115 protein-coding genes, 1 tRNA gene and 1 pseudogene (1 of these 117 cut by a window edge) are annotated in these 109,870 nt (G+C 74.3%); 52 read left to right on the top strand and 65 right to left on the bottom strand.

What is annotated here, in order from left to right; translation table 11 throughout:
• On the bottom strand, positions 1–1,337 hold the 5' portion of the coding sequence (locus IG69_RS0116900) for a multicopper oxidase family protein (RefSeq protein WP_030529348.1). It extends 160 nt beyond the left edge of the window; 1,337 of the gene's 1,497 nt are visible here — the first part of the coding sequence; the start codon lies at positions 1,335–1,337; the stop codon falls past the left edge of the window.
• Positions 1,334–1,501, bottom strand: a complete 168-nt coding sequence (locus tag IG69_RS22235; RefSeq protein WP_157577677.1) for a hypothetical protein — start codon at positions 1,499–1,501, stop codon at positions 1,334–1,336. The genes IG69_RS0116900 and IG69_RS22235 overlap by 4 nt, the downstream gene beginning before the upstream one ends.
• 145 nt (positions 1,502–1,646) lie before the next feature.
• On the opposite strand from IG69_RS22235, the gene IG69_RS0116890 reads away from it, so the two are divergent.
• Positions 1,647–2,372 (top strand): response regulator transcription factor, encoded by a 726-nt coding sequence (locus tag IG69_RS0116890; protein ID WP_030529347.1) that lies wholly within the window; start codon positions 1,647–1,649, stop codon positions 2,370–2,372.
• Positions 2,369–3,484 (top strand): sensor histidine kinase, encoded by a 1,116-nt coding sequence (locus IG69_RS0116885; protein WP_030529346.1) that lies wholly within the window; start codon positions 2,369–2,371, stop codon positions 3,482–3,484. The genes IG69_RS0116890 and IG69_RS0116885 overlap by 4 nt, the downstream gene beginning before the upstream one ends.
• Before the next feature lie 6 nt (positions 3,485–3,490).
• On the opposite strand, the gene IG69_RS0116880 is transcribed toward IG69_RS0116885, so the two are convergent.
• The gene (locus IG69_RS0116880) at positions 3,491–4,090 is read right to left on the bottom strand and encodes a phosphatase PAP2 family protein (RefSeq protein WP_036830486.1); all 600 of its coding nucleotides are present in this window, start codon (positions 4,088–4,090) and stop codon (positions 3,491–3,493) included.
• A gap of 154 nt (positions 4,091–4,244) precedes the next feature.
• Between IG69_RS0116880 and IG69_RS0116875 the strand changes: the two genes are divergently transcribed.
• The 5 genes from IG69_RS0116875 to IG69_RS0116855 all read left to right on the top strand — a co-directional run bounded on the left by IG69_RS0116875 (position 4,245) and on the right by IG69_RS0116855 (position 7,914).
• Positions 4,245–4,454, top strand: coding sequence for a heavy-metal-associated domain-containing protein (locus tag IG69_RS0116875; protein ID WP_030529344.1), 210 nt, complete (start codon positions 4,245–4,247; stop codon positions 4,452–4,454).
• Positions 4,451–4,633, top strand: a complete 183-nt coding sequence (locus tag IG69_RS0116870) for a hypothetical protein (RefSeq protein ID WP_030529343.1) — start codon at positions 4,451–4,453, stop codon at positions 4,631–4,633. The genes IG69_RS0116875 and IG69_RS0116870 overlap by 4 nt, the downstream gene beginning before the upstream one ends.
• Positions 4,630–6,915: a heavy metal translocating P-type ATPase gene (locus IG69_RS0116865; RefSeq protein ID WP_030529342.1), complete on the top strand. Its 2,286-nt coding sequence runs from the start codon at positions 4,630–4,632 to the stop codon at positions 6,913–6,915. The genes IG69_RS0116870 and IG69_RS0116865 overlap by 4 nt, the downstream gene beginning before the upstream one ends.
• Positions 6,908–7,216, top strand: coding sequence for a metal-sensitive transcriptional regulator (locus IG69_RS0116860; RefSeq protein ID WP_030529341.1), 309 nt, complete (start codon positions 6,908–6,910; stop codon positions 7,214–7,216). The genes IG69_RS0116865 and IG69_RS0116860 overlap by 8 nt, the downstream gene beginning before the upstream one ends.
• Positions 7,217–7,287: 71 nt before the next feature.
• Positions 7,288–7,914 (top strand): DUF4396 domain-containing protein, encoded by a 627-nt coding sequence (locus tag IG69_RS0116855; RefSeq protein ID WP_211251036.1) that lies wholly within the window; start codon positions 7,288–7,290, stop codon positions 7,912–7,914.
• A 376-nt stretch (positions 7,915–8,290) separates the two neighbouring features.
• Here the strand turns inward: IG69_RS0116855 and IG69_RS0116850 are convergent, their stop codons facing one another.
• Positions 8,291–8,692 (bottom strand): DUF302 domain-containing protein, encoded by a 402-nt coding sequence (locus IG69_RS0116850; protein ID WP_030529339.1) that lies wholly within the window; start codon positions 8,690–8,692, stop codon positions 8,291–8,293.
• A 306-nt stretch (positions 8,693–8,998) separates the two neighbouring features.
• Between IG69_RS0116850 and IG69_RS0116845 the strand changes: the two genes are divergently transcribed.
• Both IG69_RS0116845 and IG69_RS0116835 read left to right on the top strand, forming a co-directional pair.
• On the top strand, positions 8,999–10,393 hold the full coding sequence (locus IG69_RS0116845; protein ID WP_030529338.1) for an MBL fold metallo-hydrolase: 1,395 nt from the start codon (positions 8,999–9,001) through the stop codon (positions 10,391–10,393).
• Positions 10,394–10,738: 345 nt separating this feature from the next.
• A complete protein-coding gene (locus IG69_RS0116835; protein ID WP_030529337.1) occupies positions 10,739–11,551 on the top strand; it encodes a sulfite exporter TauE/SafE family protein in 813 nt (270 codons plus the stop codon).
• Between the two features lie 179 nt (positions 11,552–11,730).
• On the opposite strand, the gene IG69_RS22560 is transcribed toward IG69_RS0116835, so the two are convergent.
• From IG69_RS22560 to IG69_RS0116795, 9 genes are all read right to left on the bottom strand, one after another.
• The gene (locus IG69_RS22560) at positions 11,731–11,931 is read right to left on the bottom strand and encodes a hypothetical protein (RefSeq protein ID WP_030529336.1); all 201 of its coding nucleotides are present in this window, start codon (positions 11,929–11,931) and stop codon (positions 11,731–11,733) included.
• 333 nt (positions 11,932–12,264) lie between these two features.
• Positions 12,265–12,642, bottom strand: coding sequence for a DNA polymerase III subunit beta family protein (locus IG69_RS23310; protein ID WP_425414820.1), 378 nt, complete (start codon positions 12,640–12,642; stop codon positions 12,265–12,267).
• A 71-nt stretch (positions 12,643–12,713) separates the two neighbouring features.
• Positions 12,714–12,983 (bottom strand): MerR family transcriptional regulator, encoded by a 270-nt coding sequence (locus tag IG69_RS21265; protein ID WP_051750691.1) that lies wholly within the window; start codon positions 12,981–12,983, stop codon positions 12,714–12,716.
• A 367-nt stretch (positions 12,984–13,350) separates the two neighbouring features.
• Positions 13,351–13,944, bottom strand: a complete 594-nt coding sequence (locus IG69_RS0116820) for a GNAT family N-acetyltransferase (protein ID WP_030529335.1) — start codon at positions 13,942–13,944, stop codon at positions 13,351–13,353.
• Between the two features lie 690 nt (positions 13,945–14,634).
• Positions 14,635–14,707, bottom strand: a tRNA-Asn gene (locus IG69_RS0116815).
• Between the two features lie 72 nt (positions 14,708–14,779).
• Positions 14,780–15,316: a hypothetical protein gene (locus IG69_RS0116810; RefSeq protein ID WP_051750690.1), complete on the bottom strand. Its 537-nt coding sequence runs from the start codon at positions 15,314–15,316 to the stop codon at positions 14,780–14,782.
• On the bottom strand, positions 15,313–17,253 hold the full coding sequence (gene dnaG / locus IG69_RS0116805) for a DNA primase (protein WP_030529333.1): 1,941 nt from the start codon (positions 17,251–17,253) through the stop codon (positions 15,313–15,315). The genes IG69_RS0116810 and dnaG overlap by 4 nt, the downstream gene beginning before the upstream one ends.
• Before the next feature lie 43 nt (positions 17,254–17,296).
• Complete coding sequence (locus IG69_RS0116800) at positions 17,297–18,538, bottom strand: deoxyguanosinetriphosphate triphosphohydrolase (protein ID WP_030529332.1); 1,242 nt, start codon at positions 18,536–18,538, stop codon at positions 17,297–17,299.
• A gap of 10 nt (positions 18,539–18,548) precedes the next feature.
• Positions 18,549–19,217, bottom strand: coding sequence for a YdeI/OmpD-associated family protein (locus IG69_RS0116795; RefSeq protein ID WP_425414819.1), 669 nt, complete (start codon positions 19,215–19,217; stop codon positions 18,549–18,551).
• Between the two features lie 203 nt (positions 19,218–19,420).
• On the opposite strand from IG69_RS0116795, the gene IG69_RS22555 reads away from it, so the two are divergent.
• A complete protein-coding gene (locus tag IG69_RS22555) occupies positions 19,421–19,594 on the top strand; it encodes a hypothetical protein (RefSeq protein ID WP_169742091.1) in 174 nt (57 codons plus the stop codon).
• An 18-nt stretch (positions 19,595–19,612) separates the two neighbouring features.
• On the opposite strand, the gene dusB is transcribed toward IG69_RS22555, so the two are convergent.
• Positions 19,613–20,830: a tRNA dihydrouridine synthase DusB gene (gene dusB, locus IG69_RS0116785; protein WP_030529330.1), complete on the bottom strand. Its 1,218-nt coding sequence runs from the start codon at positions 20,828–20,830 to the stop codon at positions 19,613–19,615.
• 61 nt (positions 20,831–20,891) lie between these two features.
• Between dusB and IG69_RS0116780 the strand changes: the two genes are divergently transcribed.
• Positions 20,892–21,284, top strand: coding sequence for an MmcQ/YjbR family DNA-binding protein (locus IG69_RS0116780; RefSeq protein ID WP_030529329.1), 393 nt, complete (start codon positions 20,892–20,894; stop codon positions 21,282–21,284).
• On the opposite strand, the gene IG69_RS20470 is transcribed toward IG69_RS0116780, so the two are convergent.
• Positions 21,262–22,029, bottom strand: a complete 768-nt coding sequence (locus tag IG69_RS20470; protein WP_051750688.1) for an alpha/beta fold hydrolase — start codon at positions 22,027–22,029, stop codon at positions 21,262–21,264. The two genes, IG69_RS0116780 and IG69_RS20470, sit on opposite strands and share 23 nt — an antisense overlap.
• Positions 22,030–22,083: 54 nt before the next feature.
• Here IG69_RS20470 and IG69_RS0116770 point away from each other — a divergent pair, with 54 nt between their 5' ends.
• Positions 22,084–22,914, top strand: coding sequence for a sulfurtransferase (locus IG69_RS0116770; RefSeq protein ID WP_030529327.1), 831 nt, complete (start codon positions 22,084–22,086; stop codon positions 22,912–22,914).
• A gap of 13 nt (positions 22,915–22,927) precedes the next feature.
• Here IG69_RS0116770 and IG69_RS21260 read toward each other — a convergent pair whose 3' ends face one another.
• Positions 22,928–24,679: an RNA polymerase sigma factor gene (locus IG69_RS21260; protein WP_051750687.1), complete on the bottom strand. Its 1,752-nt coding sequence runs from the start codon at positions 24,677–24,679 to the stop codon at positions 22,928–22,930.
• Between the two features lie 49 nt (positions 24,680–24,728).
• Here IG69_RS21260 and IG69_RS21255 point away from each other — a divergent pair, with 49 nt between their 5' ends.
• The gene (locus IG69_RS21255) at positions 24,729–26,978 is read left to right on the top strand and encodes a hypothetical protein (RefSeq protein ID WP_030529325.1); all 2,250 of its coding nucleotides are present in this window, start codon (positions 24,729–24,731) and stop codon (positions 26,976–26,978) included.
• An 84-nt stretch (positions 26,979–27,062) separates the two neighbouring features.
• On the opposite strand, the gene IG69_RS0116755 is transcribed toward IG69_RS21255, so the two are convergent.
• Both IG69_RS0116755 and IG69_RS0116750 read right to left on the bottom strand, forming a co-directional pair.
• Positions 27,063–28,337 (bottom strand): hemolysin family protein, encoded by a 1,275-nt coding sequence (locus IG69_RS0116755; protein WP_030529324.1) that lies wholly within the window; start codon positions 28,335–28,337, stop codon positions 27,063–27,065.
• 23 nt (positions 28,338–28,360) lie between these two features.
• Positions 28,361–29,755 carry a glycine--tRNA ligase gene (locus tag IG69_RS0116750; RefSeq protein WP_030529323.1) on the bottom strand — a complete coding sequence of 465 codons (1,395 nt, stop codon included), beginning with the start codon at positions 29,753–29,755 and terminating at the stop codon, positions 28,361–28,363.
• Positions 29,756–29,826: 71 nt separating this feature from the next.
• Here IG69_RS0116750 and IG69_RS0116745 point away from each other — a divergent pair, with 71 nt between their 5' ends.
• Genes IG69_RS0116745 through IG69_RS0116725 form a run of 5 tightly spaced genes read left to right on the top strand, consistent with a single transcriptional unit; the run spans position 29,827 to position 33,335 of the window.
• Positions 29,827–30,111 (top strand): DUF6703 family protein, encoded by a 285-nt coding sequence (locus IG69_RS0116745; RefSeq protein ID WP_030529322.1) that lies wholly within the window; start codon positions 29,827–29,829, stop codon positions 30,109–30,111.
• A gap of 59 nt (positions 30,112–30,170) precedes the next feature.
• Complete coding sequence (locus tag IG69_RS0116740) at positions 30,171–31,121, top strand: metal ABC transporter substrate-binding protein (protein ID WP_030529321.1); 951 nt, start codon at positions 30,171–30,173, stop codon at positions 31,119–31,121.
• Entirely contained in the window at positions 31,118–31,921 is an 804-nt protein-coding gene (locus IG69_RS0116735; RefSeq protein ID WP_030529320.1) for a metal ABC transporter ATP-binding protein, read from the top strand. Before IG69_RS0116740 ends, IG69_RS0116735 begins: the two co-directional genes overlap by 4 nt.
• A complete protein-coding gene (locus IG69_RS0116730; protein ID WP_030529319.1) occupies positions 31,918–32,928 on the top strand; it encodes a metal ABC transporter permease in 1,011 nt (336 codons plus the stop codon). Before IG69_RS0116735 ends, IG69_RS0116730 begins: the two co-directional genes overlap by 4 nt.
• Positions 32,925–33,335: a Fur family transcriptional regulator gene (locus tag IG69_RS0116725; RefSeq protein ID WP_030529318.1), complete on the top strand. Its 411-nt coding sequence runs from the start codon at positions 32,925–32,927 to the stop codon at positions 33,333–33,335. Before IG69_RS0116730 ends, IG69_RS0116725 begins: the two co-directional genes overlap by 4 nt.
• Before the next feature lie 16 nt (positions 33,336–33,351).
• Here the strand turns inward: IG69_RS0116725 and IG69_RS0116720 are convergent, their stop codons facing one another.
• From IG69_RS0116720 to IG69_RS0116710, 3 genes are all read right to left on the bottom strand, one after another.
• Entirely contained in the window at positions 33,352–34,158 is an 807-nt protein-coding gene (locus IG69_RS0116720; RefSeq protein WP_030529317.1) for an isoprenyl transferase, read from the bottom strand.
• Entirely contained in the window at positions 34,155–34,880 is a 726-nt protein-coding gene (gene recO / locus IG69_RS0116715) for a DNA repair protein RecO (protein ID WP_030529316.1), read from the bottom strand. The genes IG69_RS0116720 and recO overlap by 4 nt, the downstream gene beginning before the upstream one ends.
• 401 nt (positions 34,881–35,281) lie before the next feature.
• Entirely contained in the window at positions 35,282–36,118 is an 837-nt protein-coding gene (locus IG69_RS0116710; RefSeq protein WP_051750686.1) for a DNA-3-methyladenine glycosylase family protein, read from the bottom strand.
• A 51-nt stretch (positions 36,119–36,169) separates the two neighbouring features.
• Here IG69_RS0116710 and IG69_RS0116705 point away from each other — a divergent pair, with 51 nt between their 5' ends.
• Positions 36,170–36,865: a hypothetical protein gene (locus IG69_RS0116705; protein ID WP_030529314.1), complete on the top strand. Its 696-nt coding sequence runs from the start codon at positions 36,170–36,172 to the stop codon at positions 36,863–36,865.
• 22 nt (positions 36,866–36,887) lie between these two features.
• Here IG69_RS0116705 and IG69_RS0116700 read toward each other — a convergent pair whose 3' ends face one another.
• A complete protein-coding gene (locus IG69_RS0116700; RefSeq protein ID WP_211251035.1) occupies positions 36,888–37,568 on the bottom strand; it encodes an SDR family NAD(P)-dependent oxidoreductase in 681 nt (226 codons plus the stop codon).
• A gap of 118 nt (positions 37,569–37,686) precedes the next feature.
• Here IG69_RS0116700 and IG69_RS0116695 point away from each other — a divergent pair, with 118 nt between their 5' ends.
• Positions 37,687–38,313 carry an alpha-ketoglutarate-dependent dioxygenase AlkB gene (locus IG69_RS0116695; protein ID WP_030529312.1) on the top strand — a complete coding sequence of 209 codons (627 nt, stop codon included), beginning with the start codon at positions 37,687–37,689 and terminating at the stop codon, positions 38,311–38,313.
• A gap of 15 nt (positions 38,314–38,328) precedes the next feature.
• Here the strand turns inward: IG69_RS0116695 and IG69_RS0116690 are convergent, their stop codons facing one another.
• From IG69_RS0116690 to IG69_RS0116660, 7 genes are all read right to left on the bottom strand, one after another.
• Entirely contained in the window at positions 38,329–38,673 is a 345-nt protein-coding gene (locus tag IG69_RS0116690) for an iron chaperone (RefSeq protein ID WP_030529311.1), read from the bottom strand.
• Between the two features lie 19 nt (positions 38,674–38,692).
• On the bottom strand, positions 38,693–39,007 hold the full coding sequence (locus tag IG69_RS0116685; RefSeq protein ID WP_245616182.1) for a VOC family protein: 315 nt from the start codon (positions 39,005–39,007) through the stop codon (positions 38,693–38,695).
• A gap of 48 nt (positions 39,008–39,055) precedes the next feature.
• On the bottom strand, positions 39,056–39,934 hold the full coding sequence (locus tag IG69_RS0116680) for a PfkB family carbohydrate kinase (protein WP_030529309.1): 879 nt from the start codon (positions 39,932–39,934) through the stop codon (positions 39,056–39,058).
• Positions 39,935–39,940: 6 nt separating this feature from the next.
• Entirely contained in the window at positions 39,941–41,683 is a 1,743-nt protein-coding gene (leuA, locus tag IG69_RS0116675; protein ID WP_030529308.1) for a 2-isopropylmalate synthase, read from the bottom strand.
• A gap of 188 nt (positions 41,684–41,871) precedes the next feature.
• Entirely contained in the window at positions 41,872–42,564 is a 693-nt protein-coding gene (locus tag IG69_RS0116670; protein WP_030529307.1) for a GNAT family N-acetyltransferase, read from the bottom strand.
• Positions 42,561–43,580 carry a 1-aminocyclopropane-1-carboxylate deaminase gene (locus tag IG69_RS0116665; RefSeq protein WP_030529306.1) on the bottom strand — a complete coding sequence of 340 codons (1,020 nt, stop codon included), beginning with the start codon at positions 43,578–43,580 and terminating at the stop codon, positions 42,561–42,563. The genes IG69_RS0116670 and IG69_RS0116665 overlap by 4 nt, the downstream gene beginning before the upstream one ends.
• Positions 43,581–43,613: 33 nt before the next feature.
• Positions 43,614–44,207 (bottom strand): ankyrin repeat domain-containing protein, encoded by a 594-nt coding sequence (locus IG69_RS0116660; RefSeq protein WP_030529305.1) that lies wholly within the window; start codon positions 44,205–44,207, stop codon positions 43,614–43,616.
• A 69-nt stretch (positions 44,208–44,276) separates the two neighbouring features.
• Between IG69_RS0116660 and IG69_RS0116655 the strand changes: the two genes are divergently transcribed.
• On the top strand, positions 44,277–45,212 hold the full coding sequence (locus tag IG69_RS0116655) for a GNAT family N-acetyltransferase (protein ID WP_051750685.1): 936 nt from the start codon (positions 44,277–44,279) through the stop codon (positions 45,210–45,212).
• Here IG69_RS0116655 and IG69_RS0116650 read toward each other — a convergent pair.
• Positions 45,202–45,456 carry an acyl-CoA-binding protein gene (locus IG69_RS0116650; protein ID WP_030529303.1) on the bottom strand — a complete coding sequence of 85 codons (255 nt, stop codon included), beginning with the start codon at positions 45,454–45,456 and terminating at the stop codon, positions 45,202–45,204. The two genes, IG69_RS0116655 and IG69_RS0116650, sit on opposite strands and share 11 nt — an antisense overlap.
• Positions 45,457–45,630: 174 nt before the next feature.
• Entirely contained in the window at positions 45,631–46,665 is a 1,035-nt protein-coding gene (locus tag IG69_RS0116645) for an aspartate-semialdehyde dehydrogenase (RefSeq protein WP_030529302.1), read from the bottom strand.
• Between the two features lie 271 nt (positions 46,666–46,936).
• Here IG69_RS0116645 and IG69_RS20455 point away from each other — a divergent pair, with 271 nt between their 5' ends.
• The 5 genes from IG69_RS20455 to IG69_RS21775 all read left to right on the top strand — a co-directional run bounded on the left by IG69_RS20455 (position 46,937) and on the right by IG69_RS21775 (position 49,676).
• On the top strand, positions 46,937–47,638 hold the full coding sequence (locus tag IG69_RS20455) for a helix-turn-helix transcriptional regulator (protein ID WP_036830480.1): 702 nt from the start codon (positions 46,937–46,939) through the stop codon (positions 47,636–47,638).
• A 62-nt stretch (positions 47,639–47,700) separates the two neighbouring features.
• Positions 47,701–48,372: a helix-turn-helix transcriptional regulator gene (locus tag IG69_RS0116635; protein WP_030529301.1), complete on the top strand. Its 672-nt coding sequence runs from the start codon at positions 47,701–47,703 to the stop codon at positions 48,370–48,372.
• Between the two features lie 396 nt (positions 48,373–48,768).
• Entirely contained in the window at positions 48,769–48,996 is a 228-nt protein-coding gene (locus IG69_RS22550) for a helix-turn-helix domain-containing protein (protein ID WP_169742090.1), read from the top strand.
• Entirely contained in the window at positions 48,993–49,448 is a 456-nt protein-coding gene (locus IG69_RS0116625) for a hypothetical protein (protein WP_030529299.1), read from the top strand. Before IG69_RS22550 ends, IG69_RS0116625 begins: the two co-directional genes overlap by 4 nt.
• Before the next feature lie 9 nt (positions 49,449–49,457).
• Complete coding sequence (locus IG69_RS21775; RefSeq protein ID WP_084696883.1) at positions 49,458–49,676, top strand: helix-turn-helix domain-containing protein; 219 nt, start codon at positions 49,458–49,460, stop codon at positions 49,674–49,676.
• A 10-nt stretch (positions 49,677–49,686) separates the two neighbouring features.
• On the opposite strand, the gene era is transcribed toward IG69_RS21775, so the two are convergent.
• Genes era through IG69_RS0116595 form a run of 5 tightly spaced genes read right to left on the bottom strand, consistent with a single transcriptional unit; the run spans position 49,687 to position 53,878 of the window.
• The gene (era, locus tag IG69_RS0116615; protein ID WP_030529298.1) at positions 49,687–50,628 is read right to left on the bottom strand and encodes a GTPase Era; all 942 of its coding nucleotides are present in this window, start codon (positions 50,626–50,628) and stop codon (positions 49,687–49,689) included.
• Positions 50,625–51,917 carry a hemolysin family protein gene (locus tag IG69_RS0116610; RefSeq protein WP_036830479.1) on the bottom strand — a complete coding sequence of 431 codons (1,293 nt, stop codon included), beginning with the start codon at positions 51,915–51,917 and terminating at the stop codon, positions 50,625–50,627. Before IG69_RS0116610 ends, era begins: the two co-directional genes overlap by 4 nt.
• Positions 51,918–51,930: 13 nt before the next feature.
• Complete coding sequence (ybeY, locus tag IG69_RS0116605; protein WP_030529296.1) at positions 51,931–52,398, bottom strand: rRNA maturation RNase YbeY; 468 nt, start codon at positions 52,396–52,398, stop codon at positions 51,931–51,933.
• On the bottom strand, positions 52,395–53,474 hold the full coding sequence (locus tag IG69_RS0116600) for a PhoH family protein (RefSeq protein ID WP_030529295.1): 1,080 nt from the start codon (positions 53,472–53,474) through the stop codon (positions 52,395–52,397). Before IG69_RS0116600 ends, ybeY begins: the two co-directional genes overlap by 4 nt.
• Positions 53,475–53,530: 56 nt before the next feature.
• On the bottom strand, positions 53,531–53,878 hold the full coding sequence (locus IG69_RS0116595) for a histidine triad nucleotide-binding protein (protein WP_030529294.1): 348 nt from the start codon (positions 53,876–53,878) through the stop codon (positions 53,531–53,533).
• 75 nt (positions 53,879–53,953) lie between these two features.
• Between IG69_RS0116595 and IG69_RS0116590 the strand changes: the two genes are divergently transcribed.
• Positions 53,954–54,391: a VOC family protein gene (locus tag IG69_RS0116590; RefSeq protein WP_030529293.1), complete on the top strand. Its 438-nt coding sequence runs from the start codon at positions 53,954–53,956 to the stop codon at positions 54,389–54,391.
• A gap of 13 nt (positions 54,392–54,404) precedes the next feature.
• Here the strand turns inward: IG69_RS0116590 and IG69_RS0116585 are convergent, their stop codons facing one another.
• From IG69_RS0116585 to hrcA, 4 genes are all read right to left on the bottom strand, one after another.
• Positions 54,405–54,692: a DUF1905 domain-containing protein gene (locus IG69_RS0116585; RefSeq protein WP_030529292.1), complete on the bottom strand. Its 288-nt coding sequence runs from the start codon at positions 54,690–54,692 to the stop codon at positions 54,405–54,407.
• A 120-nt stretch (positions 54,693–54,812) separates the two neighbouring features.
• Positions 54,813–55,559: a 16S rRNA (uracil(1498)-N(3))-methyltransferase gene (locus tag IG69_RS0116580; RefSeq protein ID WP_030529291.1), complete on the bottom strand. Its 747-nt coding sequence runs from the start codon at positions 55,557–55,559 to the stop codon at positions 54,813–54,815.
• 28 nt (positions 55,560–55,587) lie between these two features.
• The gene (gene dnaJ, locus IG69_RS0116575; RefSeq protein ID WP_030529290.1) at positions 55,588–56,715 is read right to left on the bottom strand and encodes a molecular chaperone DnaJ; all 1,128 of its coding nucleotides are present in this window, start codon (positions 56,713–56,715) and stop codon (positions 55,588–55,590) included.
• 48 nt (positions 56,716–56,763) lie between these two features.
• Complete coding sequence (hrcA, locus tag IG69_RS0116570; protein ID WP_030529289.1) at positions 56,764–57,795, bottom strand: heat-inducible transcriptional repressor HrcA; 1,032 nt, start codon at positions 57,793–57,795, stop codon at positions 56,764–56,766.
• A 169-nt stretch (positions 57,796–57,964) separates the two neighbouring features.
• On the opposite strand from hrcA, the gene IG69_RS0116565 reads away from it, so the two are divergent.
• On the top strand, positions 57,965–58,840 hold the full coding sequence (locus IG69_RS0116565; RefSeq protein WP_030529288.1) for a DUF3097 domain-containing protein: 876 nt from the start codon (positions 57,965–57,967) through the stop codon (positions 58,838–58,840).
• Between the two features lie 3 nt (positions 58,841–58,843).
• Here IG69_RS0116565 and IG69_RS0116560 read toward each other — a convergent pair whose 3' ends face one another.
• Positions 58,844–59,146 carry a TfoX/Sxy family protein gene (locus tag IG69_RS0116560; protein ID WP_030529287.1) on the bottom strand — a complete coding sequence of 101 codons (303 nt, stop codon included), beginning with the start codon at positions 59,144–59,146 and terminating at the stop codon, positions 58,844–58,846.
• Between the two features lie 147 nt (positions 59,147–59,293).
• On the opposite strand from IG69_RS0116560, the gene IG69_RS23045 reads away from it, so the two are divergent.
• A complete protein-coding gene (locus IG69_RS23045) occupies positions 59,294–59,881 on the top strand; it encodes a DUF4870 domain-containing protein (protein ID WP_084696882.1) in 588 nt (195 codons plus the stop codon).
• Between the two features lie 39 nt (positions 59,882–59,920).
• Here the strand turns inward: IG69_RS23045 and hemW are convergent, their stop codons facing one another.
• The 3 genes from hemW to IG69_RS22795 are packed head-to-tail and all read right to left on the bottom strand — an operon-like array spanning position 59,921 to position 62,958.
• Positions 59,921–61,141, bottom strand: a complete 1,221-nt coding sequence (hemW, locus tag IG69_RS0116550; protein ID WP_030529285.1) for a radical SAM family heme chaperone HemW — start codon at positions 61,139–61,141, stop codon at positions 59,921–59,923.
• Positions 61,142–61,153: 12 nt separating this feature from the next.
• Entirely contained in the window at positions 61,154–61,825 is a 672-nt protein-coding gene (locus IG69_RS0116545; RefSeq protein WP_030529284.1) for a response regulator, read from the bottom strand.
• Entirely contained in the window at positions 61,822–62,958 is a 1,137-nt protein-coding gene (locus IG69_RS22795; RefSeq protein WP_051750684.1) for a sensor histidine kinase, read from the bottom strand. The genes IG69_RS0116545 and IG69_RS22795 overlap by 4 nt, the downstream gene beginning before the upstream one ends.
• A gap of 157 nt (positions 62,959–63,115) precedes the next feature.
• Here IG69_RS22795 and IG69_RS0116535 point away from each other — a divergent pair, with 157 nt between their 5' ends.
• Positions 63,116–63,784, top strand: coding sequence for a hypothetical protein (locus tag IG69_RS0116535; protein WP_157577673.1), 669 nt, complete (start codon positions 63,116–63,118; stop codon positions 63,782–63,784).
• A 48-nt stretch (positions 63,785–63,832) separates the two neighbouring features.
• Complete coding sequence (locus IG69_RS0116530) at positions 63,833–64,615, top strand: tyrosine-protein phosphatase (protein WP_030529281.1); 783 nt, start codon at positions 63,833–63,835, stop codon at positions 64,613–64,615.
• A 12-nt stretch (positions 64,616–64,627) separates the two neighbouring features.
• On the opposite strand, the gene IG69_RS0116525 is transcribed toward IG69_RS0116530, so the two are convergent.
• Positions 64,628–65,098, bottom strand: a complete 471-nt coding sequence (locus IG69_RS0116525; RefSeq protein ID WP_030529280.1) for a hotdog fold domain-containing protein — start codon at positions 65,096–65,098, stop codon at positions 64,628–64,630.
• A 52-nt stretch (positions 65,099–65,150) separates the two neighbouring features.
• Between IG69_RS0116525 and IG69_RS0116520 the strand changes: the two genes are divergently transcribed.
• From IG69_RS0116520 to IG69_RS0116475, 10 genes are all read left to right on the top strand, one after another.
• Positions 65,151–65,735 carry an NUDIX hydrolase gene (locus IG69_RS0116520; RefSeq protein ID WP_245616181.1) on the top strand — a complete coding sequence of 195 codons (585 nt, stop codon included), beginning with the start codon at positions 65,151–65,153 and terminating at the stop codon, positions 65,733–65,735.
• 186 nt (positions 65,736–65,921) lie between these two features.
• Positions 65,922–70,487, top strand: a complete 4,566-nt coding sequence (locus IG69_RS0116515) for a choice-of-anchor D domain-containing protein (RefSeq protein ID WP_030529278.1) — start codon at positions 65,922–65,924, stop codon at positions 70,485–70,487.
• Positions 70,488–70,643: 156 nt separating this feature from the next.
• Positions 70,644–71,567 carry an AfsR/SARP family transcriptional regulator gene (locus tag IG69_RS0116510; RefSeq protein WP_051750683.1) on the top strand — a complete coding sequence of 308 codons (924 nt, stop codon included), beginning with the start codon at positions 70,644–70,646 and terminating at the stop codon, positions 71,565–71,567.
• Between the two features lie 70 nt (positions 71,568–71,637).
• Positions 71,638–72,330, top strand: a complete 693-nt coding sequence (locus tag IG69_RS0116505) for a response regulator transcription factor (protein WP_211251034.1) — start codon at positions 71,638–71,640, stop codon at positions 72,328–72,330.
• Complete coding sequence (locus IG69_RS21245) at positions 72,317–73,657, top strand: sensor histidine kinase (protein WP_051750682.1); 1,341 nt, start codon at positions 72,317–72,319, stop codon at positions 73,655–73,657. The genes IG69_RS0116505 and IG69_RS21245 overlap by 14 nt, the downstream gene beginning before the upstream one ends.
• A 76-nt stretch (positions 73,658–73,733) precedes the next feature.
• The gene (locus tag IG69_RS20445; protein ID WP_051750681.1) at positions 73,734–74,105 is read left to right on the top strand and encodes a response regulator; all 372 of its coding nucleotides are present in this window, start codon (positions 73,734–73,736) and stop codon (positions 74,103–74,105) included.
• Positions 74,106–74,183: 78 nt separating this feature from the next.
• On the top strand, positions 74,184–75,890 hold the full coding sequence (locus IG69_RS0116490) for a multicopper oxidase family protein (protein WP_030529273.1): 1,707 nt from the start codon (positions 74,184–74,186) through the stop codon (positions 75,888–75,890).
• The gene (gene lepB / locus IG69_RS0116485; protein ID WP_169742088.1) at positions 75,887–76,447 is read left to right on the top strand and encodes a signal peptidase I; all 561 of its coding nucleotides are present in this window, start codon (positions 75,887–75,889) and stop codon (positions 76,445–76,447) included. The genes IG69_RS0116490 and lepB overlap by 4 nt, the downstream gene beginning before the upstream one ends.
• A complete protein-coding gene (locus IG69_RS0116480) occupies positions 76,444–77,103 on the top strand; it encodes a copper resistance CopC family protein (protein WP_051750678.1) in 660 nt (219 codons plus the stop codon). Before lepB ends, IG69_RS0116480 begins: the two co-directional genes overlap by 4 nt.
• Entirely contained in the window at positions 77,100–78,794 is a 1,695-nt protein-coding gene (locus IG69_RS0116475) for a CopD family protein (protein WP_030529270.1), read from the top strand. The genes IG69_RS0116480 and IG69_RS0116475 overlap by 4 nt, the downstream gene beginning before the upstream one ends.
• A 115-nt stretch (positions 78,795–78,909) precedes the next feature.
• Here IG69_RS0116475 and IG69_RS0116470 read toward each other — a convergent pair whose 3' ends face one another.
• Both IG69_RS0116470 and lepA read right to left on the bottom strand, forming a co-directional pair.
• Positions 78,910–80,112 carry an MFS transporter gene (locus IG69_RS0116470; protein WP_051750677.1) on the bottom strand — a complete coding sequence of 401 codons (1,203 nt, stop codon included), beginning with the start codon at positions 80,110–80,112 and terminating at the stop codon, positions 78,910–78,912.
• Positions 80,109–81,965, bottom strand: coding sequence for a translation elongation factor 4 (lepA, locus tag IG69_RS0116465; RefSeq protein WP_030529268.1), 1,857 nt, complete (start codon positions 81,963–81,965; stop codon positions 80,109–80,111). The genes IG69_RS0116470 and lepA overlap by 4 nt, the downstream gene beginning before the upstream one ends.
• Before the next feature lie 241 nt (positions 81,966–82,206).
• Here lepA and IG69_RS0116460 point away from each other — a divergent pair, with 241 nt between their 5' ends.
• Positions 82,207–83,208: a phosphotransferase family protein gene (locus IG69_RS0116460; protein ID WP_030529267.1), complete on the top strand. Its 1,002-nt coding sequence runs from the start codon at positions 82,207–82,209 to the stop codon at positions 83,206–83,208.
• A 22-nt stretch (positions 83,209–83,230) separates the two neighbouring features.
• On the opposite strand, the gene IG69_RS0116455 is transcribed toward IG69_RS0116460, so the two are convergent.
• Entirely contained in the window at positions 83,231–83,587 is a 357-nt protein-coding gene (locus IG69_RS0116455; protein WP_030529266.1) for a DUF2200 domain-containing protein, read from the bottom strand.
• 102 nt (positions 83,588–83,689) lie between these two features.
• Between IG69_RS0116455 and IG69_RS0116450 the strand changes: the two genes are divergently transcribed.
• Together IG69_RS0116450 and IG69_RS0116445 are read left to right on the top strand one after the other, a co-directional pair.
• Complete coding sequence (locus IG69_RS0116450) at positions 83,690–84,244, top strand: type II toxin-antitoxin system PemK/MazF family toxin (protein WP_036830474.1); 555 nt, start codon at positions 83,690–83,692, stop codon at positions 84,242–84,244.
• Positions 84,245–84,403: 159 nt separating this feature from the next.
• Positions 84,404–85,255 (top strand): lysozyme, encoded by an 852-nt coding sequence (locus IG69_RS0116445; RefSeq protein ID WP_030529264.1) that lies wholly within the window; start codon positions 84,404–84,406, stop codon positions 85,253–85,255.
• A gap of 73 nt (positions 85,256–85,328) precedes the next feature.
• Here IG69_RS0116445 and rpsT read toward each other — a convergent pair whose 3' ends face one another.
• Together rpsT and holA are read right to left on the bottom strand one after the other, a co-directional pair.
• Complete coding sequence (gene rpsT, locus IG69_RS0116440; protein ID WP_030529263.1) at positions 85,329–85,589, bottom strand: 30S ribosomal protein S20; 261 nt, start codon at positions 85,587–85,589, stop codon at positions 85,329–85,331.
• Between the two features lie 199 nt (positions 85,590–85,788).
• On the bottom strand, positions 85,789–86,784 hold the full coding sequence (gene holA / locus IG69_RS0116435) for a DNA polymerase III subunit delta (protein WP_030529262.1): 996 nt from the start codon (positions 86,782–86,784) through the stop codon (positions 85,789–85,791).
• A 65-nt stretch (positions 86,785–86,849) separates the two neighbouring features.
• On the opposite strand from holA, the gene IG69_RS0116430 reads away from it, so the two are divergent.
• Complete coding sequence (locus IG69_RS0116430; protein ID WP_051750675.1) at positions 86,850–87,413, top strand: P-loop NTPase family protein; 564 nt, start codon at positions 86,850–86,852, stop codon at positions 87,411–87,413.
• Between the two features lie 6 nt (positions 87,414–87,419).
• On the opposite strand, the gene IG69_RS0116425 is transcribed toward IG69_RS0116430, so the two are convergent.
• Complete coding sequence (locus IG69_RS0116425; protein ID WP_036830472.1) at positions 87,420–89,693, bottom strand: ATP-dependent DNA helicase; 2,274 nt, start codon at positions 89,691–89,693, stop codon at positions 87,420–87,422.
• A gap of 162 nt (positions 89,694–89,855) precedes the next feature.
• Between IG69_RS0116425 and IG69_RS0116420 the strand changes: the two genes are divergently transcribed.
• Positions 89,856–91,559, top strand: a complete 1,704-nt coding sequence (locus IG69_RS0116420; RefSeq protein ID WP_245616180.1) for a formate--tetrahydrofolate ligase — start codon at positions 89,856–89,858, stop codon at positions 91,557–91,559.
• Here IG69_RS0116420 and IG69_RS21240 read toward each other — a convergent pair.
• Positions 91,552–92,649, bottom strand: coding sequence for a GNAT family N-acetyltransferase (locus tag IG69_RS21240; protein ID WP_030529258.1), 1,098 nt, complete (start codon positions 92,647–92,649; stop codon positions 91,552–91,554). The genes IG69_RS0116420 and IG69_RS21240 overlap by 8 nt on opposite strands.
• Before the next feature lie 222 nt (positions 92,650–92,871).
• Entirely contained in the window at positions 92,872–94,335 is a 1,464-nt protein-coding gene (gene hflX, locus IG69_RS0116410; protein WP_030529257.1) for a GTPase HflX, read from the bottom strand.
• Positions 94,336–94,428: 93 nt separating this feature from the next.
• Here hflX and IG69_RS0116405 point away from each other — a divergent pair, with 93 nt between their 5' ends.
• Complete coding sequence (locus tag IG69_RS0116405; protein WP_030529256.1) at positions 94,429–95,034, top strand: class I SAM-dependent methyltransferase; 606 nt, start codon at positions 94,429–94,431, stop codon at positions 95,032–95,034.
• On the opposite strand, the gene ggt is transcribed toward IG69_RS0116405, so the two are convergent.
• From ggt to def, 4 genes are read right to left on the bottom strand one after another with little or no spacing between them, the layout of a single operon-like run.
• Positions 95,025–96,908 (bottom strand): gamma-glutamyltransferase, encoded by a 1,884-nt coding sequence (gene ggt / locus IG69_RS0116400; protein ID WP_030529255.1) that lies wholly within the window; start codon positions 96,906–96,908, stop codon positions 95,025–95,027. The genes IG69_RS0116405 and ggt overlap by 10 nt on opposite strands.
• 58 nt (positions 96,909–96,966) lie before the next feature.
• Positions 96,967–97,845, bottom strand: coding sequence for a diaminopimelate epimerase (gene dapF / locus IG69_RS0116395; protein ID WP_084696878.1), 879 nt, complete (start codon positions 97,843–97,845; stop codon positions 96,967–96,969).
• Positions 97,838–98,794 (bottom strand): tRNA (adenosine(37)-N6)-dimethylallyltransferase MiaA, encoded by a 957-nt coding sequence (gene miaA, locus IG69_RS0116390; protein WP_051750673.1) that lies wholly within the window; start codon positions 98,792–98,794, stop codon positions 97,838–97,840. The genes dapF and miaA overlap by 8 nt, the downstream gene beginning before the upstream one ends.
• Complete coding sequence (gene def, locus IG69_RS0116385; RefSeq protein ID WP_030529252.1) at positions 98,791–99,429, bottom strand: peptide deformylase; 639 nt, start codon at positions 99,427–99,429, stop codon at positions 98,791–98,793. Before def ends, miaA begins: the two co-directional genes overlap by 4 nt.
• Before the next feature lie 144 nt (positions 99,430–99,573).
• On the opposite strand from def, the gene IG69_RS0116380 reads away from it, so the two are divergent.
• Positions 99,574–99,765, top strand: coding sequence for an antitoxin (locus IG69_RS0116380; RefSeq protein WP_030529251.1), 192 nt, complete (start codon positions 99,574–99,576; stop codon positions 99,763–99,765).
• 179 nt (positions 99,766–99,944) lie between these two features.
• Positions 99,945–100,148, top strand: coding sequence for a hypothetical protein (locus tag IG69_RS0116375; RefSeq protein ID WP_030529250.1), 204 nt, complete (start codon positions 99,945–99,947; stop codon positions 100,146–100,148).
• A gap of 170 nt (positions 100,149–100,318) precedes the next feature.
• Here the strand turns inward: IG69_RS0116375 and miaB are convergent, their stop codons facing one another.
• Together miaB and IG69_RS0116365 are read right to left on the bottom strand one after the other, a co-directional pair.
• Positions 100,319–101,830, bottom strand: coding sequence for a tRNA (N6-isopentenyl adenosine(37)-C2)-methylthiotransferase MiaB (gene miaB / locus IG69_RS0116370; RefSeq protein ID WP_030529249.1), 1,512 nt, complete (start codon positions 101,828–101,830; stop codon positions 100,319–100,321).
• Positions 101,827–102,342, bottom strand: a complete 516-nt coding sequence (locus IG69_RS0116365; RefSeq protein ID WP_030529248.1) for a hypothetical protein — start codon at positions 102,340–102,342, stop codon at positions 101,827–101,829. Before IG69_RS0116365 ends, miaB begins: the two co-directional genes overlap by 4 nt.
• A 37-nt stretch (positions 102,343–102,379) precedes the next feature.
• Here IG69_RS0116365 and IG69_RS0116360 point away from each other — a divergent pair, with 37 nt between their 5' ends.
• Complete coding sequence (locus tag IG69_RS0116360; RefSeq protein WP_030529247.1) at positions 102,380–102,790, top strand: YccF domain-containing protein; 411 nt, start codon at positions 102,380–102,382, stop codon at positions 102,788–102,790.
• Between the two features lie 22 nt (positions 102,791–102,812).
• Here the strand turns inward: IG69_RS0116360 and IG69_RS21770 are convergent, their stop codons facing one another.
• The 6 genes from IG69_RS21770 to IG69_RS0116330 all read right to left on the bottom strand — a co-directional run bounded on the left by IG69_RS21770 (position 102,813) and on the right by IG69_RS0116330 (position 108,518).
• Positions 102,813–103,613: a RecX family transcriptional regulator gene (locus IG69_RS21770; RefSeq protein ID WP_084696877.1), complete on the bottom strand. Its 801-nt coding sequence runs from the start codon at positions 103,611–103,613 to the stop codon at positions 102,813–102,815.
• A gap of 11 nt (positions 103,614–103,624) precedes the next feature.
• Positions 103,625–104,683 carry a recombinase RecA gene (gene recA, locus IG69_RS0116350; protein WP_030529245.1) on the bottom strand — a complete coding sequence of 353 codons (1,059 nt, stop codon included), beginning with the start codon at positions 104,681–104,683 and terminating at the stop codon, positions 103,625–103,627.
• A gap of 260 nt (positions 104,684–104,943) precedes the next feature.
• Entirely contained in the window at positions 104,944–105,882 is a 939-nt protein-coding gene (locus IG69_RS0116345; protein ID WP_051750672.1) for a homocysteine S-methyltransferase family protein, read from the bottom strand.
• A 40-nt stretch (positions 105,883–105,922) separates the two neighbouring features.
• A complete protein-coding gene (locus tag IG69_RS0116340; RefSeq protein ID WP_030529243.1) occupies positions 105,923–106,738 on the bottom strand; it encodes an ABC transporter permease in 816 nt (271 codons plus the stop codon).
• Positions 106,735–107,589 (bottom strand): ABC transporter permease, encoded by an 855-nt coding sequence (locus tag IG69_RS0116335; RefSeq protein WP_051750671.1) that lies wholly within the window; start codon positions 107,587–107,589, stop codon positions 106,735–106,737. Before IG69_RS0116335 ends, IG69_RS0116340 begins: the two co-directional genes overlap by 4 nt.
• Positions 107,589–108,518: an ABC transporter ATP-binding protein gene (locus IG69_RS0116330; protein ID WP_030529241.1), complete on the bottom strand. Its 930-nt coding sequence runs from the start codon at positions 108,516–108,518 to the stop codon at positions 107,589–107,591. The genes IG69_RS0116335 and IG69_RS0116330 overlap by 1 nt, the downstream gene beginning before the upstream one ends.
• A 220-nt stretch (positions 108,519–108,738) precedes the next feature.
• On the opposite strand from IG69_RS0116330, the gene IG69_RS0116325 reads away from it, so the two are divergent.
• Positions 108,739–109,572: a peptidoglycan-binding protein gene (locus IG69_RS0116325; protein WP_030529240.1), complete on the top strand. Its 834-nt coding sequence runs from the start codon at positions 108,739–108,741 to the stop codon at positions 109,570–109,572.
• Between the two features lie 76 nt (positions 109,573–109,648).
• Positions 109,649–109,870, top strand: a pseudogene (locus IG69_RS0116320) (peptidase inhibitor family I36 protein); the annotation flags it as partial.

The raw sequence follows: 109,870 nt of genomic DNA, 5'->3' as shown, positions 1-109,870 counted from the left end.
ACGGAGAAGGTGTGCCCGTGCAGGTGGAAGGGGTGGACCATCATCGACATGTTGCTCACGGCCAGCGAGACCCGCTCGCTCGAGCGGACCTCGAGGGGGTCGGTGTCGGGGAAGCTGCGGCCGTTGATGGTCCAGCGGTAGGGGTTCATCGATCCGGAGAGCGCCAGGTCGTGCGTGCGGTCACTCTCGCGGGCGGCGATCGTGGTCCCCGCCAGCGGGCGCAGGCTCTCCAGCGACAGGACGCTTCCGGACGTGGCGGTCGCCGCTGCGGTGGTCCGCGGCGTGCCGCCCGCGGTCCGGACGAGGGCCAGGGCCTGTCCGTCCTTGCCCTCGGGGGTCGCCGTCAGCGGGAAGGCGCCGTCGCCGAGGGTGACGAGCAGGTCGTAGCGCTCCCCCATGGCGAGGAGGAGCATGTCGCCCTCGACGGGCTCCACGGGCCAGCCGTCGCTGTGGGTGACCGTCAGGCGGTGACCGGCGAGGGAGAGCCGAAAGACGGTGTCCGAGGCGGCGTTGACGACGCGCAGGCGGATGCGGTCGCCGGGTCGGGCGCGCAGGACGTCCGGGTCGTCCGGGACGCGTCCGTTGACGAGGTAGTGGGGGTAGACGACGTCGCCGCCGCCGCCGGACATCCCACCCATCCCACCGGAGCCCATGCCCCCCATGCCGCTCGTCGAGCCACCCATCATGCCGCCCATGCCGTGCCCCCCGGAGGCGTCGGCGGTGCCCGAGCCGGCGGTCAGCCCGGCCAGCACGTCGTCCGGGGTGCGCCCGGTGCCGTCGACCCAATCGTCGAGGACGAGGACCCACTCGTCGTCGTAGCGGCCGGGCTCGTGCGGGTCCTCGACGACGAGGACGCCGTACAGGCCACGGTCGAGCTGGACGCCGACGTGGGGGTGGAAGAAGTAGGTACCGGGGTCCGGCACGGTGAACTCGTACCGAAAGGCCCCACCCGGGCGGATCGCGTCCTGCGTCATCATCGGCACGCCGTCCATGTCGTTGCGCAGCCGGATGCCGTGCCAGTGCACCGAGGTGTCGGCGGGCAGGTCGTTGCGCACGTCGACCCGCAGCACCTGGCCTCCGTCGACGCGCAGTGTCGGCCCGGGCACCGTGTCCCCGAAGGCCCAGGTGTCGACGACGACGCCGCCGAGGTCGACGGTGGCCGGGGCGGCGCGCAGCGAGGCGGTGACCAGTCCCCGGGCGTGGCGGGCAGCCTCGGTCGAGGCTACCGCGGCCGAGCGGGGCCCGACCGGCCGGGCGCCGCCCCCGCACGCGCTCAGCGCGCCCAGGCCCAGCAGGCCGAGCCCACCGGTGAGCACGCTGCGGCGGGTGGCGCTCATCGACGCGCCACCGTGTTTTGCGAGGCGGTCTCGTCGACTGCGGCCCGCGCGCCGGGGCGCACCAGCGCCACGACGGCGAGGACCACCAGGACCCACAGTGCGGCGACCACGCCACCCATCACCAGCCACATCCCCCAGCCGGCGCCCACGAACCCGTTCATCATCGGGACCATCTCCTTCGTCTCCTCACCGAGGGTCCGCGCCGAGCCCGACGGTCGTGTCGAGGTGGCGTGAAGGTTCGATGAAGATGCCCGCGGGGGTACCGGCGCCCGGGCGCACGGGCGGTGGCCGCGTGACACGATCAGCACCATGCAGAGCGTCCCGACCTCGCCGACCACGCCGGGAGTGCGCGCGCTCGTGGTCGAGGACGAGGTCCACATGGCGCGCCTGATCGGCAGCTACCTGGAGCGAGCAGGGATGGAGGCGCACGTCGTCCACGACGGCCCCTCCGGCCTCGAGGCGGCCCGCGAGGTCGACCCCGACGTCGTCGTGCTCGACCTCGGCCTGCCCGGCATGGACGGCATCGAGGTCTGCCGGCAGCTGCGGACCTTCTCCGACGCCTACGTCGTGATGGTCACCGCGCGCGACGACGAGGTGGACACCCTCATCGGCCTGTCCGTGGGAGCCGACGACTACCTGACCAAGCCGTTCTCCCCCCGCGAGCTCGTCGCCCGCATCCAGGTGATGTTCCGGCGTCCCCGACGCCCCACCCATCCCGAGCCCACCGACCACGCCGTGAACGTCGGCCGGCTCGCCGTCGACCCCGTCGGCCGCGAGGTGTGGCTCGACCAGGAACCGGTGCACCTGACGCGCACCGAGTTCGACGTCCTGGCCGCCCTCGCCGGCAACCCGCGGATGGCCTTCTCCCGGCGCCAGCTCATCGACGCCGTGTGGGGGCCGGAGTGGGTCGGCGACGAGCACCTCGTCGACGTCCACGTGGGGCACCTGCGGCGCAAGCTCGGCGACGACGCCACCGACCCGGTCTTCGTGCGGACCGTGCGCGGGGTCGGCTACCGGATGGGCCCCGGCGCGTGAGCCGCACGCGGCCTCGAGCGGCGCGCGGCTTCGGCGCGCGGCTTCTCCTCGCCCAGGCGCTCCTGCTCATCGCGGGCGCCGTCACCGCCTACCTCGTCGCCTCCCTCGTGGGCCCGGGGCTCTTCCACCAGCACCTCCTCGAGGCCGGCACCGACCCGAGCAGCTCGGAGACCTACCACCTCGAGATGGCCTTCCGCGACGCGCTCCTGGTCGCGATGGGCGTCGCCCTGCTCGTCTCCGTCGGTGCCGCGCTCGCCGTCAGCGTGTGGTTCACCCGCCGGGTCCAGCGCTCCACCCGCCGCGTCGTCGACGCCGCCGCCGACGTCGCGGCCGGGCGCTACGACGTGCGCGTCCCCGCCTCCGGCCTCGGGGTCGAGCTGGACCGGATGTCGAGCACGATCAACGAGCTCGGTGCCCGCCTGGAGCAGGTCGAGGGCACCCGCCGCCGGATGCTCAGCGACCTCGGCCACGAGCTGCGCACCCCGCTGGCCACCGTCGAGGCCCACCTCGAGGCGCTCGAGGACGGCGTCGTCGCCGCGGACGCCGCCACCTTCGCGGTGCTGCGCTCGAGCACCCACCGGCTGCGCCGCCTCGCCGACGACCTCGGGGCCGTCAGCCGCGCCCAGGAAGGCCGCCTCGAGCTGCACCCCGCCCGGGTCGACCTCGACGCGCTCGTCGACGACGTCCTGGCCACCGAGGCAGCGGCCTTCGAGGCTCGCGGGGTCACCCTGCGGACCGACACCTCGGCTGCGACGCTCGCGGTCGACGCCGACCCCGAGCGCATCGGTCAGGTTCTGACCAACCTCCTGCGCAACGCCCTGCGGCACACGCCGGCCGGGGGCACCGTCACCGTGCGCACCGCACAGGACGGAGCCCACGCGGTCCTGCACGTGGTGGACGACGGCGAGGGCATCACCGCCGAGCACCTGCCCCACGTCTTCGAGCGCTTCTACCGCGCCGACACCTCCCGCACCGCCGCCGACGGAGGCGGCTCGGGCATCGGCTTGACGATCAGCCGCGCCATCGCCGAGGCCCACGGCGGCACCCTGACCGCCCGCAGCCACGGCGCCGGCACCGGAGCCACCTTCGCGCTCCGACTGCCTCGCACCTGACCGCGGTCAGCCGGAGGCGACGGGACGGAACACCTCCCGTACGACCGGACGACCGCGCAGCCATCCCGTGAGCGCGGTCAGCGTCCGGCGCAGCAGCAGCCACCCGGCCCCTGCCACGAGCCCGCCGAGCAGGAGGCCGGCGAGGACGTCCTGCGGGTAGTGGGCGCCGACGTAGACGCGCGTGAACGCCATCGCGACCGCCGCCACGACAGCCCAGCGGCCCAGACGCGGCGCCGCGATGAGGAGGCCCACGGCGACGGCGCCGGCCATCGTGGCGTGGTCCGACGGGAAGGACACGTCGGTGGTCCGCTGGACGAGCAGCAGCGCACCAGGGTGGGTCGCGTACGGGCGCGCCTCGCCGAACAGCGCGGCGACGGGCTGGTTGACCGTCACGGCCACGAGCGTGCCGAGCGCAACCCATCCGGCGGCGGCGAGGTGACGGTCGGTGGAGCCTCGGGCCCGCAGCAGCGCCCACAGGGCCAGGCCGGCGAAGAGCACGACGCCGTAGGTCGCGAAGAGCACGGCCGGCCCGTGCAGCCAGGGCGTCGAGCGGGCGAACGACTGGACCGCGGCGAAGAGCCGCTCGTCGAGCGAGGACGTGGGCATGCAGGTGCGGCCTTTCTCCACAGGGACACCGCAGTGTGCCGCTCCCACCTGTGCCGAACCTGTGGGACACCAGCCTCTTGCGGAATACCCCCCTGGGGCATACGTTGAACCGTACAGGTACCCGGTAGGGGTATCCCGACGAGAGGTAGACACCATGAGCACCACCGAGTTCCGAGTCACCGGCATGACCTGCGGGCACTGCGAGATGTCGGTCCGTGAAGAGGTCGGCGAGCTCCCGGGCGTCCAGGTCCTCGAGGTCGACGCCTCGTCCGGGCGGCTCGTGGTCGGCGGAGACCAGGTCGACGAGGCGCAGGTGCTGGCCGCCGTGGAGGAAGCCGGGTACACCGCCGAGCCCGTCCGATGAGCGCCGTCACCCGGCTGGCGCTCTTCGGGGCCGCCCTGGCCCTGGTCTTCGTCGCCTCCTTCACCGCCGCCGGCGCGCTTGTGCCGCAGGCCGTGGTGACTCGCTGGGAGCACCAGGGCCAGACCCCCCACTCACCCGCCTCCACCACATCGCACCAGCACGGAGGGTCCGAGCGATGAGCACCACCACACCCGGGACGGGCCAGTCCATCGAGCTGCAGATCGGCGGCATGACGTGCGCCTCCTGCGCCAACCGCATCGAGCGCAAGCTGAACAAGCTCGACGGCGTCCAGGCCAGCGTCAACTACGCCACCGAGAAGGCCACGGTCACCACCCCCGCGGGCTACGACCCCGCCGCACTGGTCGCCGAGATCGAGAAGACCGGCTACACCGCGGCCCTGCCGGCGCCGGCCGCCACCCCAGGCGCGCCGAGGGAGGACGCACCAGACCCCGAGCTGACCGGGCTGCGCCACAGGCTGATCGGCGCCGCAGCCCTGTCGGTCCCTGTCATCGCGATGTCGATGGTCCCCGCGCTGCAGTTCACGTACTGGCAGTGGGCCAGCCTCACCCTCGCGGCCCCGGTCATCCTCTGGGCCGCGTGGCCCTTCCACCGCGCAGCATGGGCCAACCTGCGCCACGGCAGCGCCACCATGGACACCCTGATCTCCATGGGGACCCTCGCCGCGTTCCTGTGGTCCCTCTACGCCCTCTTCCTCGGCACCGCCGGCACACCGGGCATGACCCACCCGTTCGAGCTGACCATCGCCCCCTCGGACGGCGCCGCCAACATCTACCTCGAGGTCGGCACCGGGGTGACCCTGTTCATCCTCGCCGGGCGCTACTTCGAGAAGCGCTCGAAGCGCCAGGCCGGCGCCGCCCTTCGCGCACTGCTGGAGATGGGCGCCAAGGAGGTCTCCCTCCTGCGCGACGGCGTCGAGACCAAGATCCCGGTCGAGCAGCTCACAGCAGGCCAGGAGTTCGTCGTGCGGCCCGGCGAGAAGATCGCCACCGACGGCGTCGTCGTCGCCGGGACCTCCGCCGTCGACGCCTCCATGCTCACCGGCGAGTCGGTCCCGGTCGAGGTCGCCGCCGGGGACGCCGTCGCGGGCGCCACCGTCAACGCCGGCGGCCGCCTCGTCGTGCGCGCCACCCGGGTCGGCGCCGACACCCAGCTGGCCCAGATGGCCCGGCTGGTCGAACAGGCCCAGACCGGGAAGGCCGCCGTGCAGCGCCTGGCCGACCGCATCTCGGGCGTCTTCGTCCCCGTCGTCATCGCCCTCGCCGTCGCGACCCTCGGCGCCTGGCTCGGAGCGGGCCTACCCGCCTCCGCGGCTTTCACGGCCGCCGTCGCGGTCCTGGTCATCGCCTGCCCGTGCGCCCTCGGCCTGGCCACCCCCACGGCCCTGCTGGTGGGCACCGGTCGCGGAGCCCAGCTCGGCATCCTCATCAAAGGCCCCGAGGTGCTGGAGTCGACCCGCACGATCGACACCGTCGTGCTGGACAAGACCGGCACCGTCACCACCGGCCGGATGACCCTGACCGAGGTCGTCACCGAACCGGGCCAGGACCGGCGCGAATCGCTCCGGCTGGCCGGAGCGCTCGAGGCCGCCTCCGAGCACCCCATCGCCCAGGCCGTCGCCCGCGCCGCCGCCGACGAGACCGGGCCGCTGCCGACGCCCGAGGACTTCACCAACCTCGAAGGCCGCGGCGTCCACGGCGTCATCGACGGTCACGCCGTCGTCGTCGGACGCCCCTCCCTGCTCGCCGACTGGTCCCAGCACCTCTCCCCCGCGCTCCTGCAGGCCAAGGCGCGCGCCGAGTCCGAGGGCAAGACCGTCGTCGCCGTCGGGTGGGACGGGCAAGCCCGGGCGCTGCTCGTCGTCGCGGACACCGTCAAACCCACCAGCGATCTGGCCGTGCGCGAGCTGCAGGCCATGGGCCTGACACCGGTCCTGCTCACCGGCGACAACGAGGCCGCCGCCCGGCACATCGCCGCCCAGGTCGGCATCGAGCAGGTCATCGCCGAGGTGCTCCCCCGAGACAAGGCCCAGGTCGTCTCCCGCCTCCAGGCCGAGGGCAAGACGGTCGCGATGGTCGGCGACGGCGTCAACGACGCCCCTGCCCTCGCCGTGGCCGACCTCGGCCTGGCCATGGGTACCGGCACCGACGTCGCCATCGAGGCCTCCGACATCACCCTCGTGCGCGGGGACCTGCGTTCCGCCGTCGATGCCATCCGCCTCTCCCGCGCCACCCTGCGCACCATCAAGACCAACCTCTTCTGGGCGTTCGCCTACAACGTCGCCGCCCTCCCCCTGGCCGCGCTCGGCCTGCTCAACCCCATGCTCGCCGGCGCCGCCATGGCTTTCTCCAGCGCCTTCGTCGTCGGCAACAGCCTGCGCCTGCGCACCTTCACCGGCACCACCACCCAGCCCACCGACACCCCCGAGGACCCCCATGCCTGAGCCCAGCAGCCCCGAGCACCACCACGGCTACATCAGCGAGAAGGACGGCTACCTCAACCGGATGCGCCGCATCGAGGGCCAGGCCCGCGGCATCGCCCGGATGATCGAGCAGGAGCAGTACTGCATCGACATCCTCACCCAGATCAGCGCCCTCAACCGGGCCCTCGAAGGCGTCGCCCTCGGCCTCATGGACGACCACCTCGCCCACTGCGTCCTGGACGCCGCCCGCGCCGGCGAGGACCAAGGCGCCGCCAAGCTCAAGGAAGCCTCCGACGCCATCCGCCGCCTCGTGCGCTCGTGACCACGCCCGACCCCACGCGTGCCGACGCACTCGCGCCGGTACGCCCCCACCACTCATCCCCGGGAGGACCCATGACCAGCCACGCAGAGCACGCGCCCACCCACACCGGCCACGACCACCACGGCGGTCACGCCACCGGCGGCGTGGCCCGCATGGCCCTCAGCGCCACCCTGCACTGCCTGACCGGGTGCGCCATCGGCGAGATCGCCGGCCTCATCATCGGCACCGCCGCCGGGCTCGGGAACGCGAGCACCATCGTCATCTCCATCGCCCTGGCCTTCTTCTTCGGCTACACCCTCTCCACCCTCCCCCTGCTCAAGGCCGGGCTCGCCGTCGGCACCGCCCTGCGCGTCGTGCTCGCCGCCGACACCGTCTCCATCGCGACGATGGAGGTCACCGACAACGTCGTCATGGCCCTCATCCCCGGCGCCATGAACGCCGGCCTGGTCAACATCGTCTTCTGGGTCGGCATGGCGATCTCGCTCACCGTCGCCTTCGTCGCCGCCTACCCCGTCAACGCCTACCTGCTCTCGCGCGGGAAGGGCCACGCCCTCACCCACGAGTACCACGACGCCGCACCCGCCCACGGAGCACGACGCCTCATCCCCACGTTCAGCACCGGCGCCCTCATCGCCACCCTGACCGCGTTCATGCTCGGCGGCCTCGTGGTCTCCATCGCCGACAGCATCAGCTCTTAGCCTGAGCGAGGCCAGCAGGGTGGAGTCCTACCGGGGGCGCATCTCAAGGTGGCGTCTGACCTGCAAGGGCACCGGATCGTCGAACAGTGCGTGCCTTAACCGTGCCCCAACAGTTGGCCTCGCAACCGAGTCGCTCATGCGGGACTGCTGCACTGACAGATGACAGGTGACAGGTCGTCACCCATCGGTGCTGCAGTCCCTACAGCTGTTCAAGTGCGTCAACAGGCCGCACGGGACCCACCACGGGGCCGCCCCGGAGGAGGCCCGGCTGCGTCTCGAGCAAGCCTGGTCGCCCGGGTCACCACGAGCCGCCCCACAGGGCCACGGCGACGCCCGCGAACAAGGCTGACCCGCCTGCACAAGTAGAGGCTCCTCACTAGCTCGAGCGCTCGGACAAGCTCGCCAGCGCTGCTTGGAGGCGCTCTCCGGCCTCCGAGGCGACTGGGGCCATCGCGTCGTTGTGCGTCAGGCCGACCATGATGCCGGGGTCCAGGGCCTCCACCAACGTCGTCGAGTCGTCGAGCGCGCGCACGACGACGTTGCACGGCAGCAGCAAACCGATCGACGGCTCCGCCAGGACGGCCGCGTGCGCTAGGGGCGGCCGGCACGCACCGAGGATGACCTGGGGCGGGATGTCGGCGCCGATCTTCTCCTCGAGCGTGCGCGCCAGGTCGATCTCGGTCAGCACCCCGAAGCCCTGGTCGGCCAGCGCGACGCGGGTCGCCTCCACGGTCTGCGCGTACGGGGCGTGGACCGTCATGCTCAGTGCGTAGCTCATCTCTTTCCTCCTGGTCGGCGAGCGGTGCCTGTCTTCACGCGGGCACCGCGCACGCCGATCGTCACACGACCGACGGCGGCACGAGTTCTCCGGAGCGGCTTGACAAAGATACCCCTAGGGGTATTAACTCAGCCCAGCGTCCTAGGGGACATCTTTGGCTGCACGAAAGACGACAGAGCAAAACCGTGGACGGCGGGCCTACCCGACCGTGGCCGGTGTCCCGTCGCCGGCGGCCCCCCGGCCCCACGCCGTCCCAGACGCTGCCGCGCCACCCGTCGCGTCCGCCTCACCGTCGAAGGAGCTCCCGTGAGCCGCATCCAGCCCCACGTGCCCGTTATCGTCCCGATCGACACCCCCAGCCTGGGCGACCGCTCCTACCTGACCCACGACGGCCGGGTGGCGGTCGTGGTCGACCCGCAGCGCGACATCGACCGCGTCCTGGACCTCGCCGCTGCCGCCGGGGTGCGGATCACGCACGTCTTCGAGACCCACGTCCACAACGACTACGTCACCGGCGGCCTCGCGCTCGCCCGCCTGACCGGCGCGGCCTACTACGTCAACGCCGCGGACGAAGTGGCCTTCGAGCACACCCCCGTCGCGGACGGCGACGTCGTCGAGGTTTCCCCGAGCATGCGGGTGCGCGTCATCGCGACCCCAGGGCACACCCTGACCCACCTCGCCTACGCGCTCGAGACCTCCGGCGAGGACGGCGACACCGTCGGCGTCTTCACCGGTGGCTCGCTGCTCTTCGGGGCGACCGGCCGGCCCGACCTGCTCGGCGACGAACACACCGACGCGCTCGTCCATCACCAGTTCGCCTCCGCGCACCGGCTTGCCGACGACCTGCCGGACCACACCCACGTCCTGCCCACGCACGGCTTCGGGTCGTTCTGCTCGGCCGGCTCCACCGGCGGGAGCACGTCGTCAACGATCGGCGCCGAGAAGCGACAGAACTCGGCGCTGACCGACGACGAAGCCACCTGGGTAGCCGCCACCCTCGCCGGGCTGGACGCCTACCCCGCCTACTACGTCCACATGGCTCCGGCCAACAGCGCCGGGCCCGACGCCCCGGACCTCAACGCCCCGCAGGAGGCCGACAAGTCCACGCTGGTCGCGCGCCTCGCCGCTGGCGAGTGGGTCGTCGACCTGCGCACCCGGACGGCCTTCGCCGCCGGCCACGTCCCCCGCACCCTCAACATCGGCCTGGACGGTCAGTTCGCCACCTACCTCGGCTGGCTCATCCCGTGGGGCACTCCCCTCACCCTCCTCGGGGAGGACGCCCAGCAGGTCGCCGACGCCCAGCGCGAGCTCGTCCGCATCGGGATCGACCACCTCGCCGGAGCAGCCACCGGCTCCCCCACCGACTGGACCGACGAGCCGCTGGCCGCCTTCCCCCGCGCCGTCTTCGCCGACCTCGCCCAGGTCCGCCACCACCGCCGGATCGGCGTGCTGGACGTCCGCCGCGCTTCCGAGTTCGCCGAGCAGCACATCGACGGCGCAACCAACATCCCGCTCCACGAGCTCCTCACCCGCCTGGACGAGATCCCCGCCGGCGAGGTGTGGGTCCACTGCGCAGGCGGCTACCGTGCCTCGATCGCCGCCTCGCTCCTCGCCGCGCACGGCCACCGGGTCGTCGCCGTCGACGACAGCTTCGCCGAGCAGGCCGCCCGCTCCGGCCTGCCCCTCGTCACCGCCGCCTGACCCCCACCCTTTACCGACCGAAGGAGACCTCCGTGTGCCGCCCCGCCACCTGTCCCACCTGCGGCCTCACCACCTGGGCCGGCTGCGGCCAGCACGCCGACCAGGTGATGGCCAGCGTCCCCGCCGGTTCCCGCTGCATCTGCCACGTCCCGACAGAGCCGGCCCCTCCGGCCACGGGCCGCTAGCCGCCCCAGCCCACCGAACCGGGCGCCCGGACCCCCTCCCGACGGCGCCCACTGTGGCCACCACGCCGCCCCGCGGCACGGTCGCCACGACCGCCGGGGGCAGGAGCCTCATCTCACCCGGAGGCCCTGCCCCCGGCACCTCGACCAAAGGAGCCCCACCGTGTCCGCCCTCGTCCTGCCCGTCGGACTGCTCATCGGCCTGTCCCTCGGCGCCCTCGGCGGCGGCGGCTCGATCCTCACCGTCCCGGCCCTGGTCTATCTCCTGGGTCAGGACCCCCACCACGCCACGACCAGCTCCCTGCTCATCGTCGGCGCCACCTCGCTCATCGCTCTGGTCCCGCACGCCCGCCGCGGGAACGTCCGCTTCGGGCAGGGCCTGACCTTCGGCGCGCTGGGGACGGCCGGGTCCCTCGCCGGGACCGCCGCCGGCGCCCACGTCCCCGCCGCCGTCCTCCTTGCGTCGTTCGCCGCGCTCATGCTTTTCGTCGCCGGCCTCATGCTGCGCCGCTCCCTCCGGTCCAACCCCGCCGAGGGCGACCCCTCCGTCGGGCCCCATGACCCTATGCTCACCCTGCGCCCGCTGCGGTGCGCCTGCCCCCGGGTGGTCAAGCTCGTCGTCACCGCCACCGTCGTCGGTCTGCTCACCGGGTTCTTCGGGGTCGGCGGCGGGTTCGCCCTCGTCCCCGCGCTCATCCTTGTGCTCCAGCTCCCCATGCCCGTGGCCGTCGGCACCAGCCTCCTCGTCATCGTCGTCAACAGCGCCACCGCTCTCGCCGCCCGCGTCACGACAACGACCGCCGAGCAGGACTGGCCCCTCATCGCCACCTTCACCGCCGTCGCCGTCCTCGGCAGCCTCGTCGGCGGACGGATCAGCACGCTCGTCACCCCCCGCCACCTCACCCGCGCCTTCGCCCTCCTCCTGACGGCCGTCGCCCTCTACACCGGAGCACGCAGCGCCCTGCAGCTCTCCTGACCGGAACGTTTGCTCGCCCTCGCCATCTCCAAGGGTGGCAATCTGAAACCACCGACTCGACTCCAAGACAGAACAATTCGGCCTTGAGTGGGTTGGCCGCAAGTCCCATCGGTAACGGCCAGAGCCACCAGCCGAGAGGGAAATCTCGCTCGTGGCATGAAGGACATCGCTGAGCCAGTTCACGCGAACCCGCGGCGCCCCATGAGCGGATGGAAGAGCTGCCGGTAGACCCGGACGCACCGCAGACGGGCCGCCGACAGGAACGTCCCCACAACCTTCAGCGCGAACCGCAGGCAGCCCTGCTTATCGGCAGGCGAGAGTTTCATCGCGCTGGCCACCTGGCGTTCGAAACTCGCGCGGACCGAGCGGCGCGCCTGCACTTCCCTCGATGCCGCCGCATCACACGAAATGCGGCAGCGCCCCGCCCGACGTGGTGGTCGGACGGGGCGCCGTGGTGTCGGTTCGGCGGCTGTGGAGTCAGCTCCCCCTGCGGAGCTGGCCAGGCCACCTGGCCGTGAGTCCGGTCCACCGCGAGCCCCTGCGCCCTTGGTGCTTCGTCCGTCCTCACCGGTTCCGCCCTGCACGGAGTGGGTGAGTACCGACCCGAACTGCTGGATTCACTTGTCGTCCCGAAGACTTCTCGGGTGGCTTCCCTGCCAAGCCCTACGGGCTGTCGCAGACCGGATTTCGTCGGGCCCTTGCGACCCTCTGTCCTACCCTTCCGCTGACGATGACTTTACCCGGCCTTTAACCTCCGCGCAGGGCTTTCGCAACGAAACCTCGGAACGCGACGAGCGAAGAGGTCGGCCAGTGCGTCGATCTCTACGGGACTCGGGGGCATCCCGGTCCGAGCGACGCGGAAACCGCAGCCTCTGGGCAAGGCTGTCGCCCACCGAGGGCCGCTCAAGGCAAGCGGACATGGCGCTGGCGGCGAGCCGGTACCGGTCGGTCGCAACCACCCGCACCCGTCCGGCCTCGCTGTCAAGGTAGACCCCGTGCAGCCGCTCCTCCGTCGGTTCGTGGCTGACCGCGTACCTCACCTCACGCAGGGCCTGGACTAGGGCGATGGCGGGCAGGGTGCAGTGGTACATGGGAGTCTCCGTGTTCTTGAGCAGGTCATGGACGATGGAGATCTCCCTGCGTGCGTCGGCCAGGCCCGCTTCTAGCCGGTCCAGGTGGGCCGCCAGGACCGGTCCCGCGTGCGTCGGCTCGGCCACCACTGTCCGGATCCCGTCCAGTGGATGGCGACGCGCCGCAGGTGCGCCACCAGACGTGCCTGGCGAACCTGGTCCGGCCGGTAGTAGCGATACCCCGACGACGGGTCCACCAGCGCCGGCGGCAGCACATCGGCCCCGTCATAGAAACGCAGTGCGCTGACGGGCAAGCCGCTCAGAGCTGACACCTTGCCGATGCCGAGCAGTTCGTTCTCCACGACTGCAACCTCCCGTCTCGACCTGCTTGAGGGTCAAGGCCGACATCGTGCCCCACCGCGTGCCCGCCCGGCCGCCTCCCATCCGGACCGTCGCGGTGAGCCGAACAAAAGGCCGGCCCCTACCCGGACCATTGCACCCGTGCCGAGGCCAGCACCTCGCTGTAGGGGCACCCATAGGCGGCTACACATTCGCCGCGGATCGCCACTTTTCGCCGCTACAGCGGCGTGGCCCAGAGACGCCTACTCCGTTGGGCTCGAACGGCTAATCCATCGGAACGCGGTTGTTGCCCGTTCGACCTGAAGTACCCCTTCCACGTGGTCGCGTTTACTCGTCTCACGAGTCTCCCCAGGTCTGCTTAACCGACCGTTAGGACGACGCGCCGAGCCGGTATCGCACCACTCTCCGGCGCAGGGTGGGCGACGCCTCGACCTCATAGCCTGCGTCGAGGAAGACCTGAAGCAGCCCGACCGACGCCTCGTCCCAGATCACGGTCTTCCCTGGTAGTGGCTCGGTGGGGTAGCCCTCGAGGACGAGAGCACCGACCTGCCTGCCGTATTCGACTGTGGCGGCTGCGAGCTCGTACATCAGCCCCTTTCGACGGAAGCCCTTGCGCACGACGAAGCAAGTCACCGACCAGACGCCCTCAAGGTCGGGATCCATCCGCATCCACGACTTCTGCCGGGCCCAGATTCTCGGGTAGTTCTTCCTCGGCTCTACCGCTACCCATCCCGCCGGCTCGTCGTCGATGTATCCAACGAGGCCGGACGTGGGGCCGGCCGTGCCGCAGCCGGCCTGCACCAAGAGCGCGGCATCGCGCTCATCCTGGGTCGTGTCGCGCCAGATCCAGCCCGGGGCCTTGAGCGCCTGACAGCGGCACTTGCTGGCGCCGCCGGCGTCGAACACGGCCTCGACGTCCTCGCTCGTCGCGTCGTTGGCCGGTCGCCAGCTGAACTCGGGCATACCGCGAGACTAATTGCGGGGCCTGTGCCCGCTGCGACGCCGTAACAGTCGATCCGTGACTTCGGCGCTGCGTCCCGCCTCCAACGAGGCGGCGTAGGCGGGTCCGATTTGCCTCCCGAACCCGCCGCATCAACTCCGGCGGCAATCGAGGGCTGCCCGCGAAACGCGGCACAACCTCGCTAGGCGGATGAGCGACGCGCCGCACTCCGACGAGCAGCCGCGCCCTCTCCCACTGCGCGGAGCGTTGGTATCGGGACGAACAAAGCATCTACGTCACCTGCCACGACCCGGATGAGCCGACCGCTTCGATACGCAGACAGCTCCCCCGCCGCGATCCGTCGCCGCAGCGTCTTGACGCTCCCGCCCGTTCTGCGCGCCGCTGTGGCCAACGACTCCAGGTGTCGCTCAGCAGTGACCGGCATACGACCACCTCCTTGCTCCCCTAATCGTTGCGCGAGGGTCCCAGTGGACCCGCATGTCCTCCCGACGATGGCTCCGGTGACGCGCGAAGGACACGCGTTGTCAGCGCGCACGCGCCTCGCCAAACTCCAGCGGAGCCCGCGAACAGGAGGCGCTGGGCATCCCACCAGGCTTCTTGCACAGGCGTGCAAACGATGCATATCCGATGCAGGGAGTAAGCGAAGGGGCCTCTGACCGGCGTTTCCGCTGGTCAGAGGCCCTATGCGTGCGCTCCCCCGGTTGGACTCGAACCAACAACCTGCCGATTAACAGTCGGCTGCTCTGCCAATTGAGCTACAGGGGAAAGTGCTGCCGCAGGGTCGCCGCAGCAGCGCCGCAACGATAGCAACACCTGGGCCGCCCGCCGAAATCGGGGTCAGTCCAGCCCGACCTGCTCGCGGACGCGGTCGATGCCGGCCTGCACGTCGTCGGCCACGCCTGGGTCGGAGATGCGGACGCCGCGCCCCAGGACGGCCTGGTTGAGCAGCGCATTCGTCGCGAGGTCACGCCGCACGACGACCTTGGCGGTGCCCTTGCGACCCACCTCGATGGTCTCGGCGAGGACCACCGACGCCTGCACCCGCTCGCGCAGCGTCTCGGGGAACATCCCCGGCTCGGTGAGGGCGACGCGCAGCGGCGGTTCGTCGTCGACCCACGTGATGCGCAAAACGCCGTCCTCGCTCCACAGGCCGGCGTCGACGAGGTGCCAGGGGCGGGCGCTCCGCAGGACGGGCGCGGCCCCCTCCCCCTCGCCGGCACCGACGACGTACAGGCGGTGGCGCCCGGCGACGAGCGTCGTGCCGAGACCGTCCGTGGCCCAGGCGAGCAGCTTCTCGCCACCGGAGGTGTCGACGGCGGCGGCCACGTCGGCGGGGACGGCGGGGGCGCGCAGGCCCGTCCAGCGCAGCCTCACGACGACACCCCCTGCCGCAGGCGGACCCGTTCGAGCTCGAGGGCGTGGAGGGCGGTCGTGCGCTCGCGCAGCGCGTCGGCGTCGACGTCGGGGTCGTTCTGCACCCGCCGCAGCGACGCCATGGCGTCGGCGATGCGCCGGGTCAGGTGAGCGTCCCGGACCCCCGTCGCGAGGCTGTCGAGGTAGCGCTGCGGGGGCATCCCGGTGGAGGCGTCGTAGCGGACCGGCAGCGGCGCCACGGACAGCTCGGCCACGAGCGGACGCACCGGCGCCGCGACGGCCTCGCCGACCGCGGCGACCCAGCCGGCCGTCGAGCCGGTGCGGTGGCCGGCGGCCGCGGCGATGCGCACGCCGTCGAGCACCGCCCGGTGCGCGGGCGCGGTGAGCGCCTCGGTGGGCAGCCCGTCGAGCACGGACTCGGGGTACTGCGACGGGTACTGGAGCATCGTCTGGAGCAGCTGCCGCTCGGCGGCCACCACCGGGTCGCGCAGGTCGGGCATCGGCATCGCCGGGCCGCCCTCTCCCGGACCGGGTTCGGCGACCTCGTCGGTGCCCGTCTGCCGGCGCTCCGGCCCGTCGTCGGGGACGGCGAGCTTGCCAGCGCGGCGCACGGCGTCGGCCACCTGCTCGACCTCGACGCCGAGCCAGCCCGAGACCGTCCGGACGTACTCGGGACGCAGGCTGGTGTCGCGGATCGAGCCGATGATCGGCGCGACGGCCTTCATCGCCTGGACGCGCCCCTCGGCGGTCTCGAGGTCGAAGCGGCGGATCGTCGTGCGGACGGCGAACTCGAACATCGGCACGGCGTCGTCGACGAGGGCGCGCACCTCGGCGTCGCCACGCGCGAGGCGGAGCTCGCAGGGGTCCATCCCCTCCGGCGCGACGGCCACGAACGACTGCGCGGCCCAGCGCTGGTCCTCGCCGAACGCCTTCATCGCGGCCTTCTGCCCGGCGGCGTCGCCGTCGAAGGTGAAGACGACGCGGGCCGGGGCGTGGTCGGCCTCGTCGCGCATGATGCGGCGCAGCAGCTTGACGTGGTCGACGCCGAACGCGGTGCCGCACGTGGCCACGGCTCCCCCGACGCCGGCCAGGTGCGCCGCCATCACGTCGGTGTAGCCCTCGACGACGACGGCGCGCCGGTCGGTGGCGATGGCCTTCTTCGCGAGGTCCAGCCCGTAGAGCACGGTCGCCTTCTTGTAGATGGGGGTCTCGGAGGTGTTGAGGTACTTGGCGGCGATGCGGTCCTCGTCGAAGAGGCGGCGGGCCCCGAAGCCCACCGTGTCGCCGGTTGTGTCGCGGATCGGCCAGACGAGCCGGCCCCGGAAGCGGTCGTAGAGGCCCCGACTGCCGCGCCCGCTCAGGCCGGCCGTCGTCACCTCGTCGTCGGTGAAGCCCTTCTGCAGGAGGTGCCGCGTCAGGGCGTCGCCGTCCATCGGCGCGAACCCGACCCCGAAGGTCTCGACGGCCGTGGAGTCGAAGCCCCGCTCGCGCAGGAAGTCGCGCCCGACCCGGGCGTCGGAGCGAGCCCGGTCGAGCAGCATCCCGGTGTAGTACTCCTCGGCGACACGATGGGCCTCGACGAGCCGCGAGCGCTTGCCGAGCGAGACGCCGCCCTCGCGGGGGCCACCACCCTCCTCGTAGCGCAGCTCCATGCCGACCTTGGCGGCGAGGCGCTCGACGGCCTCGGAGAAGGTGAGGTGCTCGACCTTCTGGACGAAGCTGATGACGTCGCCGCCCTCGCCGCAGCCGAAGCAGTGGTAGCTGCCGACCGCCGGGCGCACCGTGAAGCTCGGCGTCTTCTCGTCGTGGAAGGGGCACAGGCCCTTGAGGGAACCCACGCCGGCACCGCGCAGCGTGACGTGGTCGCGCACGACGTCCTCGATCGAGGACCGCTCCTTGACCGCGGCGATGTCCTCCGCCTTGATGAGACCCGGCACCCGACCTCCCTTCGTCCGCTGCCGAGTCTAGGTCGTGCCGGCGTCAGGCCGTCGGGCGGCGGCACCACGCCCGGTGCAGCGCGAGCGCGCGGACGTCGGTCAGCGACGCCACCTGGTCGACGACGACCCGCAGGGCGGCCGCGTCGTCGGTCGCGGCGTCGTGGTCGGCGCGCAGGTCGGCGTCGAGCCGGGCGGGGTCGGTGCGGTAGGCGTCGACGAGCGCGGCGACGACCTCGCGCTGCATCTCGTAGACGGCGACCCGCTCGGCGGCGAGCATCACGTAGTGCGCGGCGACGGCCTTGAGCACCGCGCACTCGGCCCGGGCCTCGGCGGGGACGACGAGGGTCGCGCCGTGCCGGGCGAGGGCGTCGTCGCCGTGGGCGGCCCGGGTCGCGACCTCGACGGCGACGGCGAACCGGCCGATGAGCCGCGAGGTCATGTCCTTGAGCGCGGCGAGAGCGGCCCGCGAGCCGTCGTGGACCTCGGGCACCGCCCCGGTCGCGAGGACGCGCTCGAGCGCGGCGCCCAGGGCGTCGGCGCCCAGGCCCGGCTCGTAGACGCGGCCGGCGACCTCGAGCACGGCGTCGACGTCGGCGCCGTCGCGCAGCCGACGCGGGTCGAGCCAGCCCGACGCGATGGCGTCCTCGACGTCGTGCACCGAGTACGCGACGTCGTCGGCCCAGTCCATCACCTCGGCCTCGAAGGCCCGGCGGCCCGCGGGGGCGTCGGCGCGGAACCAGGTGAAGACGTCGAGGTCGTCGTCGTAGACACCGAACTTGGTCGTCGGCGTCGGGCCGCCGCCGCGCCGCCAGGGGTACTTCGTCGCCGCGTCGAGGCTGGCCCGCGTGAGGTTGAGCCCGGCCGGACGGCCGTCGGCGTGCGAGCGCTTGGCCTCGAGCCGGGTCAGGAGCCGCAGGGTCTGGGCGTTGCCCTCGAACCCGCCGACGCCGGCCGCCACGGCGTCGAGCGCCGACTCGCCGTTGTGCCCGAACGGCGGGTGGCCGAGGTCGTGCGCGAGGCAGGCGGTGTCGACGACGTCGGGGTTGCAGCCGAGCGCGGCGCCGATCTCGCGGCCGATCTGCGCGACCTCGAGCGAGTGGGTGAGCCGGTTGCGCACGAAGTCGTCGGACGACGGCGCGACGACCTGCGTCTTGGCCGACAGCCGACGCAGCGCCGAGGAGTGCAGGAGGCGGGCCCGGTCGCGGGCGAAGTCGTCGCGGTCCGAGAGCTTCTGCGCCGGGTCCTCGGCGACCCAGCGCTCACGGTCGTGCGCGGAGTAGGTCACCCGCCGGAGCCTACGACCCGCGCGCCGCCTCGGCGGCGGCAGCGGCCCGGGCCACCCAGGACGGCGGCGTGCCGTAACGCTGGAACTTGACGAGCCGGCCTGCGGCGCAGTCCTCGACGAGCTCGGCGAGGCGCTTGTCGCGGGTGGCCTGCTGCTTGGCGTCCTGCAGCCAGTGCGTGACGATCTTGCGGTAGCCGGGGGTCGCGACGGCCCAGAACGCGGCGGCCGCGGGGTCGGCGGCGAGGGCGGCCTCCTGCTCGGGCGTGAGGGCGGCCGCGGGCTGCTCGAAGGAGTAGGTGCCGGTGCGGTCCTCGCGGCGCAGGGCGAAGGCGGCGAGGCCGCTCGGCTGCATCCGGCCCTGCGCCGTCAGCTCCTCGACGGCGCGGACGTTGACGGCGCTCCAGGTGCTGCCCTTGCGGCGCGGGGTCCACCGCTGGCGGCGTGCCTCGTCGTCGATGCGCTCGGCGCGGCTGTCGATCCACCCCCAGCAGAGGGCCTCGCGCACGGCCTCGGCCCACGTGATGCCCCCGCGGCCGGAGTCCTTCTTCCACAGCCCCATCCAGAGCTCGGGCGCGGTATCGTGGTGCGCGGCGAGCCAGCGCCCGAACTCGGCGGCGTCGGCGAAGAACAGCGCCGGCCGCTCGGCCGTGCCACCAGGGGTCCCCGTCGACTCGCTCACGCGGGCCATCCTGCCGCGCCCCACCGACACCGCGCAGCCCCGAGCCGGCACGCAGGACCTCCCACGCCACCGCGAGGCTGCTGCGTGCCGCGGGAGCTTCCGGGTGTGGCGCCCAGCGGTCGGGTGGTGGACCCGGCGGTGGACCCGCCGGTCCACCTCCCGGTGGACCCGGCCGCGACGGGGCCGCCCGTAGGGTCGAAGGCATGAACCGCCGCTACCTCTCGTTCGCCGCCCTCGCCATCACGCTGCTCTACGGCGCGAGCTTCGCGCTCTTCGACGGCGGCGCCCCCAAGGGCTACGCCGCGATCGGCGGGGTCGTCGTGGCCCTGGCCTGGATCGCCGTCGGCGTGTTCGGGCGCGACACCGACCACGCCTGACGCGGACGGAACGGCGCGTCAGCCCCCGGAGACCGACAGCTCGGCCTGGGCGACCTGCGCGCGCTGGGCGTCGTCGAGCTCGCGCGAGAGCAGCCAGTTCTCCGGCAGCGCGACGACCCGGGGCGAGCCGGCCCGGCCGCGCGGCCCCTCGGCCGGCTCCCCGGGCCAGGGCGCGTCGAGGTCCATCGTCTCGATGAGGTCGTCGAGCGCGGCGAGCGAGTCGACGAGCGCCAGCTGGTTGCGCACCGTCGAGCCCGCCGGGAAGCCCTTGAGGTACCAGGCGATGTGCTTGCGGATGTCGCGGCAGCCGCGCAGCTCGTCGCCGTCGTAGAAGTCGACGAGGTACTCGGCGTGCCGGCGCAGCACCGACGTCACCTCGCGCAGGCCCGGCTCGACCCGGTAGTCCGACCCGGCGAACGCCGCGGCGAGGTCGGTGAACAGCCACGGCCGCCCGAGGCAGCCGCGCCCGACGACCACCCCGTCGCAGCCGGTGCGCCGGACCATCTCGAGCGCGTCCTCGGCCGACCAGATGTCGCCGTTGCCGAGCACCGGCACCGTCGTCACGGCCTCCTTGAGGCGCGCGATCGCCTCCCAGTCGGCCGTGCCGGAGTACGACTGCGCGGCGGTGCGCCCGTGCAGCGCGACGGCCGAGACGCCCTCGGCCTCGGCGATGCGCCCGGCGTCGAGGTAGGTGACGTGGTCGGCGTCGATGCCGATGCGCATCTTGACCGTCACCGGCACGTCGTACGGCGCGGCCTCGCGGACGACCGCGCGGACGATGCCGCGGAACAGGTCGGTCTTCCACGGCAGGGCCGAGCCACCGCCCTTGCGCGTCACCTTGGGCACCGGGCAGCCGAAGTTGAGGTCGATGTGGTCGGCGCGGTCCTCGGTGACGAGCATCCGCGCGGCGAGCCCGGCGGTCGCGGGGTCGACCGAGTACAGCTGCACCGACCGCGGCTGCTCCTGCGGGTCGTGCGAGATGAGGCGCATCGTCTCGGGGGTGCGCTCGACGAGCGCGCGCGAGGTGACCATCTCGGCGACGTAGAGGCTCGTCGCACCGGACGCCCCACCGGCCTCGAGCCCGGCCGCGCCGTACTCGCGGCACAGCCGCCGGAAGGCGCGGTTGGTGATGCCGGCCATCGGCGCGAGGACGACGGGCGACTCGACGACGTGCTTGCCGATGCGCAGCGGCGGCAGCACGGGAGCGGGCGTGGTGGGGGCGGTGGTGGCGGTCATGGCGCCGTCCATTGTCACCGAGGGAGGGCGGGATGCGTGAATCGGCGGCTACGGTGACGCGATGGCGCACCCGCCGATGTTCGACGAGGACGACCCGCTGCTGCACCGCCTGCGCGCGGTGGCGCTCGCGCTGCCGGACGCCGCCGAGAAGGTCAGCCACGGGCACCCGGCGTTCTTCACGACCAAGGTCTTCGCGTACTTCGGGGGCTCGCGGCGCGTCGACGGCGCCTGGGAGAGCCACGAGCAGGCGCTGCTCGTCCTCCCCGACCCCGCCGAGCGCGAGGCGCTCCTCCACGACCCGCGCGTGTGGGTCCCGGCCTACCTCGGGCCGTCGGGATGGCTCGGGCTCGACCTGGACGCCGGCAGTGACTGGGACGAGGTCGCCGAGCTCGTCGAGACCTCGTACCGGCGCACGGCCGGCGTGCGCCGAGTCAGGGCGCTGGACGCTCGCTGACCTCGTCGCCCACGGGCCCACGCCGGGCCCAGGAGACGAGCTCCCAGAGGGCGGCGACCGTCTCGGCCGGGTGCGTCAGGGGGAAGACGTGCAGCCCGCGCGGCACCGTCACGACGTGGACCCACGGGGCCGAGCGCGCGGCGCGGCGGAAACGCCCGGCGTCGACGCGCAGCTGGTCGAGCTGCCCGTTGACGAGCAGCACCGGCGCGGTGACCTCGGCGAGCATCGAGGGCCGGCACTCCCCCATCACGCCGGCCCACGCGGCGGGGATGCCGTCGAACCCGTAGCCGGCCTCCTTGAGCAGCGCGGCGAACGCCGGCGGCAGCATCGTGTCGAACTGGCGGTCGAGCGCGCGCGACATCCGGTCGGCGCCCAGCCGCTGCTCGACCCCGGCGATCGCCCGGTAGAGCGCAGCCCCCGGGCCGGCCGGCACCGCCGACGCCCCGAGGAGCGCCAGCCCGGCGAGCCGGTCGGGATGCCGTGCGGCCCACGCCATCACGAGGTAGCCGCCGAGACTGTGACCGGCGAGGACGACGGGCACGTCGGGGTCACCGGCCTCGACGGCCTCCCCGACGACCGCGAGCGCGCCGTCCCAGGTGAACGGCTCGCCGCGGCGGGCCCCGTGCGCCGGCAGGTCCGGCAGGACGAGCTCGACGTCCGGGCCGAGGAGCGCCTCGTAGCGGGCCCACATCGCGTGGCTCAGCTGCGAGCCGTGGACGAGGACGAGCCGGACGGAGCGGGGCACGAGGTCATCCTCGCGCACCCGCCCGACGCCGCGGACCGGTGGTTGGATGGCCGGGTGAGCGCCCTCATCACCGCCGACGACCTCGCGACGGCGCTGGCCCGCGGCGAGGTCCGCGTCCTCGACGTCCAGTACGCGCTGACCGGGACGCCCGGGCGCGAGCTGTACGCCGCCGGCCACGTGCCGGGGGCGCCCTTCCTCGACCTCGACACCGCGCTCGCCGGCCCGCCCGGCGCGCAGGGGCGCCATCCCCTGCCCGACCCCGACGTGCTCCAGGCCGCGCTGCGGGCGTGCGGGGTCGGCGACGACGACGCCGTGGTCGTCTACGACCAGCGCACGTCGCTCTCGGCGGCGCGCGCGTGGTGGATTCTGCGCTGGGCGGGGCACCCGCAGGTGCGCGTCCTCGACGGCGGCCTCGCGGCCTGGCAGCGCGCCGGGCAGCCCGTCACGACCGACGTGCCGTCGCCGGAGCCGGGCGACCTCGTCGTCCGCGCCGGGTCCGTCCCCGTGCTCGACGCCGACGGCGCCGCTGCGATGGCTCGCCACGGGGTGCTCCTCGACGTGCGCGCCCCCGAGCGCTACCGCGGCGAGGTCGAGCCGATCGACCCCGAGGCCGGCCACGTGCCGGGGGCCGTCAACCTGCCGATGGCCGAGATGCTCGCCGCGGACGGGACGTTCCTGCCGCCGGCGCGCATCCGCGAGGTCGCCGCAGCGGCCGGCGTGCACCGCGACACCCCCGTCGGCACGTCGTGCGGGTCTGGCGTGACCGCGGCGCAGATGGCCCTCGCGCTGCACGAGGTCCGCATCGACGCCGTGCCCTACGTCGGGTCGTGGAGCGGCTGGATCGCGGACCCGTCGCGCCCACGGGCGACCGGCCCGACCCCCTGAGCCCCCGGGCGCGTCAGAGCGCCCAGGCGCCCGTGAAGGGTTGTGTGTCAGGCGAGTAGCGCGCGACGGCGTCGAGCTCGGCGACCCGGTACATCCGTCCCTCGATGACGTCCCACGCCAGCAGCCGGCGCACCGGCCCGTCCCGGCCGACCGAGCGCGACTCGAGCAGCACGGTGTCGCGCGGCCCCCACCCGAGCGGCCGGTAGGCGAAGAGCGGCGCGTCGTTCGGGGCCGCGAGGATGCGCGGCTGCGGGCGCACGTCCGACTGCGCCGCCATCAGCCCCTGCATCCGGCCGAGGGTGGCGTTGGAGGCGCCGAAGAACGTCGCACGGCAGGCCCATCCCTCGATGTTGGAGATCGGCTCGCCGTACGCGTCGATCTCCGGGCCGTCGAGCGAGCGCAGCGACAGCAGGCGACCGGCGCCGGAGAAGGTGCGGATCATCGGCCGGCCACCCGAGACCCCGATGTCCGCCCAGCCCGGCACGACCTCGCCCCCCGCCCGCACCACCGTGCCGCGCCGGGTGTCGACGAGCCAGCGACCGGTGCTGCTCGTCGCGACGACGGTGTGCCCGTCCGGGGCCCAGCCGGCGGTCACGAGGTTCTCGTCGCGCACCGGGATGCGGAAGGTCCGGGCGCTGCGCACCTCGAGGATGACGACCGCACCCGGCTGCGCGAAGACCAGCCGGTGCCGGTCGGTGTCGATGGTGCGCGGCCCGAGCGGGACCCCGCGGGCGCCGGCCGTGTCGGCCGTGGGACGCAACGGCGCCATCGGCACGAGGAGGCCGTCGGGGGTCTGCCGCGGGAGGAAGAGGACCGGCTGGTAGCGGGCCGGCTCGACCTGGACGAGGAACGCGGCGCGCACCGACGCCCTCGAGCCCGCCGCCGAGAGGAGCTCGAGCGGGCGGTCGGTACCGGGTCCGAGCCGCCCCGGCAGGGCCAGCTCCGGCGCGTCGGGGTATGGCTGCAGCAGCTCCTCGTCGACCGGGGCGAGGTAGACGCCGATGCCCGCGACCTCGAGGCGGGTCAGGCGTCCGTCGCCCTCGCTCGTCGTCGGGCTCGGGCGGGGCGCCGGCGGCTCGGGGTCGCCGCTGAGTCTGACGGCAGCCGCCACGCCGGCGACGAGCACCGCTCCGCCGAGCAGCGCGCCGCGCCGTCGCACCCGCCGGCTCCGCGCCGCGGTCTCCTCCGCGGCCGCCGCGAGCGGCGGCTCCTCGACCCCGTCGGCGACGAGCGCGAGCAGCGCCCAGGGATGGGCGTCGTCGCCGGTCGCCCCGGTGGATGCGGCGCGCAGGGCGTCCTCGGCGGTGTCGAGGTCGGCGTGCACGTCCTCGAGGGGGCGGCCGACGACGGTCGCGACGTCGCCGGGGTGCCGGTCCTCGAGCCAGGTGAGCACCGCGACCGAGCGCTGCCGCGGGGTGAGCGCGGCGAGCGCCCGTCGGACGGAGGTGCGTCGGGCCTCGACGGCGTCCCCGGCGTCGTCCGGCACCGGGACCGGCTCGAGGTCCCCGTCACGGGGCGGGCGGTGCTCGGCGGCCGCGACGGCCCGGCGGTGCAGCTCCCGCCGCAGGGCGGCCTCGGGCCCCTCCTCGCGGGCGACGGCCCAGTCGCGCGCGACGGCGGTCAGCGCCTCCAGCGCGACCCGCTCGCCCGTCCGCGCGTCGCCGCAGACGAGCACCGCCGACCGGACCGCAAGCCCCTCGTGGGCGGAGGCGAACTCCGCGAACCCGGCTCGCGCCGCCGCCCGCCCGGCCTCCTCGCCCGACATCCGCCACCTCCTCGCGACATCGTCGCACCGATCTGGTTCCATCGAGCCCATGGCGCAGGCATCGCAGGTCCGCTCCGGCCCCGACCGCGCGGAGGTCGACCGGGCGCGCGCGACCGCCCTCGACGCCGAGGCCGCGGCCCGCGCCGGCGACCTCGACGCCGCCGTCGCGGGCTGGCGCGAGGCGTGGCCGGTGCTCTCCGCGACACCGGACGACGGCGTCGGCCTCGCCGCGTGCCTGCGCACCGTCGTCCTCATGGGCAACACCGACCGGGCCCTCGACCTCCTCCTGCCGCGCGTCGACCGCGTCGAGGCGCTGACCGACCCCACCGAGCGCCGATGGCTCGCCGCGTCCGCCGCCTGGACCCTCGGCCACGGCATGCGCCTCGGGATGGTGCCGTCGCGCGTCGCGCACGACGACGTCGAGGCCGCCCGCGCCCGGCTCGACGACCTCGCCCGCGGGCTCTGCGCCGACGACGAGGACCGAGCGGCCCTCGAGCGGGCCCACGACGACCGGGCCGTCTCCCCCGGTCCGGCGCTGCCGCCCACCCGACTGCCGCTGCCCCCGACCGGCGAGGCCGGGCTGCGCGCGGCGGCGAGCGGTGCCGAGGTCGTCGCCCTCGCCGAGCGCGCCCGGGCGTGGCGACGCACGCTCGACCCTGCGCTCGAGCGCCTGCTCCACGGCTGGCTGGAGACCCGCGAGCAGACACTGCCGCTGCTCACCGAGCCGGCGCACCGGGCGGCTGCGGCCCTGCTCGACCGCAGCTCCGTGCACCTGCTGCGCGACCCGGTGCGCGAGCGCCTGCGTCTCGACGAGGCGCTCGCCGCGGCCGGGCGCGGGCTCGACGACGAGGGCGTCGCGCACGCGCGCTGCGAGCTGCTCGTCCTCGACGCGCGCGAGGCCGCCGCCTCCTTCGGCGCCGGCGCTCCCGAGGTGGAGCGGGCGCGACGCCGCGTCCTCGACGCCGTCGACGCGCTCGAGGCCCGCGGATGGACCGAGACCGCCGCGGCGAGCCGTCGCTGGTACGCGCTGTCGGCCCGCCCGGACGACGCCGCCGACCACCTGCTGCGCGCCGCCGACGCGTACGCACGCCTCGGCCAGCCGGCCCGCCGGGCCCTCTGCCTCTTCGACGCCGCTCCCCTCGTCCTCGCCCGTGATCTCCCGGCCGGGCACCGGTTGCTCGACGCCGCCGAGGAGCTCGCGGCGGGGCATCCCGTGCTCGCGGTCCAGGCGCTCGACCTGCGCGCCCGGGTGGCCCGCGCCGCCGGCGACCTCGACACCGCCGACCGTCTCTACGAGCGCGCGGCCGCCGCCCCGGGGGTCCCGGACGGCACGCGCACGTCGGTGCTCTTCGCGTGGTGCGACCTGCTCGTCGACCGCGCCGACTGGGAGGGCCTGGAGCCGCGCGCCGCGGACGCTCTCGCCCTCGCGGTGCGGCTGCGCGACCCGCTCTCGCTCGCGGTCGCCCAGCGCCACCTCGGCCTCTCGTGGGTGGAGCAGGGGCGGCCTGCCGAGGCGGTGGAGCTGCTCGCCGCGGCCCTGCCGGTGGTCCGGCGGGACGCGCCGGAGCTCGTCGGCCCGACCGCCTGGGCGCTCGGCAACGCCTCCCTCGCCCTCGGTGCCTGGGAGCCGGCGCGCGGGGCGTTCGTCGTCGCGGGCGACGCGTTCGAGCAGGGCGGCCGGATCGAGGAGGCGAGCCACGCGCGCTACCGCGCCGGCACCGCGGCCTGGGACGGCGGCCACCTCGACGTCGCCGCGACCGACCTCGACGCGGCCGTCGCGCTGGCCCGCCGCAGTGAGACCCTGCCGGTGCTCCTCGAGGCGCTGCGCTCACGCGCGGCGGTGCGCGCCGAGTCCGGTGACGTCGACGGCGGCCTCGCCGCGCTCGACGCCGTGCTCGCCGACGTCGCGGTGCTTGCCGCCCGGCTGCCCGAGGAGCGGCACGGCGAGGAGCCCTTCGATGCCGAGGTCCTCGAGCCGGACGTCCTGCGCGAGGGTGCGCACGTCCTCGCCGGCGCCGGCCGGTTCGACGAGGCGCTGGCCCGGCTCGACGCCGCGGTGGCGCTCGTCGGCGGCGACTTCGCCCTCGTCCTGCACGCCGAGCGGGGCGTCCTCCTCGCCGAGGCCGGCCGGCTCGCGGACGCCGAGCCCGTGCTCCGCGGGTCGCTCGACGCCCTCGGCGAGGCCGGGATGCGCGAGGAGCAGGTCGAGGTCGCGGCGGCCCTGGCCCGGGCCCTCGACCGCGCCGGGCGCATCGAGGAGGCCGAGTCGGTCTGGGCCACCTGGGGCGACGAGGACTGAGCCCACTCTCCGCGAACGTGTGTGAAACCGCCGGGCTCCACCGGCGGTTTCACACGCGTTCGCGGGAGGAGGGGGCGCGGACGGTCAGGTGGGGCGCAGCAGGCGGACCCGGCCGATGCGGTGGCCGTCGACGTCGAGCACCTCGATGACCCTGTCCTGCACCGGGACCCGGTCCCCCGCGACCGCGACCCGTCCGAGCTGCGCGAGGACGAAGCCGCCGACCGTCTCGTAGGCGCCGGTGTCGGGCAGCTCGACCCCCGTGCGCTCGGCGAACTCCTCGAGCGTCGAGCGGGCGTCGAGCACCTCTCCGTCCGGGTCGACGGCCTCGCGCGGCACGACGTCGCGCTCGTCCCAGATCTCGCCGACGAGCTCCTCGACGAGATCCTCGAGCGTGACGATGCCGTCGGTGCCGCCGTACTCGTCGACGACGACGGCGATGTGCGCCCGCTCGTGCCGCAGCGTGGTGAGCGAGGGCAGCAGCCGGTTGGTGCCGGGCAGCGCAACGATGGGCCGCGTCACGTCGCGCACCGTCCGCGCGTCGCCGCCGGACGCCTCGTGCAGGTCGCGGACGTGGACGAAGCCGAGCACGTCGTCGAAGTCGCTGCCGATGACGGGGTAGCGCGAGTGCGGCCGGCCCGCGACCTCGGCGACGGCCTCCGCGAGCCCGAGGTCGGCGTCGAGGAAGGCGACCTCGTGACGCGGCGTCATCACCTCGGTCATCGTGTGCTGGGCCGCGCTGAAGACCTCGGCGAGCACCGCGCGCCGGTCGGCGGGTATCGCGTCGGTCGAGGTGACGAGGTGCTGGAGCTCCTCCTCCGAGATCTCCTCGCCGGAGGCCTTGGGATCCAGGCCGAGCAGGCGCACGACGCCGTCGGTCGAGACCGACAGCAGCCGGATGACGGGCCGCATCAGCGCGGCGAAGCGGTCGACCGCCGGCGCGACGAGCAGCGCGACCGCGGTCGAGCGCTGGAGGGCGATCCGCTTGGGCACGAGCTCGCCGAGCACGAGCGAGACGTAGGCGATGGCCACGGTCAGCCCGACGAGCGAGACCGTCGCGGCCGCGCCCTCGGGCAGGCCCCAGCCCTCGAGCACGGGCGTGAGGTACGGCGAGATCGTCGAGGCGCCGAACGCCGCCGAGAGGAACCCAGCGAACGTGACGCCGATCTGGACGGCCGCGAGGAAGCGGTTGGGGTTGCGGGCGACGCTGGCGACCTTCGCGCCCCGGCCGCCCTGCCGCTCGAGCTGGACGAGCTGGCTCTCGCGCAGCGACACGAGCGCCAGCTCGGTGCCGGCGAACACACCGCCGACGAGGACGAACACCACGACGAGCGCGATGTCGCCCAGCACGGCCGGCACGATCGGTCAGCCCCTCTCGACCCGCGTCAGCAGCCGACGAGGCGCTGCGCGAGCCAGCCCTCGACCTGGTCCAGGGCCACCCGCTCCTGCGTCATCGTGTCGCGCTCGCGGATGGTCACGGCGTGGTCCTCGAGGGTGTCGAAGTCGACGGTGATGCAGAACGGGGTGCCGATCTCGTCCTGGCGGCGGTAGCGGCGGCCGATCGCGCCGGCGTCGTCGAAGTCGATGTTCCAGTTCCGACGCAGCGTCGCGGCGAGGTCGCGGGCCTTCGGCGAGAGGTCGGCGTTGCGCGAGAGCGGCAGCACGGCGGCCTTGACCGGCGCGAGGCGCTTGTCGAGCCTGAGCACGACCCGCTTGTCGACCCCGCCCTTGGTGTTCGGCGCCTCGTCCTCGGTGTATGCGTCGACGAGGAAGGTCATGAGCGAGCGCGAGAGGCCGGCCGCCGGCTCGATGACGTACGGCGTGTAGCGCTCGCCGCTCGCTTGGTCGAAGTAGACGAGGTCGGTGCCCGAGTGCTTGCTGTGGGTCGTGAGGTCGAAGTCGGTGCGGTTGGCGATGCCCTCCAGCTCGCCCCACTCGCTGCCGGCGAAGCGGAAGCGGTACTCGATGTCGACGGTGCGCTTGGAGTAGTGGCTCAGCTTCTCCTGCGCGTGCTCGTAGTGGCGCAGGTTGTCCGGGTCGATGCCGAGGTCGACGTACCAGCGGGTGCGCTCGTCGATCCAGTACTGGTGCCACTCCTCGTCCTCGCCGGGCTTGACGAAGAACTCCATCTCCATCTGCTCGAACTCGCGGGTGCGGAAGATGAAGTTGCCCGGCGTGATCTCGTTGCGGAAGCTCTTGCCGGTCTGGGCGATGCCGAACGGCGGCTTGCGGCGCGAGGACTGCATGACGTTGAGGAAGTTGAGGAAGATGCCCTGCGCGGTCTCGGGGCGCAGGTAGTGCAGGCCGGACTCGTCCTCGACGACGCCGAGGTAGGTCTTGAGCAGGCCGGAGAACTGGCGCGGCTCGGTCCACTGGCCGCGGGTGCCGCAGTTCGTGCAGGCGACGTCGGCGAGCTGCACGTCGTCGGGGTTCTCGATGCCCTTCTTCTCGGCGACGGCCTCCTGGAGGTGGTCGGCCCGGAAGCGCTTGTGGCACGAGAGGCACTCGACGAGCGGGTCGGAGAACGTCGCGACGTGGCCGGAGGCCTCCCACGTCTGGCGCGGGAGGATGACCGAGGAGTCGAGGCCGACGACGTCGTCGCGGCTGGTCACGGTGCTCTTCCACCACTGCCGCTTGATGTTCTCCTTGAGCTCGACGCCCAGCGGCCCGTAGTCCCAGGCCGACCGCGTCCCGCCGTAGATCTCGCCGCACGGGAAGACGAAGCCCCGGCGCTTGCAGAGGGAGACGACGGTGTCGACGACGGAGGTGGGGGCAGCCATGGCGCCAAGGCTATACAGGGGTGGCGGGGCGCTCCGAACCGGTTTGCCGCGGGCCCGTAGGCTGGTCCACCGTGTCGACCCTCCGCGAGTCCTTCGAGCGGGCCAGCCTGCCCGCGCTGCGCCGGCTGGACGCCCTCCCCCGGGCGCTCCCCTTCCTCCTCGTGCTCGTGCTCGTCGTCGCCGGCATCCTCCTGCCCTCGCCCGGCTGGCTGCTCATCGGCGTCGTCGTCCTGCTCCTCGGATGGATCCTCGCGCTCGCGTGGCCGCGCCTGTCGACGGCCGAGCGCCTCATGCGACTCGCGGTCGTCGTCCTCATGGTCGCGATCCTCCTGACCCAGGCCTTCCCCCGCACCTGACGGGACGGTCGCCCCGAGCGATTTGACAACGGTTCTCATCCCGAATGAGAATCGTTGTCATGAAGCGCGCTCTCGCCACCCTCGCCGCCGCCCCCCTCCTCGTCCTCGCGGGCTGCGGGAGCAGCGACCCCGGCTCCAGTAGCTCCGGCGACAAGGCCCTCGAGGTGTCGGCCGCGTTCTACCCGCTCCAGTGGGTCTCGCAGCAGGTCGGCGGCGACCTCGTCGACGTCCGCGCGCTGACCAAGCCGGGCGCCGAGCCGCACGACCTCGAGCTGACCCCGAAGGACGTGGGCGAGCTCGCGCAGTCCGACGTCGTCCTGTACCTCAAGGGCTTCCAGCCGGCCGTCGACGACGCCGTCGCGAGCCAGGCGAAGGACGCCGCCTTCGACGTCTCGGCCGACGCCGACCTCAGCCTCACCGCCACCGAGGAGGGCCACGACCACGCCGGCGAGAGCGCGCAGGAGCACGCCGACCACGCCCACGAGGGGAGCCAGGACCCGCACTTCTGGCTCGACCCGGTGCGCTTCGAGAAGGTCGCCACCGCCGTCGGCGAGCGCTTCGCGACGGCCGACCCCGAGCACGCCGCCACCTACCGGGCGAACGCCTCGACGGTCGTCGGCGAGCTGAAGGCCCTCGACGCCGAGTTCCGCACCGGCCTCGCGCAGTGCGAGAGCAAGGAGCTCGTGACCGGGCACGCCGCCTTCGCCTACCTCGCCCAGCGCTACGGCCTCTCGCAGGAGGGCATCGCGGGCATCTCCCCCGACGCCGAGCCGGACGCCGCGACCCTGCGCGACCTCGCGGCCCACATCGAGGAGCACGGCGTGAAGACCGTCTACAGCGAGACCCTCGTCTCCCCCGCCCTCGCCGAGACCCTCGCCCGCGAGACCGGGGCCACCGTGCAGGTCCTCGACCCCATCGAGGGGATCACCGACTCCTCGGCGGGCACGGACTACCTTGAGGTGATGCGCAGCAACCTCGCGACGCTCGAGAAGGGCCAGCAGTGCCGGTGAGCGACGCCCCCCTCATCGACCTGCGGTCGGCGGCCTTCGGGTACGCCGACCGCACGGTCGTCTCCGGCGTCGACCTCACGGTCCGTGCCGGCGAGGTCGTGGCCCTGCTCGGCCCCAACGGCTCCGGCAAGTCGACGCTCGTCCGCGGCCTCCTCGGCCTGACCGAGCAGCAGGGCGGCGAGGTCCGGCTGCTCGGGGTGCCGCGCGCGGAGCTGCACGACCACACGCGCATCGGCTACGTGCCGCAGCGCCACTCGCTGTCGGCGACGGTGCGCGCCACCGTCGCCGAGATCGTCGCCGTCGGCCGCCTGCCGCACCGCCCGTGGTGGAAGCCCGCCGGGCGCACCGACCGCGACGTCGTCGCCGCCTCGATCGCCGCCGTCGGCCTCGCCGACCGCGCGGACGAGGAGGTCGCCTCACTCTCCGGCGGGCAGCAGCGCCGGGTGCTCATCGCCCGCGCCCTCGCCGGGCACCCCGACCTGCTCGTGATGGACGAGCCGACCGCCGGCGTCGACCGCGCGAGCCAGGACGCCCTCGCCGCGACCCTCCGTGACCTGGCCGCCGACGGCACGTCGATGCTCATCGTCACCCACGAGCTCGACGCCCTGCGCGACGTCGTCTCCCGCATCGTCTGCATGGACGACGGCCACCTCGACTTCGACGGTACGCCGCCGCAGTACGCAGCCCACCTCGCGGCGCACGCCCCCGGCGCCGGTCACCACCACGACGACCACCACCACCCGACCCGCCCCGCGCCGGTCGGCGGCCCCTTCGACGCGCCCCGGGAGGTGCACCCGTGAGCGAGATGCTCGCCCTGGACTTCATGCGCCAGGCGTTCGTCGCCGCGCTCCTCGCCGGGATCGCCGCGCCGCTGGTCGGCACCTTCCTCGTCCAGCGGCGGATGTCGCTCATCGGCGACGGGATGGGCCACGTCGCCCTCGCCGGCGTCGCGGTCGGCATCCTCACCGGGTCGCAGCCCGTGCTCACCGCCCTCGTCGCAGCGGTGCTCGCCGGGGTCGCCATCGAGCTGATCCGCGCCAGCGGCCGCACGAGCGGAGACGTCGCGCTCGCCGTGATGTTCTACGGCGGCATCGCGCTCGGCGTCGTGCTCATCGCGCGCTCGTCGGCGAGCAACCCCTCGAACCTCACCGCCTACCTCTTCGGGGCGATCCTCACGACGAGCGGCGGCGACCTCGCCCTGCTCGCCGCGCTCACCGTCGTCGTGCTCGTCGTGACGACCGTGCTGCGGCAGCGGTTCTTCGCGGTCGCCAACGACGAGGAGTACGCGCGCTCGGCGGGCCTGCCGGTCCTCGCCTACAACCTCGTGCTCGCCGTGCTCACGGCGGTGACGGTCGTCGTGTCGATGCGGATCGTCGGGCTGCTGCTCATCAGCGCGCTGATGATCGTCCCCAACGCCACGGCGCAGCTGCTGGCCCGCAGCTTCGGGGCGAGCGTCCGCTGGGCGGTGCTCGTCGGCGTCGTCTCGAGCGTCGGCGGGGTGGCGGTGTCGTACGAGGCGGGCACGCCGTCCGGCGGCACGATCGTCCTCATCGCCATCGGCCTCTTCCTCACGGTCACCGTCGTCACCGGGCTCGTCGGCCGCGCCCGGCGGGCCGCGCACCGCCGCGCCGAGCGGCACGACCACGAGCACGGCCCCCGGTGCGGCCACGACGCCGTCGAGCACGACGACCACGTCGACTACCTCCACGACGGCCACCGCCACGCCGCCCACGAGGGGCACTACGACGAGCACGGCCACCACCACGCACCCGAGCACGACCGGCCGCAGGAGGCAGGGACCCGATGACCGAGCAGACGCAGGCCGCCCGCCGGCCCACCCGCCAGCGGGCCGCGATCGCGCAGGCGCTCACCGGCACCGTCGAGTTCCGCTCCGCCCAGGAGATCCACTCGTCGATGGCCGGCGACGGCACCCGCGTCGGGCTGGCCACGGTCTACCGCAACCTCCAGGCGATGGCCGCCGACGGCGAGGTCGACGTCATCCGCACCGCGGACGGCGAGGCGGTCTACCGCTCGTGCGCGACCGACGACCACCACCACCACGTCGTGTGCCGCTCCTGCGGCCTCGCGGTCGAGGTCACCGGCGACGCCGTCGAGCGGTGGGCCGAGGCCGTGGCCGCCGAGCACGGCTTCACGCAGGTGCGCCACACCGTCGAGATCGACGGCCTCTGCGCGGAGTGCGCGGCACGCCGCTGACGCCCGTCGGGCGGGGTCAGCCGGCCGGGGCCTCCGGCACGCCGGGTGCGTCGACGGCGCCGCCGTACCGCCGCTCGCGGTCCACGTAGGACTCGACCGCGGCCCAGAGGTCGCGGCGGTCGTAGTCGGGCCAGAGCCGGTCCTGGAAGACCATCTCGGCGTAGGCGCTCTGCCACAGGAGGAAGTTGCTCGTGCGCTGCTCACCGGAGCTGCGGACGAAGAGGTCGACGTCCGGCATGTCCGGCTCCGGCAGGTAGCGGGCCACGGTGCGCTCGTCGACGCTGCGCGGCTTGAGCCGGCCCGCGGCGACGTCCTGCGCGAGGCGCTGCACGGCGTCGCCGATCTCGGCGCGGCCGCCGTAGTTGACGCAGAAGTACAGCGTCAGGCCGGTGTTGTGCCGCGTCATCTCCTGGGCCGTCTCGAGCTCCTTGATGACCGAGCCCCACAGGCGTGGCCGCCGGCCGACCCAGCGCATCCGCACGCCCCACGCGTGCAGCTGGTCGCGGCGGCGCCGGATGACGTCGCGGTTGAAGCCCATGAGGAAGCGGACCTCGTCAGGGCTGCGCTTCCAGTTCTCGGTGCTGAAGGCGTACGCCGACAGGTGCGTGACGCCGACCTCGATGGCGCCCGCGACGACGTCGAGGAGCGCGGCCTCGCCGGCCTCGTGGCCCTTGGTACGGGCGAGCCCGCGCTGGTTGGCCCAGCGACCGTTGCCGTCCATGACGACGGCGACGTGGCGCGGCATCCGCGACGCCTCGATGACCGGGGCCTGCGCGCCGCTGGGGTGCGGGAAGGGGCGCTCGTAGGGGGTGGGGCCGCTCACCGCTCCACCATACGGAGGCTGCGGATACCGCGTTCGAGGTGCCACTGGAGGAAGGCCGCGGTGAGGCCGCTGCCCTCGCGGCGCTGCCGCTGGTCGGCGTCGTCGGCGAGCGCCCAGTCCCCGGCGAGGAGCGCGGCGAGCAGGCGCAGCGTGTCGGGGTGCGGGGCGGTCGAGCCGGGCGCGCGGCACACCGGGCAGACCGCGCCGCCGGCCGCGACGTGGAAAGCGCGGTGCGGGCCGGGCGCACCGCACTTGGCGCAGTCGTGGAAGCTCGGGGCGTACCCGCCGATGGCCATCGCCCGCAGGAGGTAGGCGTCGAGGACGAGGCCGGGGTCGTGCTCGCGGTGGGCCAGGCTGCGGAGCGCGCCGGCGAGCAGGAGGTACTGCTGGAGGGCGGGCTCGCGCTCCTCGGTCAGCCGGTCGCAGGTCTCGAGCACCGCCGTGGCCGCCGTCCACGCGGGGTAGTCGCGGGCGATCGCCTCGCCCCAGGGGTCCATCGTCTCGACCTGGGTGACGGTGTCGAGGGTGCGGCCCTCGTAGCACTGGAGGTCGATGTGCATCCCCGGCTCGAGCCGCGCCCCGAACCGGGAGCGGGTGCGGCGCACGCCCTTGCCGACGACCCGGAGCTTGCCGAGGCGCCGGGACAGGACGGTGACGATGCGGTCGGCCTCACCCAGCTTGTGGGTGCGCAGGACGATCGCCTCGTCGCGGTAGAGGGGCACCGCACCATCATCCGCCCCCGCACCGACATCCCCGGCGCCGCCCCGCCGACGACCCCGCCCCGGACATCCCCGCACGTGCGGGGTCATCCCTGTCCGGCGCCCTCCCAGCGCACGTAAAGCCCGCACGTGCGGGGTTGTCGCTGTCCGACCCCCTCCCGGCGCACGACAAGCGCGCACGTGCGGGGTTATCGCGGTCCGAGCCCCACCCCAGCGCACGTCAAGCCCGCACGTGCGGGGTCATCGCTGTCCGGCGCCCTCCCGGCGCACGACAAGCCCGCACGTGCGGGGTCGTCACGACCCGTTGACGACCTGCACGCGACCGTGGCGCGGGACATGGGGTGATCGCCCCCGCTCTGGCACCACGAAGGACGCCAGCATCCCCGCCCCGGCGTCCGCCGGTGTCAGCGGGGGTCGAGGGCGTGATGGGTCCACAGGTGCACGACGGCGAGGCTGCGGTGCGGCGCCCATGCCTCGGCCAGCCGGGCCGCCTCACGCGCCGGCACGCCGCCGAGCGCCTTGCGCAGGACGAGGTCTCCGGGCAGGAAGACGTCGGGGTCGCGCAGGCAGCGCATCATCACGAGGTCAGCGGTCCACGGGCCGACCCCCGGCAGCGCGAGGAGCTCGGCCCGCCGCGCGGTCCGCAGCGCCGGGTCGGGCTCGGCCTCGAGCGACAGCCCCCCGCCCACCGCGGCGCCGAGGGCCACGAGCGTGCGGGCGCGGGCGCCGGTGACGCCCACCGCTCGTTGCAGCTCGTCGGGGTCGGCGGCCGCGAGCGCCGCCGGCTCGACGGGCAGCAGCGCCGCCAGCCGGGTCGCGAACACCCGGCCGGCCGCGAGCGACACGTGCTGCCCGAGGACGACGTTGACCGCGGCGGCGAACGGGTCCGGCGCACCGGGCACTCGCACGTGCGGCCGCGCCCGCACCAGCACCCCGAGGACGGGGTCGTCGGCGAGCGCCGCCACCCCCGGTGCCGGGTCGAGGTCGAGCCCGAGCCACCGCCGCCCCGCCATTAGGGCGCCCGCCGCCCCCGGTCCCCCCGAGCGCAGCACCGGCGCACCGGACCCCGGCAGCACGACCTCGAGCCACCCGTCCCCGACCGACCGCCGGTGGATGCTCCCGCCGGGCTCCACCGTCGTCGTCTCGACGCCGTCGACGGCGTGCGCGACGAGCCAGGCCCGCAGCGCCGGCACGTCGACCGGCGCGGACACGACCTCCTCGGTCAGCGGCGGGACGGGCACGCGCCCATCCAACCCCACCCCGGCGACACCGCTGCGCCCTACGCTGCCGGGATGACGCAGCAGCCGTTCTTCGACCCGTGGCCGGAGCCGGAGGAGCTCGAGCCCGACCAGCCCGAGTACGACATTCCGTGGATGCCGCCGCGGCACGTCGTGGGGGTGACCGTCCCCCTCGACGTCGCGATCTTCACCGGCCCCGACGTCGTCGTCCGGGCGACCCGGGCGCGTGCGTTCTCGCGCGGCCTCGAGATCGAGGTCGAGGCGTGGGTCCGGCCCGGCGCCACCCGACCGGTCGACGACGTCGCGCACGTCTGGGAGCAGCAGGAGCCGCGCTTCGGCGTCCGGCTCGCCGACGGGACGCGCCTCGGCCACCGCCCCCCGCACGGTCCTCCGGACGAGGACGCAGGCCCCTCGACCCTCGCGCAGACCGGCGGCCAGGGCGACGCGCTGCGCTCGAGCCGCTCGTGGTGGCTCCATCCGTTCCCCGACGGCGACGGGCTCGAGCTCGTCGTGCGCTGGGACCACCTCGGCGTCCCCGAGAGCGCGGCCGCCCTCCCCCTGGCGCCGCTGCGCGAGGCCGCCACGCGCGAGCACGTCCTCTGGGACCCGCCTCCGCCGCCCGGCGAGGACGGGCTCGGCTGGTTCGCCTACGCGCCGATGTCGGGCGCCGCGTACGGCTCCTCGCTGGCGATCACGTGGGACGACGACGAGGGCGAGGACGCCGGGGAGAGCTCGGACGAGGAGGAGTAGGCCCGCCACCCCACGACCGGGCTCAGGCGAAGTCGCCGGATGCCACCTCGGCCGTGCGCTGCTCGATCGCGTCGAGCACGACCTGCGCAACCTGCTGGGGCTCGAGCCCCTGCGGGAGCGACGGCGCCGTCCCGGCCAGCGGGCGCGTCGCGAGCCCGGTCTCGGTGTGCGGGGGCCGCAGGTCGATGACCTGCACGCCGCTGCGGCGGGCCTCGCGGGCCAGCGCGCGGTCGGCGGCGGTCAGGGCCGCCTTGGCCGCGGCGTAGGCGACCATCCCGGGCAGCGGTGCCTCGGCGACGACGGCGCTGAGGTTCGCGAGGTAGCCCTTGGTCTCCCCCAGGGCGGGCAGCACCCGGCGCGCGAGGAAGAGCGGACCGATGACGTCGGTGAGGAAGAGCTCCTCGATGACGGCGTCGTCGGTGTCGACGAGCGTCCCGAAGGCGACGACGCCCGCCGCGTTGACGACCCCGTCGAGCCGGCCGTGCTCCTGGCGGCAGTGCGCGACGAGCCGGTCCCCCAGCGCGGCGTCCCCGATCTCGCCGACCACCTGGGTCGCCCCCGGGACGGCCTCGCCCAGCCGACCCGCGTCCCGTCCGACCGCGACGACGGTGGCCCCCCGCTCCTGCAGCCCCCGCGCGACCAGCCCGCCGAGCACCCCCGAGGCACCGACGACGGCCACGACCTGTGCGTTCTCCTCGCTCATGGCGCCACTCTCGCAGCGGGCGCCGCGTGCCCGCGGGCACGGACCCGGCGCCTCCGGCGCGCGTCGAACGTGCGGCGAGATCGTGGACACGTGTTCGATTCCGGGCTACGCTCACGGCATGGCAGTGCTCCAGGGCTCGCTCCTCGATCTCGCCGACGGCATCGAGGTCCGGCCGCTCGGCGACTCGGTGCGGCGCACGGTGCTCGACCACGGCGCGTGGGTCGACGAGCGCACCGGATGGGTCGGTGGCGCCGACGAGCTCTACGAGGCGCTGCGCCGTGACGTCCCGTGGTTCGCCGAGCGGCGGCAGATGTACGACTCGGTCGTCGACACCCCGCGCCTGCTGTCCTTCTACGGGGAGGGCGACCCGCTCCCCCACCTCGCGCTCGAGGAGGCCCGCGACGCCCTCTCGGCGCACTACGCCGCCGAGCTCGGGGAGCCGTTCGTCACCGCCGGCCTGTGCCTCTACCGTGACGGGCACGACTCGGTCGCGTGGCACGGCGACCGAGTCGGGCGCAGCCGCAACCAGGACACGATGGTGGCGATCCTGTCCGTCGGCGCCCCGCGCGACCTCCTGCTCCGCCCGCGCGAGGGCGGCGCCTCCCGCCGGTTCGCCGCCGGGCACGGCGACCTCCTCGTGATGGGCGGCTCCTGCCAGCGCACCTGGGACCACGCCGTCCCGAAGACCGCGCGCCCCGTCGGTCCGCGCATCAGCATCCAGTTCCGGGTGCGGGGAGTGCGCTGACGCGCGAGGACCCGTTCAGCCGCGGATGCTCGCGACGCGGAACTCGACGACCCTCCGGACGAGCCCGAGCGGCAGCGGCCGGTCCAACGGCAGCTGCACCGAGCCCTTCCCCTGCCGGTAGGCGGCGAACTCCTCCGCGAAGGCCTCGTGCCCGTTCGGGGTCGCGTAGAAGCCGACGTGCCGCTCGAACCCGGCGAAGTAGACTAACGGCTTCTTGTCCAGCTTGTACGCGGGCATCCCGTAGGCCATCGACTCGACCGCGTCGGGCGCCACCTCGCGGACGACCCGGCGCATCGCGTCGAGCCGCTCGCGCACCTCGCCCTCGAAGCCGGCCAGGTACTCGTCGACGGTGTCGGCCATGGGGGCTCCTCGGGGGCGGTCAGTCGGTGAGGACGACGCGGTTGCCGTCGGGGTCGGCGAGCCGCAGGATGCGCACGCTGCTCGCCTGCTCGACGCCCTCGTGGGCGACGCCGGCCGCGGTCAACCGCGCGGCGACGGCGTCGAGGTCGGAGACGGTGACGGTGCAGCCGGAGCGACCCGCCGCGTCGGGCTCGCGCCAGACCTGCAGGCCCGCACCGGGGCCGAGGCGCCACTCGAGCAGGCCGTCCATCGGGCGCTCGTCGGGCCCCCGCCCGAGCAGCGCCGTGTACCAGCGCTCGGCGGCGTCGAGGTCGGAGACGCGGAGGTTGGGCATCACGAGGGTTGCTTCCATGTCAGGGCAGACCCGTCCCGGGGCAGGAACTCATCGCTGCCGCGCCCAGCCGAGGGCGCCCGGGTGGGCCACCGAGCGCGAGGCGACCTCCACCGCGCGGGCCAGGGCTGCGGGCAGGTCGCCGGCTCCCCCGCGGCCGAGCTCGGCGAGGAGCGCTCCGTGCAGGACGTCACCGGCCCCGAGGGTGTCGACGACGTCGACGACCGGCACGGGCACCTCGCCGTGCAGACCGCCCGCCCAGCGCCAGCGCACCGGCCCGGCGCCGTCGGACACCGCCGCCCACGACGGCCCCGCCGTCAGGACGGCCTGGAGCGCCCCGGCCGACCCCGGGTCGCCCGGCACCGTGAACGCGGACGACAGCACGGCGAGGTCGGTCTCGGCCAGCAGCTCCTCGAGCCCCGGCTTCCACGAGCCCCCGTCCAGGAGCACCGGCACGCCCCGCCGCCGGGCCGCCCGCGCGACCGCCACGGCGACCGGCAGGTGGTGCCCGTCGACGAGCACCGCCGCCACCCCGTCGAGCAGGGCGTCGAGCGCCGAGTCCGACGGCGCCCCGAGATCCCCCACCCCGACGGCGTTGCGCGACACCACGGCCCGCTCCCCGGTCGCCTGCGTCACCAGCACGGTCGACAGGGGCGGCTCGAAGGCCGGGGGCGCGAGGTCGGTCACCGCGACACCCCCGGAGGCGAGCTCGCGCAGCACCACCGCCGACAGCGGCCCGCTGCCCACCGCCCCGACGAACCGGGTCGGCACACCGAGCGCGGCGGCGGTCAGGGCCGCGTTGCACGCCGGGCCGCCCGCGGTCACGTCGGCCGCGAGCGCCACGACCTTCTCGTCCGGGCCCGGCACGGCCTCGACGACCTGGACGACGTCGACCGTCGCCAGCCCGCACGCGAGGACCGTGCCGGACACCGGCGCTCAGCCCTCGGCGGGAGCGCGCTCGGCGCGGTTGACCGCGGAGAGGATGGCCCGCAGCGACGCCTTGACGATCGACTCGTGGAGCCCGACGCCCCAGAGGACGCGGTCGCCGACGGCGCACTCGACGTAGGCGGCCGCGCGGGCGTCGCCACCGGCCGACAGCGCGTGCTCGTGGTAGTCGAGGACGCGGACGTCGACGTCGAGGGTCGCGAGCGCCGCGGTGAAGGCGTCGATGGGTCCGTTGCCGCGGCCGTGGACCGGGGTGTCGACCCCGTCGACCCGGATGACGGCGTCGATGACGTCGGTGCCGTCGTCGGAGCCGGCGATCGTCGAGCGGACCGGGCTGAACCGTCCCCACCGGTGGTCGGGCGACTCGGCGTGCAGGTACTCGTCGGCGAACATCGCCCAGATCTCGGCGCCCGAGAGCTCGCCGCCCTCGGTGTCGGTGCGGCGCTGGACGACGTGGCTGAACTCGACCTGGAGGCGGCGCGGCAGGTCCAGCCCGTGCTCGGCCTTGAGCAGGTACGAGACCCCGCCCTTGCCGGACTGGCTGTTGACGCGGACGACGGCCTCGTAGGAGCGCCCGATGTCGTGCGGGTCGATCGGCAGGTACGGCACGCCCCAGTCGAGGTCGTCGATGCTCGTGCCCTTGTCCTTCGCCCGGCGCTCCATGTCCTCGAGGCCCTTCTTGATGGCGTCCTGGTGGGAGCCGGAGAAGGCCGTGTAGACGAGGTCCCCGCCCCACGGGTGCCGCTCGTGGACGGGCAGCTGGGTGCAGTACTCGACGGTGCGCCGGACCTCGGCCATGTCGGAGAAGTCGATCTCGGGGTCGATGCCCTGGCTGAAGAGGTTCATCCCGAGGGTGACGAGGCAGACGTTGCCGGTGCGCTCGCCGTTGCCGAAGAGGCAGCCCTCGATGCGGTCGGCGCCGGCGAGGTAGCCGAGCTCGGCGGCGGCCACGCCCTCCCCGCGGTCGTTGTGCGGGTGCAGGCTGACGACGACGGACTCGCGCCGGTCGAGGTGGCGGATCATCCACTCGATGCTGTCGGCGTAGACGTTGGGCGTCGCCATCTCGACCGTCGCGGGCAGGTTGATGATCATCTTGTGGTCCGGGGTCGGGTCGATGACGTCGATGACCTCGTTGCATATGCGCACGGCGAACTCGAGCTCGGTGCCGGTGTACGACTCCGGCGAGTACTCGTAGTAGACGTCGGTCTCGGGCACCGTCTCCTCGAGCTTGCGACACAGGCGCGCGGCCTGGAGCGCGATGTCGACGATGCCGTCCTCGCTCATCCCGAAGACGACGCGGCGCTGGAGGACCGAGGTCGAGTTGTAGAAGTGGACGATCGCCTGCTTGCTGCCGCGGATCGCGTCGAAGGTCCGCTCGATCAGGTGGTCTCGGCTCTGCGTGAGGACCTGGATCGTCACGTCGTCGGGGATGTGCCCGCCCTCGATGAGCTCGCGGCAGAAGTCGAAGTCGGTCTGGCTGGCGCTCGGGAAGCCGACCTCGATCTCCTTGTAGCCCATCCGCACGAGGAGCTTGAACATCCGCATCTTGCGCTCGGAGTCCATCGGGTCGATGAGCGCCTGGTTGCCGTCGCGCAGGTCGACGGCGCACCAGCGCGGCGCCTTCGTCATCGTGCGGTCGGGCCAGGTGCGGTCGGGGAGGTGGACCTCGATCTGGTCCTGGAACGGCACGTACTTCGCCGTCGGCATCCCGGAGGTCTGCTGGGGGTGGATCATCTCTGCGCTACGCCTTCGTCTCGTCTGCGGGGGGCCGGCCGGGTGCAGCAGGAGCTCCGCGACGAGGGGCGGCCGATGTCAGGCCCCGCCGCGGCAGCGAAGGAGGAGGCGCGAGGAACGCACACGTCGAGCATGCCACAGGGGTCGCGGGGTGGCGAGCGATGTGTCCACGACTCGGGCCGTCGGGCTCACCCGTCGCGCCGGAGCACGACGACGTCGACCTGCCGCCGGACGGTGAAGCCCAGGCGCTGGTAGAGCCGGTCGGCGCCGTCGTTGCCGAGCCGGGTGTGGAGCATCGCCCGGTCACCGCGCTCCTCGATGGCACCGGCGGCGGCGCGGGTCACGAGCGCCCCGAGTCCCGCGCCCCTCGCCTCGGCGGCCACGCAGACCCCCGAGACCTCGCCCCACCCGGGCGGCCGGATGCGCTCGCCGGCCATCGCGACCAGGCGTCCCTCGCGGCGCACCCCGAACCAGCGACCGGCGAGGTGGCTCGTCGGGCCGAAGGGGCCGGGCTCGGTCTCGGCCGCGAGCCGGACCATCTCGGGCGAGTCGGCGTCACCCAGCTCGACCACCCCGTCCTCCCCGCTGCGACCGACGGGTCGCTCCGCGACGAGCTGCGTCGCCGGCTCGCGCACGAGCTCGGTCCAGCCGGCCGGCGTGGGCGGCACCTCGCCGCGCAGGAACACCGCCGTGTTCCCGGGTCCGACGAGCTCGGCGAGGGCGTCCCACCCCTCGGCGTCGAGCACGCCGACGCCGCAGAACGGGGCGATGCCGTCGCGGTAGCCGAGGGCGCGGCCCCCCGCGGCCGCACGTGCCAGACCGGTCTGCGGGCCGGTGAGCGCGGACCAGGCGACGTCGTCGAGCGGGTGCCCGCCGGTCACGGCCAGAGGGAGTGGTACGCGTTGAGCGCCTGCTGGCCGCCGAGGTGGGCGTAGAGCACGGTGGAGTCCTTCGGGATGTCGCCGGACCGGACGAGGTCGACGAGCCCGGCGAGCGACTTCCCCTCGTACACGGGGTCGGTGATCATCGCCTCGTACTGGGCGCCGAGGCGCATGGCCTCCATCGTCGAGTCGACGGGGATGCCGTAGAGGTCGCCGGCCCAGTCCGGCAGCAGGGTGAGCTCGTCGTCGCGCAGGTCGCGGCCGAGCTCGATGACCTCGGCGGTGTGGCGGGCGATGCGCTCCAGCTGCGCCCGCGTCTTCTCGAGCGTGGCGCTGGCGTCGATGCCGATGATGCGACGGCGAACGCCCGTCAGGTCTTCCAGGGCCGCGAAGCCGGCGACCATCCCGGCGTGCGTCGAGCACGTGACCGTGCAGACGACGACCGTGTCGAAGATGACGCCGAGCGCCTTCTCCTGCTCGGCGACCTCGAAGGCCCAGTTCGCGAACCCGACGCCGCCGAGCGGGTGCTCGCTCGCCCCCGCGGGGATCGGGTAGGGCGTCCCGCCGGCCTCCTCGACCTCGCGCAGCGCGTCCTTCCACGAGTCGCGGATGCCGATGTCGAAGCCCGCCGGGTCCAGCCGCGCGTCCGCGCCCATCATCCGCGAGAGGAGGATGTTGCCGACGCGGTCGTTGACCGGGTCGTCCCACGGCACCCACTTCTCCTGCACGAGACGGCACTTCAGGCCGAGGTGCGCGGCGACGGCGGCGACCTGGCGGGTGTGGTTGCTCTGGTACCCGCCGATGGAGACCAGGGTGTCGGCGCCGCTGGCCAGCACGTCCGGGACGATGTACTCGAGCTTGCGGACCTTGTTGCCGCCGTAGGCCAGCCCGCTGCTGACGTCCTCGCGCTTGGCCCACACCTGCGCCCCGCCGAGGTGCTCGCTCAGCCGGCGCAGGTGGTGCACCGGGCTCGGGCCGAAGGTCAGCGGGTACCGCGGGATCTCGTGCAGGCGCATCCCGCAGGTCTACCACCGCGGGGGGCCCGCGCGTCAGCCCCGTTCGCGGAGCAGGCGCGCGATCTCGGTGCGGCCGAGGCGCTCGGCGTGCTCGAGCGCGGTCACCCCCTCGGCGTCGGCGACGGACGGGTCGGCACCGGCCTCGAGGAGGATGCGGACGATCTCCTGGTGGCGCGCTCCCCCGTCCCCGAGGATGACCGCCTCGAGGAGCGCGGTCCAGCCCAGCCGGTTGACGTGGTCGACGTCGATGCCGGTGGTCACCACCCGGCGCACGTAGTCGACGTGGCCGCGCTCGCTGGCCGGGATGACCGAGACGCCCCCGTAGCGGTTGACCTCGGTGAGGTCGGGGTCGGCGGGCAGCAGCACCTCGAGCATCGCGACGCTCCCGGTCACGCCGGTGACGAGCCACGGGGTGTCGTGACGGTCGTCGAGGGCGTCCGGGTCGGCGCCGGCGGCGACCAGGACCCGGGCGGCCTCGACGTGGTCGGCGGCGGCCGCGAGGAGGAGCGGCGTGCGGTCGTGCTCGTCGCGGGCCTCGGTGTCGGCCCCGGCGTCGAGGGCGGCCCGGACGGCGTCGGCGTCCCCCGTCGACGCGGCGGCGAGGAGGTCGGTGTCGGCGGTGGTCACGGACCCCAGTGTGCGACACCGCCGGAAACGCGGGTGCGGGGCGCGCGGCCCGTCGGACATCCTGTCCCGGTGACGCACTCCCCCGATCTGCCCACCCTCCCGGCCGGCTGCTCCGAGCGTGCGCTGACCGCCGACGACCTCGACGCCGTGTACTTCGTGTACTCGAGCGCGCAGCTCGAGGACAGCGGCGTCGTCGCCCTCGAGCGGGCCGACATCGAGGCCGACTGGTCACGCCCCAGCATGGACCTGGCCACGGACACCCGCGGCGTCCTCCGCGCCGGGCGGCTCGTGGGCGCGGTGGAGGTGGCCCGGCGCGGGAGCCGGGCCGAGGGCGCCGTCCACCCGCACGCGCGCGGGCACGGGGTCGGGACGTGGCTCGCCGCGTGGGCCGAGGCGCGCTCACGCGCCACCGGGGCGGCGTCGGTGGGGCAGACGGTGCCGCGCGGGTCCGCCGGGCACCGGCTGCTGGAGGCGCGCGGCTACCGCGACGGCTGGACCTCGTGGGTGCTCGAGCTGCCGGCCGGGGCGCGGGTGCCCGAGCGTCCGCTCCCCCGGGGGTACGAGCTGCGCACCGCGACGAGCGACGCCGACCGGCACGCGGCGCACGAGGTCATCGAGACCGCGTTCGGGGAGTGGTCGGACCGCACCGGCGAGACCTACGACGAGTGGGCGGCCGGTACCGTCCGGCGGCCCGGCTTCGAGCCGTGGAACCTGCGGGTCGCGGCGCTCGGCGACGAGGTCGTCGGCGCCTGCTTCACCGTCGTCGACGAGCGGCGGTGCGGGTTCGTCGACCAGGTCGCCGTCGCGCGCGAGCACCGCGGGCGGGGTCTGGCGCAGGCGCTCCTCGCCGACGGCTTCGGCCACGCCGCCGCCCACGGCGCGGTGCGCAGCGAGCTGTCGACCGACAGCCGCACCGGGGCCCTCGACCTCTACCGGCGCGTCGGGATGCGGGTCGCCGCGACGTGGGTCCACCTCGTCCGCGACCACGACGGCGTCAGCTGCTGAGGCCCCGCACGACCTCGACGTACTCGGTGCGGGCGGCCTCGGCGTCCGTCCCGCGGGCCGCGGCCCAGGCGTCGTACTTGGCGCGGCCGACGAAGTCCATCATCCCCGGGCGCTTGCCGCCGACGTCGCCCTCGGTGGCCTGCTTGTAGAGCGCGTAGAGGCGCAGCTTGATGTCGTTGCCCGGGTCCTTCGTCAGCCCGGACACCGCCTCGACGGCGGCGCGGAACTCGTCCTCGGTGGCCATGGCGGCGACTCTAGGCGTCGGCCCGCCCGGGGGCCAGCGCTCGTCCGGCGGCCGTCGACGCCCGCCGTGGCGCCTCGACACCCCGGTTCGTCCACGAGACCCCGGCTCGGAGCCGGGGTCTCGTGGACATTTCGGGGTGACCCCGAAAAGTTGAGGCGCGGACGGGGGCAGCGCTCAGCGGCGCTTGACGAGCTCCTCGGCGACCTGGACCGCGTTGAGGGCCGCACCCTTGCGCAGGTTGTCGCCGACGACGAACAGCGCCAGCCCCTTGCCCTCGGGCGCCGCCTGGTCGGCGCGGACGCGGCCGACGAACACCTCGTCGCGCCCGGTCGCCTGGAGCGGGTTGGGCACGTCGGTGACGACGACACCGGCGGAGCGGCCGAGCACCTCGAGCGCCTGCTCGGGGCTGATGTCGCGCTCGAACTCGGCGTGGATCGCGAGGCTGTGCCCGCTGAAGACCGGGACGCGCACGCAGGTGCCCGCCACGCGCAGGCCGGGGATGTGGAGGATCTTGCGCGACTCGTTGCGCAGCTTCTGCTCCTCGTCGGTCTCGAGGCTGCCGTCGTCGACGAGCGAGCCCGCGAGCGGGACGACGTTGAAGCCGACCGGCACGGCGTAGACCTGCGGGTCGGGCAGGGTGAGCGCGGAGCCGTCGAGCGCGAGGTCCTTGGGGTCGCCGGCGGCGTACCCGCCACGTAGCTGACCGTCGAGCTCGGTGAGGCCGACGCCGCCGGAGCCGGACACCGCCTGGTAGCTGGAGACGTGGAGCCGGACGAGCCCGGCGAGGTCGTGCAGCGGCTTGAGGACCGGCATCGCGGCCATCGTCGTGCAGTTCGGGTTGGCGACGATGCCCTTCGGGATGTCGTCGAGGTCGTCGGGGTTGACCTCGGAGACGACGAGCGGGACCTCGGGGTCCTTGCGCCAGGCGCTGGAGTTGTCGACGACGACGGCCCCGGCAGCGGCCACGCGGGGCGCCCACTCACGCGAGGTCGCGCCCCCCGCGGAGAAGAGCGCGAGGTCCAGGCCCGAGAAGTCGGCCGTGGCCGTGTCCTCGACGGTCACGTCGCGGCCGTCCCACGGCAGCGTCGAGCCGGCGGACCGCGCCGACGCGAAGTAGCGAATCTCCTCGACCGGGAAGTTCCGCTCGTGCAGGAGGGTACGCATGACGTTGCCGACCTGACCGGTCGCACCGAAGACTCCGACTCGCATGCCGGCCAGTCTAGGGAGGGCGGCGTCCGCCGGCCGTCGACGGCTCGGCATCCGGTCACCGCCCGGGCGAGGAGCCCGAGCCGGTGGCGTGGCCGGGGCACCCCCACCCCTGGAACGGTGCACCCGGCCACGCCTGCTCTCCGCCCCGGAGGACCGCGTGGCGCGACGACCTCCGTCGGCGGTGGCCGTCGCGGCACTACTGTGACCCGAAGAGCCCCGAGGGGGGAAGCGTGATTGCGAGATCTCGCAACCGTGGGAGGGAGCAGGATCCGTGGGGACCCAGGACGGTGCCGGGGGGCGCGCGTACGACGTGGGCGAGTTCTTCCGGTGGGTGCAGGCGCTCGCCGTCCGGGGCGACCCGCGGATGGAGCCGCTCGGTGACCTCGCGCCGGCCTTCGAGTCCGGCATCGCCGCGCTCGCGGGGTCGGTCCGCCGCAGCATCTGGCACATGACGTTCCGCCCCACGTGGTCGGAGGTCCGGATGGCGCGCCCGCTCGCCGACGCCTCGCGGCGGACCGGCATCGACGGCCGGTACGTCACCGACCGCGTCACCTCGGCCCGCCTGCCGGTGCTCGCCAGCCACCACCACCCGTACTTCCGGCACCACCCGGTGCACGCGCCGCTGCTCGTCGTCGACGCCCGGCGCGTCTACGTCGGTGCGCCGCCCGGCCACGAGCTCGCCGGCTCGGTGTGGACGAGCACGGCGCCCCAGGTCGTCGGCGGCGCCGTGCGCGCCTTCGACGCCGTGTGGCGGGCCGCCGTCGACCCCCACCCGGGCGACACGGCACCGTTCACCCGGCGCATGGTCGAGATCGCCTTCCACCTGACCGACGGTGCCAGCGACCGGGAGATCGCGCGGGCCATCGGGGTCTCGGAGCGGACCGTCTCGGCCGAGGTCGCCGAGGTCATCCGTCGCCTCGGCGCGCGCAACCGGTCGCACGCCATCGCCCTCATCGGCGACGCCGGCCCCTGACCTGCTGCGGGTCCGCGCCACCCCCTCTAGGCTGGGCCCCACCAGCCCCAGGAGACACCCCCGTGCCCCAGCCGCCCGCGACGGAGCTGCCCGGCCGCGTCGCGGAGGCGATCGACCAGCAGGACCCCGTGCTCACCCCGCTGCCGACGCCCGCCGAGGTGACGCAGGTGCTCGTCGGGCTGGCGGCGCAGACGGCAGCCCGCGTGTGGAGCATGCAGTGGGGAGCGAGGCTCTCCTCGTTGCGACGGACGCTGGGCCTGGACGGGCCGGCGCGTGACCGGGCGGTCGACGAGCGGACGGTGTACTCGCCCCGCGCGGCGGCTTCGTTCCCCCTCCTGACGACGCTGGAGCCGGAGGTCCGGATCGGGGATGTCCCGCTCCCTGCGCTCGTGGTCGACGAGCGGGCGGCGCTCCTCGCGTCGCCGAGGCCCCTGGACCGTGAGGTGCACGCCTTCCTCACCGAGGACCCGGACCTCGTGGCCCTCGCTGCCCGGGCGATCGCGGACGCGTGGGCGCACGGGCGTGGCTGGCAGGACGCCGGGCTGCGCCCCCCGCTGGACCCCCGCCGGTTCCACGTCGCGCTCGGGATGGCCGACGGGCTGTCGGACCGACAGATCGCCGAGACCCTGGGGGTCAGCGCGCGCACCGTCGCCGTCGAGGTGCGGGCGGTGCTGGACTGGCTCGGTGCCCGCAACCGGGGCCACGGCATCGCGATGCTCGTGGGGGCGGCGTGAGCGTCGGAGGGAGCGCGACCCGGCGACTCGCCACGCAGGTCGAGACCCTGCTGCGGGCGAACGACCCCGTCCTCCGGCCGCTCGGCGAGGGCTGGGCGCTCGTCCGGGCGTTCGAGGAGCTCGAGGCGCGCACGAGGCGCTCGGTGTGGCTGGCCGCGCAGCGCCACATCCGGATGACCGCCCGGGGCATGCACGAGCTCGACGACCGCTCGCGCGCCCGGGGGATCGAGGAACGCTCGATCTACTCGACGCCCCATGCCCGCTCCTCGCCCCTCCTCACGTCCTTCGAGCCGCAGGCCCGGATCGGTCCGGTCCCCCTCAAGGTCCTCGTCGGCCACCGCGTGCGGCACCGACGACCCGGACCTGGTCCGGCTCGGCATCGAGGCGTTCGAGGAGATGTGGTCCCGCTCCGCCCCCTGGCAGGAGGTCGGGCTGCGTCCACCCCTGCCGCAGAGGCGTTTCCAGGTCGCTCTGCTGCTCCTCAAGGGCTACTCGGACCGCGAGGTCGCCGACGAGCTGCAGGTCGGCGGGCGCACCGTGTCGCAGGAGGTCCGCGAGGTCGTCGCCTGGCTGGGTGCGCGCAACCGGGCACACGCCATCGCTGTACTGGCGGGGGCTGCATGACGAGGGCGTTCGCCGACACCCGACGGCTGGCCGAGCGGGTCCGTGCCCTGCTGTCCTCCGGGGACCCGGTCCTGCGCCCGCTCGGGGAGGGCCGCGAGCTGGCCCGCGCGTTCGGCGAGCTCGAGGCCGCGACCGAACGCTCGTTCTGGCGGGTCGCCGACCGTCACGTCCCGTCCATCGCCCGGGCCATGGACCACCTCAACCACCGGACCCGGTCGAGGGGCCTCCACGAGAGGGTCGTCTTCTCCACCCGTCACGCGCACGAGTCGCCCCTGCTCACGTCCTTCGACTCGGGCTGCCGGATCGGGCCGGTCCACCTCAAGATGATCGTCCTCGACGAGCGGTACCTCGTGGTCCCCGGTCCCGACGGCGTGGCCGTGTCGGGGTCCGCCTACGGCTCGGACGACCCCGACCTCGTGGCCCTCGCGTGTGCCGCCTTCGAGGAGGCGTGAGAGGCCGCCGTGCCGTGGCAAGAACTAGGGCTGCGTACCCCGTTGCCGGAGAGACCTTTTCGTGTGGCGCTCTTCCTGCTCGACGGCCACTCGGACCGGGAGATCGCCACCGCGCTCGGCGTCGGTGCGCGCACCGTGTCGCACGAGGTCCGCGAGGTCGTCGCGTGGCTGGGCGCCCGCAACCGCTCGCACGCCGTCGCGATGCTCGTCGCCGCCGGCACCCGCTGACCGGGAGCGGTCAGAACCCGAGGCGCTGCATCTGCTTGGGGTCGCGCTGCCAGTCCTTGGCCACCTTGACGTGGAGGTCGAGGTGCACCCGCTGCCCGAGCAGCGCCTCGATGCCCTGCCGGGCGTTCGTGCCGACCTCGCGCAGCCGCGAGCCGCCGCGGCCGATGACGATCGCCTTCTGGCTGTCGCGCTCGACGAACACGTGGACGCGCACGTCGAGGAGCGGGTCGTCCGCCGGCCGGTCCTCGCGCTGGACCATCTCCTCGACGACGACCGCGAGGCTGTGCGGCAGCTCGTCGCGCACCCCCTCGAGGGCCGCCTCACGGACGAGCTCGGCGACCATGACGGCCTCCGGCTCGTCGGTCAGCTGGCCGTCGGGGTAGAGCGGCCCGGGCGAGGGCGGCAGGTAGCCGGACAGCACCTCCGCCACGTCGTCGACCTGGTCGCCGCGGGTCGCCGAGCACGGCACGATGGCATCCCAGTCCCCCAGCCGGTCGACGGCGATGAGGTGCTCGGCGAGCCGCTGGCGGTCGACGGAGTCGGACTTGGTCGCGATGGCGACGACCGGCACGCGGCGGCCGCGGCGCAGCTCGGCGAGCTCGTTGGCGATGAACTGGTCGCCCGGGCCGACGCGCTGGTCCGAGGGCAGGCAGAAGCCGATGACGTCGACCTCGAGCAGCGTCTCGCGGACGAGGTCGTTGAGCCGCTCCCCGAGGAGGGTCCGCGGCCGGTGCAGGCCCGGCGTATCGACGAGCACGAGCTGGCTCGCGTCCGTCGTGACGATGCCGCGGATGGTGTGTCGCGTCGTCTGCGGCTTGCTCGAGGTGATGGCGACCTTCTGCCCGACGAGCGCGTTGGTCAAGGTCGACTTGCCCGCGTTGGGACGGCCGACGAAGCAGGCGAACCCGGCGACGTAGCCCTCGCGCGGGGCGATGGGGGTGCTGTCGGTCATCCGACGCTCTCCTCGAGCTCGGCGTCGGCGGGCAGCTCGGGGGCGACCCGCTCGACGAGGACGGTGGCGACGCGGTGGCGCCGCCCGGACATGCGCTCGGCCGTGAGCCGCAGCCCCGCCACCTCGCACGAGGAACCGAGGATGGGCACGAGCCCGGTCGTCTTGCCGATGAGCCCGCCCACGGTGTCGACCTCGTCCTCGTCGAGGTCGACGTCGAAGAGCTCGGCGAGGTCGTCGACGTGCATCGTCGCGGCGACGCGGGTGCGGCCGTCGGGCAGGTCCTCGACCTCGAAGGCCTCGCGGTCGTACTCGTCGGTGATCTCGCCGACGATCTCCTCGAGGATGTCCTCGATCGTCACGATGCCAGCGGTGCCGCCGTACTCGTCGACGACGACGGCGAGGTGGGTCTGCTCGAGCTGGAGCTCGCGCATGAGGGCGTCGACCGGCTTGCTCTCGGGGACGAAGCGGGCCGGGCGCATCAGCTCGGTGACCGGCAGGGTGACGGCCGCCGGGTCGGCGTTCATCCGCCGCACGACGTCCTTGAGGTAGAGGATGCCGACGACGTCGTCGACGCTCTCGCCGACGACGGGGATCCTCGAGAACCCCGAGCGGAGGAAGAGCTTCATCGCCTGGCGGCAGACCCGGTCGTCGTCGACCGCGACCATGTCGGTGCGCGGGACCATCACCTCGCGGGTCAGGGTGTCGCCGAGCTCGAAGACGGAGTGGAGCATCTCGCGCTCGTCGGAGTCGATGAGCCGGTTCTCGCGGGCGACGTCGACGAGGTCGCGCAGCTCGGACTCGCTCTCGAACGGCCCGTCGCGGAAGCCCTTGCCCGGCGTCACGGCGTTGGTCAGCGCGATGAGCAGCCGGGAGAACGGGCCGAGCACCCGGCGCAGCCAGATGGCCACCGGCGCCGCGAGCAGGGCGACCCGGACGCTGTGCTGGCGGCCGAGGGTGCCCGGCGAGACACCGACGATGGCGAAGCTGATGAGCGCCATGACGCCGATCGCCACGAGGAACGGCTGCCACGTGCCCTCGACGAGCGCGACCGCGGCGAGGGTGACCATCACGGCGGCGGTCGACTCGGCGATGACCCGGAGGAACGACAGCACGGAGAGGTAGGCGGCGGTGTCGCCGACGACCCGGACGAGCGCGGCGGCGCCGGGGCGGCCCTCGTCGACCAGCTCCTCGGCGCGCACCCGCGACATCCGCTGGAAGGCCGACTCGGCCATCGAGATGAGGAACGCGACGATGGTCGCGAGGACGGCTGCGACGACGAGCCGGGTCATGGGGTCCTCCGGCTCAGGTGCTCGGTCGGCCGCGCGTGGCGAGGAAGGTGAGGAGGAGCTGGCGCTGCAGCTCGAACATCTCCTTCTCCTCCTCGGGCTCGGCGTGGTCGAAGCCGAGGAGGTGGAGGATGCCGTGCGTCGTGAGCAGGAGCAGCTCCTCCTCGGTGGCGTGGCCGGCCTCGCGGGCCTGCTTCGCAGCGACGGTCGGGCAGAGCACGATGTCGCCGAGGACACCTTCCTGCGGCGGCACGCCGTCGCGCCCGGGACGCAGCTCGTCCATCGGGAAGCTCATGACGTCGGTCGGGCCGGGCAGGTCCATCCACTGCACGTGGAGGGTCTCCATCGCGGACTCGTCGACGAGACGCAGGCAGAGGTCCGCCTGCGGGTGGACGCGCATCTCCTGGAGGACGTAGCGCGCGCAGGCGACGAGCTCGAGCTCGTCGAGCGCGACCTCGGTCTCGTTGAGGACGTCGATGCTCATGCGCCCGGGCCGTCCTGCGGGGAGGGGCGGCGGGCCGGCGCGCGGCGCGGACCCTTCTGCTGGCCGGCGTCCCAGCGGTCGTAGGCGTCGACGATGTGCCCGACGAGCCGGTGGCGCACGACGTCGGCGGCCGTCAGCTCGGAGAAGTGGACGTCCTCGATGTCGCCGAGGATGTCGCGCACGATCCGCAGGCCGCTCGTCGTGCCGCCGGGCAGGTCGACCTGCGTGACGTCACCGGTGACGACCATCTTCGAGCCGAAGCCGAGGCGGGTGAGGAACATCTTCATCTGCTCGCCCGAGGTGTTCTGCGCCTCGTCGAGGATGATGAACGCATCGTTAAGCGTCCTACCCCGCATATATGCCAGGGGCGCGACCTCGACGGTGCCGGACGCCATGAGCTTCGGGATCGACTCCGGGTCGACCATGTCGTGCAGCGCGTCGTAGAGCGGCCGCAGGTAGGGGTCGATCTTGTCGTTGAGCGTGCCGGGCAGGAAGCCCAGCCGCTCCCCCGCCTCGACGGCCGGACGCGTGAGGATGATCCGGTTGACCTGCTTGGCCTGGAGGGCCGCGACCGCCTTGGCCATCGCGAGGTAGGTCTTGCCGGTGCCGGCGGGCCCGATGCCGAAGACGACGGTGTTCGCGTCGATCGCCTCGACGTAGCGCTTCTGGTTGAGCGTCTTCGGCCGGATGGTGCGCCCGCGGTTGCTGACGATGTTCATCGTCAGGACGTCGGCGGGGCGCTCGACGGTCTGCGCGCGGAGCATCTGGATGGAGCGCTCGACGGCGTCGCGGTTGAGCGGCTGACCACCGTCGATGACGTCGAGGAGCTCGTCGATGAGCCGCTCGATGAGGGCGACCTCGGCGCTCGGGCCGGCGAGGTGGAACTCGTTGCCGCGCACGTGCACCTGCACCTGCGGGAACTGGCGCTCCATCGTCCGCAGCATCTCGTCGCGGGGACCGAGCAGCGTCACCATCTGGACGTCGGCCGGGATCGTGACCGTGTGCAGCGGCACGTGCGGTTGGCTGGGGCTGGAGCCGGCGTCGGGGGCCGGGCCGTCTTTCTGCGCGTCTGACATCGTCGGGCCAGTCTAGAGGCCCGCACCGACGGTCATCACGCGGGAATGCGCGCCGGTCAGCCGGGGGGCCAGGTCAGCTCGCGCCCGCCGAGGACGTGCAGGTGGCAGTGGAAGACCGTCTGCTGCGCGGCCGCGCCCGTGTTGGCGACGAGCCGGAACCCCTCGAGACCCTCGTCGTCGGCGACGCGGGCCGCGAGCGCGACGGCGTCGGCGAGCTCCTCGGGTGCCTCGGCGGCGAGCGTCCCGATGTCGGGGACGTGGCGGCGCGGGATGACGAGGACGTGCGTCGGCGCCTGGGGGCCGATGTCGCGGAAGGCCAGCGAGTGGTCGGTCTCGGCGACGACGTCGGCCGGGACCTCACCCGCGAGGATGCGGCAGAACAGGCACTCGGAGGTCTCGCTCATGCGCCGACCCTAGACGAGCGCGGGGTGTCGGCGCGGCGTGCTGCACTGGAGCCCTCGACGAGCAGGAGGTGCGGCATGACGGTGCGCTGGACGGTGACCGTGGACTGCGCGGAGCCGCGGGCGGTCGCGGCGTTCTGGCGCGAGGCGCTCGGCTACGTCGACGCGCCGCCACCGGAGGGCTTCGGCTCGTGGGAGGAGTGGAACCGCACCTTCGGGGTCCCGGAGGAGGAGTGGGACGACGGCGCCTTCCTCGTCGACCCCGACGGCGCGCTCCCCCGGCTCTCGTTCCTCCGGGTGCCGGAGCGCAAGGTGGCGAAGAACCGGCTGCACCTCGACCTCCAGGTGAGCAGTGGCCGGCACCGGCCGGCGGACGAGCGTCGGGCCGCGCTCGACGCCACCGTGCGCCGGCTGCTGGCGGCGGGGGGCTCGGTCCTCGCCGAGCACCACCACGACGGCGCGCTCGACCACGTCGTCGTCGCCGACCCCGAGGGCAACGAGCTCTGCGTCGTGTGAGCGGCGGCGCCCGTCAGACGTCGAGCGAGACCGACACCGTCACGACGTCACCCAGCTCGACGCCCTCGCGGCGGCGCACCGCGAGCTTGAGCGGCAGCAGGTAGCCGCCGTCCTTCGGGAAGAGCGAGGTCGTGAAGTCGCTGCCCCCGAGCCGGCCCGCCACCGGGATGCAGCCCCAGCCGTAGGTCGCCAGCCGTGCGACCTCGTGGACGCGGGCCGCCTCGGCCTCGGGCAGCGCGACGAAGTGGTGCGGCGCCGGGCCGCGCCACTCGACGACCTCCCCCGTGAACTCCAGGTCCATCGCGCCAGCGTAGGACCGTCCCCGACTGCCGCGCCCATCGCGAACGCGTGTGAAACCGCCGGGCTCCCCCGGCGGTTTCACACGCGTTCGGGCAGAGGGAAGGGCGGCGGAGAGGTCGGGTCAGCGCCAGCGGGAGGAGGCGCTGAGCACCGCCAGCGCGGCCGGACCGGCGCTCGACGCCCGCAGCACGGTCGAGCCCAGCCGCACCGTCCGCGCCCCGGCCGCCTCGAGGGCCGCGACCTCCTCCGGGGCGATGCCGCCCTCGGGCCCGACGACGACGAGCACGTCCCCGTCGCCCGGCAGGGCCACCCCGGCCAGCGGGGCCTCGGCGTCCTCGTGCAGCACGAGGACGAGGGCCGCGGCGTCCCGGGCGCGCTCGACGAGCCCCGCGGTGGTCACGGTCGGGCCGAGCACCGGCCGGCGGGTGCGCCGTGACTGCTTGGTGGCCGCGACGAGCACGGCGTCCCACTTGCGGCGGGCCTTCTCGCCGCGCTCCCCGCGCCACTGGACGATGCTGCGCGCGGCCTGCCACGGCACGACCTCGTCGACCCCGCACTCGGTCGCGGACTCGATCGCCTGGTCGTCACGCTCCCCCTTGGCCAGGGCCTGGACGAGGACGAAGCGCGGCGCGGGCTCGGGCTCGTCGCGGACCTCGTCGACGCGCAGGTCGAGGGCGTCGCGCTCGACCCCCACGACCTCCCCCTCGACGGCTCGTCCCGCCCCGTCGGCGAGCACCAGCCGTTCACCGACCCGGGTGCGCCGCACCGCCACCGCGTGCCGGCCCTCGGGTCCGTCGAGCCGCACGGCCGAGCCGGGGCCCACGGCGTCGAGGGTCCCGGCGGGGACGAGGTGGACGGGCAGCGTCATCGGGCTGGGTGCGTCGGACGAGCCGGGGTCAGCGGGCCTTGAAGGCGTCGCGCAGCTTGCCGAACAGGCCGCCGTCCGCGGGGTTGGCCATCTTCCCCTGCGGACGCTCCTCGCCGCGCAGGGCCGCGAGCCGCCGCAGCAGCTCCTCCTGCTCGCCGTCGAGCCTCGTCGGGGTCTGCACGCTCGTGTGGACGATGACGTCGCCGCGCCCACCGCCGCGCAGGTGCGTGACACCGAGGCCGCGCAGGGTCAGGGTGTCGCCGGACTGCGTGCCGCGCTTGATGTCGAGCTCCTGCGCCCCGTCGAAGGTGTCCATCGAGAGCGAGGCCCCGAGCGCCGCGGCCGTCATCGGCAGCTCGACGCTCGCGTGGAGGTCGTCGCCGCGACGCTGGAAGACCGGGTGCTTGCGGACCGCGACCTCGACGTAGAGGTCACCGGCCGGGCCGTTGCCGGGGCCGACCTCGCCCTCGCCGGCGAGCTGGATGCGGGTGCCGGTGTCGACACCGGCGGGGACGCGCAGGGTGAGCGTGCGGCGGGTGCGGACGCGGCCGTCGCCGCTGCACTCGTAGCAGGGGTCGGTGATGATCTGGCCGAAGCCCTGGCAGGTCATGCACGGACGGGTGGTCATCACCTGGCCGAGGAAGCTGCGCTGGACCTGGCGGATCTCGCCGCGGCCCTCGCAGACGTCGCAGGTGCGCGTGCCGGTGCCGGGCTGGCGGCCGTCGCCGTGGCAGGTGCCGCAGCCGACCGCGGTGTCGATGGTCAGCTCCTTCTCGCCACCGAACACGGCGTCGCCGAGGTCGATGTCGAGGCGGACGAGGGCGTCCTGACCGCGCGCGGTGCGCGAGCGGGGGCCGGCGTTCGGCCCGGCCGCCTGCCCGCCGAAGAAGGCGTCCATGATGTCGCTGAACGAGAAGCCCTGGCCGAAGCCGGCGGCGCCCCCCGAGTAGGGGTCGGCGCCCATGTCGTACTGGCGGCGCTTGTCGGCGTCGGACAGCACGTCGTAGGCCTGCGACACCTTCTTGAACTGCTCCTCGGCCTCGGGGCCGGGGTTGACGTCCGGGTGCAGCCGGCGCGCGGCCTTGCGGTAGGCGCGCTTGATGTCCTCGGGGCTCGCGTCGCGGGCGACGCCGAGGTCGGCGTAGTAGTCGTTCACGGGTGGGGGGTCCTCCGTGGGTCGGTGTGGTGGCGGGGCCCGCGCGGGTCAGTCCGCGAGGATCCGGGAGACGTAGGTGGCGACGGCGCGGACGGCGGCCATCGTCGAGGGGTAGTCCATGCGCGTGGGGCCGACGACGCCGAGCCCGGCGACGAGGTCGGCGCCCGACCCGTACCCGGTGCTCACCATCGACGTCGACTGCAGCCCGGCGTAGGGGTTCTCGTGCCCGATGCGCACCGCGAGGCTGCCGCCCTCCTCGGCGACCGTGCCGAGCAGGCGCAGGAGGACGACGTGCTCCTCGAGCGCCTCGAGCACCGGGCCGATGCTCGACGTGAAGTCGCCGCCGGCGCGGGCGAGGTTGGCCGTCCCGGCGAGCACCAGCCGCTCCTCACGCTCCTCGACGAGGGAGTCCTCGAGCGCGCCGACGACCGCCCGCACGACCGGTCGCGCCCCGTCCTCGAAGCGCTCGGGGACGCCCGCGAGCTCGGAGGAGGCGTCGGCGAGGGTGCGGCCGGCCGTCGCCGTGTTGAGCTCGGTGCGCAGCGCCGACAGCACGCGCTCGCCGTCGTCGGTCGTCAGGTCGGCCGGGACCTCGATGACCCGCTGCTCGACCCGGCCGGTCGTCGTGATGAGGACGACGAGGAGCCGCCCGGGGCCGATCGGGACGAGTTCGACGTGGCGCACCGAGGAGCGCGACAGGGACGGGTACTGCACGACCGCGACCTGCCGGGTCAGCGACGCCAGCAGCCGGACCGTGCGGTCGACGACGTCGTCGAGGTCGACGGCCCCCTCGAGGAAGTGCGCGATCGCGCGCTGCTCGGCGGTCGACATCGGCTTGATCTGCGAGAGCCGGTCGACGAAGAGCCGGTAGCCGGCGTCGGTGGGCACCCGGCCGGCGCTGGTGTGCGGCGCGGCGATGAGGCCGTCCTCCTCGAGCGCGGCCATGTCGTTGCGCACGGTGGCCGCGGAGACGCCGAGGTGGTGGCGTTCGAGCAGCGCCTTGGAGCCGACCGGCTCGGAGGTGTGCACGTAGTCCTGGACGATGGCCCGGAGCACGCGCAGGCGGCGGTCCTCGCTCATCGGGGCTCCTCCTCGGGCGGCTCGTCGGGTCGGGCGGCACGGCGGGCTCTGGCACTCTCGCCGTCCGAGTGCCAATGCTACGTCGTCGCACCGTCACGCGCGAAAGCCGAGGGGCGCTCCCGCGTGCCGCTCCCGGCGACCGTCGCCGCTCGCGGCTAGCCTCGCGGCCGTGGTGGACAGGTACGGATCCGACGTGCTCTCGGGCGACTGGCGCGCTCCCCGGCGGGGGCGCTCGGTCGAGCTGCCGGCCGAGCCCGGCACGGTCGTCGAGGACGTCGAGACCGGATGGGTCGGCGCGGTCGTGCGCGTCGAGAATGCCGGCGGCGTCCACGTCGTCCACCTCGAGGACCGGCGGGGCCGGACCAAGGGCTTCCGGCTCGGGCCGGGCTTCCTCGTCGACGGCTCCCCCGTCACCCTCGTCGCGCCGCGGGCCGCCGAGGCGCAGCGCCTCGCCGCCGCGAAGGCCGCGGGGGCCCGGACGGCCAGCGGCTCGGTCGCGGTGCACGGTCAGCGCGCCCGCGTCGCGAGCGGCTCGCGCATCTTCGTCGAGGGCAAGCACGACGCCGAGCTCGTCGAGAAGGTGTGGGGGCACGACCTGCGCGTCGAGGGCGTCGTCGTCGAGATGCTCGACGGCGTCGACGACCTCGCGGGCGCCATCCGCGACTTCGCCCCCGGACCCGGCCGCCGGATGGGGGTGCTCGTCGACCACCTCGTGCCCGGTAGCAAGGAGTCGCGCGTCGTCGACGAGGCGCGGGCGCTGCGGCCCTGGGCGCAGCACGTCCTCGTCGTCGGCCACCCCTACGTCGACGTCTGGCAGTCGGTGAAGCCCGGCCGCCTCGGGATGGACGCGTGGCCGGTCATCCCGCGGGGGACGTCGTGGAAGCACGGCATCGCCGCGCACCTCGGCTGGCCGCACGCGACCCAGGCCGACATGGCGCACGCGTGGCGGCGCATCCTCGCGTCCGTCGACTCGTGGACCGACCTCGAGCCCGAGCTGCTCGGTCGCGTCGAGGAGCTCATCGACTTCGTGACGGCGCCCGAGTAGGCGTCAGCGGGCGGCCCGGGCAGCGGCGACGCCGACCTCGAGCCAGCCCGCCAGCGCGTCGTCGTCCTCGAGGACCGACGCGTGGACGTCGACCCACCCGCGGCTGGCCCGCCCCTTCATGACCATCGGCTCGACGGTGGGGCGGGCGACGAGCTCGTCGAAGCGCTCCGGGCCGGTCCGCACGAGGAGGCCCCGGGACCCGACCGAGCACGCGAGCGCGCCGTCGACCATGAAGGCGACGCCCCCGAACATCCGCTTCTCCTCCGCGGGCGGCAGTGCCGCCCGGACCCGCTCGAGCAGCTCCACGGGCCCAGTGTGGCCCCGGTGCCCGCGCCGGCGGTAGGGGTCGGCCCTGAGCGCACCCCGACCCGGACCCCGACATGCCCCCGGAACCCCTTGGGCCGGGCGGCCGTCGGGTGTTCGATGGTCCCAGACCCACTCCAGGAGGAAGAGATGAGCGAGAACACCCCTCGCGACGACGCCCCGCGCGACGAGCCCACGCAGATCGTGCCGCCGCCGCCCGCCGAGCCCCCGGCGCCCCCCGCCGCCCCCGCGCCGACGCCCGGCTGGGAGACCCCGGCCGCCGGCGAGGTGCCCCCGCCCCCGCCGCAGCCCCAGTACGCGCAGCAGCAGTACGCGCAGCAGCCCTACGGCCAGCCCCAGTACGCGGGCGCAGCCCCTCTCTCCCCGCAGGAGGAGAAGACGTGGTCGATGCTCAGCCACGTCATCGGCCTTGCGGCGATGATCCTGTCCGCCGGCTTCCTCGGCTTCGTCGGCAGCCTCGTCATCTACCTCGTCTACAAGGATCGCGGGCCGTTCGTGCGGGCGCACGCGGCGAACTCCCTGAATGTGCAGATCACCGCGGCGATCGCGGCCGTCGTCGGATGGCTCCTCATCATCACGCTGATCGGCGCCATCATCGGGATCCCGCTGCTCATCGCCGCCTTCATCTACGCCGTCGTCGTCCACATCCTGGGCGCCATCAAGGCGAACAACGGCGAGTGGTGGAACCCGCCGTTCACGCCGCGCTTCGTCAAGTGACCCGCGGCTGACCCGGTCCGTGCGCCGGCCGCTCCCCCGTCAGGGACCGAGCAGCCGGCGCACGACCGTGTCGGCGAGCAGGCGGCCGCGGAGGGTGAGGACGGCCCGCCGGTCGCGGACGGCGGCGGGTCCCTCGAGCAGCCCGTCGGCGACGAGCCCGGCCACGGCCGTGCGGCCCGCGTCGTCGAGCCGGCCGAGGTCGAGCCCTTCGCGCAGTCGCACCCCGAGGAGCACCTCCTCGTCGTGGCGCTGCTCGGCGGTGAGGACCTCGCGGGCCGCCGCCGGGGACTCGCCCGCCGCCAGCCGGGCCGCGTACGCGCGCGGGTGCTTGACGTTCCACCAGCGCACGCCGCCGACGTGCCCGTGCGCCCCGGGACCGACGCCCCACCAGGCGTCGCCCCGCCAGTAGCCCTCGTTGTGACGGCACCGGTCGGCCGGCGTGCGTGCCCAGTTGCTCACCTCGTACCAGCCGTAACCCGCTTGTGCCAGAACCGTGTCGGCGAGCTCGTACTTGTCCGCCTCGTCGTCGCCCTCGGGCTCGGGCAGCTCTCCGCGGGCCACCTGCCGGGCCATCCGCGTGCCCTCCTCGACGACGAGGGCGTACGCCGAGACGTGGTCGGGCTCGAGCGCCAGGGCGGCCTCGAGGCTCGTGCGCCAGTCGTCGAGCGACTCCCCGGGGGTGCCGTAGATGAGGTCGAGGCTCGTCGCCAGGCCGGCGGCGCGCGCGGCGGCGACGGACTGCCCGACCCGCGCCGGGTCGTGCGTGCGGTCGAGGGTGGCGAGGACGCTCGGGACGGCGCTCTGCATCCCGAGGCTCACCCGCGTGAACCCTCCCGCCGCGAGGGTCTCGAGGCCCTGCGGCGTCACCGAGTCGGGGTTGGCCTCGGTCGTCACCTCGGCGCCGTCGGCGAGCCCGAACCGCTCGCGCACGCCGTCGAGGAGCCGCACGAGGTCGTGCGCCGGCAGGAGGGTCGGCGTCCCGCCGCCGACGAACACGGTGTCGACGACCGGCGCGGCGGCGCCGAGCACCCGGGCGGCGAGGTCGAGCTCGGCCAGCGCGGTGCCGGCGAAGTCCTCGGTCGACGCGCCGGGACCCAGCTCGGTCAGCGTGTAGGTGTTGAAGTCGCAGTAGCCGCAGCGCACCGCACAGAAGGGCACGTGGAGGTAGAGGCCGAACCGCCCGTCGGCGAGGCGGGCGAGCGCGTCGGCGGGCAGCTCGCCGGAGGCCGGCGCGGGGTCGCCGTCGGGCAGTCGGGGCACGCCCTCATCGTGTCACCCGGTGCCGGGCGGACCGACCGCACCTCCCGGGCGCACCAGCCCGCTCTCGTACGCCCGCACCACGAGCTGGGTGCGGTCCCGGAGCCCGTTGGCGGTGAGGACGTCGCTCACGTACCCCTTGACCGTGGCGGTCGACAGGGACAGCCGCTCGGCCACCTCGGCGTTCGTCAGCCCGGCGGCCACGAGGCGCGCGACGTCACGCTGCCGATCGGTGAGACGCATCCCGGGCGACCGCCGCGCGCCGCCCACCGCGAGCCGCTCGTCGACGAGTCGCCGCAGGATGGACGGCGCGAGGACGAAGTCACCGACAGCGACGGCCCGGACGGAGGCGTGGAGCCGCTCGCGGCTGGAGCTCTTGAGGAGGAAGCCCGAGGCCCCGGCGCGCAGGGCCGCTGTGACCGCCTCGTCCGTCTCCATCGTCGTGAGCACGAGCACGGTCGACGGGACCCGGGCCGCGACGATGCGACGGGTCGCCTCGACGCCGTCGACCTGCGGGAGGCGCAGGTCCATGAGGACGACGTCCGGGCGCTCGCGGAGCGTCACGGCCACGGCCGCGGCACCGTCCGCCGCGGTGCCGACGACGACGAGGTCGGGGGCCGCGCCGAGCACGGCCACGAGCCCGTCGCGCACGAGCTCCTCGTCGTCGACGACGACGACCGTGGTCACGACGCCACCGCCCGGGCGCGGGCGGGGAGGTCTGCCCGGACGACGAAGCGGTCGTCGACCGGGCCCGCTGAGAACCGGCCGCCGAGCGCCTCCACCCGGGCGCGCAGGCCGACGAGACCCCGACCCGAGCCGCCGTACGACGACAGACGGGGACGGACGCCGCGGCTCGTCACGCTCACGTGGGCCGTCCCAGCGTGGTGCCGGACCACGACGTCCACCACCGGCTGGTCGGCGTGCCGCAGCGCGTTCGTCACCGCCTCCTGCACGAGCCGCAGGGCGCAGCGGTCCACCTCCGGGTCGAGGACCGGCACGGTCCCCTCCGTGGTGACTCTGACCTCGAGCCCGGCCGCCCGTGCCCCCTCGACGAGCCCCGGCAGGCCGGCGAGCCCGACGGCGGCCGCCGGGACGTCGTCGAGGAGCCCGAGCAGGCGGTGCAGCTCGGCGAGCGCCTCGCGGCTCGCGGCCGCGATGGCCTCCAGCGACCGGGCCGCACCCTCCGTGTCGCGTGGCAGCCGGGCGCTCCCTGCCTCGGCCTGGACGGCGATGAGCGTCACCGCGTGCGCCACGACGTCGTGCAGGTCCCGGGCGATGCGTGCGCGCTCCTCGGCGGCCACCGCGCCGAGCTCGCGGGTCAGCGCCTCGCGCTGCACCTCGAGCACGTCGATGGTGCGCGCCCGGCGGCGGACCGACCATCCGAGGGCTGCGGGGACGACGACGAAGAAGACGAGGGTGGCGGGCAGGTTGGACAGCGAGTCGGAGGGGTCGACGGCGACCGACACCGAGGCCGCGGCGGCCACGACGGCGGCGCCGCGCCCCGCCCGTCGGGCCGGGGCGTGGGCGTAGGCCGAGTACGAGAGCACGACGAGGGCGACGAGCACCGCGACCTCGTCGGGCGACTCGAGGAGCAGCGACTCCGCCAGGAGGACGCAGGCGGCCCAGGTGCAGGCGGCGATCGGGTGCCGGACGCGCACGAGGAGAGCCAGGACGACGAGGGTGGCGAGGACGGCCCGCGCCCCGGGGTGCGGGGCCGACGTGCGGAGGGTGTCGAGCCCGGCGGCCGTGGCCAGTCCGACCGCGAGCGCCGCGTCCCACGGCGAGACCGTGTCGCGCACCCACCCCCGCACCCGCTCCATGGGCGAACGCTAGACCCGCGGGGCGGTGGGCGACACCCTCTCGCGGAGGGGGAGCAGCGCCTCTCGAGGCGGGTCCGTCCGGTCCCGGGACCGTGGTGCGCGACGCCGGGTCGGGACGACGGTGATGGCCTCGACCCACCGGACCCAGGAGCCCGCCATGACCCTTTCCGCCCTCACCCGTCACCGCGGCGAGCGCACCGACGACCGCGTTCCCCGCCGCCGGCCCTCCGCCACCGTGCTGGCCGGGCCCGTGCTCGTCCTCGTCTCCGAGCTCGTCGCCCCGCGCTTCCCGGACGGTCTCGACGCCACCGGGGAGGCCGCCTTCCTCCTCGCCCACACGGGCCGGTTCACGGCGAGCGGGCTGCTCGGGGCCCTCGCCGGGATGCTCCTCGTCGCCGGCTTCACGCTCGTCGGCGCCGGGGCGCACGGACGGGGGCGACGCACGCTGCGGACCGCCTCGGTCCTCGGGGCCCTCGGCGGCCTGGGACTGGTCATGCACCACACGCTGACGCTCACGCTCACGGAGGTGCTCTCTGGCGGGGTCCCCGCCACCGCGCTCGAGCGGCTGGAGGAGGGCCCGACGGCGGCGGTGTCCATCCTCGCGCTGCTCCTCGGCGTCTCGCTCGCAGTGCTCCTGCTCGCCGCCGGCGTCGCACGCGCCGGGCGTGCCGGCCGCGCCGGGTGGTGGCTCGTCGCGCCGGCCGTGCTCGCCGTCGCGGCGGACTTCTCCCCCAGCGCGTGGAACACCGTCGGCTGGGCGGTGCTCGCCATGCCGGTGTTCGCGGCGGCGGCCCGACCCGCTCCGGACACCCTGATCCGTGGCTGAGCGACGGCCGGGCCCGAACGCGTCCGGGTGTCGACCTACGATGACGAGGTGACAGACCGCTGGATCCACCTCGACGGACTCGTCAACATGCGCGACCTCGGTGGGCTGCCGACCCGCGACGGCCGCACGACCGCGCCGGGGCGGCTCATCCGCTCCGACAACCTCCAGGACCTCAGCGACGCCGACGTCGACCGGCTGGTGCGCGAGCTCGGCGTCAGCGACGTCGTCGACCTGCGCACGGAGGCCGAGGTGCACGTCGAGGGTCCGGGGCCGCTGCACGCCGTGGGGTCGCTGACCCACCACCACCACTCGCTCATCCCGGAGCGCCGCCCGAGCGAGAGCCTGCGCGGCACCGCCGAGCGGGCGCTGCCGTGGAGCGAGGACGAGCCCGAGCGCGACGCCGCCTTCTGGGCCAAGCACTACCTCGGGTACCTCGCCAAGCGGCCGGAGGCCGTGGCGGCCGCGCTCGACGTCGTCTCCCGCGCGAGCGGCGCCGCGGTCGTGCACTGCGCGGCCGGCAAGGACCGCACCGGCACGGTCGTCGCGATGGCCCTGTCGGTGGCCGGCGTCCCGCGCGAGGAGATCGTCGCCGACTACGTCCTGACCGCCGAGCGGCTCGAGCAGATCGTCGGCCGGCTCAGACCGCGGCCGGTGTACGGCGAGGCGCTGGCGCGCCAGAGCCTCGAGGACCAGCGGCCCCGCGCGGAGTCGATGGAGGCCATCCTCGACGCCGTCGACGAGGGCTGGGGCGGGGCGGCCGACTGGCTGCGCGCCCAGGGCTGGTCGGACGCCGACGTCGAGCGCCTGCGCGACCGCCTCACCCTCGACTGAGACCGGTCGCGTTCAGCGCGAGGGACGTTCGCTGACGTAGATGGTGATGACACCCTCGACCACCACCGTGCCGTCGGTGCGCAGGGCCCGCACGCGCACCGGGACGTCACCCGACGCGCCGACATCCCACTCGGCCGGCGAGGTCTCGGCCACGCAGAGCAGGTCGGTCGTCGACTTCGCGAGGTAGCGCACCTCCATCCCCCGCGGGATCCAGCGGTGGGTGGTCGGAGTGGTCGCCTCGGCGAGCAGGCCCATCGCCGCCTCGAGACCGTTGCACACGGCGATGGCGTGCACGGTGCCGAGGTGGTTCTGGACGCCCCAGCGCTTGGCCACGACGAGCTCGGCGTGGTGAGGACGCACCTCGCGCACCCGGGGACGCACGGTGCGGAAGTAGGGCGCCTTGAGCGCGAAGAGCACCGAGAAGGCCTCCCGTCCGAGGGGTCGGGCGGCGAGGCGACGGTAGAGCGCGTGGGTGTCGGTCACCCCGCTGATGTTACCCGCGGGTAGCGACGGGGCCCTCGGTAGCGTGGCGCCGGTGACCTCTCCCCTGCCCGGGCAGCCCGGCTTCGTCGCTCCCGCCCCGTCGGACCGTCCTCGCTTCACCCGCCGGGCCGTGCGTGTGCTCCTGCTCGACGAGGACGACCGCGTGCTGCTCATCGAGGACTCCGACCTCGGGCTCGATCCCGTCGCGCACTGGTGGAACACGCCCGGCGGCGGAGTCGACCCCGGCGAGAGCGACGCCGAGGCGGTCGTGCGCGAGCTGCACGAGGAGACCGGCCTGCGGGTCACGGAGGCCGACCTCGAGGGACCGCTGCTGGAGCGACGCGTCCTGCACGGGTGGAGCGACAAGGTCGTCGACCAGGAGGAGACCTTCTGGGCGGTGCGCGTCCCGGCATTCGAGGTCGACACCTCCGGCCACACCGAGGAGGAGCGGATGACGGTCGTCGGCCTGACGTGGTGGGACCTCGACGCGCTCGAGGCCACCGGCGACCTCGTCTGGCCCGTCGGCCTGCGCGCCCTCGTCGCCCTGGCCTCCGACCGCGACCGGTGGCGCGACGCGGCCGTCGACGGCGGGCGGGTGGAGGAGTCGACGGTCCCCGTCGACCCCCACGCCGGCTGACCGTCCCTCCGGCGTCCTCCCCCTCCCGCGCGCCCGCACGATGGCGTCGTCCTCGCCTGCCCGCGGGCGGGCGCGGACGCTCGCTCGCCCGCAGCCCGTCGCCCCTGTGCGCCACAGGCTTTCCCCAAGGTGACGCTGGGTCAATGACCGTGTCCATCGCGACCCGCGGACCCGAGGAGCACGGTCATGACCGCGACCACCATCCACCCTGACCGTCCAGCCGCCGCACCCCGCCGTGGGCTGACGACGGCCCTCGTCGCGCTGCTGGCGGTGGCGCTAGGCCTCGTCGCGCTGCCCGCGCGGGACGCCCTCGCGGCCGGCGGGCAGCCCGCCGTGTCGCCCGTCCTCGACGCGGCGCACGGCTTCCCGACGTGGTTCGAGGACTCCGGCGGGACCCGGCTGGCGCCGTGCCTCGACCCGACCGACACCCGCTGCGTGGTCCTCGCCGACGCCGGCTACGACCCGGCCCGGCCGCAGGTCTTCCCGACCAACTTCCCCTCGGAGTTCTTCTACCTCGTCGCCGACTCCCAACGGCTGACGACCCTTGGCTGCTCGGGCACCAAGCGCGGCACCGCCTCGATCCGCCTGGCCCTCGAGGGCGCGTTCGCCAACGGCGCGCCGGTCCCCGGTGAGCAGATGGTCTTCGGGCGGGTCCGGCTCTCGGTCAGCAGTGGCCTGTGCGCCAACGGCACCTACACCGCGACGACCCCGTTCGGTGCGATCTCCTTCCGGACCGACGCCGCGGGCGCGCTCGCCCGCAACCAGGGGACGACCGACATCGGGTGCGTCCCGGTCGCTCCGGCCACGTGCGACTGGCGCCTGGCCCTCTCGAGCCCCGTGGCCCGCAACTTCCTCCGCTGGGACCCGGCCGTCGCCCCCTCGGCGCCCGCCGGCTACCTCGGCGACGCCGTCACCGCGCACCGCATCGTCGGCGCCACCTACACCGCTCCGGGCGAGGCGTCCCCGGCCAACTACTTCAGCATCGCCGGCACGAAGCTGGCGACCCCGCTGCGCACCGACCTGTTCACGGTCGCCGGCAAGGTCGCCGGTCCCCTCGAGGTCTCCCCCGCGGCGGTCACCGTCGGCTCGACCGAGGTCGGCCAGTCGTCCTCGGTGCGAGAAGTCACGGTTCGCAACGTCGCGGCGGGGACCACCACGCCGAACAGCGTCACGGTCACCGGAGCCGCCGCGGGCGACTTCCGGGTCGTCGACTCGACCTGTCCCGCAACGGCTCTGGTCCGCGACGCCACATGCCTCATCCGGGTCCAGTTCTCCCCCACCGCACTCGGTGCCCGGGCCGCGACGCTGACCGTAGCCCACGACGGCCTGCGCTCCCCCACCACCGTCCCGCTGACCGGCGAGGGCACGGCACCGCACCAGGCGCCGCACGCCACCGCCGCCCCCTCCTCCCTCGGCTTCGGCCAGGAACGGCTGCGCGTCCCCTCGTCCGCGCGGACGGTCACGGTCGGCAACACGGGCACGGCCCCTCTCACGCTCGGCACGCTCGAGCTGGCCGGCTCGGACCGGGCCCACTTCGAGAAGGGCTTCGACACCTGCACCGGAGCGGTCGTGCCGGTGGGCGGCACCTGCCGCGTCGACGTCTCCTTCCTCCCGCAGGCCGTCGGCGAGCACTCCGCGACGCTGCGCATCCCGTCGGACGACCCCGCCGGGACGCTCGACGTCGCCCTCCAGGGCACCGGGTTCGGCGGTGTCGCGAAGTCCTCTCCGGCCATCGACCCGGCCACCGGGTTCCCCACCTGGTACCAGGACGAGCGCGGTGTGCGCCTCGCGCAGTGCATCGACGCCACCGACCCCAACTGCATCGTCCTCGCCGGTGGCACCTACCCCGGCAGCGGGCCCGTCGCGTTCCCGACGACCTTCCCCGACGAGTTCTTCTACAGCGTCGTCGACAGCGACCTCATCATCACGCCCGGCTGCGGTGACAGCCCGCCCGGGAAGATGATGGTCCGGATGGCCCTCGAGGCCGCCTTCGTCAACGGTGAGCCGGTGAGCGGCGAGCAGATGACCTTCGGGCGCATCCGCGTCAACGCGACGAGCGGCCTGTGCGCCGGCCAGGAGTACTCCGTCGTCCACCCGTACGGCACGTACACCTTCGTGGCCGACGACGCCGGTGGGCTCAAGCGGACGACCGGGACGAGCGACGTCGGCTGCCTCGCGGCGACGGCCGACGCCCCCTGCGCCTGGGACCAGGCCATCTCCAGCCCCGTCCTCGCCGGCTTCCTGCGCTGGGACCCGGCCCGTGGCGCCGCCGCCCCGGCCGGCTACCTCGGGGACGCGACGACCCTGCACCGGGTCGTCGGCTCCTCCTATGTCCCCGTCGGCGAGACGGCTCCGGCCAACTACGTCCGGCTCGTCAGCGCAGGGGCGACCGTCGCGCAGACCGACCTGTTCACGGTCATGGGCAAGCTCGCCGGTCCGCTCGTCGCCGACCCCGAGGTCGTCGACGCCGGCGCCGTCGAGGAGGGCAGCTCCGGCCCGGCCCGGGTGACCCTGCGCAACGAGGGCATCGAGACGCTCGGCGTCACCTCGCTCTCCGTCGCGGGCAACGACGCCGCCGACTTCGCGGTAGGCAGCGACGCCTGCTCCGGTCGCGACCTCGCCCCGGGTGCCGCCTGCCAGGTCGACCTGACGTTCACCCCCGGTGCCGTCGGTGACCGCAGCGCGCTCCTGCGGGTGCGGCACACCGGGCTCAACGACCCGTTCGAGGTACGCCTGCGCGGCGTCGGGTCGGTCGCGCAAGGGATCGCAGCCCTGTCCACCTCCGGGCCTCTCGCCTTCGAGCAGCGCCACGTCGGCCGCGCCGCCGCCGTCCAGTCCGTGACGGTCTCCAACCGGGGCGGCACCGCGCCGCTCGTCCTCGACGCCCCCACCCTCGTGGGCGGCGACACGGCGGACTTCTCGGTCGTCGGCACGACCTGCGACACCGAGGTCCCCGTCGACGGGACGTGCACCGTGACCGTCGGGTTCACCCCCTCGGCCGCCGGCACCCGGACGACGGCTCTGCGCCTCACCGCACCGGGCGCACGCCCCTCGCAGGTCGACGTCGGGCTCTCCGGCCGCGGCAGCACCTCGGACCCGGCGGTCTCGGCCGGGCGTCGGGCCGACGGGTTCCCGCTCTGGTACCAGGACGCCGACGGTCTGCGGCTGGACCTCTGCGACGACCCGACCGACCCCGGCTGCATCGTCCTCGCCGGTGACGGCTACGACCCGACGCAGCCGATCTCGTTCCCGGACAACTACCCGCCGGAGCTGTTCTACGCGGTCGCCGACAGCGAGCCGATGCCCACACCGGGCTGCGACACCGTCGCTCCGGGCACCGCCGCCCTGCGCGTGGCGCTCGAGGGCGCGTTCACCGGGCCGACGGCCGAGGCCGGCCAGCAGCTCGTCTTCGGACGCACCCGCTTCCACGCCACCGGCCTCTGCCCGGACACCGACTACACCGTGACGACCCCGTACGGACCGCTCTCGGTCCACACGGACGCCTCCGGGTCGGTGGCCCGCAACGCCGCGACGCAGAACGTCGGGTGCGGGGCGGCGCCCTGCGACATGGCCGAGGCGCTCGCCTCCCCGGTCGTCGGGAGCTTCCTGCGCTGGGCCCCGGGCGTGGGACGTGCCGCGCCGGCCGGGCACCTCGGTGACGCCGTGACCTTCCACGAGGTGGTCGGCGGCACCTGGGCCCCGGACGGCGTCCCGGTCGAGCACGTCGCGGTCACCGGACCCGAGGGCGAGGTCGCGCGCACCGACCTCTTCGCGGTCGCCGGTCGCTACGCCACCGGCCTCACCGGGGACGCGAGCCTGGCCTTCGGTGACCACGACCTCGGCACGACGACGGACCTCACGGCCACGCTGCAGAACGTGGGCACCGGCGCGCTCCCCCTCGGGACGGTCCGCGTCACCGGTCCGCAGGCCGCCGCTTTCACGCTCGGTGCGGGCACCTGCGCCGGGGCCACGCTCCCCGGTGACGGGACGTGCACGCAGACGGTCCGCTGGGCCCCGACCACCGCCGGGGACGCCACGGCGACGCTCGAGGTGCTCGGTGCGGACGGGAGCGTGCTGTCGCGCACGGCGCTGACCGGTCACGGCATCGAGCCGCCGACCCCGGCGCGCGCCACGGTCACCCCGACGACCCTGACCTTCGCGGGTCAGCGCGTGACGACCACGTCGGCCGTGCAGCTCGTCGGCGTCCGCAACTCCGGCGGCGCCCCACTGACCGTCACCTCGGTGGCGCTCTCGGGCACGGCGGCAGGCGACTACACCGCGACCGCCGACCCGGCGTGCGCCTCCGTCGTGGCCGGCGCCTCGTGCTCGGTCCGGGTCACGTTCTCCCCGAGGGCGACCGGGACACGCGCCGCGACGCTGTCGATCCGCAGCAACGACCCCGGCGCGGCCCCGGCCGTGGCGCTCACCGGCACCGGGACGAGCTCCGTCCTCACCCCGAAGTCGACGTCGGTGTCGCTCGGCACGGTGAAGATCGGGCGCTCGGCCTCCTCGAGCGTGACGATCACCAACACCGGGACGGCGTCGCTGTCGATCACCGGTACGACGTCGACGAGCACGGCCTACAGCGTCGCCCTCGGCACCTGCGCCGTGGCGGTCGCCCCCGGCCGGAGCTGCGCGATCACCGTGACGCTCAACGCCCAGGCGGTCGCGGGGTCCTACCCGGCGACGATCGGGTTCGTCAGCGACGCGGCCAACCGCGCGACGGTGTCGTTCACCGCCACCGTCCGCTGACCCCAGGGCCGACGGGACCCGACGGAGTCCGTACCCCACAAATGAGGGGTACGGACTCCGTCGTCTGCATCTGCCCGCTCGAGTGGCGGAATCCGATACTGGGTGGTAGGACGCCCTCTGCAGGGGAGGGCGACCGGAGCCGCAGGGGGTTCCACCATGCACGAGAGCACGTCCACCACCACCACCCACGAGATCACGTTGTTCGGCACGACGACCGTCACCGTCGACGGCCGCACGGTCAGCGGGCCGGCGCTCGGCGGGGCCAAGCCCCGGCAGGTGCTCGAGCTCCTCGCCGTCGCGGACGGCGCACCGGTCACCAAGGACCGGCTCGTCGAGCTGCTCTGGGGCGACGAGGCCCCCGCGTCGGCCGTCGCCACGCTCGAGAGCTACGTCTGCGTCGTCCGGCGGGCCATCGGTACCCCGGGCGCCGGGCGCGACTCGGTCGTCCGGACCACGTCGGCCGGGTACCACCTCGACACCTCGCGCGTCGTCGTGGACCGCTCGGAGTGCCTCTCGCTCCTCGCCCGGTCGGCCGGGTCCACGACGCCGGACGCCGTCCGGTTGGTCCGGGAGGCCCTCGCCCTCGCGCGGTCCCCGCTCCTGGCCTCCGAGACCCGGTCGGCGTGGGCCGACCGGGAGCGGGACGTCGTGACGACGCGCCTCGCCGAGGCCTGCGCCGTCGTGGCGGGGCGTGCCCTCGACGGCGGCGACGTCGCGGCCGCGACCGAGCTCTCGGCGCGGGCCGCCGACCTGGCGCCGTTCGACGAGCGCGCCGCCACGGTGCGGATGGCCGCTCTCGAGGCCGCCGGCCGCCGGGCGGAGGCCCTGCGCTGCTACCTCGACCTGCGGCGTCGCCTCGTCGACGAGCTGGGGGTGGAGCCCGGTGCCGAGGCGCGGGCGGGCTACCTGCGCCTCCTCGCCGGCTCCGACGACGCGGTCACCGAGACCCCGTCGCGGACGGAGATCGCCGCGCTGCTCGAGCTCCTGCGCGAGACGCTCGGGCGCGTGCCGGGACTCGACCCCGCACCGGTCGACCGGGCCCTCGGGCGGGTCGCGACCAGTGCACTCGCCCTACTGTGAGATCAGCCGACCGGATGTCGCCACCCGAGGAACTACAGACAGCGCGCCGCCGACGGTCCACACTGTTCGCGTGAGCAGCAGGGGGCCCATGGACGGGCCGTCACGGGCGGACGCCCCGGCGGTGCGGCGCGTCCTCGTCGTCGACGACCACCGCACCTTCACCGACCTCCTCGGTCGGGCCATCGACGCCGAGCCCGACCTCGAGTGGCTCGGTGCGGCGCACACCGTCGACGACGCCGTCGCGCGCACTCGGGCGCTCGCCCCGGACGCGGTCGTCATGGACGTGCAGATCGGCGAGGGCGACGGTCTCGAGGCCACGGCCGCGCTCCTTGCCCTGTTCCCTGACCTGCGCGTCGTCGTGCTCACCGCCTTCGCCACGCAGTCCCTCCTCCAGCGCGCCATGGCCGCCGGCGCCCGCGCGCTGCTGCCGAAGGACGGGCGGCTCGAGGACCTGCTGGAGGCGCTGCGCGACACCGCCGACAGCGGGTTCCGCGTGCACCCCGCGCTCCTGCGACGGCTCCTCGAGCTGCAGGGCTCCCTCGCGCGTCCCGCGGAGACCGTGCGGCTGACCGCCCGGGAGGACGAGGTGCTCCACCTCCTCGCCGACGGCCTCGACCCGGCGTCGATCGCCCGCCGGCTCGGCATCTCGCGCCACACCTCCCGGGGCTACGTCGCCGCCCTCCTCGGCAAGCTCGACGCCCACTCACAGCTCGAGGCCGTGGCCGTGGCCCGACGCCGCGGGATGATCCGTGACCGCGCCTGACCCCGGGACCGCTCCGCCGCCGAGCCGCGCGATCGTCCGCACCGCGGTCCGGCGCTTCGTCGTCCTCAGCGTCGTCACGCTGCTCGTGCTCGGCGCTGGCGCCGTGTGGGTGTGCCACCGCATCGCCGAGGACTCGGCGCTCGCCGAGGCCCAGCTGCGCGGGGCGACCCTGGCCGGCACCGTCGCGGCTCCCCTCGTCGACGAGCGGGTGCGCGAGCAGGATCCCGGAGCGATGGCCAGCCTCGGCGCGGTGCTGCGGCGGAGCATGGAGGTCGGGTCGATCCGGCACGTCAAGCTCTGGACGCCCGAGGGTCGAATCCTCTGGTCCGACGAGACACCGCTCATCGGGCGGACCTACGACCTCGAGCCCACGGTCGGCAACCTCGTCGGGACCGACCACACGGTGGCCGAGCTGTCGGCCCTCGACAAGGCCGAGAACGTCTCCGAGCGCGCCGAGCGCGAGCTGCTCGAGGTGTACGCGGGAGCGCAGGACGCCGACGGCAACGACCTCGTCTTCGAGGCGTACTACTCGACCGGCGAGATGCGGGCCCGCGAGCAGGAGATCCTCCGCGCGATCCTGCCGGTCGCGCTCGGCGGCCTGCTGCTCTTCCAGGTCGCCGTCATGCCGCTCGCGATCTCCCTCGCCCGTCGGGTGGAACGCGCTGAGCTGCAACGCATCCGCCTGCTGCGGCAGACCGTGCTGACGACGCACCGCGAGCGCCTGCGGATCGCCCGCGACCTCCACGACGGCGTCGTCCAGGACCTCGCCGGGCTGCGCTACGCCCTGCCCGTCGTCGCCGCCCACGTGTCCGACGCCCCGGAGGCGGCGGGGGCCCGGGACACCCTCGAGCAGGCGCGCGAGATCCTCGGGCGCGACGTCGAGGCCCTGCGCTCCCTGCTCGTCGACATCCACCCGCCGGGCCTCGAGGGGACGGCCTTCCGGGACGCGGTCGAGGACCTCGCCGAGCGGACCCGCCGTGCGGGGCCGGAGGTCTGGCTCGACATGCCCGAGCGCGCGGAGTGGTCGGTCGACGTCGCCCGCGTCTGCTACCGGGTGGTGCAGGAGGCGCTGCGCAACGTCGCGACGCACGCGCACGCCGCCAACGCGTGGGTCGACGTGACGACGGTGGACCGGCAGGTGCGGGTCACCGTCGCCGACGACGGTCGCGGCCTCCCCGAGGGTGTCGCGCAGGACGGGCACGTCGGCCTGCGCCTGCTCGCGACCCACCTCGAGGACCTCGGCGGGTCGCTCGAGGTGGCACCTCGTCCGGGCGGCGGTACCCTCCTGAGAGCGCTCGTCCCCGCCGACCTGCCGGCCGGCGCCTGAGCCACAGGGTTTCCCCAAGCGACCTGCCGCAGACTGCGTTCCGTCACACCGTCCCCCACCCTGTCCGGGAGGACCGATGATCCGCTTGGTCCTCGCCGACGACCACGAGGGCATCCGCCTGGGCGTGCGCGCGCTGGTCGACGCCGAGCCGGACCTCGAGCTCGTCGGGATGGCGACGACGGGCGAGGACGCCGTCCTGCTCGCCGGCCACGAGCATCCCGACGTCGTGCTCATGGACCTGTCGATGCCCGGCCGCGGAGGGCTCTGGGCCCTCGCCGAGATCCGCCGGGTGCGACCGGCCACCCGGCTCGTCGTGCTGACGAGCGACGGACGGGCCGCGACCCACCGCGCGGCCGTGGCCGCGGGGGCCGACCGCTGCGTCGGCAAGGACGAGGAGGTCGAGGAGCTGCTCCTCGCCGTCCGGGGGGCTGCGCCGACCCCAAGGTGACCCCAAGGCGCCTCGCCCATCCTCGACCTGGGGCCGTCCGGCCCCGTCAGGATCCGTGGGCAAGGCAAGGAACTTTCCATGGGAATCACCCGTCGTGATGCACTCAAGCTCGGCGTCGTCGGAGGAGCCCTCGCGGCCCTCCCGCTGGAACGGATGGCGTTCGCCGGCACCATCGTCAACCGGATGCCGACGAGCAAGATGGTGAAGCCGTTCACCCTCCCGTTCGTCGTGCCGCCGGTCCTCTCGCCGACCGAGTCGCAGGAGGTCGCGTGCTCGGACGGGCAGATGCGCGCCTACGACCGCTACGACATCGCCCAGACCTTCTCGGTCGCGTCGATCATGCCCGGCTTCAAGACGCCGTTCTTCGGCTACAACGGCGTCACCCCGGGCCCGACCATCGTCAACCGGCGCGGGCGCCCGATCGTCGTGCACCAGACGAACCTGCTGCACCAGCCGCCCGCGAGCGCCCCGAACGCGGCCGTGCCGTCCCGGTACTCCAGCGACCCCATGGACCGGTGGACCTCGACTCACCTGCACGGGTCGGCCTCGCTGCCGCAGTACGACGGCTACGCCTCGGACGTCACGCTGCCCGGCCGGACCAAGCGCTACGTCTACCCGAACTGCCAGGAGGCGCGCACCCTCTGGTACCACGACCACGGCGTGCACCACACCTCGCAGAACGCGTACAACGGCCTCGCCGGGATGTACGTGCTCCACGACGACGTCGAGCTGTCGCTCGGCATCCCGCAGGGCCGCTACGACGTCCCGATGATCGTCAAGGACGTCATGCTCGACACCAAGGGCGGCCTGATCTACGAGGACAACAGCGAGTCGGGCGCCTTCGGCGACATCGTCCTCGTCAACGGCGTGCCCTGGCCGGCGATGCAGGTCGAGCCGCGCAAGTACCGCTTCCGCATCCTCAACGCGTCGGTGTCGCGCTCGTACGAGTGGCAGCTGCACGACGGCAAGAGCGCCGTGCCGATGACGGTCATCGGCACCGACGCCGGGCTGATGCCCCAGCCGCAGGTCGTCTCGTCGCTGCGGCACGGGATGGCCGAGCGCTACGAGGTGGTCATCGACTTCGCGCCCTACGCGCAGAAGCCCGGACAGGCGCCCGTGAAGCTGACGCTGAAGAACCTCGGGCCGAAGAACAACGTCGCCGAGGCCACGGCCCTGTACGCGATGCAGTTCGTCGTCGGCCCCGAGACGTCGGTGCAGAGCACGGAGAACAACGCCGTGCCGACGCTCTGGAACTCGGCCGTCCCCCCGCAGGAGTGCATGACGTGGACCGAGGCCGGGCTGCTGGCCCGGGGGGTCACCCAGCGGCGCTTCGCCTTCGTCCGCACGAACGGCCACTGGACGATCAACGGCGAGACGTGGCAGGACGTCGTCGACAGCGACTACACGCACTGCATGGCCGAGCCGGAGCAGGGCGCGGTGGAGATCTGGGAGCTGGCGAACACCTCCGGCGGGTGGTTCCACCCGGTGCACATCCACCTCGTCGACTTCCAGGTGCTCTCGCGCAACGGCCAGGCGAGCCTCGTGCGGCCCCACGAGAAGGGCGGCAAGGACGTCGTGTACGTCGGCGAGAACGAGACGGTGCGGGTCGCCATGCGCTTCGCCGGGCCGTCCGCCGGGGACGGGTGGCAGGAGCCGAAGGGCCGCTACATGATGCACTGCCACAACCTGGTCCACGAGGACCACGACATGATGATGCAGTTCAGCGTCGGCGACCCGGACCACGACCCCGAGTGCGACCCGATCACGGCCGACCCGGCGTGGTGAGCACCGTGACCGCGGCGGCCCCGCCGGCGCGGCCGGCCCCCACACCGGCCCCGGTCCGGCGGCGCGGCCGGGTCGTGGACCTCGCCCTCGTGCTGGCCCTCGTCGTCCTCGTCGGGCGGCTCGCGCTCGAGCCGGTGCTCGTGCCGACGGCCAGCATGGAGCCGACGCTGCACGCCGGCTCGCACGTCCTCGTCGACCACGTCGGTCCGCTGCTGCGCGGCTACCACCGCGGCGACGTCGTCCTCCTCGACGCGCCGGACGGCAGCGGCCTGCTCGTCAAGCGGGTCGCCGCCGTCGCCGGCGAGGACGTCGCGATCCTCGACGGCGTTCTGGCCGTCGACGGGGTCCCGGTCGAGGAGCCGTGGGTCGACCCCGGTGACGTCGACTCGGTGTACGCCGAGCTCGGGCGGGTGCCGGCCGACCACGTCGTCGTGCTCGCCGACCACCGACCGGACGCCCGGGACTCGCGCACCTTCGGCCCGGTCGCCGTCGCCGCCCTGCACGGGCGGGTCGTCGCGACCGTCTGGCCGCTCGGCTCCCTCGGAGGCACCCCGTGACGCCGCGGGCGCCCGGCCGGCGTCGCGTGCCGCGCCTGCTGGCCGTGGTGCTGCTCCTGCTCGGGCTCGCCGTGGTCACGGCGACGCCGGCGGCCGCGCACACCGGCCTGGAGAGCAGCACCCCGGCCGACGGCAGCACCCTCCGCCGGTCGCCGATCACCCTCGTCCTCCGCTTCGCCGACCCCGTCGTCCCCGGTACCGCCGTGGGCGCCCTCAGCGGCCCGGGGGGCCGCACCTCCCTGCGGGCGCCCACGGTCCGGGGGACGACGGTGCGGATAGCTCTCGCCGAGCCCGCCGCAGCCGGCCGCTACCGGCTCGCGTGGCGCGTCGTGGCCGACGACGGGCACCCCGTCTCCGGGACGCTGCGGTTCGAGGTCGCTGCGGCCCCGGCGGCGAGCCCGTCCCCGGAGCCCATCTCCTCGGACGCCGTCGCCGCGCCGAAGTCTCCGCCGTCGGACACCGCCCCCTCGGCGCCCGCGGGCTCCGCGGTGGACGCGCTGGCGGCGGTCGAGGGAGCCGGCGGGCCGGACGCCACCACCACACCGACCACCGGCGGCCCGCTGCTGGCGTGGGCGTTGCTCGCCGCGCTCGTGGCGCTCGGCGCCGCCGGGCCCGCCGTCCTGCGCCGCCGGGCCTCCGCACGAAGGCCGTCGTGACCGCCCCCGGCCTCCCCCTGCGGGTCGTCTCCCCCGGCCGCGCGGTCGTGGCGGCCGCGGTGCTCGGCGCCGCGACAGCCCTCGTCGTCCTCACCCTCACGACCCCGGTGGCGGCTCCCGCCTCGGCGCTGCCCGACGCCGGACCGGGCGTGCCGCTCCTCGCGACCGGCGTCCGGCTCACGGCGCGAGTCTGCGCGGTCGTCGTCGTCGGCGGGCTCCTCGTCCCCGCCTGGCTGCTGCGCGCCGCCCCTGCCCCGGTGCGGGTGCTGCGCGCGGTCCGGATCGCCGCGTGGGCGTGGGTCGTGGCCTGCCTCCTCGGGATGCTCGCCGCGGCCGCCGAGGCGCTCGCCGTCCCGCTGCCCGGGGCGTTCACGGCCGCACGGGTCTGGGCCTTCGTGCCGAGCCTCGAGGGCGGCCGCGCCCTCATGGTCACGGCGGCCCTCGCCGCCGTCGTCGCCGGCGGCAGCCGGCTCGTCCGCTCCCCCGCCGAGACGCTCACCCTCCTCGGCGTCGCCGTCCTCGCGGTCCTCCCGACCTCGCTGACCGGCCACGTCGCGACCTCCGAGCTGCACGTCCCCGTCAGCGTCGGCACCGCCGTGCACGTCGTCGCCGCCGTGCTGTGGGTCGGTGGGCTGGTGGGCCTGGGTCTGGTCGGACGTGCGCCCGCGCTCGCCGACGCCGTCGGCCGGTTCTCGGGGCTCGCGCTCGTCGCCGCCGTCCTCGTGACGGTGAGCGGTCTGCTCTCGGCGTGGTGGCGCCTCGGGGCCGTCGCCGAGGCGTGGCGGACCACCTACGGCGCCCTGGTCCTGGCGAAGGTCGCGCTGCTCGTCGTCCTCCTCGCGCTCGGCGCGACCCACCGCCGCGCGAGCATCCCGGCCCTGCGTCGTGGGTCGAGCCGGGTGTGGTGGCGGCTCGCCGGCGTCGAGACCGCCCTGATGGGCGCCGCCCTCGGGGCCGCGGTCGCGCTGGGGCGCACTCCGACCCCGACCCGACCCGATGTCGTGGCCCTCCCGCACGGCGGCGTCACGACCGTCGACCGGGCGCTGCCCGCCCCGACCCCGTGGCGCCTGCTGCTCGAGCCCCGCGCGTCCGCGACCGGAGTCGTCGCGGTGGCCCTGCTCGTCCTCGTCGTCGTGCTCGCCGCCAGCCGGCCGGGCGTCGACCCGCGGGCGGCCGTGCGCGGCCTCGCTGCGGGCCTGGCCGCCTCGGGCGTCCTGGCGTGGCTGCTGCTCGGCGGTCCGGGCGCCTACGGCAGCGCGCTGCTCACCGTGCACGGCCTCCGGCTCGTCGCCGCCGCGCTCCTCGCCCCACCGCTCCTCGTCCGCGCGGCCCACCACCTGCTCCCCGGGGCCCTCCCACGCGGCACGCGCAGCCCCGTCGACGCCGTGCTCCCGGTCGTCCTCCTCGTCGGGGTCGTGCTCGGCAGCCCGCTGCTCGGGGTCTCGCTGGCCCGGGAGTCCGTCGGCACGGCCCTCGTCGCGGGCGCGGCCCTGGCCGGCCTGCCCGCGGCGCTGCTGCGGGAGCGTGGCGACCGGCGCTGGGCCGCGGGCCTGCTCGTCGTGCTCGGCGTCGTGCTGCTTTTGGTCCTCCTGACCCGACCCGACGCGTTCGCGCCCCAGTGGTTCGCCGACCTCCCCCTCGACTGGGCCGACCCCGTGCGGGGCACCGGCATCGGCGAGCGCGCTCCCTGACCCACCCGCCCCTCCCGCCTCGACATTTCGGGGGCACCCCGAAATGTCCACGAGACCCCGGTTCCGAACCGGGGTCTCGTGGACGAACCGGGGTGTCGCGGCCCCGGCACCGGGCTCAGCCGGCGCGACGGGCGGTGGCGGCCCGGGTCAGGCGCGGCGTCACGAGGACCACCATCCCGACGAGGACGAGCAGCCCGCAGCCGAGGAATACCCCGGAGTACCCCAGCGCGCTCGAGCCACCGAGCGCGATGACCGGCCCGGCGACGATGGCCCCGACGCGCGTCGTGTTCATGAAGAGCGACGACGCGAGCCCCGGCCGGCCGACGACGTCCTGGAAGAGCGTCAGCCCCACCCCGGACATCGTCGCGATGAACACCGCGTTGGGCAGCTGGCCGGCGACGAGCACGACCGGCGACGCCGCGAGCGTCATCGCCGCGTAGTAAACGAGCCCGGCCAGGCAGCCGACGGCGACGACGCGCCGCGGGCCGAAGCGCGCCGTGATGCGCCCGAGCAGGACGAGGATCGGGATCTCGAGGGCGGCGCACGTCCCCAGCGCGATGCCGCTCCACTCGACGTCGAGCCCGAGCTCGCCGGTGACGAGGAGCGGCAGCGACGAGACCGCGGCGTTGAGCGCAGCACCGAGCGCGACGAAGGTGCCGAGCAGGACGAGCACCTCGGGCCGCCGCAGCGCGACGCCCATCGGCTCCCCCTGTGGCGGAGCGGCGTTCGCGTGCGGCGACGTGGCGTGCGCGTGCATCATCACCCGCGTCAGCGCGAGGCCGAGGACGCCCAGCGCCGCGACGACCCACAGCACCGAGCGCTGGCCGAGCACACCCATGAGGAACGCGGCGAACGGCGGGCCGCCGACCCACGCGAACGAGAACACCGCGCGCGTGCGCATGATCTGCTGCACGCTCGCGCCGGTGTGCCGCTGGTAGGCGAAGAGCAGGCCGATGGCGATCCCGGCGGGTCCGCCGAGCGCCACGAGGGCGAGCACCGCCAGCGGCAGGGTCGTCGCGAGCGCCAGCGCCGTCGTCAGCGCGATCGTGAAGCCGCCGCACCACAGCAGCGGCTCGAGGTAGTCGCCGCGCCGGTCGGCCCGCGTCGGCACGACGAGCGTCGAGACGAAGCCGCTGACGTTGTAGGCGGCCAGCGCAAGCCCCACCTCCCCCGCCGACGCCCCGTACAGCGAGACGAGGATGATGCCGATCGCCGGGTTGAGGAACGCGAACTGCGTGCCCCACAGCAGCGCCGCGGAGGGGACGAGGAGTGAACGTCGGTGCCCGGCGAGGAAGCCCGAGCGCGCGACGGGCGTCACTTCTTGGTGGCCTGGGCCCCGGCGCCGTCGGACGTCAGCGCGGCGATGAAGGCCTCCGGCGGCACCTCGACCGAGCCGATGTTCTTCATCCGCTTCTTGCCGGCCTTCTGCTTCTCGAGGAGCTTGCGCTTGCGGCTGATGTCACCGCCGTAGCACTTGGCGAGCACGTCCTTGCGGATGGCGCGGATGTTCTCGCGGGCGATGACCCGGGCGCCGATGGCCGCCTGGATCGGCACCTCGAACTGCTGGCGCGGGATGAGGTCCTTGAGCTTGCCGGCCATCATCAGGCCGTACGAGTACGCCTTGTCCTTGTGGACGATCGCCGAGAACGCGTCGACCGTCTCGCCCTGGAGGAGGATGTCGACCTTGACGAGGTCGGCGGCCTGGTCGCCGTCGGGCTCGTAGTCGAGGCTCGCGTAGCCGCGGGTGCGCGACTTCAGCTGGTCGAAGAAGTCGAAGACGACCTCGGCGAGCGGCAGCGTGTAGCGCATCTCGACGCGGTCCTCGGAGAGGTAGTCCATCCCGAGCAGCGTCCCGCGCTTGCCCTGGCAGAGCTCCATGATCGCGCCGATGAACTCGCTCGGTGCGAGGACGGTGGTGCGGACCTTCGGCTCGCGGACCTCGGCGATCTTGCCGCCGGGGAACTCGCTGGGGTTGGTGACGACGACCTCGGTGCCGTCGTCCATCGTCACGTCGTAGACGACGTTGGGCTGGGTCGAGATGAGCTCGAGGTTGAACTCGCGCTCGAGCCGCTCGCGGACGATCTCGAGGTGGAGCAGGCCGAGGAAGCCGCAGCGGAAGCCGAAGCCGAGCGCGACGGAGGTCTCGGGCTCGTAGACGAGCGCGGCGTCGTTGAGCTTGAGCTTGTCGAGGGCGTCGCGCAGGTCGGGGTAGTCCGAGCCGTCGAGCGGGAAGAGGCCCGAGAACACCATCGGCTTGGGGTCGCGGTAGCCGCCGACGGCCTTCGTCGCGGGCTTGGCCGCGTTGGTGACGGTGTCGCCGACCTTGGACTGACGCACGTCCTTGACGCCGGTGATGAGGTAGCCGACCTCGCCGACGCCGAGGCCCTTGCCGGGCACCGGCTCCGGGCTGATGACGCCGATCTCGAGCAGCTCGTGCGTGGCCTTGGTCGACATCATCGCGATGCGCTCGCGCGGGTTGAGGTTGCCGTCGACGACCCGGACGTACGTGACGACGCCGCGGTAGGTGTCGTAGACGGAGTCGAAGATCATCGCGCGGGCGGGCGCGTCGGCGTCACCGGTCGGCGCCGGGATCTGCGCGACGATCGCGTCGAGCAGCGGCTCGACGCCCACGCCGGTCTTGCCCGACACCTGGAAGCAGTCCTCGGGCTCGCAGCCGATGAGGCCGGCGAGCTCCTCGGCGTACTTCTCCGGCTGGGCGGCCGGCAGGTCGATCTTGTTGAGGACCGGGATGATCGTGAGGTCGTTCTCCATCGCGAGGTAGAGGTTCGCGAGGGTCTGCGCCTCGATGCCCTGCGCGGCGTCGACGAGCAGCACGGCCCCTTCGCACGCGGCGAGGCTGCGCGAGACCTCGTAGGTGAAGTCGACGTGGCCCGGGGTGTCGATCATGTTGAGCACGTGGCTCGCGCCGTCGACCTCCCAGGGCATCCGGACGGCCTGGCTCTTGATCGTGATGCCGCGCTCTCGCTCGATGTCCATCCGGTCGAGGTACTGCGCGCGCATCGCCCGGTCGTCGACGACACCGGTGATCTGGAGCATCCGGTCGGCGAGGGTCGACTTGCCGTGGTCGATGTGGGCGATGATGCAGAAGTTGCGGATCGCCTCCGGCGGTGTCGCGTGCGGCGGCAGCACGGTGCGGGCGCGGGGTGACACGGGTGCGCGGTTCCTTGCGGTCGGGGGCGAGCGGGCGGTGCACTCAGTCTCCCACGCCGGGCGGACAGGTCCGAACGCGACGGCGCCCTGCCGCCCCGACGCTGTCCTGCCGCCCCAACCCCGCCTCGCCGCCCTGCTGTGACACCCCGGCAGGACGAGACCACCCCGGCACGACGCGACCACCCCGGCACGGCGCGGGAACCCGGTCGTGCCCGGACCCGGCGCGTGGCACGGTGGGCGGGTGACTCCCCCGGTGCCCGAGGTCGACTACGGCCGCACGAGCCGGCGACCCGCCTTCGACACCCTGCCGGTCGCGGTCTCCGACGCGGTGGCCGCGGTGGCCGGCAGCGCCGTCGCCGGGGCGCACGCCCCGGTGGGCTCGGGGTTCGGCGGCGCCTTCGCCGGCGCCGTCGACCTCGCCGACGGCCGGACGGTGTTCGTCAAGGCGGCCGGCTCCTCGACCCCGCACCTGCTGCGTGCCCTGCGCCGCGAGTCGGAGCTGCTGCCGGGGCTCACCGGGCTCACCTGCGCCCCGCGGATGCTGGGCCTCGCCGACGTCGAGGCCGGCGGCGGCTGGCGGGTCCTCGTCCTCGACCTCGTCGAGGGCACCCGACCGGGCAACCCCTGGACGCCGCAGGACGTGGCGGCGGCGTACGCCGCCTGCCGGGAGATCGCGGCCACGCCCGCGCCCGTCGTGCAGGGTCTCGGGCTGGCGACCGTCCGCGACGAGCTCGCCGGCGCCACCGCGTCGGTCCCCGCGCTGCGCCGCCTCGCGGAGGGCTCGCAGCCCTGGCCGCAGGGCCACGCCGTGCCCGACCGGGCCGCGACCGCCGAGATGGTGCGACTGGCCTCGCGGGTCCTCGACGCCGTCCACGGCGACACGCTGACGCACCTCGACCTGCGCCCGGACAACCTCCTGCGCGAGCCGGACGGCCGGATGCGCGTCATCGACTGGAACCAGGCCGCCGTCGGTCCCGCGTGGTTCGACCTCGTCACGCTCTGGCCGCTCATGCACCACCACGGCATCGACCTGACCGACCTCGAGCGCTCCCCCCTGCTCGAGGACGCCGCCGACGACGACGTCGACGCGGTGCTGGCCTTCCTCGTCGGCTTCATGCTCGAGGACCTCGACGCGCCCCCGCCCCCCGGCTGCACGGAGGCCCTGCGGGCCCACGCACTCTTCTTCTCCGACACCACGACCCGCCTGCTCGCGCACCGTCGTGGCTGGTCCCTGACCGGCTGAGCGGCTCCCGACGCGGGAGGGGTCAGGTGCTGCCTCGCTTGATCGACGACATCTTCTTGCCGCGCGCGACCTCGTCGACGAGCAGGTCGAGGTAGCGGATGCGCTGCATCAGGGGGTCCTCGATCTCCTGGACCCGGTGGCCGCAGATCGTGCCGGTGATGAGCCCGGCGTGCGGCGTGAAGGCCGGAGCCCGGTCGAAGAAGGTCTCGAGGTCGCGCTCGTCCTCGAGCGCCCGGCGCAGCCCGGCCTCGTCGTAGCCGGTCAGCCAGTGGATGACCTCGTCGACCTCGGCGCGCGTGTGTCCCTTGCGCTCGGCCTTGGCGACGTAATGCGGGTAGATGCTCGCGAACGGCGTCCCGAAGATGCGGTGTCCCGTCACGGGTCCTCCTCCACGTCGTGGGCCGGCGCCCCGGCGGCCGCCCTCTGCGGAGCCTAGGAGACCTCGGCCGCCGCGTCACGGTCCGCGGCTAGGGTCGGGCCCATGCAGTGGCAGCGCATCCTCCGCCCGGTCCTCGACGGCGCCCTCCGCGAGCTGCTGCGCGGTGGCTCACGGCGTGCACCCCGCGCGGACGGCCCCACTCCGAGGGAGCGCTCCCCGCGCTCCGGCCCGCCGGCACCGACCCGGCCGACCGGCGGCTACCCGGGCGACTACACGGGCCCGCTCGACCCGGTCTACGCGCCACGCCCCGACGGCCGCCCCGACCCCGGCGAGATCGTCTGGACGTGGGTGCCCTACGAGGAGGACCACACGCAGGGCAAGGACCGCCCGGTCCTCCTCGTCGGCCACGATGCCGACTGGCTGCTCGGCCTCCAGCTGACGAGCAAGGACCACGACCGCGACGTCGAGCAGGAGCGCCGGGCCGGGCGGCGCTGGGTCGACATCGGCACCGGCGCCTGGGACCGGCAGGGCCGTCCGAGCGAGGTGCGCGTCAACCGCGTCCTGCGGGTCGACCCGGCCGCGGTCCGCCGCGAGGGCGCGGTCCTCGACCGCGACCGCTTCCTCGAGGTCGCGGCCGCCGTCCGCGCGAACCGCTGACCCGTCGCGGGCGCAACGTCCCACCCGTTGGCCAGGAGCGGAAGATTTCCACGCTCTTGACCTGATGAGCGGAACTCCTTACCTCCGGCAGACCCGGTCCGGACCCGCACCGTCCTAGCGTCGAGGCGCTCCCCCAGCCCCGACGCAGGAGACCCACCGATGCGACCACACCGCACGACCCGACGCAGCGGCCTCGCGGCCCTCGCCGCCGGGGCCACCGCCCTCGCGGGCCTCGTCGCCGCCCTCCCGGCGCAGGCCGCCCCCGTACCGCACCCGACCGCGCAGGCTCGCGCGGTCGGCATCGACCGGACCGGCGACGCCTTCATGGGGTGGTCTGCCGCCCGCGACACCCGGCGCGTGGCCCCGGACGCAGCGCCGTCCCGCACTGCCGTCACCCAGACCCCCGGCATCGACGTCTCGAAGTGGCAGGGCACCGTCGACTGGGCGTCATGGTGGGCCAAGGGGACGAAGTTCGCCTACGTCAAGGCGACCGAGGGCACGACCTACCGCAGCCCGACCTTCAGCGCGCAGTACACCGGCTCGTACGACGTCGGGATGATCCGGGGCTCGTACCACTTCGCCCTGCCCGACTCCTCCTCCGGTGCGGCGCAGGCCGACTGGTTCGTCGACCACGGCGGCGGCTGGAGCGCCGACGGGCGCACGCTCCCCGGGGTGCTCGACATCGAGTTCAACCCCTACGGCGCGACCTGCTACGGCAAGAGCCAGAGCGGGATGGTGTCGTGGATCCGCGACTTCACGTCCCGGTACAAGGCACGCACGGGCCGCGACGCCGTCATCTACACGGCGACGAGCTGGTGGACCCAGTGCACCGGCGGCAGCACCGCCTTCGCGACGACCAACCCCCTGTGGGTCGCGCGGTACAGCACGAGCGTCGGCACGCTGCCGGCCGGCTGGGGCTACTACACGTTCTGGCAGTGGACCGACAGCCCGCTCGACCAGGACCGCTTCAACGGCGACCTCGCCGGGCTGCGCCGGCTCGCCCTCGGCTGAGCCGACTCCCCCGCGGACGCCCGAGGGCCCGTCACCGGATCGGTGACGGGCCCTCGGGCGTGGGCTGCTCCGCTCAGAGCGAGGCGGCCCGCTTGGCCATCGCGGACTTCTTGTTCGCGGCCTGGTTCTTGTGGATGACGCCCTTGCTCACGGCCTTGTCGAGCTTGGTCGACGCGAACTTGAGCGCCTCGCGCGCCTGCTCGGCGTTGCCGGAGTCGGCCGCCTCGCGGAAGCGACGGATGGCCGTCTTGAACTCGCTCTTGACGGCCTTGTTGCGCTCGGTCGCGAGACGGTTCGTCTTGATGCGCTTGAGCTGGGACTTGATGTTCGCCACTGTGAAATCGTGCCTTCGGTCGAGGAATCGGTTGCCGTTAGAGGGCGGCAGTCGCGGGTCGGGACCGGGCGTGGGGCACCCGTGGTTGACTCGCGCTGGGTGGTGCTCGTGCGCGCGCGACCACACGCGCACGCAGTCGACAAAGGTACCAGCGGCCCGCACCCCCGCCAAAACGGGCGGGCGAGAGGGTGACGCGGGCTCAGCCCTCGCGGTGCCGACCGTGCTGCGCGGTGATGGTCAGCACCGCGCGCTCGACGGCGTAGACGGGGTCGCGGCCGCCGCCCTTGACCTCGGCGTCGGCCGCCGCGAGCGCCTGGAGCGAGGTCGCGAGCCCCTCCGCGGTCCAGCCCGACAGCGTCCGCTTGGCCCGGTCGACCTGCCACGGGGCCATCCCGACGTCGCGGGCGATGTCGGCCGGGCGCCCCCGGCCCGCGGACCCGACCTTGATGAGCTGGCGCACCTGCTGGGCGAGCACCGCGACGATCGGGACGGGGTCGACCCCGACGGCGATCGCGTGGCGCAGCAGCCGCAGCGCCTCGCCGGGGTCGCCCGCGAGCGCGGCGTCGGCGACCCGGAAGCCCGTGGCCTCGACCTTGCCGCCGTGGTAGGTGAGGACGACCTGCTCGTCGATGACGCCGGTCGTGTCGTCGACGAGCTGCTGGCAGGCGGCGGCGAGCTCGCGGACGTCCTTGCCGACGGCCTCGACGAGCGCGTGGACGGCCTCGGGGGTCGCCTTGCGCCGCGCGCGCCGGAACTCGTGCGTCGCGAAGTCGGTCTTGTCGCGGTCGGTCTTGACCGCGGGTGCGTCGAGCACCCGGGCGCCGGCACCGCGCAGCGCGTCGAGCACCTTCTTGCCGCGCTGGCCGCTCTTGTGCATGACGACGAGCGTGAGGTCGGGCTCGGCCGGCCCCGAGAGGACGGCGAGCAGGTCGGACTGGAGCTCGTCCGGGGCCTCGTCGAGGTCGTGGACGACGACGCACTTGGCGCCGCCGAAGAGCGACGGGCTCGTGTGGAGGACGAGCTCACCCGGCTGGTAGGACGCCGCGTACACCCGGATGACCTCGAGGTCCGGGCTCGTGACGCGGAGGTCGTCGAGGGTCTGCGCGACGGCGCGCTCGGCGAGGATGCCCTCGGGCCCCGAGACGAGCACGAAGGGCGGCACGCGGTGCGCGACGGCGACGACGTCCTCGGTCATGCCGCCACTCTGCCACCCGGCGCCGACGCCGCGCGTCCACCCCCGAGTCGTCCTACGATCCCCCGGTGCTCCTCGACGCCCCCTTCGACCCTGCCCGCCACCGCCGGGTGGTCGTCGTCGGTGTGACCGGGTCGGGCAAGTCGACCTTCGCCGCCCGGCTGGCGGCCGCCACAGGGGTCCCCCACGTCGCGACGGACGACCTCATGTGGCGGCCCGGATGGGTGCAGCTCGGCCCGGCCGCGCAGGTCGGTGCCGTGCGCCCCCACGTCGAGGGTCCTGCGTGGGTCATGGACTCCCTGTGGAGCGCGACGCGCGACCTCGTGCTCGAGCGCACGGACCTCGTCGTCGCGCTCGACTACGGGCGCCGGGTCTCGCTGGGCCGCCTGCTCCGGCGCACGGCGCGGCGGCTCGTCGACCGGGAGGAGATCTGCGGCGGCAACGTCGAGTCGTGGCGCCAGACCTTCTCGCGCGACTCGATCGTCGCGTGGCACCACCGCTCGTTCCGGCGCAAGCAGCAGCAGGTCGCCACGATGTGCGCCGCGCCCGACGGCCCGCCGGTGCTCCGGTTCACCGACCCGCGGGGGACGGAGACGTGGCTGTCCGCGCTCGAACCCTCGCCGAGTGACTGACGGTGGTCAGTCGAAGGTGAGGGTCGGGCCCTTCCCGGCCTCGAGGCCCAGGCCGGTCAGCCGCGCCTCGACCGCGGACGGCGGCAGCTCCATCGACTCGGCGAGCTCGCCGAGCGACAAGCCGAGCTCGACGCCGTCACGCAGCTCCTCGTCCTCCTGCGCGGTCCACGCGTGGCCCTCGGTGACGGCGGTGCGCGAGGACGGCGGGGGCGGTGGGGCGTCGGCGACCGGCCGCTCGTCGGCCTCGGTGACCCCGGCGACCGGGGCGGCGGCCGCCATCGACGTGCCGGCGACGGCGCCGGTCAGCCCGCGCCGGGTCGGCTCCAGGACCGGCAGCGGCGGGGGCGCGATCTCGTCGAGGCGCCGCAGCGCCCCGAGGACCATCTCGCGGTCGGCCGTGGGCCAGAAGGGCGGGAGCGAGCGCTGGAGGAAGCCGGCATAGCGCGCGGTCATCATCCGTGAGTCGAGGAAGGCGACCACCCCGCGGTCGTCGCCACGGCGGATGAGCCGGCCCGCGCCCTGCGCGAGCCGCAGCGCGGCGTGCGTGGCGGAGACGGCCATGAACCCGTTGCCGCCCATCCGGGCGATGGCCTGCGAGCGCGCCGAGGCCAGCGGGTCGTCGGGGCGCGGGAAGGGCACGCGGTCGATGATGACGAGCTGGCACGACGAGCCCGGCACGTCGACGCCCTGCCAGAGCGACATCGTGCCGAAGAGGCAGGTGCGCACGTCGCGGGCGAACTCGCGGACCAGGGTCGAGATCTGGTCCTCGCCCTGGCAGAGGATGACGATGTCGGTGTCCTCCAGCCGGTTCCGCATCTCCTCGGTGGCGTCGCGCGCGGCGCGCATCGACGAGAAGAGGCCCAGGGTGCGTCCGTTCGCGGCGCGGACCAGCGCCTCGATCTCGTCGAAGGTCTGCGGCGCCGTGCCGTCGCGCCCCGGGGGCGGCAGGTGCTTCGCGACGTAGGCGATGCCCTGCTTCGGGTAGTCGAACGGACTGCCGACGTCGAGGCCGCGCCAGCGCGGGGCGCCCTCGCCGCGCAGGCCGATGGTGCCGGCGACGGCGTCGAAGGTGCCGCCGAGCTCCAGTGTGGCGGAGGTGATGACGACCGTGCGGTCCTCGAAGACCTTGTCGCGCACCAGCATCGCGACGCTCATCGGTGCCACCCGCAGCACGGGACCTCGGCGGGGGTCCTTGGAGAGCCAGACGACGTCGAGCTCGCGCTCCTCGAGCATCCGGGCGGCGGTCTCGAAGAGGTCCTCGACGGCGGCGCGCGCGACCTGCTTGGCGCCGTCGACCTCCTCGCCCTGCTGCGGCTTGAGCTCGGTCTGCGCTTGGCGGGCGACGTCGCGGATGCGTCCGAGCGCCAGCGCGAGCGAGTCGGGCACCGCGGTGAGCCGCCCCTCGGGCATCGGCTCGAGGACGGACTCGAGGAGCGCGGCGGCGTCGTCGAGCGCCTCGGCGGAGTCGGCCTGACGCCCGGCGCGCTTCGAGGCGGCCCGCACCGACCCGGGGGTCAGCTCGTCGGTGATGGTCGAGGTGACGCGGTCGACGAGCTCGTGGCCCTCGTCGACGACGAGGACGTCGTGCTCGGGCAGCATCTGGCGGCCCTCGAAGGCGTCGATGGCCATGAACGAGTGGTTGGTGACGATGACGTCGACGTCGCGCGCGGCCTCGCGGGATCGCTCGACGAAGCACTCGGCGACCATCGGGCAGCGCGACCCGAGGCACTCCTCGGCGCTGACCGACACCTGCCGCCACGCGCGCTCGGAGACACCGGGCACGAGCTCGTCGCGGTCGCCGGACTCGGTGACCTCGGCCCAGTCGCGCAGGCGCACCACCTCGGCCCCGAGGCGAGAGGCGGCGCGGTCGACGTCGCCGACCGCGAGCAGGCTGTCGGCGTCGTCGTCCGGGAAGCCGCCCTCGAGCTTGTGCAGGCAGACGTAGTTGCGGCGGCCCTTGACGAGCGCGTAGGTCGGGCGGCGGCCGAGGACGGGTGTCAGCGACTCGGCGAGGCGCGGCATGTCCCGGTCGACGATCTGCGCCTGGAGGGCGAGCGTCGCCGTGGCGACGACGGCGGTCTTCCCGGTGGCCATCGCGTGCTGGACGGCGGGCACGAGGTAGGCGAGGGACTTGCCGGTGCCGGTGCCCGCCTGGACGAGCAGGTGCTCGCCGGTCTCGACGGCCCGGGCCACCGCGTGCGCCATCTCGACCTGGCCGGGGCGCTCGGTGCCGCCGACGCCCCCGACGGCGGCGTGGAGGAGGTCGTCGAGGTCGGGCACCCGAGCAGCCTAGGCGGTCGGCCCGACGCGCCCCGGCGGCCGTCCCCCGGTAGCGTCTGCCGGGCGGAAGCCCTCGCTTCGTGTTGCGTATCGCGCGTCGCGTTGCGAAGAGCGCGTCGCTTCCCTTGTCGCGCGGGCCCGGCGGGTGTCACGATGGCGACCGTGACCACGAGTGCGCAGACCCGCCCCGTCCCGCCCGACATCGAGATCGCCGAAGCCGCCGAGCTCACCCCGATCGTCGAACTGGCGCGGGAAAAGCTCGGCATCGACCCCGAGCACCTCGTCCCCTACGGGCACACGAAGGCCAAGGTCTCGCTCGGCTTCGTCAGCTCGCTCGCGGACCGCCCCGAGGGCCGTCTCGTCCTCGTCACGGCGATCTCCCCGACGCCCGCGGGCGAGGGCAAGACGACGACGTCGGTCGGCCTCGCGGACGCCCTCGCCTCGCTCGGCGAGAACGCGATGGTCGCCCTGCGCGAGCCCTCGATGGGACCGGTCTTCGGCATCAAGGGCGGCGCGGCCGGCGGCGGCTACGCCCAGGTCGTCCCGATGACCGACATCAACCTCAACTTCACCGGCGACTTCGCGGCCATCGCCGCCGCGAACAACCTGCTCTCGGCGGTCCTCGACAACCACCTCCACCACGGCAACGCGCTCGGCATCGACCCGCGCACCATCACCTGGAAGCGCGTCGTCGACCTCAACGACCGCGCCCTGCGCGACGTCGTCGTCGGGCTCGGCGGCGTCGCCAACGGCGTGCCGCGCGAGGACGGCTTCGACATCGTCGTCGCGTCCGAGGTGATGGCGATCCTCTGCCTCGCGACCTCCGTCGCCGACCTGCGCGAACGGCTCGGGCGCATCGTCGTCGGCTACACCCGCGACAAGCAGCCAGTGCACGCCCGCGACCTCAAGGTGCACGGCGCGATGACCGTCATCCTGCGGGATGCCTTGGCGCCCAACCTCGTCCAGACGCTCGAGCACACGCCCGCGATGGTCCACGGCGGGCCGTTCGCCAACATCGCGCACGGCTGCAACTCGGTGATGGCGACGCGCACCGCGCTCAGGCTCGCCGACTACGTCGTGACGGAGGCGGGGTTCGGGGCGGACCTCGGCGCCGAGAAGTTCGTCGACATCAAGTGCCGCACCTCGGGCCTGCGCCCGTCGGCGGTCGTCGTCGTCGCCACCGTCCGCGCCCTCAAGTACCACGGCGGCGTCGCCGTCGCCGACCTCGGGCCCGAGTCGGTCGAGGCCGTCACCGCCGGAATGGCCAACCTGCGCCGTCACCTGCGCAACGTCCGCGACGTCTACGGGCTGCCGGCCGTCGTCGCGCTCAACCGCTTCCCGACCGACACCGACGCCGAGGTCGCCGAGGTCCTGCGCCTCGTCGAGGCCGAGGGCTTCCGGGCCTACGAGGCGACGCACTACGCCGAGGGCGCGGCGGGCGCCCAGTCCCTGGCCCGCGGCGTCCTCGAGGTGATCGAGGGCGGGACGGCCGACATGCAGCTGGTCTACCCCGACGACATGCCGCTGGCCGAGAAGGCCCGCGCCGTCGCGACGAAGGTCTACGGCGCGACCGATGTCGTCTTCGAGCCGAAGGCGGCCAAGCGGCTCGCGGCCGTCGAGGCCGAGGGCTACGGCCACCTGCCGATCTGCATGGCGAAGACGCAGAGCTCGTTCTCGACCGACCCGACCCTGCGCGGCGCCCCCGAGGGCCACACGGTCTCGGTCCGCGAGGTGCGGCTGGCCGCCGGCGCGGGCTTCGTCGTCCTCGTCACCGGCGAGATCATGACGATGCCGGGGCTGCCGAAGGTGCCGGCGAGCGAGCACATCGACGTCGACGACGACGGGCGGATCGTCGGCCTCAGCTGAGCCGGCGCCCGTCGAGCCGGCGCGCCATCCACACGTCGTCGCGGTCGTCGCCCGGCGCCACCCGGATGCCCCCGGGCAGCCGGCCCACCTCCTCGTACCCCAGGCCCGCGTAGAACGCGTCGACGCCCGTGCCGCCGCGGACCCCCAGCTCGACGACCTCGGCGCCGTCCGCGCGGGCCACCCGGTGCAGCGCGGCCACGAGCAGTCGGCCGAGGTTGCGGCCGCGCCGCTCCGGGTGCGACATCACGCGGTAGGCCGTCCGCCGGTGCGCGAGCAGCGGGTTCGGGCCCTCCACCCACCAGCCGAGCGCGACGAGGGCCCCGACCGGGTCCCTCAGCAGCACCGCCACGGCACGGCCGTCGGCCACCGAGTCCTCGTGCGCCGCGAGCGCCTCGGCCACCCGTCCGCGGGCCGCGCCGGGCAGGAAGCCCACCGCGCCGCCGGCGTCGTTGACGGCGCACCAGAGGTCGAGCACCTCGGCGCGGACCCCGGGGTCGAAGGGTGCCCGGTGGACGTGGACGGACGGCGCGACGAGCACGACCGGCGCGGGCACGTCGGCCGGGTCGGCGGCCCGGGCGCGCGCGACGACCTCCGGCGGCACCCCCGCCAGAAGAGCGCCCTCGTCGGCGGCGCCGACGTGCGTCAGGCCGGCCCGTTCGGCGGTGCGGGTGGACGCGAGGTGCTCCGGCCGGGCGGTGGCGACGAGCGGCAGGGCGGGGCCGTGCTCGAGCGCGTCCGCCACCACGGCCCGCGCCGCCTCGGGTCCGAGCCCGCGCCCGTGGTGCGGACGGTCGAAGCGGTAGTAGAGGTTGAGGTGGCGCCGCTCGCGGCCGTGGATGACCCCCGCGACGCCCAGCGCCTCCCCAGAGCCCCGGTCCTCGACGACGCCGTACCCGAAGCCGTGCCCGACCCAGTGCGCGAGGGCGAGGTCGAGCTTCTCCGAAGCCTCGTCGGTGGTGCGGGCCACGGCCCACGGCGCGAACGGGTACTGCTCGGGGTCGGTGTGCAGCCGCACCCAGAGGTCGCGGTCGTCCGGCGTGAGCGGTCGCAGCCGCAGGCGGTCGGTGAGCAGGGTGCGGGCGGTCGTCACCCGGGCACCCTATTGCAAACTGTTCGCAACAGCAGCGTCAGGGGGCAGCGCAGGACGAGGCCGCTCGAACAACCGCGTCGCCACTGTGACGACGCGGTTGTTTTCTCGTGACGGGGATGCATCCCCGTCCACGGCCGGCTTCCGCGTCGTCACTGTGACGACGCGGAAGCTCGTGCCGGAACCCGGTCCCGCCCGGCGCTCGACGCGCCGCAGATCACCAGGTCAGACCGTGTAGGCGGAGAGGTCCTCGGCGAGCTCGGGGTCGACGCGGGCGGTGAGGCGCGTGCCGTCGGCGACGTGCTCGCTCTCGAGCACCTCCCCCGTCTCGTGGACCCGGCTGACGAGGTCGCCGCGCTCGTACGGGACGAGCACGTCGACGTCGACGTCCGGCCGCGGGAGCTCCTCGGCGACGAGCGCGCGCAGCTCGTCCATCCCCTGGCCGGTGCGGGCGGAGACGATGATCGAGTGCTTCTCGTGGCGGCGCAGCCGGTCGAGCACCTCGGGGTCGGCGAGGTCGGCCTTGTTGATGACGATGACCTCCTTGACGTCGGTCGCGTCGACGTCGGCGAGCACGGCGCGGACCGCGGAGATCTGCCCCTCGGGGTCGGGGTGCGAGCCGTCGACGACGTGCAGCAGCAGGTCGGCGTCGGCCACCTCCTCGAGCGTGGAGCGGAAGGCCTCGACGAGCTGGTGCGGCAGCTGACGGACGAACCCGACCGTGTCGGCGAGCGTGTAGAGACGCCCGTCGGGGGTCTCGGCGCGACGCACGGTGGGGTCGAGGGTCGCGAAGAGCTGGTTCTCGACGAGCACCCCGGCCCCGGTCAGCCGGTTGAGCAGGCTCGACTTGCCGGCGTTGGTGTACCCGGCGATCGCGACGCCCGGCACGCGGTTGGCCCGGCGGCCCCCGCGCTTGGTGTCGCGGGTCGTCTTCATGTCCTTGATCTCGCGGCGCAGCTTGGCGATCCGGCTGTTGATGCGCCGGCGGTCGAGCTCGATCTTCGTCTCACCCGGGCCGCGCGAGCCCATCCCCTGGCCGCCGGCGGCCTGGCCACCGGCCTGCCGTGACATCGACTCGCCCCAGCCGCGCAGGCGGGGCAGGAGGTACTGGAGCTGGGCGAGCTCGACCTGCGCCTTGCCCTCCCGGCTCTTCGCGTGCTGCGCGAAGATGTCGAGGATCAGGGCGGTGCGGTCGATGACCTTGACCTTGACGACGTCCTCGAGGGCGCGGCGCTGGCTCGGCGCGAGCTCGGTGTCGCAGATGACGGTGTCGGCACCCTCGGCGATGACGACGTCGCGCAGCTCGGCGGCCTTGCCCTTGCCGAGGTAGGTCGCGGGGTCGGGGTTGGTGCGGCGCTGGATGACGCCGGCGAGCACCTCGGAGCCGGCCGTCTCGGCGAGCGCGGACAGCTCGCGCAGGGAGTTCTCGGCGTCGACGAGCGTGCCGTCGCACCACACGGCGGCGAGCACGACGCGCTCGAGCCGCAGCTGGCGGTACTCGACCTCGGTGACGTCCTCGAGCTCGGTCGAGAGCCCGGAGACGCGGCGCAGCGCGGCCCGCTCCTCGCGGTCGTACTGGTCGCCGTCGTAGTCGAAGGCCTCGTCGTCGAGCACGAACCCGGCGTCGTCGAGGCGGGTGGAGTCGGCGAGCGCCGCGGCCCGCCCGGTGATGGTGTGTCGTCCAGTCATGTTCTCCCTAGGGTCTCACCGTCCAACGCCCGGAGGCGACCGCATTCTTCCGGTTCACGCCCGCGAGGGCGTCGCCGCTAGCCTCTCGACCCGATGAGCGAGCACGAGCACTACTTCACCGCGCAGCCCGCGAGCGACGCCGAGCGACGCCCCCTGCGGGTCCGCCTCGCCGGGCGGTCGGTCGAGGTCGAGGTCGCCCGCGGCATCTTCTCGCCCGGTGGTCTGGACAAGGGCACAGCCGTGCTCCTCGACGAGGTCGCCGCTCCCCCGCCCGCCGGGACGTTCCTCGACCTCGGCTGCGGCTGGGGGCCGGTCGCCCTCACCCTGGCGCTGCGCTCGCCGGCCGCGACGGTCTGGGCGGTCGACGTCAACGAGCGCGCCCTCGACCTCACCCGCCGCAACGCCGCCGCCCTCGGCCTCGACGGCGTGCGCGCCGGCACCGCCGACGCCGTCCCCGCCGACGTGCGCTTCGACGTCATCTGGTCCAACCCGCCGATCCGCGTCGGCAAGGCGGTGCTCCACGACCTCCTGGGCACCTGGCTCCCCCGCCTCGCGCCCGACGGTGTCGCCTCGCTCGTGGTCCAGAAGAACCTCGGCTCCGACAGCCTCCAGCGCTGGGTGCAGGACGAGCTCGGGATGCCCTGCACCCGGCGCACCTCGGTCAAGGGGTTCCGTGTGCTCGAGGTCCGTCAGGGCTGACGCCCCTGCGGCCGCACGACCATGGCCGAGCCTCCACCCCGGCGCACCTTCTCGGCGACGGCCGTGTAGCGCCCGTCGCGCATCACGCTGATGGCGGTCGCCGCCCCGATCTCCGACGTCTGCGACAGCCGGTGTCCGAGCGCGGTCAGGCCGGCCCCGGCCGGGCCGCCGGCGATCGCCGGCTCCGCCTGCTCGCTCGTCCCGTTGCGGCTCGACAGCCGCGGCGCCTGGAGCGCCTGGTTCACCGTCAGGCCACGCTCGTAGTGCCCCAAGAGCACCTGGGCCACCGTCGTGATGATCGTCGCGCCGCCGGGGCTGCCGGCCACGAGCTCGAGCCGGCCGTCGTGCAGGACGATGGTCGGCGCCATCGACGAGCGCGGCCGCTTCGAGGGGCCGGGCAGGTTGGGGTCCGGGACGCCGGGGGTGACCGGCACGAAGTCGAAGTCGGTCAGCTCGTTGTTGAGCAGGAAGCCCCAGCCCGGCACCGTGATGCCGGAGCCGCCGGTCTGCTCGATCGTCGAGGTGTAGGACACGGCGTTGCCCCAGCGGTCGACGACCGAGAGGTGGGTCGTCGACATCCCGTCGTGCGGCAGCACCCCGGAGGCCGAGCCGTCGTCGCACCCGGCGTAGTCCCCGTCGGGGCTGCCGAAGGGCACCGGGCGGGCCATCGCCGCGGTGCCCGAGAAGAGGCAGGCCCGCTCGTCGGCGAAGGCCTGCGAGACGAGCTGACGGGCCGGGACGCCGCGCACGTCGCCGACGTACCGGTTGCGGTCGGCGAAGGCCGTGGCGGAGGCCTCGGAGAAGCGGTGGAGGTACTGCACCTCGTCGACGCGCGAGGTCGGGGTACCGGTCCGGGCGTCGTACGCCTCGATGAGGTTGAGGATCTCGGCGACGGCGATGCCGCCGCTGCTCGGCACCGGCATCCCGTAGACGTCCCGCCCGTCGTAGCGGGAGTGGACGGGGTCCTTGTCGAGCGCCCGGTAGCGGCGCAGGTCGGCGCGGGTCAGCTCGCCCCCGGCGACGCTCGTCCCCGGCACGGTGGCCGGACGACGCGAGGCGGCCAGCACGGCGTCGCCCAGGCGCCCGCGGTAGAGGCTGTCGACGCCGTGCGTGCGCAGCTCGCGGTAGGCGCGGGCGAGGTCGGGGTTGCGGAAGACCGACCCGACGGCCGGCGCCGCGCCGCCCGGCAGGAACACGCGCGCCGTCGCGGGGAAGACCGAGAACCGCTCGGCGTTGTCGGCGGTCTGGTCGTGGAAGGTCTGGTCGACGACGAAGCCGCGACGGGCGATCTCCTCCGCCGGCTTCAGGAGCGTGCCGAGCTTCCGTGTGCCCCACCGGTCCACGGCCCGCTGCCAGGTCGCGGGCGTGCCGGGCACCCCGACCGACTGGCCGGAGCCGACGACCGTGGCGAAGTCGAGGGCGGTGCCGTCGGGCGCCCGGAACTGGTTCGCGTCGTACGTGGCGGGCGCGGCCTCGCGGCCGTCGATGGTCTGGACCCGGTGCCGGCGCGCGTCGTAGTGGACGAAGAAGCCACCGCCGCCGATGCCGGTCGAGTACGGCTCGGTCACCCCGAGCGCGGCCGCCGTGGCGACGGCGGCGTCGGTCGCGTTGCCGCCGGCCCGCAGGACGTCGATGCCGACCTGGCTGGCCACCGGGTCGACGCTGGCGACCGCCCCGCCCGAGCCGGTCATCACCGCGACCTTGGGCAGCTCGTGCCCGACCGGGGGCGGTCCCCCGTGCCCCGGGTGCCCGGGTCCGCCGTGGGCCTGCGCCGACGGCGCACCGGCGGCGAGCGCCGCCGCGAGGCCGAGGGCGAGGCCGGCGGCCGCGAGGCGGCGTGGGCGGACGGGTGCGACGGCGGATGTGGTCCCCATCACAGCACCGTAGACCGGGGTCCGCGGCCTGTCGCGGCGAGAGCGGCGCGGCCCGGGCTCAGGCCGGGAGGAGGCCCAGCGGCACGGAGCCGTCGGCGACGAGCACCGCGGGCCCGGCGAGCTCGACCCCGCCGCCGTCCGAGAGGCGCACCGCGAGCCGGCCGCCCGGGACGTCGACGACCCACGACGCGCCGGTGTCGAGGGACCCGGCCCAGAAGCTCGTCGCGATGGCCGCCGCGCAGGCCCCGGTGCCGCACGAGCGCGTCTCGCCGACCCCGCGCTCGTGGACGCGCAGGACGACGTGGCCCGGCCCGACGGGGCGGACGAGCTCGACGTTGGTGCCGTGCGGCGGCTCGGGGCGCACGACCGGCGCGCGGGTCAGGTCGAGCGCGTCGAGGTCGACGCCCTCGGGCAGGGCGACGACGGTGTGGGGGTTGCCGAGGTCGACCGAGAGCGCCGAGTACGGGTCGCCCTCGCCGACGTGCACGAGCGCGTCGAACCCGTCGCGCTCCGCCGCGACCGGGTCGGCGAGCCGCCACGGGCCGAGGCCGACGGCCCAGTGGTCGCCGTCGCGGCGGACGACCTTGGCCCCGGCCCGGGTCGCGATGACGAACTCGTCGGCGGTCTCGAGCCCCTCACGGCGCAGATACTCGGCGAAGACGCGGGTGCCGTTGCCGCACATCTCGGCGGCGGAGCCGTCGGCGTTGCGGTAGTCCATGAACCACCGTGCGTCGGAGGCCTGCTCGCGCACCGACGGCTCGTCCGCGGCCTCCGTCGGCACGACCCGGATGACGCCGTCGCCGCCGAGGCCGGCGCGCCGGTCGGCGAGCCACGCCGCCCGGCCCGCGCTCAGCCCGAGGGCACCGTCGAGGTCGGGGACGAGGACGAAGTCGTTCTCGGTCCCGTGCCCCTTCGTGAACGCCAACCGGTCAGCCATGCGGCCCATCGTCGCATCCCGCCCGGCGCCGGGCGTCCTGCGCCTGCTCGACGAGCGCGAGCGCCTCGTCGAGCAGCCGGGGTCCGGTGGCGTCGAGCCAGCGGATGCGCGGGTCCGCGCCGAACCACGACTCCTGGCGGCGCACGAGGCGCCGGGTGCGCAGCGCGGTGTCGTCGACCGCCTCCTCGAGCGTCGCGGTGCCGTCGAGGACCGCGAGCGCCTGGGCGTAGCCGACGGCCCGGCTCGCGGTGCGGCCCTCGCGCAGCCCGTGCTCCACGAGGCCGCGCACCTCCTCGACGAGGCCGGCGTCGAACATCGCCCGGGTGCGGCGGGCGATGCGGGCGTCGAGCTCGTCGCGGGGCACCCGCAGGCCGACGACCACGGTGGGCCGGAGCAGCTCGCGGGTGGGCATCGTCGCGCTGAACGGACGGCCGGTCAGCCGGACGACCTCGAGCGCGCGCACGACCCGCCGGGTGTTGTTCGGCTCGATGGCGGCCGCGGCCGCGGGGTCGAGCGCGGCCAGCTCGTCGTACAGCGCCGGCGTGCCCTCGGCGTCGGCGCGGGCCTGCAGCGCCGCGCGGACCTCCGGGTCGGTCGGCGGGATCTCGAGCCGGTCGAGCGCCGCCCGGACGTAGAGGCCCGAGCCGCCGACGAGGAGGGGCACGTGCCCCCGGCCGAGCACCGCCTCCAGGTCGGCGCGCGCCTCCCGCTGGTAGGCCGCGAGGCTCGCCTCCTCCACGACGTCGAGGACGTCGAGCTGGTGGTGCGGCACGCCCTCGCGCTCGGCGAGGGTCAGCTTGGCCGTGCCGACGTCCATCCCGCGGTAGAGCTGGGAGGCGTCGGCCGAGACGACCTCACCGCCGAGCCGGTGCGCGAGCGCGACCCCGAGGCCGGACTTGCCGGTGGCCGTGGCCCCGACGACGGCGACGACGGGCGGCGCCGGGTTCAGCGCGCCCCGTCCCCGTGGTCGTGGCCGCCGCCCTCGGCGTCGAGGCCGTCGTCGTCGACGTCGTCGTGGCCGAACGGGTCACGGTCCTCACCGGGCATCCACGACAGGCCGGGCACGCCCCAGCCGTTGGCCTTGACCGCCTTCTTCGCGCGGCGGGCCCACTTGCCCTGCAGCCGGTCGACGTAGAGGAAGCCGTTGAGGTGGTCGTACTCGTGCTGGAGCATCCGGGCGAACCACCCGGTGGCCTCGTAGCGCAGCTCGGAGCCGTCGAGGTCCTGGCCGGTGAGCACGGCGCTCTCGCCGCGGCGCAGCGGGTAGGCCTCGCCGGGCACCGACAGGCAACCCTCGGACTCGTCGTGCGGGTCGGGGTCGCCGGGCACCGCCTTGGCGGGGACGAGGTAGGGGTTGATGACGACGCCACGGGCCGGGATGCCGTCCTCGTTGCCGAGCTGCCAGGTGAAGATCCGCAGGCCGACGCCGATCTGGGGGGCCGCGAGGCCGACGCCGCGCGCGGCGTCCATCGTCTCGTACATGTCGGCGACGAGCTCGCGGATGCCGTCGTCGATGACCTCGACGGGCTCGGCGCGTCGGTGGAGCACGGGGTCGCCGCAGATGACGACGGGTCGGATGGCCATGCGCGCGATTCTTCCAGAGTGCGCCGACCGAGCCGCACCGCACCCGGCACGGAAAAGGCTGGCGCGGCGGGCACCCCCGGGTGTCCACTGGAGGGGCGCCCCGTCGCGGGCGCGCCCTGTCCCCGAAACGGAAGGAGGTCGCCGATGGGATTCCTCGACAGTGCCAAGGAGAAGCTCACCGAGCTGGCCGAGCAGCACCCGGACCAGGTCGAGTCGCTGAGCGACCAGGCCATCGAGCGCGGCGGCGACGCCGTCGACTCGCTGACCGGCGGCAGGTACGCCGACCAGGTCGACAGCGCACAGACTCGGGCCGACGAGGCGATCGGCGGACGCTGAGCAGAACCGCGGCCGCGAGGCCCCCGACCGAACGACCGGTCGGGGGTCTCGTCCGTTCGGTCACGGTCTTCTCGGGGTTCGGTCAAGACCCGTGTCGCGGGCCCGGATCCGGCGCGAACGACCCGCTGCGGGCCCTATGGTCGACAGGCCGCTCCCCCATCACGACGAGAGGATCCTCCGTGTCGCACTGGCACTCCGGTCTGCCGAAGCTCGACATCGAGCCCTTCGACCCGACGCCGCTGTACGACGCCGTGAGGTCCACGCAGGCCGAGCAGGCCGTCGTGACGCGCCGACGCCGGTCCGCCCTGCGGGTCGTCGGGGGCCTCGCCGCCGTGCTCGCGGTGTGTGCCGGAGCCGGCTGGCTCGTCGTGTCCCTCGTCTGAGCCGGGACGCCCGCTTCCCCACCGCGGTCGAGGTGAAACGCGACCCTCTGGTGGTCGGGTCTCACCTCGGCTCCCCCTCCCTCACCGCGGTCGAGGTGAAAGGCGACGCTCCGGTGGTCTTGTTTCACCTCGACCCAGGGTGGCGTCCGGGGTGAAGCAGGCCCCGAGGCTCAGGCGGAGCAGGCCGGGGCGGCCACGGGGGCCGGGCGACCCACGCCGGGCATCCCGAGCGACACCGCCGGCTTGCCCGGCACGGGCGCGTCCTGGAGCGCCGACCACGCGTCGCCGCCCGCCGTGCGTCGCAGCCGGTAGCTCCCGCCCTGCACGCCGCTGTCGGCCACGAGGTGGTGCGGGGCGCCGTAGGTGACGCCCACGGTCACCATGTCCCCCGGGCGCGGCCGCTCGGCGCCGTCCGGCACGGCGAAGTGGACGAGACGGTTGTCGCGCGCGCGACCGCTCATCCGGGCCGTCTCGCCGTCCTTGCGTCCCTCACCGGGGGCGACGAGCACCTCGACCTCGCGGCCCTCGACGGTCCGGTTCTCCGCCCAGGACACGCGCTCCTGGAGCTCGATGAGCCGGTCGAACCGCTCCTGGACGACGGCCTTCGGGACCTGGTCCTCCATCGTCGCGGCCGGCGTGCCGGGGCGGATGGAGTACTGGAAGGTGAACGCGCTCGAGAAACGCGAGGCCTCGACGACGCGCAGCGTCTCGGCGAAGTCCTCCTCGGTCTCGCCCGGGAAGCCGACGATGAGGTCGGTCGTGATCGCGGCGTCGGGGATGGCCGCGCGCACGCGGTCGATGATCCCGAGGAACTTCTCGCTGCGGTAGCTGCGGCGCATCGCCTTGAGCACGCGGTCGGACCCGGACTGCAGCGGCATGTGCAGGCTCGGCATGACGTTGGGCGTCTGCGCCATCGCGTCGATGACGTCATCGGTGAAGGCCGCCGGGTGCGGGCTCGTGAACCGGACGCGCTCGAGGCCGTCGATCTCGCCGCACGCGCGCAGCAGCTTGCCGAACGCGAGCCGGTCGCCGAACTCGACGCCGTAGGTGTTGACGTTCTGGCCGAGCAGCGTCACCTCGACGACGCCCTGCGCGACGAGGGCCTCGATCTCGGCGAGGACGTCGCCGGGACGGCGGTCCTGCTCCTTGCCGCGCAGGCTCGGGACGATGCAGAACGTGCAGGTGTTGTTGCAGCCCACCGAGATCGACACCCAGCCGGCGAACGCAGAGTCGCGTCGGGTCGGGAGCGTCGAGGGGAAGGTCTCCAACGACTCGAGGATCTCGACCTCGGCGCGCTTGTTGTGCCGCGCGCGGTCGAGCAGGGCCGGCAGGCTGCCGATGTTGTGGGTGCCGAACACGACGTCGACCCACGGGGCGCGCTTGACGATCGTGTCGCGGTCCTTCTGCGCCATGCAGCCGCCGACGGCGATCTGGAGGTCCGGGTTGGCGGTCTTGGCCGGTCGCAGCTGCCCGAGGTTGCCGTACAGCTTGTTGTCGGCGTTCTCGCGCACCGCGCAGGTGTTGAAGACGACGACGTCGGCGACGTCGGGGCGCTCGGCGTCGGGGACGCTCGCGAGGTCGACGTAGCCGGCGGTCTCGAGCAGGCCCGCGAGGCGCTCGGAGTCGTGGACGTTCATCTGGCACCCGTGGGTGCGCACGTCGTAGGTCTTGGCAGCAGTCATGGCCCGTCAAGGGTACGCGGCGCCACGGCGGGCTCGGTCACGCCGGCGTCGGCCGGCGCGGTCGGCGGCCGGACCGCGGAGGCCAGCAGCGCCGCCCACGCCAGCCCCACGCCGAGCCCCAGCACGACATCGCTCGCCGTCGACCAGCCGATGACGAGCCGCGCGCCGACGAGGACGAGGACCACGGCGGCCGCGGCCGTCCACGCCGCCACCCGCCCCGCCCACGGCAGGACCGGGGACGCGAGGACGACCGCGAGCACGAGGGCGGTAAGGACCACCGGCAGCTGGTTGAGGAAGAGGTAGCGGGCCTCCCCCAGCTCGGCCGGCCCGAGGCCGGAGCCGCCGGCTTCGCGCTCGCCTACGAGCCGGCCAAAACCCGCGCGGCGGGGCTGTACCGCTCGCTCGGCTTCGTCGAGACCGGCGAGGTCGACGACGACGAGGTCGTCGCCCGTCGGCCGGCCGGCGCCTGACCCGGACGCCCGCCGGCGCGGCGGTCGGAACGCTCCGGCCACTGCGCCCGTTGCACCCGGTACCGACGAGAGGACACGCGTGCGCACGCTGCTCAACATCATCTGGTTCGTGTTCGGGGGCTTCTGGTTGGCCCTCGGCTACGCCGTGGCCGGGGTCGTGCTCTGCGTCCTCGTCGTGACCTTCCCCCTGGGCGTCGCGTCCTTCCGCATGGCCAGCTACGCCCTGTGGCCGTTCGGCCGCGCGGTGGTCGAGAAGCCCGGCGCCGGGACAGGGTCCGTGCTGCTCAACGTCGTGTGGATCGTGCTCGCCGGCTGGTGGCTGGCGCTGGGCCACCTGATGACCGCCGTCGCGCAGGCGGTGACGATCATCGGCATCCCGCTGGCGATCGCCAACCTCAAGATGCTGCCCGTCTCGCTCGTGCCCTACGGCAAGGAGATCGTGCCGACGGACGCCCTGCCGCCCGGCCGGCGCCCACTGCACTCGCTCTGAGCCCCGGACGGATCAGCGCGGGTCAGTCCCGCCGGTGCTCGGGCGCCTCGCGGACCGCCTCGCGCACGACGCGCATGGTCACCTCGGCGTCGTAGCCCTTGCGCGCGAGCATCCCGGCGAGGCGTCGGGTCTGGACGTGCGGCTCGAGGCCGTGCATCGTGCGCATCTTCTTCGCGACGAGCGCGCGCGCCCGGTCCTCCTCGTCGTGCGGGTCGACCTGGACGAGGGCCGCCGCGGCGGTGTCGTCGTCGACCCCCTTGCGCCGCAGCTCCTGCCGCAGCGCGCGCCGGGCCAGGCCGCGCCCCGCCTGCTGGGAGCGCACGAGCATCCCGGCGTAGGCGTCGTCGTCGACGAGGCCGACCTCCTCCATCCGGTCGAGGACGGCCGCCGCGACGTCGTCGGGGCAGTCCTTGCGCCGCAGCACGTCCTCGAGCTGGTGGCGGCTGCGCGGCGCCGCCGTCAGCTGGCGCAGCACGATCTGCCGGGCCCAGTCGTGCGGGTCCGGCTCGCTGCCCCGCGTCCGCGGGTCGGCCTCGGGGTCGGCGGGCCGGGAGCCGGCCCGGCCCCCGCGCCCCTCGGCCCGGCGACCCCGGGACCGGGCACCGCGCCCGCGCGGCCCACCGCGCACCTCCCCGCTGCTCGCCTCGCGCGCGTCGTCGCCCCCCGGCGCGGTCCGCGCTCCCCTCGAGGACCCCGCGGACCCCGGCGACCCGGTGGTCACCGGGTCGCCGCCGCCCTCGAGGAGCGCGCGGAGGTCGTCGATGGACGGGGACGGCCCCACTGCCCACTCGGGCGGCGGGGCCGATCCGTCGCTGAACGCCATCGGCGTCGACCTCAGAAGTCGACCGGCACGTCCGGCACGGCCTCGAGCTCGGGCTTGACCCCGACCCCGAGCTTCTCCTTGATCTTGCGCTCGAGCTCGTCGGAGAGCTCCGGGTTGTCCTTGAGGAACGCGCGGGCGTTCTCCTTGCCCTGCCCGAGCTGGTCGCCGTCGTACGTGTACCAGGCGCCGGCCTTGCGGACGAAGCCGTGCTCGACGCCCATGTCGATGAGGCCACCCTCGCGGGAGATGCCCTGCCCGTAGAGGATGTCGAACTCGGCCTGCTTGAACGGCGGGCTGACCTTGTTCTTGACGACCTTGCAACGGGTGCGGTTGCCGACCGGGTCGGTGCCGTCCTTGAGGGTCTCGATGCGGCGGACGTCGAGGCGGACCGACGCGTAGAACTTGAGCGCCTTGCCACCGGTCGTCGTCTCGGGCGAGCCGAACATGACGCCGATCTTCTCGCGCAGCTGGTTGATGAAGATCGCCGTCGTGCCGGTGGTGTTGAGCGCACCGGTGATCTTGCGCAGCGCCTGCGACATGAGGCGGGCCTGGAGGCCGACGTGGCTGTCGCCCATCTCGCCCTCGATCTCGGCCCGGGGCACGAGCGCCGCGACGGAGTCGATGACGATGATGTCGAGCGCACCCGAGCGGATGAGCATGTCGGCGATCTCGAGCGCCTGCTCACCGGTGTCGGGCTGGGAGACCAGCAGCGCGTCGGTGTCGACGCCGAGCTTCTTGGCGTACTCGGGGTCGAGCGCGTGCTCGGCGTCGATGAACGCCGCGATGCCGCCGGCCTTCTGCGCGTTGGCGACCGCGTGCAGCGCGACCGTCGTCTTACCGGAGGACTCCGGGCCGTAGATCTCGACCACGCGGCCCCGGGGCAGGCCCCCGATGCCGAGCGCGACGTCGAGCGAGATCGAGCCGGTGGGGATGACGGCGATCGGCGGACGGACGTCGTCGCCGAGGCGCATGACCGCACCCTTGCCGTGCTGCTTCTCGATCTGGGCCATCACCGAGGCGATGGCCTTGTCCTTCTCGTTGCCGTTGGCCGCGGCCACCGGGTTGGGCATCACGCTTCCGCGGGATCCAGCCATGTCACACCAGTCCTTCGTGTCGTCATCGAGCGCGCCTCCCGGCGACCTGGCCCCCGCCGTCGGTCTCGTCGCGAGGTCTGGGTCAGACGCTAGGTGGAGGCACCGACACCGGTCACGGGTCGCCGTGGGACCTGTGGACGAGTGCTGCCGGGGTCACCACCTGTGGACGAGCATAGGCGAACACGTGTTCGACGCCCGCAGGACACGCCCACGACACGCCGGACCGGGCTCCGGCCTCAGCCGGTCGGTGCGGGGACGCCCCACATCGCCGCGACGTGCCGGACGTCGGTGCCGCAGCACCCGCCGAGCACCCGCATCGCCGGGAGCCGACGGCTCACGTGCATCTGGTCCGCCGCGAGCCGGTCCGGGTCACCGTCGTCGAGCTCCTCCGCCTCGTCGAGCTCGGCGTGGCTCATCGTCGAGGCGTTGACCCGGGTGCCGAGCAGCCGCCGCACCCACTCCCCCTCGTCGAGCGCCGGCAGGACGTGCGTCGGGTGGGCGCAGTTGACCATGTAGTGGTCCGGCGCGGCGGCCTCGTCGACCGCCCGCACGGCGTCGGCGAGCGTGCTCCCGTCGGGCAGGCGCCCGTCGGTCTCGACGGTGAAACCGACCGAGACGGGCAGGCCCGCCTCGCGGGCCGCGAGGACCACCCCGATGCCCTCGGCGGGGGTGGTCAGGGTGAGCGCCGAGACGAGGTCGGCGCCCGCTTCGGCGAAGGCCCGGACCTGGGGTGCGTGGTAGGCACGGGCCTCCTCCGGGTCCGGCGCCTCCCCCGCCACGTAGCCGTCGCCCCGGGGGCCCAGCTGGCCCACGACGAGGACGGCCGGCACGTCGTAGCCCGCCGCGAGCCCCCGCAGCAGGTCGATGGCCGCGACGTTGGCGCGCACCATCGCGTCGACGTCGTAGCCGACCCGTGCCGCCCAGTCGGGGTTGGCCCGCCAGGTCGGGGACTCGAGCAGCCCGGCCCCGGCGGCGGCCGCCACGGCGGCGTACCCGTCGTAGTACCGCCCGAGCAGCTCACGTCCGGCCGGGTCCTCGACGAGGGGGAAGGCGGCGAACTCCGGGAGGTCCACGCCGTGGTGGAAGATCAGGTCGGTCTCGAGGCCGCCGTCGGTGACGAAGCCTCGGAGCGCGGGGTCGTGCAGGGCCGCGAGGGACCCGGTGGTGGTCTCCATCCCCCGCAGTGTCCTCCGCCGCGCGCCCTGGGGGAATGGCTCAGGTGAGCAGCAGGGTCGCGATGCGTCGGGCCGTGCCCCAGACCCCGAGGGCCCCGAGGACGACGAGGTAGCCGACGTGCCACAGCAGGCCCCACGACACCTCCCCCAGCATCAGCCCGCGCTCGAGCGCGACCCCGTGGTAGAGCGGGGTCAGCCCGACGAGCCACTGCACGGCGTCCGGGTAGGTCGAGAGCGGGAAGAACGTCGCCGAGAAGAGGAACATCGGCTGCACCGCGAGCGTGACGTAGTCGAAGTGCTGCCACGAGCTCATGAAGGTCGTCGCGAACATCCCGACCGCCCCGAAGGCCAGCCCGACGAGCACCGCGGCCGGGACGGCGAGCAGCGCCCACCACGAGTGCACGAGCCCGGCCACCCACGCGACGACGAGGAACATCGCCGAGTAGAGGGCCCCGCGCGAGAGCGACCAGAGGATCTCGCCGACCGCGATGTCGCGCGGGGAGAGCGGGGTCGCGAGCATCGCGTCGTAGAGCTTCTGGTAGCGCAGCTTGAAGAACACGTTGTACGTGCTGTCGGCGATCGCCCCGTTCATCGCCGACGCCGCGAGCAGCGCGGGCGCGATGAACTCGGCGTAGGGCACGACCGTGCCGGAGTCGGTGGTGACGGTGCGCACCAGCGCCCCGAGGCCGACCCCGATCGAGAACAGGTAGAAGACCGGCTCGACGAACCCGCTGAGCAGCAGCAGCCACGCGCGCCGGAACGCCGTGACGTTGCGCATGAGGACGTACCGCGCCAGGCCGATGCCGGCCGGGGCGGGGACGGCCCGCGCCGCGCGCGCGAGCGTGCCGGCGCTCACGACAGCAGCCTGCGGGTGAAGGAGCGGTGGGCGAGCACGGCGCCGACTCCCACATAGAGGACGAGCACGCCGAGGTGCCCGACGCCGGCCCAGCCGGGCCAGACCCCCTCGGACGCGTCGCGCGAGAGCTCGACCCCGTGCCAGAGCGGCGTGACCCACGCGAGCGGCTGCATCCACCCCGGCAGCTGGTCGACGGGGAAGAAGGTGCCGGAGAACAACATCAACGGGGTCATGACGAAGCGGAAGAGGATGCTGAAGCCGTTGTCGTTCTCGAGCCACGCCGCGAGCGCGAACGTGGGGACGGAGAACGCCATCCCGGTGAGGACCGCGACCGGGACGGCGAGCAGCACCCACCAGGACCCGAACGCCCCGAAGGGCGCGGCGACGAGCAGGAAGATGGCCGTCGCGACGCCGAGCTGGAGCGCGACGACGAGCAGGTGCCCCCAGAGGACCTCCCCGACCCGCAGCGGCGTCGAGAGCATCGCCGAGTACATCCGGTTCCACTTGATGTAGCCCATGACGGCGTAGGTCGAGTCGCCGAACGCGAGCATCATCGCCTGCATCGCGACGATGCCGGGGACGACGTAGCGCAGGTACGGCAGGCCCTCGACCCCGCCGGCGCGGGCGTCGACGAGGGCGCCGAGGCCGAGACCCATCGAGAGCAGGAAGAACAGCGGCGAGACGAAGCGCCCGATGACCGAGCCCTTCCACGTGCGCCGGTAGACGTACAGGTGGTGGGCCATCACCGCGCCGAGCCGCTCGCCGCGGCTCGTGGGGCGGCGCGGGCCCGGGCCGAGGCGCCCGCTCGGGGCGTCGGCGACGGCGGGTCCGGGGACGGTGGGCGCGGACATCAGTCGACCAGCGAGCGACCGGTGAGGTGGAGGAAGACGTCCTCGAGCGTCGAGCGGCGCACGAGCGAGGACAGCGGTCGGACGCCGCGCTCGTGGAGCCGGGCCAGGGTCTCGTCGCCGTCGGCGGTGTAGGCGAGCAGGCGGTCGGGCAGCTCCTCGACCCGTTCGGCCACGGCGCGGGCGGCGTCGACGTGCCGCTCCTGCTCGTCGACCGGGAAGCGCAGCTCGACGACCTCGCGCGTGGAGTAGGTGTCGATGAGCTCGCGCGGGCTGCCCTCGGCGACGATCCGGCCGTGGTCCATGACGACGAGCCGGTCGCACAGCTGCTCGGCCTCGTCCATGTAGTGCGTCGTGATGATGAGCGTGACGCCCTCGCGCTTGAGCCGGTAGAGGCGGTCCCAGAGGACGTGCCGGGCCTGCGGGTCCAGGCCGGTCGTCGGCTCGTCGAGCAGGAGGACCTCGGGGTCGTTGACGAGCGCCCGCGCGATGGTGAGCCGACGCTTCATCCCACCGGACAGCGGCTCGACGCGGTCGTGACGGCGCTCGGTCAGCTGGGCGAAGTCGAGGAGCTCGTCGGTGCGCGCGCGGACCTCCTTGCGGGAGAGGCCGAAGAAGCGCCCGTAGACCCAGAGGTTCTCCTCGACCGAGAGGTCCTCGTCGAGCATGTCCTGCTGGGGGCAGACCCCGAGCCGGGCGCGGATGGCGGCGCCGTCGGCGGCGGGGTCCATCCCGAGGATGCGCAGCTCGCCACCGGAGACCGGCGAGACGCAGCCGACCATCTTCATCGTCGAGGACTTGCCCGCGCCGTTCGGGCCGAGGAACCCGAAGGCCTCCCCGCGCAGCACCTGCACGTCGATGCCGTCGACGGCCGTGAAGTCGCCGAAGCTCTTGGTGAGGCCCCGGGCCCGCAGCAGCACGTCGTCGGTCACGAGGGGTGACGCTAGCCGAGCCCTCCGACGACCGCGCACCGGATTTCGGTCCTCGTCGGCCGGGACGGGGACGGCCGGGCTCCTGACATGGATGGTGTCAGCGCAGGTCAGGGGCCTGACACGGGGTGTCAGACCGTCCGGGGACACCGCCGGCGCGCGGACGCCGCGCCGGACGACCAGCGTGGCGGCACCGCACCACCCCGCCCCGCAGGAGGACCCCGTGCCCCACCGTCCCACCCGCCGCGCCGCCCTGGCCGGCGCGGTCGTCGCCCCGCTCGGTCTCGCCCTCGGCGCCCCGAGCGCCGCGGCCGCCGGAAGCGTCGACATGGAGGCCGTCGTCCTCGCCGCCCAGGTCGACCCGCGCCGTCCGGACAGCGCCCTGACGACCGGCGCCGGTTCGAGCGTGCGGCTCGTCGAGCGCGCCCTCGCCGACCGCGGCCTCCTCGACCCCGCCTACGTCGACGGCCACTTCGGCACCCTGACGGTCTCGGCGTACGCGGCCTGGCAGCGCTCGCTCGGGTACACCGGGCTCGCGGCCAACGGTCTACCCGGGCGCACGTCGCTCACCCGCCTCGGCGACGGCCGGTGGACCGTCGTCCGGCCGCTCACCCCCGGCTCGAAGGTCGCCTTCCGCGGCGTCACGGTGAACACGAGGACCCGCTCGATGCTGCGGGCGGCCGAGGCGCGCGCCGGGCGCACCCTCGTCGTCGAGCAGGGCTCCTACAACCCCGGCGGCGACCCGACGTCGGCCGGCACCCACGACGGCGGCGGCACCCTCGACCTCGACGCCGAGGCCCTCGGCCCGGCCGCCCGCACGAGCGTCGTCCGCGCGCTGCGCGAGGTCGGCTTCGCCGCCTGGCTGCGCTCGCCCGCCCAGGGCGACTGGCCCTGGCACGTGCACGCCGTCGCGATGAGCGACACCGACCTCTCGAGCGCCGCCCAGCACCAGGTCGGCGACTACCACCTCGGCCGCAACGGCCTCGCGAACCGCGGCCCCGACGACGGGCCCCGCGTCACCATCCGCACCTGGGAGGAGTACCAGCGACCGTCGTGACCCCCGGGGGACCCGCTCCCCCGATCCGGGCTGCCGCGACCGCGGCGCCCGTCCACCCCCACGTCAGGAGGACGTGATGAGCACCACCCTCAAGAAGGTCGCGGCGAGCGCCGCGGCCGCCCTCACCGCGACGACGGCGTTCGTCGCCGCGAGCGCCCCCGCCCAGGCCGCGGCCCGGGACGGCGTCTGCGACACCGGCGAGTTCTGCCTCTTCTACAACAGCGACAACGCCGGCGCCGTCAGCGACTTCACCACCTCGATCGCCGACTACGGCACCACCCAGCCCTCCTGCTACGAC

Source organism: Phycicoccus jejuensis, assembly GCF_000720925.1.
Lineage (GTDB): Bacteria > Actinomycetota > Actinomycetes > Actinomycetales > Dermatophilaceae > Phycicoccus > Phycicoccus jejuensis.
This window is presented reverse-complemented; position numbering and strand designations above follow the sequence as displayed.

What these genes read in the sequence shown, in the direction of transcription:
- IG69_RS21770 (WP_084696877.1), bottom strand. Translation starts at nt 103,613, where the DNA reads ATGGCGTTCAGCGACGGATCGGCCCCGCCGCCCGAGTGGGCAGTGGGG.
- miaB (WP_030529249.1), bottom strand. Translation starts at nt 101,830, where the DNA reads ATGACTGCTGCCAAGACCTACGACGTGCGCACCCACGGGTGCCAGATG.
- dapF (WP_084696878.1), bottom strand. Translation starts at nt 97,845, where the DNA reads ATGGCTGACCGGTTGGCGTTCACGAAGGGGCACGGGACCGAGAACGAC.
- IG69_RS21255 (WP_030529325.1), top strand. Translation starts at nt 24,729, where the DNA reads ATGGCGCAGGCATCGCAGGTCCGCTCCGGCCCCGACCGCGCGGAGGTC.
- era (WP_030529298.1), bottom strand. Translation starts at nt 50,628, where the DNA reads ATGACCGACAGCACCCCCATCGCCCCGCGCGAGGGCTACGTCGCCGGG.
- IG69_RS0116585 (WP_030529292.1), bottom strand. Translation starts at nt 54,692, where the DNA reads ATGGACCTGGAGTTCACGGGGGAGGTCGTCGAGTGGCGCGGCCCGGCG.
- IG69_RS0116595 (WP_030529294.1), bottom strand. Translation starts at nt 53,878, where the DNA reads ATGAGCGAGACCTCCGAGTGCCTGTTCTGCCGCATCCTCGCGGGTGAG.
- IG69_RS0116740 (WP_030529321.1), top strand. Translation starts at nt 30,171, where the DNA reads ATGAAGCGCGCTCTCGCCACCCTCGCCGCCGCCCCCCTCCTCGTCCTC.
- IG69_RS0116535 (WP_157577673.1), top strand. Translation starts at nt 63,116, where the DNA reads ATGACCCTTTCCGCCCTCACCCGTCACCGCGGCGAGCGCACCGACGAC.
- IG69_RS0116405 (WP_030529256.1), top strand. Translation starts at nt 94,429, where the DNA reads ATGAGCGAGCACGAGCACTACTTCACCGCGCAGCCCGCGAGCGACGCC.
- IG69_RS0116380 (WP_030529251.1), top strand. Translation starts at nt 99,574, where the DNA reads ATGGGATTCCTCGACAGTGCCAAGGAGAAGCTCACCGAGCTGGCCGAG.
- IG69_RS0116610 (WP_036830479.1), bottom strand. Translation starts at nt 51,917, where the DNA reads ATGACCCGGCTCGTCGTCGCAGCCGTCCTCGCGACCATCGTCGCGTTC.
- IG69_RS0116445 (WP_030529264.1), top strand. Translation starts at nt 84,404, where the DNA reads ATGCGACCACACCGCACGACCCGACGCAGCGGCCTCGCGGCCCTCGCC.
- IG69_RS20445 (WP_051750681.1), top strand. Translation starts at nt 73,734, where the DNA reads ATGATCCGCTTGGTCCTCGCCGACGACCACGAGGGCATCCGCCTGGGC.
- IG69_RS0116690 (WP_030529311.1), bottom strand. Translation starts at nt 38,673, where the DNA reads ATGGCCGACACCGTCGACGAGTACCTGGCCGGCTTCGAGGGCGAGGTG.
- IG69_RS22550 (WP_169742090.1), top strand. Translation starts at nt 48,769, where the DNA reads ATGTGGTCCCGCTCCGCCCCCTGGCAGGAGGTCGGGCTGCGTCCACCC.
- IG69_RS0116865 (WP_030529342.1), top strand. Translation starts at nt 4,630, where the DNA reads ATGAGCACCACCACACCCGGGACGGGCCAGTCCATCGAGCTGCAGATC.
- IG69_RS0116600 (WP_030529295.1), bottom strand. Translation starts at nt 53,474, where the DNA reads ATGTCAGACGCGCAGAAAGACGGCCCGGCCCCCGACGCCGGCTCCAGC.
- IG69_RS0116510 (WP_051750683.1), top strand. Translation starts at nt 70,644, where the DNA reads ATGCACGAGAGCACGTCCACCACCACCACCCACGAGATCACGTTGTTC.
- ybeY (WP_030529296.1), bottom strand. Translation starts at nt 52,398, where the DNA reads ATGAGCATCGACGTCCTCAACGAGACCGAGGTCGCGCTCGACGAGCTC.
- def (WP_030529252.1), bottom strand. Translation starts at nt 99,429, where the DNA reads ATGGCCATCCGACCCGTCGTCATCTGCGGCGACCCCGTGCTCCACCGA.
- hflX (WP_030529257.1), bottom strand. Translation starts at nt 94,335, where the DNA reads ATGACTGGACGACACACCATCACCGGGCGGGCCGCGGCGCTCGCCGAC.
- IG69_RS0116870 (WP_030529343.1), top strand. Translation starts at nt 4,451, where the DNA reads ATGAGCGCCGTCACCCGGCTGGCGCTCTTCGGGGCCGCCCTGGCCCTG.
- hrcA (WP_030529289.1), bottom strand. Translation starts at nt 57,795, where the DNA reads ATGAGCGAGGACCGCCGCCTGCGCGTGCTCCGGGCCATCGTCCAGGAC.
- dusB (WP_030529330.1), bottom strand. Translation starts at nt 20,830, where the DNA reads ATGACCGCCACCACCGCCCCCACCACGCCCGCTCCCGTGCTGCCGCCG.
- IG69_RS0116850 (WP_030529339.1), bottom strand. Translation starts at nt 8,692, where the DNA reads ATGAGCTACGCACTGAGCATGACGGTCCACGCCCCGTACGCGCAGACC.
- IG69_RS0116645 (WP_030529302.1), bottom strand. Translation starts at nt 46,665, where the DNA reads ATGCGAGTCGGAGTCTTCGGTGCGACCGGTCAGGTCGGCAACGTCATG.
- IG69_RS0116750 (WP_030529323.1), bottom strand. Translation starts at nt 29,755, where the DNA reads ATGGCTGCCCCCACCTCCGTCGTCGACACCGTCGTCTCCCTCTGCAAG.
- IG69_RS21260 (WP_051750687.1), bottom strand. Translation starts at nt 24,679, where the DNA reads ATGTCGGGCGAGGAGGCCGGGCGGGCGGCGGCGCGAGCCGGGTTCGCG.
- ggt (WP_030529255.1), bottom strand. Translation starts at nt 96,908, where the DNA reads ATGGGGACCACATCCGCCGTCGCACCCGTCCGCCCACGCCGCCTCGCG.
- IG69_RS22555 (WP_169742091.1), top strand. Translation starts at nt 19,421, where the DNA reads ATGAACCGCCGCTACCTCTCGTTCGCCGCCCTCGCCATCACGCTGCTC.
- leuA (WP_030529308.1), bottom strand. Translation starts at nt 41,683, where the DNA reads ATGATCCACCCCCAGCAGACCTCCGGGATGCCGACGGCGAAGTACGTG.
- IG69_RS0116860 (WP_030529341.1), top strand. Translation starts at nt 6,908, where the DNA reads ATGCCTGAGCCCAGCAGCCCCGAGCACCACCACGGCTACATCAGCGAG.
- IG69_RS0116695 (WP_030529312.1), top strand. Translation starts at nt 37,687, where the DNA reads ATGGCAGTGCTCCAGGGCTCGCTCCTCGATCTCGCCGACGGCATCGAG.
- holA (WP_030529262.1), bottom strand. Translation starts at nt 86,784, where the DNA reads ATGACCGAGGACGTCGTCGCCGTCGCGCACCGCGTGCCGCCCTTCGTG.
- IG69_RS0116890 (WP_030529347.1), top strand. Translation starts at nt 1,647, where the DNA reads ATGCAGAGCGTCCCGACCTCGCCGACCACGCCGGGAGTGCGCGCGCTC.
- IG69_RS0116590 (WP_030529293.1), top strand. Translation starts at nt 53,954, where the DNA reads ATGACGGTGCGCTGGACGGTGACCGTGGACTGCGCGGAGCCGCGGGCG.
- IG69_RS0116820 (WP_030529335.1), bottom strand. Translation starts at nt 13,944, where the DNA reads ATGCCCGAGTTCAGCTGGCGACCGGCCAACGACGCGACGAGCGAGGAC.
- IG69_RS0116855 (WP_211251036.1), top strand. Translation starts at nt 7,288, where the DNA reads ATGACCAGCCACGCAGAGCACGCGCCCACCCACACCGGCCACGACCAC.
- IG69_RS0116700 (WP_211251035.1), bottom strand. Translation starts at nt 37,568, where the DNA reads ATGAGCGAGGAGAACGCACAGGTCGTGGCCGTCGTCGGTGCCTCGGGG.
- IG69_RS23310 (WP_425414820.1), bottom strand. Translation starts at nt 12,642, where the DNA reads ATGTACCACTGCACCCTGCCCGCCATCGCCCTAGTCCAGGCCCTGCGT.
- IG69_RS22235 (WP_157577677.1), bottom strand. Translation starts at nt 1,501, where the DNA reads ATGATGAACGGGTTCGTGGGCGCCGGCTGGGGGATGTGGCTGGTGATG.
- IG69_RS0116580 (WP_030529291.1), bottom strand. Translation starts at nt 55,559, where the DNA reads ATGACGCTGCCCGTCCACCTCGTCCCCGCCGGGACCCTCGACGCCGTG.
- IG69_RS0116705 (WP_030529314.1), top strand. Translation starts at nt 36,170, where the DNA reads ATGACGCAGCAGCCGTTCTTCGACCCGTGGCCGGAGCCGGAGGAGCTC.
- IG69_RS0116875 (WP_030529344.1), top strand. Translation starts at nt 4,245, where the DNA reads ATGAGCACCACCGAGTTCCGAGTCACCGGCATGACCTGCGGGCACTGC.
- IG69_RS0116650 (WP_030529303.1), bottom strand. Translation starts at nt 45,456, where the DNA reads ATGGCCACCGAGGACGAGTTCCGCGCCGCCGTCGAGGCGGTGTCCGGG.
- IG69_RS0116685 (WP_245616182.1), bottom strand. Translation starts at nt 39,007, where the DNA reads ATGCCCAACCTCCGCGTCTCCGACCTCGACGCCGCCGAGCGCTGGTAC.
- IG69_RS0116665 (WP_030529306.1), bottom strand. Translation starts at nt 43,580, where the DNA reads ATGCGCCTGCACGAGATCCCGCGGTACCCGCTGACCTTCGGCCCGAGC.
- IG69_RS0116345 (WP_051750672.1), bottom strand. Translation starts at nt 105,882, where the DNA reads ATGGAGACCACCACCGGGTCCCTCGCGGCCCTGCACGACCCCGCGCTC.
- IG69_RS22795 (WP_051750684.1), bottom strand. Translation starts at nt 62,958, where the DNA reads ATGGAGCGGGTGCGGGGGTGGGTGCGCGACACGGTCTCGCCGTGGGAC.
- IG69_RS0116880 (WP_036830486.1), bottom strand. Translation starts at nt 4,090, where the DNA reads ATGCCCACGTCCTCGCTCGACGAGCGGCTCTTCGCCGCGGTCCAGTCG.
- IG69_RS0116625 (WP_030529299.1), top strand. Translation starts at nt 48,993, where the DNA reads ATGACGAGGGCGTTCGCCGACACCCGACGGCTGGCCGAGCGGGTCCGT.
- IG69_RS0116490 (WP_030529273.1), top strand. Translation starts at nt 74,184, where the DNA reads ATGGGAATCACCCGTCGTGATGCACTCAAGCTCGGCGTCGTCGGAGGA.
- IG69_RS0116335 (WP_051750671.1), bottom strand. Translation starts at nt 107,589, where the DNA reads ATGTCCGCGCCCACCGTCCCCGGACCCGCCGTCGCCGACGCCCCGAGC.
- IG69_RS23045 (WP_084696882.1), top strand. Translation starts at nt 59,294, where the DNA reads ATGAGCGAGAACACCCCTCGCGACGACGCCCCGCGCGACGAGCCCACG.
- IG69_RS0116515 (WP_030529278.1), top strand. Translation starts at nt 65,922, where the DNA reads ATGACCGCGACCACCATCCACCCTGACCGTCCAGCCGCCGCACCCCGC.
- IG69_RS0116725 (WP_030529318.1), top strand. Translation starts at nt 32,925, where the DNA reads ATGACCGAGCAGACGCAGGCCGCCCGCCGGCCCACCCGCCAGCGGGCC.
- IG69_RS0116780 (WP_030529329.1), top strand. Translation starts at nt 20,892, where the DNA reads ATGGCGCACCCGCCGATGTTCGACGAGGACGACCCGCTGCTGCACCGC.
- recA (WP_030529245.1), bottom strand. Translation starts at nt 104,683, where the DNA reads ATGCCCAACCCGGTGGCCGCGGCCAACGGCAACGAGAAGGACAAGGCC.
- IG69_RS0116450 (WP_036830474.1), top strand. Translation starts at nt 83,690, where the DNA reads ATGCAGTGGCAGCGCATCCTCCGCCCGGTCCTCGACGGCGCCCTCCGC.